We start from the raw sequence: 115,343 nt of genomic DNA, 5'->3' as shown, positions 1-115,343 counted from the left end.
CCTATATGTTCGCCACCCATCAAGATTTGATGGGCGAGAACATTTTCTGCGAAAGTCTTGCGGGTGAGGAGATCGGGCGGATGAAGGCTTGGGGCAATCACCCTTTGAGCCGCGCCGAACACCTGATGTCATCTCCCACCAAGATGAACGATTTGCCGCAGACATTCATGGAGCCGCTTCTGTTCAAGACGGCCTGCTCGCGCGGCACCCAAGCCCGCATGTCGACCGAATATCTGCGCCATGAACAGGATGCCGAGGGCGTGACCACCACCTGTCTTGACCGTCTGACGGGCAAGGAAATGACCATCCGGTCCAAGTATCTCATCGGCGCAGATGGCGGCAAATCGCTTGTGGCAGATCACGCGGGGCTAACCTTTGAAGGCAAGATGGCGGTCGGCGGGTCGATGAACATCCTGTTCCGCGCTGACCTGTCCAAATACGTCGCGCACCGCCCCAGTGTTCTTTACTGGGTGATGCAACCGGGCGCGGATGTGGGCGGCATCGGCATGGGTCTGGTGCGGATGGTGCGTCCGTGGAACGAATGGCTGATCGTCTGGGGTTATGACATCAACGGGCCGGAACCCGAGGTGACGCCAGAGTTTGCCACCGGAGTTGCGCGGCAATTGATCGGCGATCCTGACCTCGATATCGAATTGCTGTCGGCCAATGTCTGGACAGTGAACAACTATTACGCAACCAAAACCGCGAACGGCCGCGTGTTCTGCATGGGAGATGCCATTCACCGGCATCCGCCGTCAAACGGGCTAGGTTCCAACACCTCTATCCAGGATGCGTTCAATCTGGCATGGAAACTGGCGATGGTCCTCAAGGGCCAAGCCGGCGAACGGTTGCTGGAAAGTTATGATGCCGAGCGCGCGCCTGTGGCCAAGCAGATCGTGACCCGCGCCAACCAGTCGATTGCCGAAACCGGCCCGATCTTCAAGGCATTGGGCATGGCCGAAGGTGTGGATCCTGCCCAGATGCAAAAGAACCTGCAGGCCCGCACCGAGGGCACGCCGGAGGCCGAGGCGCAGCGGGCCGCGATCCGCAAGGCAATCGCCTTCAAGAAATACGAATTCGACGCACATGGGGTCGAAATGAACCAGCGCTATCGCTCGGGCGCGGTGGTGACAGACGGGCAGATCGAACCGGCGTTCCAGATGGATGCCGACCTGCATTATCAGCCCACCACATGGCCCGGAGCGCGCTTGCCCCATGCATGGCTTTATCGCCATGACAATGGCGCGGAGGTGTCGACACTGGACCTTTGCGGTCATGGCCGCTTTACCGTTCTGACGGGACTGGGCGGCGAGGCTTGGGCCAAGGCTGCTGCAAAGGTTGCGGCAGATTTGGGGATAGAGCTGACGGTTCATATCATCGGCCCCCGTCAGGATTATGTGGATCACAGCGGCGAATGGGCGCGGCTGGCCGAGATCAACGACAGCGGCTGCCTGCTGGTGCGCCCCGACCACCACATCTGCTGGCGCGCGACCGAACTGACAGCCGACCCCTTGGCCGATCTTGACCGCGTAATGCGGTCCATCCTCGCACGCTGATCGCCCCGCCCGGCCACCCTGAACGGAAAAAGCCCGCCAATGGCGGGCTTTTGTATCGTGTGACTGATGCCCGCGATCAAGTGTCGAGAAACGGGCGCGATGCCTGCCACGTCGCGGCTGCAAGAACAGATCCTGGGTGGATCGGTCGGCTTGACCTGACCGGGCCGGTCTTTCCTTCCCCATTTCTTCCCAACCCTCAGAAAATCATTTACGCGGGGCTATGTGCGTCATAATGTCGACAATATACAATCGACATCAATGGAGAGGCAGCCTTGCCGTCTGTTTCCAAAGAGATCACGCGCCTCCTGTTGATCGGCGCCGGCACGCGCGGGCGTATGTGGGCGCAGGTGGTGGCCGAAAGCCCCTGTGTGGAGATTGCCGCCGTTGTCGACCCCAGCCCCGCTGCGCGCGAGATGTTCGAGGCAGAGCACCCTGGCCTGCCTTGGTTCGCGGAGATTGACCCCGCGCTTGCGGCTGAACGCTTTGACGCGGCCATTCTTGTCACGCCGCCAGACGGGCATCTGGCGCAGTGCAGGCTTCTGTTTGATGCCGGCCTGCCCGTCCTTGCCGAAAAGCCGCTGTCCACCAGCCTTGCCGATACAGTCGGCATCATCGACGCCGCCGATGCCTCTGGCATGCCCCTCAGCGTCGGGCTGAACTTCCGCTATCTGCCTGTCAGCATGGAGATGCGCGATTGGCTGAGGGGAGAACGGCTCGGCAAAGTGGGGTTTGGCCAATTCCGGTATCTGCGCAATCGAGACGGGCGCAGACCGGGCATAAACCGCTATCCGCTTACCATGCGCCACCCGATGATGCTGGAGCAGACCATACACCATCTGGACCTGATCCGCTTTTGTCACGGACGAGAGGTTGCGGCCATCGCCTGCCACACATGGAACCCGCCGTGGAGCATGTATGCTCATGACGCCAACGTCCATTGCCTGCTGACGCTGGAAGACGGGGCGGAAGTCAATTACTTCGGAACATGGTCAGGCGGCTGGAACAACCCCGGCTTTGAGTGGCGCATCGATTGCACCGAGGGCGTGATCATCCAGCGCGAATTGCACTCGGATCTGGCCTATGCACACCGGGCCGACCCCGACCTGACCGCCATCCCCCTGCCCGACGCACGCCCCTATTACGACGACAGCATCGCGCTCCTGGGCGCATTTCTGGCATCGCTGCGCGGCGAAGTCCCCCTCCCCTGTGATGGGCGCGACCACTTGCGTTCGCTCGCGCTGTGTTTTGCAGGGATCGAAAGCGGCGAGACCGGCCGCATCATCCGGATGTCCGATTTCTACACCCGTCACGGCCTTGACCGGCTGCTCTGACCCAGCCCACAGGAGAGACAATGGCACTGGTTCACATCCCGTTCGACACCTACCACGATTATGACGCCATGACCGGCTATCTGCATGCGCTCGCCAAGGCGTATCCCAAGCTGTGCAAACTCACCTCTATCGCGCAGTCGTTCCGTGGGCGCGAGGTATGGATGATGGAGCTGACCAACCCCGACACAGGGCCGGGGCACGAAAAGCCGGGCTATTACATCGATGCCCAGATCCATGCCGAAGAACATGCGACCAGCGCGACGGCGCTTTATGCCATCTGGTATCTTTTGACCAACTACGGCAGCGATGCCGAGGCAACGCGGCTGTTGGACCGTCAGGTGTTTTATGTGATCCCGCGGATCAACCCGGACGGGGCCGAATTCGCGCTCAAGGCCCCCTATCATCCGTGGTGCGGCAATGGCCGCTTCCTTCCCGGAGAGGACCGGATTGACGGTCTGATCCCGCAGGACATCAACGGCGATGGCTATATCGTCAACATGCGGGTGCCCGACCCCAAAGGCGAATGGAAGAAAAGCCCCACCGAACCCCGCCTGATGGTGCAGCGCGAACCCGGCGAGGAGGGCGGCGAGTACTACCGCGTTTACCCCGAGGGGCTGATCCGCGACTATGACGGCGTGCATGTGAAGATCGAGCCCGGTTTCGATGGCAACATGAACCGTAACTTCCCGATCAACTGGTCACCTCAGGAATACGGGGCGGGGCAGTATCCGTTCTCGGAGCCCGAGGCGATGGGGATGGGCAAGCTGATTCTTGATCATCCGAATATCTGCGGCATGTGCGCCTATCACACGCATGGCGGCATCATCCTGCGCCCGTCGATGATGAAGATGGACGCTGACATGAGCCCGCGCGATCTGGCACTTTACAAGGACTTGGGCGCAGTCGGCACCCGCATCACCGGATATCCCACCATCTCGACCTATGAAGATTTCACGCCCGACAAGTCCAAGGCGCGTCATGGATCGCTCAAGGACTGGGTTTACGAAGAGATGGGGATCATCTGCTTTTCGACCGAACTCTGGGATCTGGAGCGCACGGCGGGCGTCGACAAGGTGGGCTATTACAACCTTGGCCCGCGAGATGCGGCCACTCAGGAAAAGATCTTCAACTGGGTGCTTGAGAATGTGGGGGATCACGGCTTCAGGGATTGGGAAGCCTTTGACCACCCGCAGCTTGGCCCGGTCGAGATTGGCGGGATGGTGTATATCTGGAGCTATCGCAACCCGCCCGGCAAGTTGCTGGAAGAAATCTGCCACAACAACACGATCTTCAACCTGCGCCATGCCGCCGCCGCGCCGCGGATAGAAGTTGACCAGTTGACGGTCGAGGCCCTAGGCGCAGGCCTGCACAAGGTGACGGCAGTGGTGTCGAACCACGGCTATCTGCCGTCCAACCTGTCGGATGTGGCAATCCAGAACAAGGTCGCCAAGCCTGTGACGATCAGCATCGAGATGCAGGGCGCATCGCTGGTGATGAACCCCGGCAAGGCCGATCTGGGCCACCTCGCCGGACGAAACGAGCGTCGCTACAACTGGTCGCCCTGGGGGCAACAATGGTCTGCGGTGACCAAAAAGGTGGAATGGCTCGTCAGATCAGAGGGCGACGGCGCATCGGTGACGGTCACCGCCGCGTCTGAAAAGGGCGGAACGCATCGGCAAAGCGCAGCGCTTGGCTAAAGGCGCGCGGCAGGCCTGTTCGCCTGCCGCAAAGATTGCCCGATAAGGCGCGGCGGGAACACCCGCCGCGCCCATTTCATTTCAGGGTCGCAGTCCATGCCTCGATCGCTTCGTCGCGGCGCGGTTGCCAGCTGATCCGGCTGGAGACGCCATAGAAATCAGGCTGGAAATACAAGAAGATCCAGGGTGCATCTTCGTGGAAAATGGTGAGCATCTCATTCACCACGCGCTTTTCCTCTTCCGGATCGCGAATGGATTTCAGGCTGTCCCAACGGGTCTGCCAGCCTTCATTGAACCACATTCCGTTGTTGACCGGCGCCTCACGCGTCGGGAACAGCGACATGTCGTAAACCGAACTCCACGTCGCGCCGCCCTGCCCGATAAAAAACACCGGACCTGCGGTATGTTCCCGCGCCATCGGTGAAAACACCGACATCGTCATCAGATCATTGGTCGTCGTCACCCCGATGTCTGACAGGTATTGTGCCACCGCCTGCTGCACTTGTGCATCGTTCAGGTAGCGCCCGTTCGGCCCCTGCATCACCAGCGAAAACCGTGTCCCATCAGCCCCGCGCGGCCAACCCGCCTCATCGAGCATCTTTTCTGCGGCCTCGGGGTCATAGGGATAGGGCGCAATATCGGGATTGCCCACATTTGCCGGACCGTTGGCACGCGCACAATCGGTTCCCAGAAGCTGGGCGCAGATCGTGGGCACATCAACCGCCATGTTCAGGGCCTGACGCACCTTTACGTCCTTGATTGCGTCACCGCCCGGAGTGCCGTCAAACGCACCCGAAAAGTTGAAGCCGACAAACATACGCCGCGTGCCAGCCACGCTGACCACCTTTGCGGTGTCATAGGCATTGATCGCATCAGACTGGTCCGGAGGGATATTCACGGCGATATCGACATTGCCCGCAACCAGCTCCACGCCGCGCGTGCTCGCTTCCGGGATCACACGCCAGATGACGTTTTCAAACGCGGGTTCGGTCAGTGTGTAACTCGGATTGCGGGTCAGCACGACCCGATCATCCTTCACCCATTCGACCAGTTTGTAGGGGCCGGAAGCAACCGTCTTGAGCACGGCTTCTTCATTCGACAGCTTTTCATAGCTGTCCTTGCAATGGATGAAGATCTTGGCAGCCATGCCCGGCACTGTCGACGAATAGCCTTTCAGCGTCATCACCGCCGTGCGCGGTCCTTCGGCACGGGCGCCGACAAAACCGATGGAGTTGAACACAAACCCCGGCGTATGACCGATGAACTTGTTGTCGGGGTTGGCCGCGCGGTTCAGCGTATAGGCCACATCCTCGGCATCCAGCACCTCACCATCCTCGCAGGTCAGCCCTTCGCGGATGGTAAAACTGATCTCGGTGCCTTCGTCATTCCACGCATAGCTTTCGGCAAAATGCGGCACCACCCCGCCTTCGGGCGTTACCGACAACAGGGTGCCGAACATATGGCTGTGGACGTTGATCGAAACCGCCTGATTGAGCATGTTCGGCTCCATCGATTCAATGTCGACGGATTGGGCGATTACCAGCGTGTCGGGCGAAGGTTGCGCAAAAGTTGCGGCGGGCAGGGCCGAAGCAACGAAAGCCCCCGCCTGTGCAAGTCTCAAAACTGAATGTCTTTTCATCGGGTTTCCTGCGGGTCAAAGAATGTACAAGGACACAGCGCCCGCAAGAGGCGGGCACAGGTCTGCGGAACCAGCCAGTGGTGAGGGGCAGAAAAAAGATTCGGTCTTTTCTGCAAGATCAAGTGTCGACAATAGACAGGCCGCCGTCAAAGATTATTCTTTGTCACGGAAAATATTTTTCAATTAATATCAATGCTTTAAAGCAAGACGTGCTCGCGGCGCGAGCAGGCTCGCGCGAGTTTGGTGCCCTGTCTGGCGGCCTGCGTTTCTAGGCGTCGGCTCCAAGCCAGGCGATGATTTCGACCTCCATCATCACCTCGGGCGATCCAAGACCCGAGACGATGAAACCGGTATGCGGCGGGCGATGCTCTCCCAGAAAATTGCGACGCGCTGTAGAAACCGCCTCGCGATGGGACCGGTCCGTCATGATCGTGGTGACCTTGACGATGTTTTCCGGCCCTGCCCCCGCTTCGGCAAGCAAAAGCCCGATGTTATGCCATATCTGTGCGGACTGCGCGGCGGCATCGCCAAGGCCGACCCAGTTGCCTTCGGCATCTTTGGCGATCTGGCCCGCAATAAACAGAAATCCACCCGCCTTCGCGCCGTGGTGATACCCCGCAACCGGAGCGATGCCGGATGGGCTGAACAGTGTAATGCCTGACGCCGCCATGATGTTTCCTTTCATGCGCTCATAAATCGTCGAATGACATGCGGTTTGCCGTGTATAGCCGGGCGTAAAGTCCGCCTGCCTGCATCAATTCTTCATGCGAGCCGGACTCGGCGATCCGGCCCTCGGTCAGCACGATGATCCGGTCAGCGTTGCGGATGGTGGCCAGACGATGTGCAATGACAAGTCCCGTGCGCCCCTCCAGCACCTTGGCCAAGGCCCGCTGTATCTGGCGCTCGGTTTCGCTGTCGATGCTCGATGTGGCTTCGTCCAGCACAAGAATGGGCGCATCGGCCACAAGCGCACGGGCAAAGCTGATGAGCTGGCGCTGCCCCATAGACAGGTTGGCCCCGCGTTCTGTCAGCATCGTCTGGTAGCCTTGCGGCAAACGCTCGATCAGATCATGCGCTCCGACCGCCCTTGCCGCCTCGATCACCACAGATTCAGGCGCGTCGGTCCGATTGTAACGGATGTTCTCCATCACAGTGCCGGTGAACAGGAACGGCTCTTGCAGCACCATCGCGACATGGCGGCCAAGCGATGCCTGCGTCACCGCCCGCACATCGCGCCCGCCGACCCGAACCGTGCCGGACTGCACGTCATAAAAGCGGTGAACGAGCGACATGACGCTCGACTTGCCGGAACCGGTCGGCCCCACCAGTGCCACCGTTTCACCCGGAGCAACCTTGAAGCTCAGATCGTGCAACACCGGGCGCGCGGGATCATAGCCGAAGGTCACAGCCTCGAACGCCACCGATCCCGGTGCGCCGGCAGGCAGATCAACGGCATCCGGCGCATCGGCCACGGTGATTGGCACATCAAGGACTTCGGTCAGCCGCTGCCCGGACGCCATCGCGCGCTGCATCACCGAATACTGCATCGTCAGCGACCGGATCGGATCAAAAAACCGCTGGATAAAAAACAGGAAGGCGATGATGACGCCCACATCGAGGGTGCCTTCGATGACCCGCGCGCCGCCAACGACCACGACCACCGCCATTGCAAGTCCGGTCAGCGAATCCACGACCGGAACGAGAACCTGCGCGAGCCGTGCCGCCCGCAAATGTGCCAGCAGATTGGTGCGGGCGCGATCGTTGAACAGATCAAAGTTCACGGTTTGCCGCGTCATCCCTTGCACGGTTTTCACGCCGTGAATGCCTTCGGCCAAGGCACCGTTCGTCACGGAATTTGCCTCATGCGCAGCGATGAACGCGGCCCGCGCGCGGGGCAGCCAGACCACGCGGGCAATCGCCAGCACCGGCAAGATGGACAGCGTCAGCAGCCCCAGCCACGGGTCCAGCCACAGCATACACGCCACAATTCCCACCAGCAGCACCAGATCGCCGATCGAGATGATCGAGGTCTCCAGAAACTCTTGCATCGAGTTTACATCGCCCTGAAGCCGCGACATCAGCCGCCCGACTTCGGTCTTGTCCATGAAGGACATGGAGACGCGCTGCAAATGCTGGAACATCGCCTCGCGGATGTCGAAAAGCACGTTTTCGGCCACGCGGCCGACCGTGCGTTCCTGGACATGGCTTGCAATGGCGTTGATGAGGATGGTGCAGACAAACAGCCCGACCGCCCAGAACAGGGCCGAGCGGCCCGCCGCGCCTGCTGCCAGACCATCATCAATCGCGCTGCGGATGATCAGCGGAATGGCAAGCTGTGTTGCGGTGAAGATCAGGACAGCGACAACAGAGATCCAGACCTCGCGCCGATAGGGGCGCACGAAGGTCCAGATGCGGCCGAGGATGTTCGGATCGAACAGCCGACCGAACATCTCTTCCTGCACTCGGTGCGACCCCACGACGGCACGCGGCGGACGGCGACCATCTTCGCGCACTTCATTGCGTTCGACTTCGCTCTCGCCGCTCATGCCGCGCCCTCATGTGACAGAGTCTGCATCGCGTGCAGCGCGGCATAGCGCCCCTTCAGCGCCATCAGTTCGGCATGGCTGCCCTCTTCGGCGATGCGGCCATGATCCAGCACCAAAATGCGGTCGGCATGGCGAAGCGTGTTCAGGCGATGGGCGATCAGAATGGTGATCCGCTCTGCCGCTTCGTCCTTGAGCGCGGTCAGGATGCTTTCTTCGGTGCGTGCGTCGATGGCGGCGGTGGAGTCGTCGAACACCAGCACGTCAGGCTTCAACATCAGGCTGCGTGCAATCGACAGGCGCTGCCGTTGCCCCCCCGAAAGGGACGCCGCCCGCTCTCCGACCACGGTTCTGTAGCCTTCGGGCAGGGTGTCGATGTAGCCGCTGATCTGCGCGCTGTCGCTGGCCTTTTCGATCCGCCGCGGTGAGGCCCAAGGATCGCCATAGGCGATGTTGTTCTCCAAGGATGTGGTGAACATGAATACATCCTGCTGCACCACCGCAACCGAACGCCGCAAAGACCGGAGTCTGACAGAACGCAGGTCTTGCCCATCAATCGTGATGCGGCCCTCTCCGACATCATAAAAGCGCGGGATCAACTGGGCGATGGTGGTCTTGCCGCTGCCTTGCGGCCCCACGATGCCGATGATCTCGCCCCGCTTGGCTTCAAAGCTCAGATCGTCCAGCACCTTGTGCTCCGGTGCCGAAGGATAGGCAAAGCTGACCCCTTCAAACCGCAGCACGCCTTCCGAGATCTCGAGTTCGGGCGCGTTCTTGGCGTCTGCCACGACCGGCTTCAAATCCAGCAGCGCAAAAATACGTGCGCCGCAGGTCGAGGTGCGGGCGAAAGAATTCACCAGCATGCCCAATTGCCGGACAGGCATCTGCAAAATGGTCATAAAGGTCAGGAATGCGGCCAAGGTGCCCAAGGTGATCTCGCCCGCCTGCACCTTCAGCCCCCCCACCAGAAGGACAAGCGCCATTGCGACCAGATAGGACAGCGTCATGGCGGTGGTGCTTCCGACGCGCAGATCGACGCGTTCGTGCGCAAGGTCGAGCGCTTTGACGGAGGCATCCCGAAACTTGACCATCTCGTGCGGGCCGGCAGAAAAGGCCCGCACCACCTTGATGCCAGCAAGGTTTTCTTCCATCACCCGGCTGAGCACCGACATGCGGTCCTGCAACTCGAGCCACGTCCGCCGCAGCCTCAATTGCGAAACCGATGACTTCCACCCGACGAAGGGAACGAAAGACAGCGCCAGAACCGCTAGGAAAGGGTCTGTCTGCACCAGCATGGCCCCGCCGAACCCGATCAGGATGACCAGCAGCACCAGTCGCACCAGGCCGGTGGCAAAAAACATCCGCACGCCTTCAAGGTCAAGCATGCCAAGTGTGATGAGATCGCCCGAATGGACGCGATCGTGAAAGCCGAAGCTCAGATGCTGGATCTTGTCGTAATAGGCTTGGCGCAAGGCATAGCCGGTGTGATGCCCCACCGCTTCGGAGAAGTAGTTCTGCAACGTCGTGAATATCCCTCGCAGCACCGATACGCCCAGAACCAGTGTCGCCGTTTGCAGCAAGACCCCGCGTGAGGCTTCGGCATCGGCCATCGCCATCACCGATTGCATCTGGTCGATCGCCTGACCCAGCAAGACCGGAATCCATAGTTGCAAGGCCGAAGCCAAAATGGTGGCCAAGATCGCTATCGCCACCTTGCCGGGGGTGTCCAAGGCCATCCGGCTGATCCGCAGGATGGTTTTCAGCCCCGCTGACCAACTGACGGTATCGGTCTGGGCCATGATTTCGACCCTTGGCGCGCCGGGGTCTGTCAGGGCAGGCATTGCAGGCTCCTTGCCGGCGAACTGCGCCGGGGTCGTCGGGAAAAGGGCAGGTGACAGGTTCAGGACTTGCCGAAATGCTCCATGATGGCGGCGGCATACTTGATGCCGCTAATGTATTTATCGATATGGATATTCTCATCCGGGGCATGCAGGTTTGCCCCCGGATTTGCAAATCCGGTCAAGACGCAGGGGATCCACACATGTTTGAGGATCGCCCCTTCGGCGGAAACGCCGTTCACGACGGGAAGTTCCCCGTAGACTTCGGTGGCTGCAGCAATGATCGCCTGGCTGATATCTTCCTTGACGCTGATCTTGTAGGGCGGTTCGGTGCCATCGCGATACTTCACCTCGATATGTCCAAACCCGTGCTTGACGAGATGCGCCTTGAGCTTGGCGATGGCCGCATCCGGCTGAATATTCGGGATCAGCCGGAAATCCAGCTTGGCCCGAGCTTCATTCGGAACAATGGTTTTGGTGCCGGGTCCTGTATAACCGGCGATGATCCCCTGAATGTTGGCGGTGGGTTCATAGGTGCGGGCGCGGATTGCATCGATCCCGTCGCGGCCCAGTGCAAACTGGTCGATCCCCCATTCCTCTTTCATCGCGGCAGTATCCACGCGCGCCGCCTTGTCTTTCAGCTGCGCCTCGTCATCCGGCCCAAGCTGCCAGATACCTTCGTTCCACCCTTCGATCAGGATGTTGCGATCCTTGTCCAGAATGGTGTTCAGCGCCCAGATCAGATCCCAGACCGGGGCTGGCACCAGCGGAAAGTTGAGCGAATGGATATCGGACTTCGCCCCGCGCGCGATCAGTTCGACATAAAGCACCGACTTCAGGCCTAGCGAGACGTCGGGCACATCGGTGCCGGTCTCGATGGACCCGTCCAGACAATGCATTCCATCGGCTTCCAGCAACTCCTTGTTACGCGACGCCCATTCCCCCAGGTTGGGCGAGCCGATTTCCTCTTCGCCCTCGATCAGGAATTTGAGGTTGCACGGCACTTCGCCCCGCACTGCCAGAAAGGCCTTGGCGGCCTTGTTGAAGGCCAGAACGCCCGACTTGTTATCGGTCGCCCCGCGCCCGTAAAGCACCCCGTCAACAATGGCGCCAGACCACGGGCCACCGTGGCTCCATGCCTCAAGCGGTTCGGGGGGCTGCACGTCGTAATGCGAATAGCACAGGATGGTTTTGGCGGGCTTTTTCGCTTGCAGATGGCCGAACACCACCGGCGGCCCGTCGGCCAGTTCGTGAAACTCGGCAGGCAGGCCATCGCGATGCATCATGTCACGGATCAGCGTCGCGCACTCGCGCAGGCCCACATTCTGCGCCGAAATCGACGGCTGCTGGACAAAACTTTGCAGGTCGCGAATGCACTCATCGGCGTTCGCGTCGATCCAGTCATAAATTGCTTGCATGCTCATAGGCTGGTCTCCGGTTGGGAAAGGTCCCATGCGTTAAGGCGCTGTCCCGAAAGATGCGCAGGGCGGCTGGCGGAAAGGCGGGCAAAGGCGGGGGCAAGCCGGATCGGATCCACCCACTTGGCGCGTGCATCAGGTCCGTAGGTAGTCTCCGACATGGGCGTATGCATGAACATGCCGGGGGTGATGGTGACAGAGACAATGCCGTGCCCCGCGCCTTCCATCGCCAGACACTTCGAAAACCCCTCCAAGGCATGCTTTGCAGCGCAATAGGCTGTCTCGTCGACAAAGCCTTCGATACCCGAGCGTGACGAGACAAAAATCAATGTCCCGCCCCGTGCTTTCATCGCAGGCCAGACCGCCTGCGTCAGTTGAAACGCGGCCTGAATGCCCACGTTCATGGTGGCCTGAAAGGTGGCAAGGCTAACCTGCTCGACAGGTTCCACCCGCAGGATCGCCGCGTTATGGATCAACGTATCCACCGGGCCGGTGACAGTGCGCGCAATGGCCCGCGCGGTGTCGGCAGCGTCAGACAGGTCGACCACCGCCCCCACCGCACCGGGGCAGTCGGCAAGCGTCTCGTCCAGCCGCGCGGGGTTCACGTCCATCAGGATCAGCCTGTCACCCAGACCGTGCAAATGCCGCGCGATGGCCGCGCCGAGCCCCTGCCCCGCTCCGGTGATCAGGACGGTCTGGCCATCAGGCATGAACATCCCCCGGCTGCACCCAACGCCGCTCCCGACCCGACAGGCGCACGGCATCCAGCACGCGCTGGTTGGCAAGGCCATCGACAAAGGTCGCCCCGCGTTGCAACGGGCGGCCCGCCTCTATCGCTGCCGCCATCTCGCGCAAGGCCCCGACCACCGAGACATTCCAGATGCCCTTGTTCAGCCCCGGAAGACTGGCGTTCGGATCATCAACCGTGATTTCGCCGAAACTCTGGCCGGATGGGGCAAACCATAGCTTTTCATCGTCATTCGAAAGGGTGATCGTGCCTTTGGAGCCGAACACCTGTGTCTGGTTGCCCATGTTATGCGCGGCGACACCGCTCATGAACACCTGCACGATGGCACCCTTGGCCATCTCCATCGTGAACCAGGCAACGTCATCTGCCGTGGCAGTCCATGCCTCTCCGGTTGCCTTGTCGAGACGGTCCGGAATAACGACCGGCGCCGCCCCTGTGACCCATTCGACCTCGCCAAGCCACCAGCGGACCATATCCACCTGATGGCTGCCATTGGCCCCAAGACGGCCACCCCCCTGATCGGCAAGGCTCCACCAATCACCTTTTGGGCGGCTCGCGGGGTTTGCCCAACTGCTGCCGATATTGCTGATGTTCACATGGCGGATCTCGCCCAGATCGCCTTGGGCGATCATCTCGGCAATGCGGGCACGGTTCGGGTTGAACCGCATCTCATGGTCGATCATGTGCAGCCGGCCAGCCGCCTCGGCTGCATCCAGCATGGCCTTGGCCTCACCCGCGTTCATTGCGGTGGGCTTTTCGCACAGCACATGCGCCCCGCGCGCAAGCGCGGCCAGCGTCTGGGGCGCATGCAGCACCGTGGGGGTGGCGATACACACAAGGTCGAGGTCATGCGCCGCCAGCATGGCTTGCCAGTCGTCATAGGCATTGGGCACGCCATAGGCATCTGCGGCGGCCTTCGCGCTTGACATGCGGCCCGACGCAAGCGCCACGACCTCGGCCCCGTTCACATGCGCCAGCGCAGGCAGGTAGGCGTCACGGGCAAAGCTTGCCCCGATGATTCCGACTTTCATGGTCACTCCCTCAGCGTCTTTCCTTGAGGCGCGGGTCAAGAAAGTCCCGCAGCCAGTCCCCGATGATGTTGAAGCTGAGCACGGTCAGCACGATGGCGAGGCCGGGGAAAATGGCCAGCCACCATTTGTTTGCAATCAGTTGCTCGCGGCTTTCAGCAAGCATGCTGCCCCATGTCGGGACGGATGGTGGCACACCAAGCCCGAGGAAAGACAAGGATGCCTCGGCAAGAATGACGGATGCCACATTGAACGAGGCGATCACCGTCAAAGGAGCCACGATATTCGGCAGGATGGTGCGGAAAATGATGGATGATGTGCTGTCCCCCAAGGCACGCGCCGCCTCGACGAACTCTTTTTCGCGCAGCGAAAGGGTCTGGCCGCGCACGATGCGGGCATAGGTCACCCATTGGCCGATGCCGAGCACCAGGATCAGGTTGATGACCCCCGGCCCCAACACGACAAGAAACATGATGGCGAGCAGGATGAAGGGAAACGCAAGCTGGATGTCGCCGAGCCGCATGATCACATCATCGACCCATCCTCCGAAATAGCCCGACACCAAGCCGGCGACCACGCCGATAGTGCCCCCCACCGCAATCGCGCAGACGCCGACCAGAAGCGATATCCGCGCGCCGTAGAGCAAACGGGAAAACACGTCCCGGCCAAGGGCATCAGATCCGAGCCAGAAGGTTGCGCCGCGGGGGCCCTCTCCCATCGGCTCGGCCAAGCGAAGCATGATGTTCTGGCGGTTCGGGTCCAAGGGCGCGATCATCGGCCCGAAGATGGCGACAATGACCACAACGAGAAGAATGAGCAGGGCCAGAACCGGCCATTTCGCCGCGACCATGCTGCGTCCTGCACGGCGGAGTTCACGCGAGAAGTTCGATCCGCGTTCAGGGGCCAAAGTTGTCAGACCATCCGATGTCACATCAGTCATGTCCGCCTCCTTACAATTTCACGCGCGGGTCAATCTTGGCGTAGACCAGATCGACCAGCAGATTGAGGCTTATGAAGATCAGCGACAGCACGATCACGGCGGCCTGAACCACCGGAATGTCGCGCTGGTTGATCGAGTTGAACACCAAGCGGCCGATGCCCGGATAGCTGAACACCGTCTCGATCACGACGACGCCCCCGAGAAGAAAGCCGAACTCGAGGCCCACCATCGTGACGACCGGCAGCCACGCATTCCGCAGGGCGTGATGCACCACCACGCTGCGCTCTGTCAGCCCCTTGGACCGTGCCGTGCGCACGTAGTCCTGCCCCAGCACTTCGAGCATCGACGAGCGCACAAGGCGGGCGTTGCGTGACAGGGAATAGAACCCGACGGCAATCCCCGGCATGATAAGGTAATACAGCGTTTTCGGCAGGTTGCTGAACGCGGTCGCGACCTCTCCTTGCAGCAGGGGCATCAGGAAGGGGACATGGCCCGAAATCGGAAACCAGCGCAGGTAAAGTCCGAAGAACAGGATCATCATGATCCCCAGCCAGAAGTTCGGGATCGACTGGCCGAACATGGCCATCGTCATGATGCCGCCATCGACAGGCGTTCCGCGATACAGCGCGGCAAAAACGCCGAAGGGGATCGCAAGACCGATGGCAAAGGTGAGCGCAAAGATCGTCAACTCGATCGTTGCGGGCAGAGCGCCAAGCACAATATCCATCGCGGGCTGCCGATAGCTCAGCGAATTTCCGAACTCACCCTGCGCGACATTGCCCAGATAGGTCAGATACTGGATGTGGAGCGGTTTGTCGAAACCTAGCGCCTCTCGCACCATGGCGATTTCTTCTTCGGTCGCACGCTCCGAGACGAACAGATACGTCGGATCGCCCCCGATCTGCAGGGCGACGAAACTGATCAGGGTTACGCCAAAGATCACGATCACGCTTTGCAGCAAGCGACGGGCGATGAACGTCCACATCGGGGCAGTCCTTTGGATATTGAGGAGGAGGAGGGGTGCCGCGCGGGGGCAATGCGCCCGCGCGGCCGGGGGTCAGATCACTTCAGACCCGTGTTGAACAGATAGACCTTTTCGTCAGGCCGGGCGACGAAGTCGACACGCTCACTCACGCCATAGAAATCCGGCTGGAAGTAGAGGTGCAGCCAAGGGCCATCATCGTAGAACACCTGCAACATCTCATCCACGATCTTGCGGGTTTCTTCCGGCGTGGTGGCGGCGGCAATATCGGCCCAGCGGCTGAACCAGCGCTCGTCGTTCCAGTGGGTGTAGTTGGTGCCGGATTCAACCCGGGCGAGGTCGGTCATGTCGTAGAGCGGGCTCCACAACGCACCACCCGAGCCAAGGAAGAACAGCGGCCCGACATTGCGCTCGCGGATCAGCGGCACATAGACCGACGCCCATTCCATCAGGTCAACTTCGACCTTCAGGCCCACGTCTTCCAGATACTGGGCAATCGCCAGCACCACGTTCTGGTCGTTCAGGTAACGACCACGACCCGCCTGAAAGCGGATGGAGAAGCGGGTGCCATCTGCTGCACGCGGCCAGCCAGCCTCATCCAGCAGCTTTTCGGCCATGTCCGGATCATACGGATAAGGCGTGAGCGACTGGTTGGCATTTTGCGGGTTCACGATGCCAGTTGCGCGCACGCATTCGAAATTCAGCAGCTGCTTGCAGATGGTCGGAACGTCGACCGCATATTGCAGCGCACGGCGCACGGCTGGGTCTTGAATGGCATCGCCCCCCGGCATGGCGGCGAATTCTTCCGAAAGGTTGAAACCGACATACATGCGGCGCGTGCCCTGCACCGCCTGAACCTTGGCGTTGCCCGACGCGTTCACAGCATCGATCTGGTCCGGTGCCACGTTGGTGATGATATCGACGTTGCCGGCGATAAGCTCTGCCGAACGGGTGGATGCCTCGGGAATGATCCGCCAGACGATCCTGTCCATCTTGGCAGGCTCACCCACCTTTTCGAGCACCACCTCGGACCCTTTGGCCCAGCTTGCCAGCTTGTATGGGCCAGAGCCAATCGGCGATGAGGCCGCTTGGTCGAGCGACATTGCCTCATAGCTGTCCTTGCAGTGGATGTAGACCTCGGCCAGCAGACCAAAGGCAATCGGGTTCTTGGCCCCCAGGGTGATCTGCACGCGGCGATCATCCAGCGCCTCGGCGGATTGGAAGCCGATGGACGAGAACACGAAACCTGGCGTGTTGCCGGTAAAGGCATTTGCAGGGTCCTTGGCGCGGTTGAAGCTGTAGGCCGCGTCTTCGGCAGTCAGCGCCTCGCCATCATGGCAGGTCAGACCTTCGCGCAAGGTGTAGACGTAATTCAGGCCATCTTCGGAAATCTCGAGATTTTCGGCCAGATCGGGCGAAACCTCTCCATCACCGCTGATGGTGTAAAGCGTGCCGAAAATGTGGCGCGCAATGTTCGCGTTGTCGCGCGACGAGATATTGGCAGGCTCGAAGGTGGTGATATCGGCGCTCAGGCCCACCACGATGGTATCATCGGCCGGCTGCGCAATCGCCGCCGTTGTCGCCAGAAGCAGGCCGGATGCGCCTGCGACAGCAAGATGTCTTAGCCGTGTCATTGTGTCATCCTCTCTGTTGGGGAACTGTTGGAAGTATCGAGGGCGGCCCCGCTCGGCTCCGCAGCCACGGTCGGGGCATTCAAGGTTATTGTTTGGCCGGTGGCGGCTGCGCGGATGCAGGCCTCCACCATGCGGAGCGAATTCAGATGGTCGGTTGCGGGGCAAGGCAGAGGCCCTGCACCGCGCAGATGGGCGGCAAACTCGGCCCAGAGCCCTGCCGCATCATCGATCCACGTCTCGAAATGCGGCAGGTCCACCTGGGTGAGCGTCTTGTCGTCGCGGCGGGCATAGGCCAGATCGCCGAACATATCGCGCTGAACGGCGATGCCTCCCGGGCAATCGCTGCGCCAGTCAAAGCCAAGGTGATCCCAGTTGGCGGCCCAAGTGCCCTGATAGGTCACTTCAAGCCCGCCTTCAAAGCTGATGAGGGCCGCGACATTGGCATCGCCCGCATACATCGACCAGGACGGGTTCCACGTCCGCGCGGCAATCGCCACCGGCTCGCGGCCATAGACAAAACGCATCAGATCAAAGTGATGGATCGACTGTTCCCAGAGCATGGGTTGATCCATCGTCAGCGGGTATTTGTTCAGTCGCGCCTGCCGCCCGTCGCGCCAGCGTTCATAAAGAAAGCGCCCGATTTCCGGCTGGCCAAGCCTGTCATCGGCGAAAAGCGCCTTGAGCGCGCGGGTCACCGGCATGTAGCGAAAGTTCAACCCGACACTCAGCGGCACCCCTGCAGCGGCGGCGCGCGCAGTATGGGCCTGCGCAGCGGCAAAGGTATCGGCAAGCGGCTTTTCCGCGAGGATTGCGAGCCTGGCTGCACAGGCCGCCGCAATCTGTGCTTCGCGACCGCCCGGCGGGGTGATCAGGATAACGGCATCCGCATCCACCCGCTCGGCCACCTCCTCCAGCGCGCGGCCACCGACGGCATCCGGCAGTTCGGCCAGCGCCGCAGCAAGATTGGCGGCATCGGTATCAACCACCCCCACAATCCGGCTGCTCGGATCATTGGCCAGAACACGTCGCCACACACGCGACCGCGCCCCAAGACCGACGAGGATGACGCGCAGGTCTGTCATGCCGCCACCTCTTGCCGGCACAGGGCAGCGATACCTTCTTCCAGCGGTGTCCAGCGGAACCCGCAGAGCGCCGGGATGCTGCTTGCCACCATCGGCGGTTTCGCCCCGGTGGAGGCCACGCGCGACAGGCGCAAGGTGCCGAAATGGCGTGCAATGAGGGCAGCCAACGCGCTGTCATGCAGGATGTGAGTGCTGCCAAAGTGCAGCGGACCGCGCGCCGCAGGCGCTGCGACCAGCGCCGCGATGGCGGGGGCAAGATCGGGGGCAAAGGTCCAGTCCCGACGCGGATCGTCGCTGCGCAGTGGCAACGGCTGTCCGGCGCGCGCGGCAGCGATCATCGCTGCAACCACCGAAACCCGCGCGCGGCTGGGCCGTGACACCTCATCGGGGCCGTAAATATAGCCCAGCCGCAACACATGCACGGCGCAAGAACCGGCAAGCGCAGAGACCGCAAGAAGCTCTCCTGTGCGCTTGGCCGCCGCATATGGGGCAAGACCGGCGGGAAGACACCGATCCGTCAGATCAGGGCATCCCTCGGTGCCGTCGAAGACGCCGCTGGAGGACAGGAACACGAAGGCCCCCGGCGGGCAGAGCGCCGCCATCTGCGTCACTGCAAGCAAGGGCTGGATGTTGCGTGCCAGATGCTCCGCCGGCGTGATGCCCAGAGCCTCGGCATCGGTCGTCAGCGCAGCGGCATGAATAACCAGATCGAAGCGCGGCAAGTCAGGCGCGGCAGTTGACCCCAGATCGACCGAGATCAACTCGCACCCGCACAACCGGTCCGCCGTGTGGCTGTCAAAGCCGATGTCCATTGCCGTGACCTGCCACCCCAAGGCTGCAAACCCTGTCGACAGCGCGCTGCCGACAAAGCCCCCTGCTCCGGTGATCAGAACACGGCTTTCCATCATGCCGGGTCCTGCACGATTTTGGCCGGGTCGAAGTCATTCAGCGCCCGCGTGTGTTCCGACATCAGGGCCACCGCCGCTTCAAGATCCCGCTTTTCGAGGGCGCGGATGATGGGCAGGTGGTTCGCCGCAATATCGACGAGTGGCACCTTGCGGTCGTTACGCAGCGCCATGATCTGGTGAACGCGCATGTAGATGCTGTTCCACGTCTGCAACAGCAGATCGTGATCGGCCAGTCGGATCAGCGTCCGGTGAAACCGCTCGTCCCCCGCCACAAGGCTTTCACGGTCGCCCGCCTCGGCGGCCTCGACCATATCGGCACAGGGGCGATGCAGGGCCTGCACATCCACCCCGCCCGCGATGATGCGGCGCACGGCCAGAACCTCGTACAGCTGGCGCATTTCGAAGGTTTCGGTGACCTCTCGCACGGTCAGCGGCTTTACCCGCTTGCCCTTATAGGCGACGGTTTCCACCAGCCCGTCCGATTCCAGAATCTGGATCGCCTCGCGGATCGGTGCACGGCTGACATTCATCTGATCTGCAAGGGCCGTTTCCACCAGCACGGCACCGGGGCGCATCTTGCCGGTGATGATGGCACGCCGCAGACGGTCTGCGATCTGCACCTTGAGCGGAGTCTGCTCGATGGGCGACAGGTCGGGCGCGGACATATCCAGCGCTTGGGCCATTTGGCCGGAAATCGGATCAGACACTTGCACTCTCTCCATAGCTACGTGCGGCGACGGCGGCTACCGCGACGGAATGATCTTGGCCCACCGCCACGAGGGGCGGGCGCACTCGGGCATAGGCATCATCCTTCATGCGCCTTGCAACGATGGCCTTTACGCCGGGAATCAGCGGCAGCTTTTCGCACAGACCCCGAATGGCCGCGGCATCGGCAAGCAAGGCGGCCTCATCCGGCGTTCCAAGCCCGCGGATCAGCGCCGCGATGCCATGCGCGTTGATATTCGCACTGGCGCTGATGCACCCCGCGCCCCCTGCCGCAACATTGCGCACCAAAAGCGCCTCGGATGCAGAATAGGTTTCGATCTCGGGGAAGGCCGCGATGATGGCAGCGGTGTTGTCCCAATTGCCCGAACTGTCCTTGAGCCCTGCGACAACTCCGGGAAACGCATCCATCAGCCGTCCGATGAGTTCAACGGTGATCGGCACGCCGGACATTTGCGGAATGTGGTACAGAAACAGGCGCAGCCCCGGCCCGACGGCTTCTATCACCCGCGCATAGGCCGCGAAAACACCCTCTTCTGACAGAGGTTTGTAGAAGAACGGCGGCAGGGTCAGGGTTCCGCGCGCCCCCAAAGAGACGGCATGTCTGGTCAGACGGATGGTGTCGGGCAGCGCGGCGCAACCCGTACCGGGGATCAGGCAGCCCGGATCGATTCCCGCCTCTACCAGCGCTTCCAGCGCCATGATGCGCTCTTCCACGCTCATCGAGGTTGCCTCGGACGTGGTCCCAAACGGCGCAAGTCCGTCGGCGCCATCGTCCAGCATCCGCTGCGCGACCGCTTGCAACCGAGGCACGTCCACCGACAGGTCTTGCGCAAAGGGCGTGATAAGCGGAACAAACAGGCGAGGTGTGTGGGTCATGCAGAATGTCCGTTTCTGGTAAGACGCGGCCCTTGGTTCGCCGCAGGTGCAAGGGTAAGGGGCGGGATGGGCAGAAACACATCATCCTGATCCGCGCCCCGTGACATAAGCACGGCAAAGCTGCCCGCCCGGTCCAGAACCATCATCCCGGCGTGCCAGACATCGCGGCGATAGATGACCCCGATCGACCCCGGCACTTCGAAGCAGCAGGCTTGCGCCACGTCAGGAGAGCCATCTGGCGACGAGGGCATGACAACCACCAGATACCGTGAGACATCCACCGGCAGAAATACCTGTGCGGAATGCGGATGCCGTTCGACCTGTGCCAGAGCAAGCGGCAGACTGGAGGCCGCGACATGGTTCAGGTGGAACTGCAGTGCCAGCCCGTCGATCGCAGGCAGCCAATCGCTGAACATGCGGCGCTCTCCTGCGACCTCGGGCTTCTCGACCAAGGTGCCGAACGGCAAGAAGGATGCGGCATCTGCTGGCTGCGGGCTGAGGATCATGCGGCGACCTCTGCCGTCGGCGGCGGAACATGGGCGCGCCAGTGGCGGGCAAGATCATTACGCCGGCAAATCCATGCCTCCTTATGATCTTTCACATGGTCGATGAACATGCGCAGGCCCGCCAGACGCCCCGGATGACCCAGAATACGCGTGTGCATGCCCACCGACATCATGCGCGGGTGCAGATGGGCTTCGGCAGCGAAGCCTTCGAAACTGTCGATAAGGAATTCGCCAAAGGCGCGGCCCGTCACCATCGGCCCGCCGACCAGCTTGGCATCATTGGTGACAAGCGAATACGGGATCACAAGATGCGGGCGACCCCCGACCGAGCACCAGTATGGGAGATCATCGTTATAGGCGTCGCTATCATAGCTGTAACCGCCATGTTCCACGACCAGCCGACGGGTGGCGTTCGAAGGCCCGTAGCGGCAATAGAAGCCCTCGGGGGAACGTCCGACCAGACGCTTGATCACCTCATAGCCGCGCGCGATGTGATCGCGTTCGGTCGCTTCATCCAGAAGGTAGTGTTCAACCCAGCGCCAGCCGTGGCAAACGATGTCCCAATCCGTTTCGCGGATGGCCTGCGTCACCTCTGGATGACGCTCCAGCGCCAAGGCAGAGGCAAACACCGTCATGGGCAGCCCCGCTTCGCGAAACAGACGGTAAAGCCGCCAGAACCCGACGCGGCTGCCATATTCAAACATGCTCTCGGCGGCCAGATCGCGCTGGCCCACCGGCACGCGGGGGGCAGAAACTTCGGTCAGCACGGTGTCGGATTTCCCGTCGCCGTCCCCGATCGAATATTCCGACCCTTCTTCATAGTTCAGAACAAAGTTGACCGCGACCCGCCCGCCATTTGGCCAGGAGATGTCGGGCGATGCGGAGCTGTAGCCCACAAGGTCGCGCACATGATCCATCCGGGTCAGTCCCTCGTTCCTTCGACCTTGCAGAAGAAGCAGCACCAATCGCCGGTCGTCACGTTCGGCAGGGCGCGGAGGCCGAAGAACATGCCATCGGCGGGCGCGGTAATCTCACCCAGTTCGTCGCCAAAGATGCTCTTGATCCGCGCGATCCGGTCGCCCTTCTTCATCATGGTCAGGAACTTCACGCCCGGTTCGGGCACAAAGATGCCAGATGCAGGCGCAAGCAATGCCTCTTGCTGGCCCTTGTAACGCGGCGACGGGTATTCGGCCTGCCCCGGATACATCTTGTAATGGCGCAGGATGTTCAGGATCGAATTGGCAAGCTCGCGCCCGATGCGGGCAAAGGCCTCGGGCGAGGTGGCCGAACGTCCGCCCAACTCGACCGTGATGCCCACCTTGCCCAACTTCTTCAGGTAAGCCATCGGGCTGCCCGTCGGGTTGAAGTTCGACATGATGCAACCCCAGCCCGGCCCCATCGCGGTGCCAAGCTCCACGCTTTCGGGCGACTCGTCGATGAACATCGACTTGTCTAGGAAGGAATGGGCGCCCCCCGAGTGGATCGAGATCTCGAAATCCGCCACCGGCCCCATTGCTGCGGCATGGGCTGCGGCCACACGTTCGGACAGATAACCGTTCTCGCGCCCCGGATAGATGCGGTTCATGTCATAGCTGAAGGTATCGGCGGGATTGCCGCGCTGCGCCGCCTCGAACGCGGGCACATTCACCACCGGGCACATCACCAGCGTGCCGGAAAGCTGCGCCGGATCGACCTCGCGCAGGGCGATCTGGCAGGCCAGCGGGCCTTCGGGTTCGTCGCCGTGGATTGCCCCGTTGACCCAGAACACCGGACCGGCATTCACGCCGTTCACAATCACCACCGGAATATCCAGCGCGGTTCCACCGGCAAGAGTGGTGACAGGGATGACACCGCGCGCGACGCTGCCGGGTTCTGCCGAGGCGGTGCCGACGGTTATGGTCTTGCCGCTCATCTCAGATCCCCTTGAACGCTTCGTATTCTTTGAGTTGCTCGGGCGTATAGACCTGCATGAACTCGATCTCGATGCCGCCCGCGTCATTGTCGAGGAACGCAACCCAGCCTTCAGGGTGCGGGTGCGAGCCATACTTCTGGCAAGCCTGACAGATTCGCAGGCTGGCGCCTTTGGCCTGTGCATGCGCCAAGGCTTCGTCGATGTTGTTCACCTCATAGCAGATGTGGTGCAGGCCCTCATGGCCACGTTCATCGATCCACTTGGCAAAGCGGCCTTCCGGGTCCAGCGACTCACAAAGTTGGTATTCGATGCCGCCAAGGTTGAAGAGCGCGACCTTGTTCTTCGACTTTGGAAAGATGGTGATTTCCGTGTCGGCAGGCACGTCCAGAAACCGCGCATAGGTTTCCAGCGCCTTTTCCGCATCGCGCACGCCAAAGGCCATGTGCTTGATGCCGATCACATTCGGGTTGTCGGTTTTCATCTTTTCCTCCTTCAGGCGGCGCGGGTTTCGGCGCGGATGGTGTCTACCACCGCTTTCATACGGGTCAGCGCCTCGCGGATGCGGGCAACGGGCTGGGTCAGCGACATGCGCACGAAATCATCCGTGTAATCGCCGTAGATGCCGCCCGGATACATCAGCACCTGGCCTTCGCGCAGCAGACGCTCGCAAAACAGCGTGGCTCCGATCCCGGTTTTCGACACATCGGCGTAAACGTAGAACGCCCCCTGCGGCTCGGCATAGGGAATGCCCAGCTCGGTCAGGCCGGCGCACAGCACGCGGCGACGCTCGTCATAGATGGCGCGCATGTCTTCCACACAGTCCTGCGGGCCGGTCAGGGCTGCCAGAGCCGCGTGCTGGCTGACAGAAGCCGTCGAGATGGCGAAGGCATGGTTGATCTCGGCCAGAGCCGGAATCAGATCGGGCGGGCCTGCGAAATAGCCGATCCGCCATCCCGTCATGGCATAGGCCTTTGACATGCCCGACAGGGTGATCGTGCGTTCAAACATCCCCGGCAGCGCAGCCACCGGCTGCACCGTGTGGTTGCCATAGGTCAGGCGGGAGTAGATCTCGTCTGAAATCACGATCAGGTCGTGCTCTTTCGCCACCTCGGCAATCCGCGCCACCTCGGCGGGCGGGGTCACCGTGCCGGTCGGATTGTTGGGGTTAATCAGCACAAGGATCTTTGACCGCGGCGTGATATGCGCCCGCACCATCTCGGCGGTGACGCAAAAGTTCGTCTCCATCGAGGTGCGGATATGAACCGTTTCGGCCCCTGCCATCTCGGCCGCCTGATGGTAGGGGTTATACCCCGGACACGGCACCATAATCTCGTCGCCGGGGTTCAACAGCGCCAAGGCGATCACAAACATCGCGTGCTGCCCGCCGGGCGTCACCACGATGTTTTCCGGCTCATAGCGCGCCCCGCCATAGGCCGCTATGTTGTCGGCAATCGCGCGGCGCAGCGCGGGCATCCCGAGCGGGTGCATGTAATGCGTGGCCCCATTGGCCAGCGCCTCCTGCCCCGCCTTGATGATATGCGCGGGCGTGTCCAGATCCGGGTCGCCGCGACCGAGCTTGATGACATCGGGCAGACCTTCGGCGATGTCCGTCATCCGGGTCACAAGATGCGCGTCCTTGAGCTTGACGCGGGTGGCAAGGCGGCTGGTGGCTTCGGTCATCGGATCATATCCCGTAGATTTCAGAATACTTGGCGGTCAGGTGCGCGATGTAGGGGGCCGGGTCCAGCGCGCGCCCGGTTGCCTTTTCCAGCAACTGGTTGCGGCTGTAGCGGCGACCGTGGCGATGCACATGCTCGGTCATCCATTCGCGCAGCGGCACGTAATTGGCCGAAGCCATGCCTTCGGCGACGGCGGCATCCTTGGTGGCCACTTCAAACAACTGGCCCGCCATCACGTTGCCGATGGTGTAATTGCAGAAGGTCCCGATCTGACCCGAAGACCAGTGCACATCCTGCAATACGCCCAGACGGTTGTTGGGCACATCGAGGCCAAGGTATTCCTTGATCTTGGCATTCCACGCCTCGGGCAGATCGGCGACCTTCAGGCTGCCATCAATCAACGCCGCTTCGATGTCGACGCGCAGCATGATGTGGAAATCATAGGTTAGTTCGTCCGCTTCCACACGAATGAAACCGGGGGCCACACGGTTGACCGCGCGCCAGAAAGTTTCGGCATCAATATCGGAAAGCTGATCGGGAAAAGTCGCCTGCGCCTCGGCAAAGTTCAGTTCCCAGAACTCGCGGCTGCGGCCTACGTGGTTCTCGAACAGGCGCGACTGGCTTTCGTGCGCGCCAAAGCTGACGCCCCCCACCGCATAGAGCCCGACCAGATCCGTGGCCAGAGGGGTGCGGGTAAAGGCCGGATCGCAATACTGTTCATACAGCGCATGGCCCGCTTCGTGCAGCGACCCGAAGAGGCAGGCGGGCATCCAGTCTTCCACCACGCGGGTGGTGATGCGCACGTCGTTGCGGGTGAATGAAACCTCAAACGGATGCACGGTGGTATCCAGCCGCCCGCGGTTCAGATCATACCCCACGCGCTCGGCCATCTTGAGGCCGAAGGCAAGTTGCTGGTCCTTGGGGAACGGGCGCTGGAGGAAATCAAACCGCGGCCCTTCCTTTTCCGCAATCGCCCGCAAAAGAGGCAACATGCCCTCGCGCAGGGTGGCAAAAAGCGTCTTGAGCGAAGCCACCGTTTCGCCTGGCTCGAAGCGATGCATCAGCGCATCATAGGGATGTGCAGAATAACCGATATGCTCTGCCATTTCACGGTTAAGCGAGACAGTTTCCTCGAGAACCGGCGCGAAAGACATGAAATCATCATCGGCACGCGCCCGCGCCCAGATATCTTGCCCGATCGACCCCGTCTCGGCCCGTCGGCGCACCAGATCGGCCGGAATCCGCAGGTGGTAATCAATCGCTTCCCGCGTTTGCGCACAAATTGTGCGCTCGACACTGTCTGCGGGCAGGCCGGAAACCTCTGCCTCGGCCTTATCGAGCAAGCTGCGGGTTTCATCGGCAACAAGATGGTCACGCGCCAACACCGAAAGGGTTGCCAATTGCTTGGCGCGCGTCTCTGCACCGCCCGGCGGCATCATCGTGCGGGCATCCCAGCCAAGGATAGATTTGGCATTCAGGATGTCATTGACCTGACCCATACGTTCAGCAAACGCGGCGTAACCCATTCAACCTGCTTTCGTTCTTGCTCGGGAACCGCTGTTCGAAGTTCCTTCGCCCTCTGGTAAATTGTATGTTGTCGACAATCGACAAAGCTACTATCGTTTGAGTCGTCCGAGGTTGTCAAGAAAACATTCCTGGCCCCGGACCAGAGAAAATTCCGGGGAGCCGCATGACCGAGAGCCTGGTTTGGAACGTTGATGATCTGGTAGAAATGGCGGTGACCGGGCAGGTCAGCCAGCCCACGATCCGGCAAGGGGCCTATTTGCACTGGCCCGATGGACGCGCCGCGACTTTGCCCGGAATGTCCGGCATTGCATATAATGCGCGCGTGGGGGACAGGGCGTTTGGCTGGGCGGGCGATCACGTCGAACCCGGCGTCTCCATCGCCAACAGCGACGAGAAAGCCGACTTCGCGCTGCATTATCTGACCTGCATCGGCAATGAGGCCGAGGTGATGACAGGCCTTGCGCGCGGGGCCAAGGGTATCGTTACCGGCGAGCACGCCCGCATCCTTGTCGACTTCGCGCCCGAGGTGCTGGAAGACCTGATGATCGGTGATACCATCCAGATTCGCGCCAAGGGGCGTGGCATCCGGCTGGCAGACCACCGCGCGCTTGAATTCAAGAAAACCAGCCCCGCGCTGGCCCGCGCCTATGGCCTGCGCGAGGAAAACGGCCAGATCATCTGCCCTGTGGCGATGGAACTGCCAGCCCGCATCATGGGATCGGGAGCAGAGCTGAATGCGGAATATGTCGATCAGGATCTGATGTCGGGGGATCGGGCCTTGATGGCCGATTTGGGCATCGACCAGATGAAACTGGGCGACCTGATTGCCATTCGCGATGTCGACCACCGCTTTGGCCGATCATTCCGGCCGGGTTGGGTGGCAATCTGCCTCTGCATCCACGGCGACTCCATCATGACCGGCCACGGCCCCGGCATCCTGACCCTGATCACCGGGCCAGCGGAGAGCCTTGGCTTCACCGTCGACCCTGCCGCCAACATCGCGCACTCGCTGAACATCCGGAGCCTGACATGACCGCGCCACTTGCCACAAATGCCGCCGATCTGGTTGCCGTGTCTGTAGCCGGTTCCATCGCGCACCCCGGCTTTCCGGGCCTTCCCGCCGAGCCCTATCGCCTTGCGTCTGACGGAACGGCATTCCTGCTGCCGACCTATGGCGGCATCATCTATAACGTCAGTGTCGGTGACCGTGCCTTTGGCTGGGCGGCAGATTGCATCCACCCCGGCGTGTCGATCAAACAGCCCGAAGACACCCGTAACCGGGGCCTGAACGTCTATGCCTGCATCGGCAACCGCGCAAAGGTGATGACCGGGCAAGCGGCCGGCACCGTCGGCGTGGTCACAGGCAAGTCGGGCCGCTTCTCGGAACAAGTCATCATCCATTTCCCGAAAGACGCGCGCGCGAAGATGGCGGTGGGCGACCAGATCATCATCCGCTCCGAAGGCATGGGCATGACGCTCACCGACCACCCCGAAGTGATGCTCAAGGGCATCGCGCCGAATCTGCTGGCGCTTCTCCCGAACCGCCGCGAGGGCGCGCGCATCGACTTCGGCGTGACGGCCACCATTCCTGCCCATCTGGTCGGCGCGGGTCTGGGGCTAACATCCGAGGGCGGGAGCATCCACATGCAATCGACCGACCGTGCGCAACTGGCCGAACGCGGGCTGGACAAACTGCGGCTTGGCGATCTGGTGGCGCTGGAAGACACCGACAGCCGCTATAACCACGGTTACCTGCGCGGCGCGCACGCCATTGGCGTGGTCTGCGCCACCGATGGCCCGCGTGCCGGATATGGCCCCGGCATCTGCCTATTGATGACAGCCCCCGCTGGCCAGTTGGGCAGTTTCATCACCCCGGACGCAAACATCGCCGACCTGCTGGCTGTGGAGGCCTGAGATGATCAAGATGACATCCGTCACCCGCGACAGTCTGCACGCCTTCATGGTCGCAGGTTTCCGCGCCCTCGGCCTGCCCGAGGAAGATGCAGGCATCTTTGCCGATGCGCTCATCTTTTCCGAACTTCGCTTTCACCCCGGTCATGGCCAAGGCGTCCGCCGCCTGCGCCGCTATCAGGAACGGATCGCGGCGGGGTTGGTGAACGTATCCGCACCCTGGGAAGTGGTGAAGGAAAGCCCCGCGCTGGCCCTTGTCGATGCGCACAATGGTATCGGCACTGTGGCGGCGGCCCGGGCGATGCGGCTGGCCATCCAGAAGGCCAAGGTCTGCGGCATCGGTCAGGTGATCGTGCGCAATTCCACCCATTACGGCAGCAGCGCCGTCCATGCGGTTCAGGCCGCCGAGGCTGGCTGCATCGGCACATCCTTTACCAACGCAGGGCCGGAAATGGCGCCTTGGGGCGGGCGCGAAGGTGCGGTCGGCACCAACCCTTGGGGTATTGCCGCACCCACCGGCCTTGGCTTTCCAGTCGTGCTCGACATCGCGCTGACCACGGCGGGCAAAGGGATGATGCAATGGCACGCGCGTGAGGGCAAACCGATGCCGCTGGATTGGGCGCTGACGCCCGACGGCGCCGAAACCGATGACCCGAATGCCGCGATGGCAGGCGCCTTGCTGGGGATCGGCACCTACAAGGGCTATGGCCTTGCCTTCATGACCGATGTTCTGACCGGCGTGATCGGTGGCGGCGGCTATGGCCTGACCCCTTATGCCGACCAGGCCAAGCTCGATGTCAGCCACACCCTGACCGCGATCGACATCGAATGGTTCATGCCGCTGGACGAATTCCGCGCCCGCATGGACGACTTTGCCGGCATGGTCAAATCCCGCGCCCTGCGCCCAGGCTTCAGCGAAATCTTGCTGCCGGGCGAGCAAGAGGCGCGCCGCGTTGCCCGCAAATCCGCCGCAGGCGTGCCGCTGGACGACGAGGTGCTGGCCGATCTGCGCAATCTGGGCCGCGAGCTGGGGATCGCCGCCGAGATCGAGACCGTCGGGCCCTATCGGGACTCTGTCCTATGAAGCCGCTTCCTCCCGCCTTTCGCGACACGGTCCGGGACCGGCTGCGCGCAAGGGCAGCGGCATCGGGGCTCGACGGTCTCTTGATCCTTGCGCCGGGCAATCTGGCCTATGCAACGGGCTGGATGTTTTCGGTGAACGAACGGCCGATGGGCCTTTGGTTGCCGGTGGCGGGTGATCCGGTCCTGATGGTGCCGCATCTGGAACTGGAAAACGCGCTGTCCGTCGCCGGTGTCACTGTCGCCACATATCCGGAGTTTCCGGGCGATGTGCCGCCCGTGCTGTGGATGCTGGGCCAGACCCGCGCGCGCCGCATCGGCGTCGACGCGCTAGAGGCGCGCTTGCTGACCGCCGCACAACAGATCGCGCAAATCGATCTGACCGATCATGTGCTTCCCGAACGCGCCGTGAAGCACCCCGCCGAGCTCGACCTGATCCGCGAAGCCGCGCGCTATGCCGATATGGTGCTGACCCGCCTGCTGGCCGCGGGCGGCGACATCATCGGCGCGGGCGGCACAGAACTCGACCTGATGGCCGATGCCACCGGCCACGCCCGCGCGGCCTTGGCCGCCCGGCATGGGGCGGCCTTTCAGGGCACCAAGATGGGCATCACCGCATCGGTCCATTCCGGCCCCCGTGCGGCACTGCCGCATGGCACCGTGCTGGCCCGCCGCCCGCAAAAGGGCGAGCCGATCATCGCGGGCATCGGCTGTTCATTGGGCGGGTATCACGCCGAAAGCGGGGTGACGCTGGTCTATGGCGACATCACCTCGGAACAGGCCCGCGTGATGGCCGCGATGGATGCCGCGAACGCCGCGACGGTTGACGCACTGACGCGCCGGCTGCCTTGCTCCGCTGTGAATGAGGCAGCGCTTGCCCCCATCCGCGCTGCGGGGTTTGGCGATGCGATCCGCCACCGCATCGGGCATGGGATGGGTGTCGAGGGGCACGAGGCCCCTTGGCTTTCCCCCGGCGATGCCACCCCCGCTGCCCCCGGCATGGTGTTTTCCTGCGAGCCGGGCATCTACCGCCCCGAACTCGACGGCTGGCGCTGCATCGAAACGCTGATCGTCACCGACACCGGCTGTGAAACGGCAAGCCGCTTCCAGTCCGACCACCCCGCACACACCCGTATCATCCCCGCCTGAGGAGCCTTTGACATGCCTGAACCCGCAGCCTGGCGCTATCAGAAGATCACCAAACCGATGTTCGACATCTCCGCGGAAGACCGCATTCTGGCCGGGCGCGTCCTGACCATGGCGGGCGACGTGATCGAGGATGGTTTCGTGCAGATCGGTGGCGGCAAGATCCTTGCCGTCGGCCCCCGCGCCGAAATGCCAAAGGGCGACGTGACCGAAACAGGCGGCACCATCATGCCGGGCATGATCAACAGCCACGCGCACCTGAACTGGGACGGCATCCATGATCTGGCCCGCCAGTCGATGGACGACCCCAAACCGATGAGCGCCTTCAAGGCGGCGGGCAACATGCTCAAATCCCTGCGCGCGGGCATCACCATGGTGCGCGATCTCGGTTTCCATGACATGAACCTATACTCCAAGCAGGCGGTCGAGCAGGGCATCTTCCCCGGCCCCCGTCTGAAGGTGTGCGGCGCTGCCATCATCCAGACGGGCGGGCACACCTATTGGGTGTGCCGCGAGGCTTCCGGCCCCGACGAGATGCGCCGCGCGGTGCGCGAACAGGTCAAGGGCGGCGCCGACCTCATCAAGATCATGGCCTGCCATGACACGCTGGAATTCACCGATGCCGAACTGGAAGCGGTGGTCGACGAGGCCCACCGCAACCGCCTGCCCGTCACCGCGCATGCCACCTATGATGCCTGCATCAACCGCGTGGCGAAATTCGGGGTGGATTGCATCGAACACGGCGGCAGCATGTCGGATGAAACCATTGCCCTGCTGCTGGAGAAGAAGCTTCCCATCGTCACCACCTTTGCGCCGCTGGTCCAGCAAAGCCAGCCCGAGATTGCCCGCAAGTTCGGCATCCCCGAGTGGAAGATCGAAGAGCGCATCAAGGCAGTTGCCGACCCGTCGCGCTATGCGGGCCTGAAGAAGGCGGCCGAGGCGGGCGTGCCGATCGTATTCGGCACCGACGCTGGCAGCCCTGCGGTCGAACATGATGTGGTCGCCCCCGAACTCGCGCATATGGTCAAGGTCGGCGTCTGCCCCGACAACATCGATGCCCTGCACTCCATCACCATCCGCGCCGCCCGCCTGTCGAAGATGGATCACCTGATCGGAACGCTCGAGGCCGGCAAGGCCGCAGACCTGATCGTGGTGGACGGCAACCCCGATCAAGACCTATTCGCGCTGGAACGTGTGCGCACCACCTATGTCGCTGGAAAGAGGATGCACGGATGAGCCTGCTTGTTGAACGACTGGCCCCCCGGATCACCGAAGAAGACGGGTCTTTCCGCACCAAGATGCTGGGCATCGCGTCGGGCCTGACCAATGTGATCGCGATGGGGCGCGGCGACCCCGATTTCCACACGCCCGCGCATATTGTCGATGCCGCCAAGGCCGCGCTCGATGCCAACCAGCACCATTACACCGGCCCCACCGGCCTGCCCGCCCTGCGTCAGGCCATCGTGGCCGATCTGAACGGCACCTACGGGCTGGATTACGAGGCCGACGAAATCGTGGTGACGGCAGGTGTGCAGGAATCCATCATGCTGACCATGCTGGGGCTCGTGGCGCCGGGGGATGAGGTTCTGATCACCTCTCCGCGTTTTACCACCTATGACACGGCGGTGCATCTGTGTGGCGGTGTCCCCGTGCCGGTTCCGACCTATGAAAAAGACGACTTCGCGCTGGACGTGGCCGAGATCGAGGCCCGCATCACGCCGCGCACCCGCATGTTCGTGCTCGTCACCCCCAACAATCCAACCGGCGCGGTCACCCCGCCCGACATGATCCGCAAGATCGCCGATCTGGCGATCAAGCATGATCTGATCATCGTGTCGGATGAAATCTATGCCCGCATGATCTATGCGCCAAACGAGCATCTTTCCATCGCCACCTTGCCGGGGATGAAAGAGCGCACGATCACGCTGAACGGCTTTTCCAAGACCTATGCGATGACCGGCTGGCGCGTGGGCTACTTGGCCGCGCCCAAGGATTTCGTGGTCAAGATGACCGAAACCCGCCATTCGCTGTCGATCAACACCTGCACCGTCAGCCAGTTCGCGGCCCTTGCCGCGCTGACTGGCCCACAGGAGCCGATCAACGAAATGCTGGCCGAGTATCAGGAACGCCGTGACTGGCTGATGCCCGCGCTGACCGAAGCAGGCTTCACTTACGGCCATCCTGGCGGGGCCTTCTACATCTACGTCAACATCTCCTCCACCGGCATGAACGCGCCCGAGTTCTGCGAGCAATTGCTGCGGGAAACCGGTGTGATGGTGTTCCCCGGCGCGCTGTTTGGCGACGAGAACCCCTATTTCATCCGCATCGGCTATCTGCAGCCGCTTCCGGTCATCAAGGAGGCAATGGCCCGCATCAGCGCCTTTGTGCAAAAGCGGAAGGATGCGGCATGACCCCGAACCCGTCCGAAAAATTCGTCGGCATCCAGATCAGCCCGATTTCCTTTATCGATGAAGGCGTCGACACGGTTCTGGACACGCTTCAGAACCGCGTGGGCGTCAATGTGCTGATGCTTGGCACCGTGTCCTGGCTGGGCCTGAAGTCAGGCCGCTCGATCAGCCATGCGCTGGATGGCTGGCCCGATCATGGGGTGCCGGAACCCTACCAGATGCGGGGCGGCGCCTATTTCGACCCCGATCCGCGCTATTACCGCGACACCTTCATGGCAGATTACCGCAGCCGCGATCCCGAGTTTGCGGGCAAGGACATCCTGAAGATGGTTCTCCCCGACGCCCACGAGCGCGGCATGAAGGTCTATGTCGAGTTGATGGAGCCGTTCTTCAAATATGCGGGTCACGGATCTGCGGCAGCCGTGGAAATCCCCACCCTGCCACAAGCGATGGACATCGACATTTTCGGGCGACTGGGCGGCGAGCCGTCTACCTCGCACCCCGGCTACCGGTCGTGGATTCACTCCATGATCGAAGATCAGGTCCGCAACCATGATCTTGACGGCTTCATGTGGTGCAATGAGCGCAATTCGCCGCTCGATACGCTCATCCAGGGCGGCGCGCCGGGGGACTTCTCGGCCGCCTCCCGTGCCGAGGCAGAGTCGCGGGGCGTCAATGTCGAGGCCTGCCGTCAGGCGCTGCTGCGGCTCTACGATTTCATGCAAGAAGCGGCAGCGGGCAAGGCCTTTGCCGATGGCAGCCTGATCACCTTCCTCCGCGTGCTGCTGGAGAATCCCGAAGCGCTGATCTGGGAAAGGTTCTGGCTGGAGCGCAACAAGGATCTGGACCGCGAGCTTTATGGTCTGGTCAAATGGTGCAAGCCGAACCTGCCTTTCGGCCTGAACATCTGGAACCGCAACCACTTCAACCTGATCCGCCGCGCGCAATGGCCCTGGGCCGAACAGACCCGCTATGCCGATTTCGTCAAGCCGATCACCTATCAGCATCAGGCGGGCGAGGTCTGGGCCAAGGAGTTGTCGTTCTTCCGCAAGACGGTGCTGCGCGATTTCGCGCCAGCCGAGGCGACAACCGCCCTGTTCCGCATCCTTGGGCTGAAGGAAGCGCCCTTCGATCAGATCGTTGGCGCGGGGATGGACCCGGATACCTATGTCTTTGGCCAGTGCGAAGATGCGCTGCGCGGCGTCGAAGGAAAGGCCAAGGTCTATATGGGCATCGGCGTGGACGCGCCGCGATCACGTCCCGACACCGCCAAGATGACCACCGATATCGCCTATCGCTCGGTCCACGCAACCTATCGGGCGGGCGGGCATGGCATCGTGCTGTCACCCAATTATGCCTCCATGCACCTGACGCATCTGGATGGTGTGGCACAGGCCCTGACGGAGCTGGGTCTGAAATGACCGACAGCGTCATCATCTCGGGCGGCACTGTGCTGTCGCCCGACGGGCCGGTGGCGGGGAGCGTGCTGGTCAAACATGGCCAGATCGCTGCACTCCTTTCCCCCGGCGAAACGGCAGAAGCTGCCCGCCAGATCGATGCCAGCGGATTGATGGTGCTGCCCGGCGCGATCGACATTCACTGCCACATACGTGCGCCGGCCTATCCGCAACGCGGCACCGTAGCCTCGGAGACCGCAGCCTGCGCCAAGGGCGGCATCACGACCGTTTTCGAAATGCCGATCACCGATCCGTGCTGTAATGCGCCAGACCGCGTGGCCCTGCGTCGGGACCACTTTTCCCAGAGCGCACACATCGACTTTGGCCTATACGCCGCTCCGGTCGAACTGACCGAAGCCGCCTTTGATGCCTTGGCCGCATCGGGGATTGTCGCGCTCAAGATATTCACCACCCCTGCGCCTGTGGGCCGCGAGCATGAATTTGCCGGGCTTGCATGGCCCCACGCCGCCGATCAGCTGCGCGTGCTGCAACTGGCTGCGCGGATCGGCCTGCCCGTCGTGGTGCATGCCGAACATGCAGGCCTGCTGGCGCAGGCGGAGTCGGCCGCGGCCTTGCTTGATCCCGCAGATGCCGCAACGCATAACGCCGCCCGCCCCCCTCTGGCCGAGGCGCTTGCCGTGGCACAACTGCTGACCATGAACATCACCGCAGGGGCAAAGCTGCACATCGCCCATGTCACCAGCGCGGATACGGTAGAGGTTCTGCGCCGCTTTGCAGGCAGTTCCGATTTCAGCGCCGAAACCTGTCCGCATTATCTGACCTATACCGCCGATGACGTTGCCCGTGCTGGCGTCTGCGCCAAGATCAACCCGCCGATCCGACAGGCCGCCGATCGCGCGGCGCTCTGGGACGCCCTGAGCGATGGCACCATTGGCCATGTCACGACCGACCATGCCGCCTTCTCGGCCGCCGAAAAGGCCGCGCACGAAGGCAACTTCCTGACCGCGCCGCCCGGTCATCCGGGAACCGAGGTGCTGCTGCCCACCCTGCTCGATGCCGTAGCCTTGGGCAGATTGACGATTGGGCAGGCAATGCGGCTCGTTTCGGGGGCCGCCGCGCAGCGCTTCGCCTTGCCAGGCAAAGGCAAGCTTGCGCCGGGTGCTGACGCCGATATCGTTCTTGTGGACATGGCGGACGAAACCCATGTCACAGAGGGCGGTTTGCTGACGGCTGCCCGCTCTGTCGCACGCCTTAGCCACGGCGCCCGCTTTCGGGGTGCTGTGGTGCACACCCTGCTGGCCGGGCAGACCGTTTGGAATGGCAGCCTGACGGGCGCCCAAGGCCTTGGCCGATTTATCACCCCCCACCATCAGGAGACCGCAGGATGACAGACAGGGCCGCACCGCTTCTGGAAGTGACCGACCTGCAGACAACCTTTTCGCTGGGTCGCAAGATTGATGTCGTCGCCGTTGACGGGGTCAGCTTTACCGTGAACGCGGGCGAGACGCTTGCCATCGTCGGGGAAAGCGGTTCGGGAAAATCGGTTACCAGCCTGTCGATCATGCGGCTGTTGCCCGCGGGGGTTGGCCGCATCTCGCGCGGGTCAATCAAGCTGCGCGGCCGCGAACTCACCACCTTGTCCGAAGCCGAAATGCGCGGTGTGCGTGGCAAGGACATTGGCATGATTTTTCAGGAACCGATGACAAGCCTGAACCCGGTGCACACCATCGGGCATCAGATCGCCGAAGTGCCGATCCGCCATGAAGGGCTGAACCGCAAACAGGCGCATGAACGTGCGATTGACTTGCTGGCGCTGGTGGGGATTCCCGAGCCGCGCCGCCGCGCCGACAATTACCCGCACGAAATGTCGGGCGGCATGCGCCAGCGTGCGATGATCGCAATGGCGCTGGCCTGCCAGCCCAGCCTTCTGATCGCGGACGAACCTACCACAGCACTTGACGTGACCATTCAGGCGCAAATCCTCGAACTGATGCAGGAATTGCAGCAGAAACTTGGCATGGCGATGGTGTTTATCACCCATGACCTTGGCGTGGTGGCAGAGTTGGCCAACCGTGTCGTCGTCATGTATGCCAGCCAGGTTGTCGAAACCGGACCGGTAGAAGACATCTTCGAACGGCCCCGCATGCCCTATACGGCGGGGTTGATGCGCTCGATCCCCAAACTGGGCAGTTCCAAGAACAAGTCACGTCTGCTGACCATTCCGGGGCAGGTTCCGGCACTGTCACGCCTGCCCAAAGGCTGCCGCTTTTCTACCCGTTGCACCTATGCCGAGCCGCGCTGCACAACCACCCAGCCCATACTGGAACCCGCCCTGCCGGGCCGCGAAGTCAGATGCCTGCGCTGGAAAGAACTCGATTTCTCTGAAAGGATGCCCGCATGAGCGCCGAACTTCTCCGCGTCGAGGGTCTGGTGAAGCACTTCCCCATCCGCGGGGGCGTGCTCAACCGCGTGGTGAACCACGTCAAGGCGGTGAGCGGGATCAGCTTTGGCATCCGCAAGGGTGAGGTTGTGGGACTGGTCGGCGAAAGCGGGTCGGGCAAGACCACGGTAGGCCGCCTGCTGCTACGGCTGGAGGAGGCAACCTCGGGCGGCGTCAGCTTTGACGGCACCGATATCATGGGATTGTCAAAGCTCGAAATGCGGCGCTATCGCAAGCGGATGCAGATCATCTTTCAGGACCCCTACGCCAGTCTGAACCCGCGCGAGAAGATCCGGACGACCATCGGCCACGCCTTGCGCCTGCACAAGATCGGCACACCTGACACGCACGAAGACCGCAGCATCGCGCTTCTGGAACAGGTCGGCCTGTCTGCCGATTATTTGGATCGCTTTCCGCATGAGTTTTCGGGTGGCCAGCGCCAGCGCATCGGCATTGCCCGCGCCTTGGCGGTGAACCCTGATTTTCTGGTGGCCGACGAACCGGTCTCTGCGCTTGACGTGTCTATTCAGGCGCAGGTCATCAACCTTCTTGATGATCTGAAAGACAGCCTTGATCTGACGATGCTGTTTATCGCGCACGATCTAGCTGTCGTCGAACATATCTGCGACAGGGTGATCGTGATGTATCTGGGACGGGTGATGGAAATTGCGCCCTCTTCCACGCTGTATTCGAACCCCAACCACCCGTATACCGAAGCCTTGCTTTCGGCGGTGCCGATCCCCAAACCGGGGCACAAGCGCAAACGCGTGATCCTGACGGGGGATATCCCGAGCCCGATCAATCCGCCCTCGGGTTGCGTGTTCCGCACACGCTGTCCCCGTGCGGTGGCTGAATGTGCCGCCTCGGTGCCCCCGCTAAAGCAGATCGGACCGGATCACTTCAGCGCCTGCCACCTTACGACATAAAAGCCAAGAAAATGGCCTGAATCCCGAGCGTTTCCGGGCTCATCCCGAATTGCACCGGTCAGGCGTTGTTCGAAGGCGTCGAGAGTTGATGGGGTAAACCTGCGTGGCGCGAGGTCTGCGCCTTGGCGGGTTGTCTGGTCGCGTGGGCTTGCAGGCCCGAACGGGTTGGCCAAACGGCCTGCCCCATTTGGGTCTGTCGATGTTGGGCAGGGTCGTGGCCGATACCATTTTGCGATGGCGTTTGGCTTACGCGTCCCTGACAGGCGAACGCCCACACCGGAGAAAACCGGAACGGCCGGCGAAAACGTCCAGCCAAGATGGCTTTGTCCCTGTTCTGAACAAAGCACGCGGAGGCCGCGCTCGCCCAATCCGGCTTATCAAGCACCTCGGCACAGTTTCCTTTTGCCGGTGCCGGTGATAGGCGGGCCAAGGACAACAGACGAGGAACGGCAAGTGACGCGCCAAGCTGAAACCGGGGTGAACGAGAGCGCGCGCATCGTCATTCTGATGGCGGTCTACAACGGTGCCGCCCATCTGGCAGACCAACTCGAAAGTTTTGCAGTCCAGTCCGATCCGAACTGGGACCTGATCGCTTCGGATGACGGCTCGAAGGACGAAAGCCCTGACATCTTGGCTCGGGCGGCAGAACGGTGGAAACACGGGTCTTCTCCGCATCAGGTGACGGTGCTTACTGGCCCGCGACAGGGACTGGTCCGCAACTTTTTCCACCTGATCGCCAACCTTCCGGAAGGAACGGCGCTTGCCGCGCTCTCGGATCAAGATGACGTCTGGTTCCCCGAAAAGCTGGCCCGCGCCCGCGCCGCTTTGGCCACTCTGCCCGAAGCCCAGCCTGCACTATACTGCGCGCGGAGCATGATATGCGACGCGAACCTTCGCGCGCATCGGGTCTCGCGGTTGTTTCGCCGTCCTCCGTCGTTCCGCAATGCGCTGGTGCAATCGGTCGGGGGCGGCAACACAATGGTTCTGAACCGTGCCGCGATAGAAATCGTCCGCGTGGCCGTAACCGAGGCGCGAGAGGCAGCCGTTCACGACTGGTGGCTCTATCAGATCGTGACCGCATGCGGCGGCAAGATTCTGCGCGATACAGACCCTGTTCTGCATTACCGCCAACACGGCAGAAATGCGATTGGAGCAAATACGTCGGCGCGCGGACGCATTCATCGAATGTTGTTCATCATGGGTCGCCGCTTTTCTGCCTGGAATGATGTGAACCTTCGGGCGCTTGCCGCGTCGCGACACCGCTTCACACCAGAAGCGGCGGAGGTTCTTGACCATTATGCCGAGGCGCGGCGCGGCCCACTCTGGAAGCGCTTGAAGGCGCTATGGGCATCTGGCGTCTATCGACAAAGCCGCAGTGGTACGTTCGCGCTTTTTCTGGCCTGCCTGATCGGCCGTCTTTGATCTGTTGCGCCAAGGATCCTGCCCCTTCGGAGAAGGGCACTTTGGACGATGCCTCGTCAACTACAGGAACAGACGGCCATCGCTGAACTGCAACACCTCGATGTTCAACAGCAGATCTATGGCATCGGCACGGCTTCCTTGACTGTGCAAAACGCTGGTGGATCCGTCCGCGTTGGCGCGCACCTCATATTCGGCCACACGACCAGAATACAGCGCCGTATCCCAGCCGCGCCCACCGTCTATGGTGTCATTGCCGGCACCACCTGTAATCCGGTCGTTGCCATCTCCTCCACTCAGATAATCGCGCCCCGCGCCGCCATCTATCGTGTCATTGCCACCATTGCCGAAGATGAAATCATCCCCCGCCAGTCCACGCAAAACGTTGTTCGCATGATCGCCGTTCAGCCGATCAGCATGGCTGGAACCGGTCAGGCTTTCGATGGAAACGTAACTATCGCCATTGGCCTGCCCGAGCGTTCCCCGCCCTGTCAGCAAATTTGCGGTGACGCCTGCAGATGCCGATGAATAGGCAACCGTGTCGCGCCCCGTCCCGCCATCATATGTATCATTGCCGCCAGAGCCGACAAACCAGTCATAATCGCCCATACCACGCAACAGGTTATCGCCTGCATCACCCGTAATCATGTCGCCAAAGATGGTGCCAGTCACATTCTCTATGTTCCGCAGCGTCCATGTCTGGCTGCCACTTGTCACGGTGCCACTGTTCATATCGATAACGACTCGTTCGGAAGCTCCGACAAAACTCGCCATGTCAACTCCGGCCATCCCGTCGATCAAATGACCGATCTCCCGCGCAGTGAGCCAGTCCCCACGGTCTCCGCCGCGCAGATCGAACGGGTTCAGCCGCAAGTCTCCGCTATTGACGTCAAGCTTGACGTTCTCGGTCCCGATCGTGATCTGCTGACTGTGCACCCCGGGCAATGAACCACCGGCAAATGTCACGGTGTAAGTGCCTGCGGGCAGGGCGAGTTGATAGCCCCCGCTGGCCCAAGTTGTGGTGGAATAGCTGCCCTGGCTTCCGGCGACCGTCACGCCAATGCCGCCCAGCCCTTCGCCTGCATCATAAAAGCGGTCGCCATCTGCGTCATCGAAGACAACGCCGACAAGCTGCTGCACGTAGTCGCGGCGCGCGCCGAAGTTCTGCGTGACGATATAGGGCCCAACACGGGTCGCCGGGTCATTTTCGCTCAGCACCCCCATACCGACTTCCTGATAATTTCGGTTCAGGATCGCATCCCGATGACCCGCCGGCTGCTGGATGCCCGTCGGCGAGTTTCCCCAGTCGATGTAAAAGCCGGCATGGGCGTAAACAGGATCTCGCGCATAAGCGAAAACATTCTCGGCCACGGCGGCGATGTTGCTGTAGCCGGCCGCCCGGATTCTCTCCAGCAGGCCAGCCTCGCCCGGAAGCCGATGCGACTGCGTGTCAAACTGGATGACGAGTGCCGAATGTGCCTCTGCCGCGACCGCAAGCGCGCCGTTCCATGCCAAAGGGGCAACCGGCGCGTAGCTGTTAAGCTGGCTGCGCAACACGCCCATATCAACCTTGAAGAAGGCCAGCGCCATGCTCACGTCGCGCGTAATGCCGACACGATTGGCTGCATCCAGAACCAGTTCATCGAACTCGCCAGCCGGATTCGCACGCGCGCGATTGGCAAGCTCAAGCAGTTCCTGTTCGAAAGCAGTAGGCGTAGGCATTCTGGTTTCCTTTCCGATCCAGAGGTTTACAGCCCCCAGATGTTCAACTCTGTATCGTCAAAGCGGAAGTATTCGACATTGACCAGACTATCGATGCCATCCGGCCCCCTGACGGTGACAGAGGTGCTTGACGTCTTGACCAGGGTATATTCGTCATGGCGTCCGGTGAAGATCGCGTAGTCGGAACCCGCGCCCCCGTCGATGACATCATTGCCGGTTCCGCCGTGGAGAAAATCGATGCCCGCTCCACCGAAAATAAGGTCATCGCCACCCAGACCCATCAGGATATTGCGTCCGGAATTGCCGGTGATCTGGTCATTATGGTTGGTGCCGACCAGATTCTCGATCTCGACATAAAGATCACGGGCTGCATCGCCAGCCGTACCGAAACCGGTTTCTTGTCCATTGACACGCGTCCCGTTTGACAGGGACGCGGCGATCCCTTCACTGGCATAGAAATAGGTCACGGTATCGTTGCCATCACCGCCGAAATAGCGCTCACGTCCGCCGCTTGATCCTACAAACCAATCATAGCCGCCAAGGCCGCGGAAATCGTTCTCTTGGCCGTCCCCCCAGAAGACATCCACAAAGCTCGTACCGGTGATGCGCTCGATTGAGATAAAGCGATGACCCGACGCCAGATTGGTGTTGTTGGCCGTGTTCGCCAGATCGACGACAACCCCGGCGACAAACGCGCCCGCAGGCGGGCGACCATTGCTGCTCAGCGGGTCAGTGCTTTCATTAGGGCCGATGTGGAGCCAATCGACATAAGATACCATATCGGCACCGGTGCCGCCGTCATAGGTATCTGCACCGGTTGTCGCGACAAACCAGTCATAATCGCCCAAACCTCGCAATTCATCGCTGTCCGCACTGCCCTTCATCCGGTCCGAGAAAACGGTGCCGGTCACCCTTTCGATATTGCTCAGTTCATAGATGTCTGGCCCCGAAGTGGTTGCACGCCCAGCAGTCAGATCAAGATCAAGCCGGTACTGGATATTCGTGCGCCCCGGTGTGTCTGGCAGGTTCACGAAACTGAGCATGTCCCGACCGCCGCCGCCGTCGATCGTATCCGACCCGGTGCCAGGAGTGATCCAGTCATTACCGCCCAACCCCGACAATCGGTCGGCAGCCGGGCTGCCGTTTATGGTCAGCCCCGGCTCGACAACGTGACTTACCGGCGGAAGTGGCTGCGCCCGGAGCAAACTTGCTTCGGCATAGGTCAAGGTCCGGTCGGTAAAAACAAAAAACTCCACATCATTGGAAACGAGGTCCGTCCCTTCGCTAGAGGTCAACTGCAGGGACGTGGCCGCTGAAACTGCATTCACCGCCGTCGAGGCAACGCCAAAGACGGCCCGATCAATTCCGTTGCCGCCGAAAATGCTGTCATTCCCGAGACCTGCCGTCAGGGTGTCATTGCCCTCGCCCCCTGACAGTCGATTGTCACCGGCATTGCCGCGAATGTCGTTGGCCAAATGGTTGCCCGACAGCGCGAGGGCCGCCGTGCCCGCATTATCGAGCGCAAACAGTCTTTCGACAAACACTGTCCCGCCCAGTGTGAAGCTGACAGTCGTCAGGATCGTATCGGTGCCTTCGTCTGCTGCCTCGACCACCCGGTCACCAAGGCTGCGAACGACATATGTATCATCCCCCAAAAAGCCCCGCAGGACATTATCCCCGCCCCGACCATCCAGACGATTGTTGCCGTTGTTTCCACGCAATTCGGTGTTGAAGTTCGAGCCTGTCAAATCGACGGCACCCGTGGACGCCTGATCGTTGACCCGTAGCATCTCGACTTCGGCAACCGCTTCCAGCGCAAAGCTCACGCTGGTGCGCACGGTGTCATAGCCACCGCCCGCTGCCTCGATCACGCGGGTCGCGGAATGGCTCACGTAATAGATATCGTCCTCCGCCCCGCCCGACATGATATCCGCAGCCCCACCGCCGAAAATCGTATCCTGACCCGCACCGCCGTAGATTACTGTCGCCGTCGCCGCTGCATAAAGCAGGTCGTTCCCGATGCCGCCATCCAGCGTGTCGCGGCCTCCACCTGCCCGCAAGACATCATCCCCTGCCTCTCCGAAGAGGGCGTCATTGCCGCTGGCATTGCCGACCAGACTGTCGTTGCCCAGCCCACCATACAGTCGATCATCTCCTGTGCCCGCGCGCAGCGTGTCATTGCCGGCTTCGCCCACCATAAGGTTGGCACCGCTACCACCGATGAGGTTGTCATGGCCTTCACCGCCCAGCAGGGTGTCGTTCCCCGCCTCGCCAAACAGGGTGTCGTTGCCCATACCGCCATAAAGCTTGTCATTGCCGTTGCCGCCCAGCAGGCTGTCGTTGCCGAGTCCCCCTTCAAGCGTATCGTGGCAGCCATAGCCAAAGAGCCGATCATCACCATCAAGCCCCGCAAGGCGATTGCCCCCATTGTTGCCCCGGATTTCATTCGCGCTGTTGTCGCCCGAAAGGTGGATCGCAGAGGTTGCGTTCTGATCGGTTGTGCTCAGAAACTCGATTTCATTATCGGCTCCGAGGTCAAGGGAAACCGAGCTGCGCACCACATCAATGCCATGCCCCGCCAGTTCCCGCACCACGCTGGCCGTGCTGTTGACCCTGTATTGATCGTCTCCGGCCCCGCCTTCCAGCGTGGACGCACCGGTTCCGCCTTCCAACGTATCGTTGCCACCTGCCCCGCGCAGTAGATCGTTCCCGTCCCCGCCATACAGCAGATCATTGCCTAGACCACCGTCGAGACGATCGTTGCCGAGGCCACCAAAGAGGGTGTCGTCGCCCCCGTCCCCTTGGAGCACGTCATCGCCATCCAACCCAAAGACAAGATCGTTGCCCGCCCGACCGAACAAGCTGTTGCGGCCATGGTTGCCACGTATCTCGTTGGCAAGATCGGTGCCCCACAGGTTGATTGCACCCGTGCCGCCCTGGTTCGTCGTGCCAATAACCTCGATATCGTTCGCTGCACCCGGATCATAGGAAACCGACGTGCGGATCGTATCGCGCCCTCCGCCCTGCCGCTCTATCACCAGATCGGTGCTTAGGCCGATCGTGTAGTCGTCGTCACCATCACCACCGACAAGCGTGTCATTTCCGCCCCCGCCATCGAGTGAATCGTTGCCTGCCGCGCCATACAGCACATCGTCGCCGTCCTCGCCAAACAAGCGGTCGTTGCCTGCATCGCCATAAAGCAGGTCATTTCCGCTGCCGCCCAGCAACGTGTCATCGGCGTCTCCGCCAAAGAGCGTATCGTTTCCGGAGTCGCCAAGGACACGATCATTGCCACCAAGTCCGCGCAGGACGTTATTGCCGGTGTTGCCACGGATCACGTTGTTTTTGGCATTTCCCGTGCCGTTGAGATCAGCCTCGCTCCAGAGCGTCAGGTCCTCGATATCCTGCCCCAATGTCCAGCTCAGATAGGACTGCACCCGGTCATGGCCGCCTTGGTCCACCCCGTTCAGACGTTCGTTCACCACATCAAGCAGGTGGTTAACGATGTAGGTATCGTTGCCCCGCCCCCCGTTCATCGTGTCGGCGCCGTAACCACCATCCAGCGTATCATCGCCGTCAAATCCGTTGAGACTCTCATTTTCCAGAAAGCCGACCGGGTCTGCCTGCAAGAAGTCATTGCCGGACGTGCCGTTCAACGGACGGGCAGTTTCGGGCGATGTCAGGGACAGATTACGGAACTGCGCCGCGAGCGCCTCGGGGGCGTTCGCGCGATAGACGCCAAACTGCGCATAGGGCCCGACGGCGTCATTGTAACCGAGCGGACCCCGGTAATCGACAATCTGCGTCCCGTCGAGAAAGACCCGCAAAAGGCCTCTGCCCCCCACCGCATCGTCGAAAACCATCTCGAAGCGGATGTTGTAGAACTTGCCTCGCGTAATCGGATTTGTGTCGAGGAACATCTGGATGTTCGGCGGAGATACCCCTGTGACCGGGTTTGGATCGGTGCGCCCCACAATCTCCAGCCGCTCTCCACGCAACTGTAGCGCAAGGGGAGGACTGGCAGCAGCATCCCTGATCGAACCATCGGGATTGGTGTCTTCGGTCTGGTGCAACTGAGCCAGCAGCAGCCAGTCGGCGGTGTTGGCCGCGCCCTGCTCCACCATGAAGTCAAAATCAAAAACGAACGCGCGGCCTTCCTGCAGCTTTTGCAGAGTCACAATCTCGCTTCGGTTCTTGCCCTGCACGCTGTCTTGTTCGGCGGCTGGACTCGTCGGGCTCCGGTAGTAGTCATTGCCTCGGACTTCAAAACGATATGTCCCATCGCCTTGCGTTGAGGCGCTCCAAGGCTGCTCGGCCGTTTTGTAAAAATAGGTGCCTTGGGTAAGAAAACTCATCAGCAGGCTCCATTTCACGCGCGCAAGGCAGAGTCCGAACAGAAAGATTCAGGGTTGTGTTCCAAGACCCTCGGGAAGATCAGGTCATGCCGGTAAGGCAATTTTTGGGCCAGATTTGCGCAGGGTCAGAAAACTTCGTTCAAATGGAACTCGGGGAAAGCCACTGGCGTCTTGCTCCCTTGCAGCGGGCGGCTTGTCGCCGATGCGTGCGGGCAAGAAAAGTAAAGATATTGTGGAAAACTCCCGATCGGCCCAGTCTCTCACAAGAAATAGACTGTCCCCTTTGGCAACCCGCCTGTAGACAGAGTGCTGACTTATCCCGACTGGAGTCCGAAGGTGGTTTTTCACAGGTTCGCAACAGTCCTGTTTCTGGGCGTTGGCACGGTTGGGCTGACCGCGTGTTCGGCACCGCGCGGGGCGGCCCTGTCCTCCGAAATCCTGAATATGAAGGACCCCGAGGCAGCAGCATTCAGCGTGGTCCCCGTGACCCGACAAAATGTCGATGCCCTGCGCAAATGGCCATCAACGGGCGGCGTCGCGGGATATCGCTGGCTTGAGGCGCGCCAAGGTCCGGTCAGCTCGGTGATCCGCCCCGGCGACCGGATCAGTCTGATGATCTGGGATAGTCAGGAAAATTCGCTGCTTGCCTCTGGTGCGCAAAAAGCGGTGCAGATGGCCGACCTGACCGTTTCGCCAAGCGGGGCCATATTCGTGCCCTACCTCGACGATGTTGTGATCAATGGTCAGACACCAGACCAAGCCCGCCGCCAGATTCAGGAAGCGCTGGCTCCGATCATTCCTTCTGCGCAAGTTCAGCTCTCGATGGAACCGGGCAGACAGAACTCGGTGGATCTCGTCAGCGGTGTCGCCAGACCCGGCACGTACCCGTTGCCGGACCGCAACTACACCATTCTCAGCCTGATCGCGCACGGCGGCGGCATCGACTCGAGATTGCGCAACCCGCTTGTCCGGCTGATCCGCGGGGGTGAGCGGTATGAGATTTCGGCTGAGCGGTTGCTGTCCAACCCGTCGCTGAACGCGGTGCTGCGCGGTGACGACAAGGTGCTGGTCGAAGAGGACCGTCGCTATTTTACCGCATTGGGTGCCACCGGTCAGCAAAGCCTGATCTACTTCGAGAAGGACGAGATTACGGCGCTCGAAACGCTGTCCATGATCGGCGGGCTTGAGGCGAGCCGTGCCGATCCGAAAGGCGTGCTGATCTTGCGCGAATACCCGTCATCTGCCCTGCGCGCCGATGGCAGCGGCCCCTCTCGCGAACAGGTGGTCTTCACTTTTGATCTGACCACAGCCGAAGGGCTGTTTGCCGCCCGATCCTTCCAGATCAACCCCAAGGATACCGTATTGGTGACCGAAGCCTCGCTCGTCTCGACCCGCAGCGTGCTTGGTCTGGTCGGCACGCTGCTTGGACTGGCAAACACGGTGTCGTCGAATTAACCCGCCCCTCTGCCGGGCGGATCTTGGTGATCTGTCCGGCAGAGGCGCCTTGGTCCGGCGCGCGCGTGCATCATCTCCGGGCGAGCATAGCCTCTCGCTGGCCCATGCCCATTGCGGCAGGGCGTCCCGCCCTCTGGAAACGACCGCTTTTTGAAGCTCGAGGCAGAATCGCACCCCGCTTGGTCTGCGCCCGAAAATCACTTCGGACATTTCCTTGAGGACGAAAGACGCGGACCGATACTTCAGAGCTGAAAAAAGGACCGGGTAAACACGTCTATGTCATGGCCCCGCATGCTTTGCGAAATCTGTTCTCGGGCCTCAGAACAATCGGATCGGTCGGCGAAGGCAATCACTTCGGGAATAGCATCGCGCATGTCCGCATGCACATAAGGGCCGAACAGGCTGCGCGCCCCGGGCCAGTCATGCACGACCGGATAGCAGCCCGCCGCCATCCCCTCCATCACGGAAGTGTGGCACCCCTCGCTGTCTGAAGAGGACAGGATGCAGCCGATCCCGCGAAACCATTCCTCCATATCAGGCCCCGCAGGGTCAAAGCGCACCGCACCGGCCAAGAGCGGATCGGACTGAACGCGGCGGAACACCTCGACAAATTTCGCACGTTCTTCCGAGTCACGGTTCCAGACCCAATCAATTTTCCAAGGCATGACCGAGCGCACCACGAGACGAAATCGGGGATCCTGCGCGCGCAGGGCAGCCAGGAAATCAAGGGCGCGGTCAAACCGCTTGTGACCAAAGGGGTTGATGCCCACCAGCCCGAGCGTAAAGCGGCTACCGGGCAATTTCTGCCGCCGCAACTGGTGCCAATCAATGTATTGCGGCCTGACATGGATACGCGCCGGATCAATGCCGAACTGCTGCACCATCAGATCCCTGAAGTGATCAGACACCACGATTAGGGCATCCACTGCGCCCCACTCCACTCGCTTGGGAAAATCGCGGAAAGCCTCGAAACGATGCAGCCGCACCACAAGTTTGGTTCCGGGGCGCTTGTTCCGGCTATGCCAAACCGCGTTCTCGCAAGCCCATTCGCAAAACACCGTATCAACGCCTGCGGGCACAGACGGCGGGTTCTCCGGCGTTGTGGTCGTGCGCCATGTTTCCTGTTCAAGACGGATAGACGCATCACCGCGCACCCGATCAAGGAATGACCGCAGAAACTTCGGGTCATGCGTGGCGAGCAACACATGCCGGCGTTGGGTCACAAGGGCGACGCCACCGCCAGCGTGCCCCCGGATAGCCGCCGCCAAGGAGCCGGCGAGGCGATCAGCCGAAAACTGCGCTGCGACCTCCGCAATCCGCGCCAGTGCGCGGCGATGCGCATGCCCCCCCTTGCTGCGCAGCATGTCGATCATGCGCGCTTCGACATCGCCCGAGACGATATCGACCAAATAGGGATAATCGTCCCCGAATAGGGCCCGGTTCAGCGCCGTATCGTTCAGGATCGGAACCACGCCTGCCGTGCAAAATTCGACGATCTTGGTCGAAATCTCGATAACGTCGTCATAGCGGGCATGGCGCAGGCACCATGCGAAATCGGCTCGTGCCATTCGGGACTTGGCCTCGGCATGCGGCACACCGGTGACCAGATCGACATTGCCAAGCCGACCCTCGGAAACATCGGTGCGAAACGCATCCATCGCGGCAAAGAACTCTGGATAACGGGTGCGCCATGTGTCTTTGCCAGCAATCAGACTGATCCGGAGGTCTGGCGCATCGGCCACGCGGCGCGCAAGATCGATCAGCCAGTCAATCCCGTAATGCAGGTCAATCTTGCCAGAATAGCAAAGCACGGTCTTGGCATGATCGCGCTCGGGCGCGGCTTCCTGCCCGTCGTGAAACACGATGGGCGGAACGACATGCACGATATGGGCAGGATAGTCGAACAAAGACTCCATTGCCCACTTTGCAGGCTCGCTCTGCACGACAAGGGGCGTGCGCGCCGCGCGGCCAAGCCGCAACCAGTCAGGTTCGGCGACAGCCAAATCGGGGATGGCGCCGGGTGCGTAACCCACAATCCTTGGCCGAAACCGGGAATCTTCCAGCAGGACGGTCAGATAATCGGCCCCTCGCACAAAATAGCGGTCAAAGGCACCCTCCGTGGCTTCCCACCGCCGCAATATGGCCGTCAGATGATCCGCAGTCAGCCGCTCGAACCCGAGCCCCGTCGTTCGCGCCATTTCGGCCGCATCGACGATGCGCAGCCGATCGGGCACCTCGGCCGCAAGGATCGGGTCGATCAACGGATGCGACAGAAGGAGTGTCACCTCCAGATCGGGCAACCGCCCCATGAGTTTGCAAACGTTCAACAACCAGATGGTCGATCCATCTATAAGGTTGAAATTCTGCTCGGCGAGAATGGCCACCTTCATGACAGGGACTCCGACACCACGGCAGGCAGGGGCACCTCGGGCAGAACTTCCTCCATCACATTCGCGACCGTGCGAAACAGAGGCGCCTCGGAACGATGGACAGGTCCGATCACCTGCAAACGCCACCCACGTGACATCGCAATCCGAACCGCGTCCATGATCTGTCGGTTCAGGCGCATATCATCGATGGACCATAGCCCCGCCCATTCATCGGCCTCGTGCCCTTTCGCCGATTTCAACCCGGCCCAGTCGATCACGAAACGCCCGGGTTCTGCTGTCGCCAGGACATCGAGCAGGTTGCTGCGGGTCAGACGGGTGACGGAAGCCATCTCTACCTTCCGTTCGGGGCCGATACGCGCCTCGGTCACACCCCCGAGTTGCCCCCGCAGTCCGACAGCGGGCAAAATGCCAAGATCAAAACGGTCTTGAAGTGGTGACGGCATGCTTGCCTCGCCGGAAGCCGAGGCAGACATCGCAAGGCCCGCAAACATCCGCTCGTTGCGGCTGCGCTCTGCCTCTGCGACATCCTCAAGATGCCTCAGCACGGGGCGTAACCGATCCGCCCATGTCAAACCGGAACCCGGTCCAGGCATCGCCAAGGGCTGTCCCTCTGTAAGGGCCCGATGCACCAGCGTGGCAAGCGCAGGAACGTCACCTTCAGGGAAAAGCGTTCCGCGGATTTCGGCGGCGATCTCGGCCAATGGCGGCAGATCTGTCATGAATACCGGCAGGCCGTAGGACGCGGCTGTGTAGGGTTTGATCGGTGGCACCAGTTCTGTCACTGGCGTCCGGCGACGCGGCATCACCAAGGCATCACACAGCACATAATAGCTGCCGATCACATCTTCGGGCTGCTGGGGGACAAAATGCACGTGATCGGCGATACCAAGGCGCGCCGCTCGGGCACGCAACGCCTTTTCTGCGGGGCCGGGCCCCGTCCCGATCAACCCCTTGGGCGCATCGGAACCGACGACCAAAGCATCCACATCCAGCGCCTGCAACGCCGGACCACCCCGCCGCAAAAGCGCCACAAGATCAACCAGGGTCTCAACGCCTTCATAGGCGGAAAGCGAACCGATATAGCCCAGAAGATGGGCAGAATGGCACCCGATGCTGGCACGGCCAAGTGTTGAATCGATCCTGCCCGGCGACGAAAGACCGTTTGGCACCAGATGAACACGCCCTTTAGGAATACCGCGACGAACGAGTTCGTCACGCATAGGCCCGTTCAGGGTGAACACGGCACGCGCCGCAAGTGCGATCTCTGTTTCCAGCCGCGCCGCATCGTCGGCATTGCCGTGCGCCTCTCCCATTTCCCAGAAGCCACGCTGTTCATAGAAAAACGTGGCCCCCATACGTCCGGCCGCCCTGCGGGCTGGCTCTGCTGTTTCCCAGTTCGAGGCAGCCAGCACCGCCGCAGGACGAAAAGCATAGAACGCCTCGGTCAGGACATCCGACATGGCGCGCAGACGCGCCGAAGGTTTGGCACCCGGAATCGCGCGTAAAGGCAGACAGACATAGCGTATCCCATCGATGCGGCGTTCGATGTCCACCTGCGTGGAGGATGAAAAGCCTTCAATGTCCCAAGGCCGGCCGGGCCGGGTGAACACAATGACCTCACGACCCGCCGCGGCCAGCGCCCGTGCCATCGCATGCGTGCGCACCGCATAACCGTTCGACGACCAAGGGCGCGCATGGCTCACGACATAGGCAACGCGGCGAGGGAGGCGCCAAGGCCGCGCAACGTCTTTCTGGCGATCCATCATGCCTGACCCTCTGGCATCAAAGGATGGATAGAGCGTTTCTCATCCCATCCGGCGATCATGTAATGAACCAGCGGATTCAACCCGGCTGCTTTCACATCCGGGTAAAGGCGCATGTAATGCCGCGTAGAAAAGCCAGGACCGGGGTCACGCTCTTCGGCGGCTCCGAAACGCAGGAAATGCAGTGCCGGATCTGCCCCTGCCGCTTTCACGTCGGGATAGGTTTCCAGATACCACCGGGCATCGAAAAGACCACTCTGCCGAACAATCCGCAGATGCCAAAACCGGGCAATCGGCGGCAAAAGCCGCATGAGCAGACGCAGGATCAGGGCTGGACGGGCCGGACGGACAAAAGGCTGCGGCCGCATCCCCTGCAGACGGATCACCTCCTGCTCTGCACCTTTCAGAGCGACGAACTGGGCTTCGCTACGGCGCTGCATCTCCAGCAAGGCCGCAGGAATACCGTCAACGGCAGCACTGGCGGCAGAAGGCTTTGGCTCGGGGCTTTTCACGGGTGTTCCTGCGACGTGTCACAAAGAAAAGGGGGGTCTAGCCAGTGACTTTACCGATGGGTGCATGGGGGCGATCGGCCTTGAAGTAAAGGAGTTTTGCGTGAGGTCCGGCAGTCCGGCGGAATCGGACCAAACTTGCCTGGCGCATGTCATTTCAGCCCCACCACGTCGATCAGCCGCGACGCCGCAGGCAGTGATGCCCGAAGCCCGGCAAATGCATCATGCCGAACAAGCACGCAGACAACGTCGGCCGCGCTCAATGCGGCATCCAGATCGACCAACTGCACTGGCAGCCCGTCGAAAGATTTGGGCAAGGCATCGATATGCGGCTCTACCGCAAGAACCTTGCAGCCCAGCGCCCCGAAGGCGCGGGTGATCTCCAGCGCGGGACTTTCGCGCAGATCATCGATGTTGGGTTTGAAGGCGAGCCCAAGGCAGGCCACTGTCATATCAGACAGGCTGCGCGAAGGGTTGGCGGCCAATGCGTCAAAAAGTGCTGCCTTTCCCTTTTCAAGCACCCAGTCGGGCTTGCTGTCATTGCGTTCGCGCGCGGCGCGGATCAACCGCGCCTCTTCGGGGGCAGAGGCCACGATGAACCAGGGGTCCACAGCGATGCAATGCCCGCCAACGCCAGCACCCGGTTGCAGGATGTTCACGCGCGGGTGCCGGTTTGCCAGCTGGATGAGTTCCCACACATCTATGCCAAGTCTGTCGCAAATCATCGACAACTCGTTTGCAAAGGCGATCTGCCCGTCGCGCGATGCGTTTTCGGTCAACTTGCACATCTCGGCGGTGCGGGCATCGGTGATGATGCATTCGCCCCGCACCACCATCTTGTAAAGGCTGACTGCCATCTCCGATGCGCGCCGCGTCATACCGCCGATGATCCGATCATTTTCCACCAGCTCGCGCACCACCTGACCGGGCAGCACCCGTTCCGGACAATGGGCAATCTGGACATCCGCGGCCTCTGCTGCCGTTTGTGGAAAGGTGAGATCGGGACGCAATTCTGCCAGCCAATCCGCCATCTGCTCGGTCGCCCCCACCGGCGATGTGCTTTCAAGGATCACCAGATTACCCCGCTCGAGCACTGGCGCGATCTTCTCGCAGGCCGATCGAATATAACTCAGGTCCGGCTGATAACCTTCCGAGAATGGCGTCGGCACCGCCACGATAAACGCTTGCGCCGGTTCCGGCGTCAGTGTCGCGCGCAATCTGCCTGCGCTGACAGCCATGTGAACAATGCCCGCAAGCTCCGGCTCCACGATATGGATCTGCCCTGCGTTGATCGTCTCGACGACGGCGGGCGAAACATCGACACCGATCACGTTTACGCCGCGCGAGGCGAAAACAGCCGCCGTCGGCAGACCGATGTAACCAAGGCCCACCATCGAAATCGTCTTGAACATCTGTAAAAATCCTCGCTGTCAGGACTGCGGCGCGGGCGTGCCGCGCAAAACGGCGGCAATACGGGCCGCCGCAAGTCCATCACCATAGGGGTTCATGGCCCTCGCCATCTCGGCATGGGCCAGTGGCTCATCCAGCAGACGCAGCGCCTCGGCTTCTATCCGCGCGGCGTCCGTGCCCACAAGCCGAACGGTGCCTGCCGTCACTGCCTCGGGGCGTTCGGTTGTCTCGCGCATGACAAGCACCGGCTTGCCAAGGGCAGGCGCTTCTTCCTGCACACCCCCGGAATCGGTGATGATCAGATGCGCGCGCCCCATCAGCCAGACAAAGGGCAGGTAATCCTGTGGCCCGATCAGATAGACCGAGGGTGCATCACCCAAAATCCGCTTTACAGGCTCTTGGACATTCGGGTTCAGGTGGACGGGATAGACCACCTGAACATCGCGCGCAGCGGCAATTTTCTTGAGCGCGATGCAAATCTGCTCAAACCCCTCGCCAAAGTTCTCGCGCCGATGGCCCGTGACCAGAATCATCCGGCGCGTATCCAGAAACGGGAAACCCGCCGCAATTTCTGCAGCCAAGGCAGAATCTGACCGCAATCGGGAAGCCACATCCTGCAAGGCATCAATCACCGTATTGCCGGTCACATGAATGCTATCGGGGGCCACGTTTTCGGCCAACAATGCCGAGCGTGCGGTTTCTGTCGGAGCGAAATGCAGATCGGCGATCCGCCCCACGATGCGGCGGTTCATCTCTTCGGGCCAAGGCGCGAACACATTGCCCGTGCGGAGACCCGCCTCGACATGACCGACAGGCACTCGGGCATAAAAGGCGGCCAGCGCCGCAGCCATCGTCGTGGTCGTATCACCGTGAACCAAGAGGCGGTCATAGCTGCCGGCTGCCAACACATCCCGCAGACGGGTCAGGATGGTGGCGGTTATGTCGGTCAGGTCTTGGCCCGGCTTCATGATATCGAGATCGACATCGGGGGCAATTCCGAACAGTCCCAACACCTGATCAAGCATCTGCCGATGCTGACCTGTCACGCAAACATGGGCCGTGATGCCCGCCGTTGCCTGAAGCGCCTTCACGACGGGGGCCATCTTGATGGCTTCGGGGCGGGTGCCGAACACAATAAGAATCTTCAAAACATCACGCCCTGTTGTCAAATCGCAAGACCCGCCTCCTCAATACCGTCTGGTCATGGAATTGCAACCGATGCCGCCCCCATCGCACAGCCCCAAGGCGATGATCGGGCCTTCAACGATAGGCATTGGCATAAAGCTGCGCATCCTCCAGCGCTGCGGCCTCGTCTTGAATGGCGCGCGCCCGTGCCCGTCCACCGGCAGAGGCTGCTGACATCGCCTCGGGCGTTGCCAGTAAATGTTCTAAGGCTTGCACCACCGCGTCCACATCCCCGGCTGGCACGACATGGCCAGCGGCGGGCAGCGCGTCATTGCCTCGACCAGCGATCAAGACGGGCGGGGTGCCACGGTCATAGCTGACCACGGGGCGGCCCGCTGCCATAGCTTCCAGCACCGTTCGCCCGAAACTCTCGGCGAAATGCGACAACGACAGCACCACATCCGCAAGCGCCAGCGCCTGCAGTGGACCTTCCGCATAACCGGCATGGCGCATGTTTCGCGGCAATGGCCCCAGCGCAGCCAAATCGGCGGAAGCAGGGCCGATCAGCAGCACCTCGACGTCAAGCCCGAGCCGAAGCGCGGTTCGCGCCACCCTGCACGCGTCTGCAATCCCCTTTTTGGCGATATTGGAGCTTATCAGCGCAACCCGCAGTGGCTTTTGCGGAGCAAACGGCAGGTCAAAGAGCGCCTCATCAACTCTGTTGGGCAAGGTTACAAGACGCCCCGGTTCCAACTGCTTGCCCGGATCTATCCAATGCGCGGTCGCAGCCGAATTTGCGACGAACCGGTCAGACTCTTCCAACAAGGTCGTTCTAAGAAGGTCGGGGTCAAAGCCCAGACGCGCGCACAGTTCGGCGTCTTCCTGAGGAAGTTCGCGCAGATAAACCACCCCTGGCACACCAACCGCCCGCGCAGCAGCCAGCGGCGCGTCGCAGGCCAAAGTGTTCACATGCACTTCGCAGGCCCCGCTGTCGTGGATTGCGGCCTTCAGCGCGGCAACAGTCGTCGGATGCGGCACCTTCCCGCGCCGGCGCCAACCGTAGGGAATCAGCCGCACCGCCCGCGCGCGATCGCGGCAGGCCGCAAGATAGGCAGCGTCATGACAATGTGGCAGCACCACCTCCACTGCCAACCCCGCCTTTCCCGCGCGCTCTAGCATGGTCAGGAAACTGCGTTCAGCCCCGAACTGCTGGCCAAGCGCCTGATGCGCGCAGAACAGCACCACCGGAGCGTCGACGCAAACATCGGGCCGAGTTCCGTCAAAGACCGGAAGTGGCGCGTAAGCCCCGGGGTTTTCAAGATGATGCAGCAGGGGATTGCCCGTCTCATCCCACCCTTGAAGGCGGTAGCCGCTGGTAGAAAAGCCCGCAGACGGGTCGCGCCCTTCGTCGGCCCCGTGAACAAGGTAGTGCATCGCGGCAGCGCGCGCCGTGCGTTTGGCTTGATTACGCACATCCGCGTGCGCCACCAACCCCGCAAGATCATCGTAGGTTTCCAGATACCAACCTGCGTCGAATAATGGCGTCCGCCGCAAGCGCGGCAAGTTCCGAAGCGCGCGCAACCTTCGTGCCACGCGCACCATTACCGATGCCTTGGTCATTCTTGCCCTTCCAGCACATCAATGCGCAGCAGATCGGGCACGGGAAAGGCGCGGGGCATTCCCGGCTCGGGTAAGCGCGGTGTCTCGGCGCTGCGATGCCACTGGGCTGCCGCCGCAATATAGGCAGCCCGCGCCGCCGCGCCGGGACCAGTCAAACCGGTCTCGGACGCTTGCGTTAAGGACGCGGCCCCAATTCGCCCAAAGGCAAGCGGCACATCGGGCATCAGCAGGTGAACGCCCGACCCACCGCAGACATGGCGCAACCTCGCGACAAACTCGGTATCGGCCCCTGCACGCACCTGATCCCACGGGCCAATTCGGTCGATCACTTCACGGCGCAGCATGATTGAGGATAGGTTCACATGCACTGGCCGCACATCCGGTCGCCACAAACTGGGACAAAGATCGGGCGTGACCCGAACCCAGTGCGACAGGCAGGCGGCAAGATGCGATCCCGCCATAAGTGCCTGCATCTGGCGCGCCAGTCGGTCAGGATGTGACCAATCGTCGGCATCTTGCAGGGCGATAATCTCGCCTGCCGCATGTTCCAGCCCGAGGTTGCGCGCCGCATAGGCCCCTGCACCACGCCTTCCCGCCACCAAGCGCACCCTTGCATCGCGCTGCGACCATCGCGCCACCCGCGCGGCGGTATCGTCGTCAGAGCCATTCTCGACCACCAGAACCTCAAGGCGGCGCCAACTCTGCGCAACCAAAGACGCCAGAGCCGTGTCAATCGTGGCGGCAGCATTGCGTGCGGGCATCACGACAGTGACCAGAGGCGCGCGCTCTGCTTCATTGACAACGGCAGAGGCGCGCGCAGACAACCTATCAAAGGCGGGCACTTGCACCGGATCCCGGTCAGCCGTCGTGTGTGGCGACAAACGTGGCACATCAAGCCCGTGGCGGTCATAAAGCGCAGCCAAGCTTGCAGACCAGCCCGCATCGTCGCCATGAGCCAGCGCCAGCGCAGATTTCAGAAGACGCCATCCGCTCGCAGGTCCGAAGCGTGCCTGCACGATGTCCAGAGCCGTTGACGCCGTCGCAAGGTCGCCAAGGCGCAGCACCATTTCTGCCCGCAAAAGCACCGGATCAGGCAATCCCAGCCCGTCAAGAAAGGCATCGGGCGGTGACAAAAGGCGCGCGGCCGAAGACCAGTCCCCCGCCACGGCGGCAAGTCGTGCCAGCGCCAGCCCTGCCCAAAGCGCCTCCGGCACTGCACCGCACTTAAGAAGAGATTCCAGGACGGATCGTGCGTCCTCTCCGGCCCAGATGGCGGCTTCGGCTTTTGCCGCCTGCAAATCTCTTGGCAAACGCCCCTCGATGCGACCGTGGCGCAGAAAATGCAAAGCCGGATCGACACCGCCTTTTGCGACATCGGGGTTCTGGCGCAGATATCCGTCCGGATCAAACCCGGTCGGCAAACGCCAGCGTCTTGGCATGACCGGGCGGAGGGCGCGCAGCAGGGCAGTGGCTTGCAGCCGCATCATCCTTTGGCTTTCCATCATCCGGCAAGGGGAATGGGCAAAGGTCAAGAAAGCCCCTAACTCTCTGCGCCCGGTTCATCGCCCGATACTAGGCGGTCTGGCCCCGCAGGATCAAGCGCGGGTTGCAGAATGCCGCGCAGACGGAACTCGAGACCCACATCGACAATCACCTTGCCCTGCCTTGCCTTGAAGGCGCGGCGGTGCATGGGTAATACGGTGCCATAAATGGCGCCGCGCTGACTCGGGTCGCCTGCGCAGGCCTGAGCCGATGCATCTGACCCAGATACAGGGATTTGTCGAAATGGATAGGCATCTGGCAGGGTCAGCCTTAACAGCCTCGGACCTTCGGGCAAACTTTCCCGTTGCCGCATCCCGCCAAATCCGGCGCGGGACCTTCGCCAGATGAGCTGCCCTGTTGCAGTGATGGGCGCGGGGGCCTTTGGCACTGCGCTGGCGATGGTCATGGCGCAGAACGGGCGTGATACCACCCTTTGGGGGCGCAGCGGGGACACGATGGCCCAGATGATGGCCCTGCGCGAAAACACGCGCCATCTGCCGGGTATGCCCTTTCCAGATTGTCTGAAGGTCAGCGACGACATAGACCAAATCCAGAACAAGGCTGTGGTCTTGCTGGCCGTTCCGACCCAGTCGCTGCGAAGCGTTCTGGAAAGCCACGCGTCCAGATTGCACGATCGTATGCTTGTCGTCTGCTGCAAGGGGATGGAACGCGGCACCGGACATTCGGCCACTGAAGTGGTCGAGGCCGTGCTGCCCGGCGCGCGGACAGCGGTTCTGACTGGCCCCAGCTTTGCCGCCGATATTGCGGCTGGCAAGCCCACCGCCCTGACCCTCGCCACCAATGACCCCGAGGCCGAAGGGCTGCAGGCACTTTTGTCGACACCACGATTGCGGTTGTATCTGACAAATGATGTCGTTGGGGCGCAACTTGGCGGCGCCTTGAAGAACGTGATCGCCATTGCGGCAGGCATCGCCATCGGGGCAGGCCTTGGCGAAAGCGCCCGCGCCGCGCTGATGACGCGGGGGTTTGCCGAAATGGGGCGGCTTGTGGCGGCCCGCGGCGCAAAGCGCGAAACCCTGTTTGGCCTTTCCGGTTTTGGCGATCTGGTGCTCACCTGCACCTCGACCCAGTCACGCAATCTAAGGCACGGTCTGGCTGTTGGCGCGGAGCAACCGATCGACCCCGCCATGACCGTGGAAGGCGTGATGACCGCGCATGCCGTCGCCGAAGCCTCCAGCGGCGATGACCTTCCGGTGACACGCATGGTGTCGGCCCTGCTCAAACACCAGGTGACACTCGCGGAAGCCATCGACGCGCTTATGTCACGCCCTTTGCACCGTGAAGACGCGCCAGACTGACAGCCTTTTTCAAAGTGTTCCGTTCTTTCGCCGCGCGGGAGGATGACTATAGAAAGAACCTTCCATCGCTGAATTCCAGCACTTCGACGGTGAACAAAAGGTCTGCGCCGTCAATACCGCCCGATTTATGCAACACCGTCGCGCGGGTGCTGTCACCGATGATGGTGTAGTCGGACCGTCGCCCTGAATAAAAGACATAATCCCAGCCGAGACCGCCATCTATCGTGTCATTGCCGCTGCCTCCGGTCAGCCGGTCATTGCCCGCTCCGCCAAAAATCTGGTCATTGCCGCCACCCCCGTCAATCGTGTCATTTCCGTCATGGCCGAAGATGAAATCATCTCCGCCCAGCCCGCGCAGAACGTTCACAAGATCGTCTCCGATCAAGCGGTCCGAATGGCTGGAGCCTGTCAAACTTTCGATAAACACAAAGACATCCCCCGCCGCTTGCCCCGCACTGCCAACTCCCAGCAAAAGCGACGCCTCAACGCCCGTGGGCGCAAGGCTATAGGCCACGGTGTCGCGTCCGTTGCCACCATCATAGCGATCACGCCCTGCGGACCCGACAAACCAATCATAGCCACCCAAGCCGCGAAACTCGTCATCTCCCGAACTGCCGAAGAACAAATCGGGAAAGACAGAGCCAGTGACCCGTTCAATGCTGATGTAGACATCACCCTGCGCAAAGCCGCGCTCTCCACGCCCGGTTTCGAGGTTCACCGTCACCTCGTCCGGGCTGTTAACATATGAAATCATGTCCCGCCCGCTGCCACCGTCGATTGTATCGCTTCCTGCCGTGGCGGTAATCCAGTCATCGCCACCCAGAGCGCGAATGAGATTGGCACCGTGATCACCGGTAATCAGATCACCAAAGCCTGTTCCAGTGATATTCTCGATGTTGCGCAGAAGGTTCATGTCAGCCCCGATCAAGGCCGTTCCAGCGCCAAGGTTGAACGTGCCTCCGCGCGGTGCGTCGGAAAAACTGACCATGTCAATCCCCGCACCTCCGTCAACGGTATCGTTGCCGGGTCCGGGCGAGATCCAGTCATTTCCGTCCCGCCCATCCAAGCTGTCGTTGCCCCGCCCGCCAGACAGGGTGTTGGCACCCGCGTCACCGGAGATGCGGTCGCCAAAGATGCTGCCCTCGATCACCTCGATAGAGAGCAAGACATGGCCCGCAGCCGCGCCGGCGTTGCGGCCCTGTGTTTCAAGATCGAGGACAATTCCAGCAGGTGCGTCCGCATAGCTCAGCCGATCAGCGCCGCTTACGCCCTGATACACCTGGGCTCCAGGGGCGTAGAAATAGACCCCGGACCCAGGCGCGCCCGGCGGAGGATTGCTTGCCGGAGGCGAAGACGCGGCGGCAAAGGGGCGATCCGTTGCGAAAACAAGCGCGGCAGTGACCTCGTCAACTGTCAGCCGGCGCCCCGAAACCAGCGTGATCTCGGACGTGCCTATTCGGATCAGCGCTCCGGTTGCCGTCGGCGCAATCACAAGTCCATCAGGGCTGCGCAGGTCCGAAAACTCTGACAGATCGATGCGATCCGCTGCCGGATCGAAACCCTGAACGGTATCTCGCCCAGCATTGTCCGGCGAAAGGATGTAATAGTCCGCGCCCTCTCCACCCTCGAGGGTATCGCGTCCCTGTCCGCTGATCAGAATGTCATTTCCTGCGCCGCCACGCACCCATGCCCCGCCCGCAGGCGCGGTCAGGATATCATCCATCGCGGTGCCATTCGTAGCGACACCCGTGATACCGGCCTGCCCGCTGCTGATCATCGCCGGATTCAGCACGATCCGCGTTACACCCTGATCACCTGAAGCAAGCGCAAACAATTCAATTCGCCCGCCCACCACAACAAAGCGCAGATCCTGGATGTTCTGAAGCGCGGTCCCGGTACTATCGACGAGCGTGTCCCACACGATCAACCGCCCCGACGGCAGCAGCCGCAAAAGCGTCACCCCGCCATCCCCACCCGCCACCGCGATGAAAACTTGCTCGCCCAGCATCATCATATCCATGGCGGCAAGCCCGCCGAAACGGGTGTCGCGCCCGTCAAGGATATGGTCGACGAGGGTCAGTGCGCCATCGGACGCCATACGCAAAACGGTTACAGAGCCGGTGCCAAAAGACCCCAGAACCACAAAGTGCTGGCCGTTCAGGGTGACGGCACCGATTTGCGTCGGCACGGAAACAGGAAGGTGTTCGCCGCCCGCACTGATCTGCGAGACAGGGGTCAAACCGCCATTCTGCCCGATCCGTAACACCGTGACCGTGTTCATGGACTGCGACGCCGCAATCAGATAGGCCCCATCTCCTGCGCGCAGGCTCGTCATCGCCGAAATGCCCTCGAGCGCCAGCATGGACGTATCGGGCGTGATCGCAACGCGGGTCAGCGTGCCGTTCGGCGCGGCCTGATAGCTGGCAATCCCCGATCCGTGCCTTGCCGAAAGGAACAGAAAATCGCCGCTGTGATGGGCCGTCAGCATGTTGCCCGAGAACCCGCTGCCATCCATCCACAGGTCGCTGCTACCCCGCAGGCCCGCATTGGTCAGCGGGCCCGCCTTCGACGGATCAAGCCCCAGCACGGAGGTGAGGTCGATCCGCCGCTCGACACCGTCAAGCTCTATGGATGTGCGATTACGGCGCGAATGAACCACCTCGGTTACAACTTCTGCAACCTCAATAGGGGCGGTGCTCAGGGCGATCCGGGCGGTCTGGCTGCGGGCGCTGTTGTGAATCGAAAGCTCCGGCTCCGTCATGCCCGCATCGCGCCAGTTCAGGACAAAACGTGCAGATTCTCCGATTGCCGCAACGCTTGCAGCCCAAATTGTCTGCAGTGGCACCAAGAAAGCCATGCCCAGTCACCCCAACGCATCCCCATGCCGAGGCGACTGTCGGGGTTTGGAGCGGACAAAAGGCGGCTCAAAGCGAACTTAATCGCGGACAATTCCTAAAAGCCTGAATTCTAAAATGCAGGGCGAGCAGGCCGCCCTTGATGACGGCCCGCTAGCTACGGCCCTGATCCAGCAATCGGTTCAGTACGCGGCCCAATATCCCCCGGATTTGTCCGGGCGCCCGCTCGGTCCAGAGCGCGGCGGCAATATCTGGCCAGACATGTTGCGCGATCTGGTCACGATAAAGCACATTCTCGGGGGCCGGTGGCGGGTCGAAACGGAACTCTGGCTGAAACGGACCCACCGCTTCTACAAGCCGCGCGTTACCGTCGCGAAACTTCGAGCGGACGCGATCGTGTTCGCGCTTGTTAAGCAGTGTCGTTGGCCGCGGCCCCTGCGGATGCAAGGCCGCCGTGACAAGATCGATCAGTTGCGCAGGTGGCGGTTTGTCACGGCTGATCTGGCAGGCAAGCCACATCGCGAGGGGATCAGGCGAAACATTGTGCTCGTCGGGAGGCGGTGTGGCCAGATCTGTCACAGACAGCCCCGTGCCAAGCAAGTCGAGGAAAACCTGCCCGACGCCACCCGGACGACGGCGGATATCGTCATAATCGAGCAAGATGATCTGCTCTGGCCCAAAGCCTTTCAGAAGATGGTGATAAACGGCGTGATGGTCCAGCGGCACGCCGCCGCCCAGACTGCGGGTAAAAACCCGTTCCATATAGGCACGCAATGAGGGTGCCCTGCGCGTCCGTGCCACCTGCGTCCAGAGTGAAGATATCATGTCGGTCTGGGCGCGCAGGGTATAGATCACCTTCACCTCGTCAAATGCCGCCAGACGACGGGACAAGGCCACCATGTTCACGCGCTGCGGATGAAAGCGCGAAAAGTTTTCGGCGGACAGAAACACAGTGCCGGGATGATGCGCATAGGGCTGGAGAATGGTCCTTTCCCAGAACCCATCAGGCCCCGAGGTATCAAAAAAGCCGGAGGGCAAATCGTGCATCGTCAGCCACGAAGCCGCAAGCGCGTGGTGGGCGTTGTTCGGGCCGATGTTGGGGTAATGCAAACCTGCGTCCGCCAGAATCTTGCGATTGTGGAAAAACAGGGCCTGAAGATAACTTGTCGCTGTCTTATGCGCACCTATGTGCAGAAATAGCTTTGCCATTCCGTCCCCTTAAACCTCTGCCCCGTCCAGATCAGAGCTTTCCCTGATCCGCAGGTCAGACTGGGTCGTTACAATACCAATGACCCGTTCCATCACATGCGCCATCGTTCCATCGACCTGCCCCATCTCGGGCTCGAAATCGCCAGCCGACACAGGCAGATCGGCCATCGCAGCAAGCGCCGCAGGCCGGAGCCAATAGATGGAGCCTGCAGCAAATACAAGTTCCGGCACCCCTGACGCGACCGGCTGTTCTGTTCGCGCCAGCAGGATTTCGCCGCGCTCGCGGTTTGGCCCCCACCATTGTTCTCCACGCGCAAGATGACCGTCCGCAACCCATAATCCGGCGTCCGGGTCGCACACGAACCTTTGCAGCCGGGCCAACGTTGCCGCAGGATCACCCATGACACCGTCAACGAGCGCATCGCGCCATGCATCGCCGTCGTTGCGGTGCAAAGACTTCTTGCTATGCAACTTGCAGACCGCAGCATAAGGCGCAAACAGCCCCGAGCGAACGAGATGCAGGAAAGGCAGGATATCGCGCCCGTGGTTGGGCAGCGTCCACACCCGAGCGTTCGGAAACTCTGCCAGAATACGGTCACAAACCCCGGCGTCAGAGAGCGCCTGATCCTCGCTCAAGGTGACGAAGAGATCGAACGCGAAGCGCTGACGCTTCAGCCTTGCGGCAAACTCATCCCACATTTCGCGGTAATAGAGATGCAGCACCACGGCAAATCTCGCGGGCGGATCTGGCCGCTCATCACCTGTCAGGACGGGCAAGACAGGGGCATTCCCTGCGGCGGGCCTGTCCAGCACCTCACGCCCCTCTGTCCGTCCAAAGGCCAGATAATGTGCCAAGGGCGGCAGACCCGAAAGCGCCTGATCGGGATTGAGATGCGCGTAGGCTCGCGGCGAGAACTGCTTGCTCGGGCACATTCCGACGGCCTCTCCCACCAGCACATAATGACGTTCCGGCAGCATGCGGCACAATCGTGGCAGGCGGGGGTTACACGTCAGATACCACTCCCGATCAAACAGCCCGCTCTGGCGTATCGCCTTTACGTAGCGCCTTTCGGCCGCAGTCATGACCAAAATCCGAAACCCCAGACGGGCATAGCGAAGATAGCGCTGGAGCATGCTTGAACTGATTTCACCCTGTGACAAGCGCAAGTGGGGCGCGCCGCTTCATCGCTAAGGCCCCGTCTGCTTTTGCCCCGCTTGGCATCAATATAGCCCGCAACCCCACCACCATCCAGCCACAAGCGCCGCATCCTTTGGCGCAGGGACAGAAAGCTGCACGGGAAGGCGCGGAAGGATCATCAAAGGATTGACGCAACGGTGGAAAAGGCGCCTATCGGCACCGAAAAACAGCGGAAACGGTCCTTATTTTAGTTATCGCAGAGGTTTATCCATTGGATAGCGCCCGAGAATCTGCAATTCAAACGAAACAATTTTCTAGCGGAACCGCACAATGACCACTCCTGTCCCGCCCCCTGCCGAGGGTGTTTCCCTGACTCACCTGCAACGACTGGAGGCTGAGAGCATCCACATCTTGCGTGAAGTCGTCGCAAATGCCGATAATCCTGTGATGCTGTATTCGGTGGGCAAGGACTCCGCCGTCATGCTGCATCTGGCGAAAAAGGCGTTCTATCCGGCGCCGCCACCGTTTCCGCTCCTGCATGTCGATACCACATGGAAATTCCGCGCCATGTACGACATGCGGGAAAAGGCCGCCCGAGAGGCCGGCATGGAACTGATCGTGCATCAGAACCCCGAAGCGCTGGCACGCGGCATCAACCCCTTTGACCATGGCGGGCTGCACACAGACATGTGGAAGACCGAAGGTCTGAAACAGGCACTGACCAAATACAATTTTGACGTCGCCTTTGGCGGCGCGCGGCGCGACGAAGAAAAATCCCGCGCCAAAGAGCGTGTGTTCTCGTTCCGCACCGCAAATCATCGTTGGGACCCGAAGAACCAGCGTCCGGAGTTGTGGAAACTGTACAACACCCGCAAGGCCAAGGGCGAATCGATCCGGGTTTTCCCGATCTCCAACTGGACCGAACTCGACATCTGGCAATACATCCACCTCGAAGGCATCGACATCGTGCCGCTGTATTTCAGCGCTCCTCGGCCAACTGTAACCCGCGGCGATCTTTTACTGATGGTCGATGATGATCGTTTCCGGCTTGAACCGGGAGAAGTTCCGGTGATGCGGTCCGTCCGCTTCCGGACTTTGGGCTGCTATCCGCTGTCAGGGGCGGTGGAAAGCACCGCCACCACCTTGCCGCAAGTGATTCAGGAAATGCTGCTTACCACCACATCCGAACGCCAAGGGCGTGCGATCGACCATGATCAGGCCGCAAGCATGGAGAAGAAAAAACAGGAGGGGTATTTCTGATGACCGTTGCAACAGATCCCGCCTATGTCACCGACGCCCTGATTGCCGAAGACATCGATGCCTATCTGACCGCGCATCAGCACAAGACCATGCTGCGCTTCATCACCTGCGGGTCGGTCGATGATGGCAAGTCCACCCTGATCGGGCGCTTGCTCTATGACACCAAGATGATCTTCGAAGATCAACTTGCTTCGCTGGAAAGGGACAGCAAATCTGTCGGCACCCAAGGCGGCGAGATTGATTTCGCCCTATTGGTCGACGGTCTGGCCGCCGAACGCGAACAGGGCATCACAATCGATGTGGCCTACCGTTTCTTCGCGACCGAAAAGCGGAAGTTCATCGTCGCGGACACTCCCGGCCACGAGCAGTATACCCGCAACATGGTAACCGGCGCCTCGACCGCCGATCTCGCGGTCGTGCTGATCGACGCGCGTCAGGGCGTTCTGACCCAGACCCGTCGGCACAGCTATCTGGTAAACCTGCTGGGTATTCGCAACATCGTGCTGGCCATCAACAAAATGGACCTCGTCGGTTACAGTCAGGCCCGCTTTGACGAAATCGTGGAGGACTATGCCCGCTTCGCCAAGCAGATCGGGATGGCGGCCTTCACGCCCATCCCGATTTCAGGACTGAAGGGCGACAATATCGCCACAAAAAGCCCCGATATGCCTTGGTACCAGGGGCCAGCGCTTCTGCGGCATCTGGAAGAGGCGCCGATCAACACCACCCGCCTGCAAGACCATGCATTCCGCATGCCGGTGCAATGGGTCAACCGGCCCAACCTCGATTTCCGCGGCTTTGCAGGCCAGATCGGCACAGGGGAAGTGCGCCCCGGCGATGCCATCCGGGTGTTGCCTTCGGGCAAGACCACCCGCGTCAAATCGATCGTCAGTTTCGACGGCGATCTGCCACTGGCGGTGGCAGGGCAATCCGTCACCCTGACCTTTGCCGACGAGGTTGATTGCTCGCGTGGTGATGTAATCGTCGCAGCGGACAACCCGTGCGAGGTGGCCGACCAGTTCGAAGCCACTCTGGTGTGGATGGATGAGCACGAAATGCTTCCCGGTCGCCCATATCTGCTCAAGATCGGAACCCAGACCGTGACCGCAACGGTGACCGAGCCGAAATACGAGGTGAACGTCAATACACTGGAACATCTGGCATCCAAGACACTGGGTCTGAATGCGATTGGGGTGGTAAATATAGCAACCGACCGCGCTATCCCGTTCGAGGCATATGCCTCCAACCCCGACCTCGGCGGGTTCATCCTTATTGACCGAATGACGAATGCGACGGTTGCGGCCGGAATGATCCACTTTGCCCTGCGTCGCAGCCAGAATATCCACTGGCAGGCCGTGGACATCAGCCGTGAAGCGCATGCCGCGCAAAAGGCACAGAAACCTGCGGTTGTCTGGTTTACCGGCCTGTCAGGCTCGGGCAAATCGACCATTGCGAACATCGTCGAGAAAAAGTTGCATGCGCTCGGGCGCCACACCTTCCTTCTTGATGGCGACAACGTGCGCCATGGTCTGAACCGTGACCTTGGCTTCACCGATGCGGACCGTGTCGAGAACATCCGCCGTGTCGGTGAGGTGGCGCGCCTGATGACGGATGCCGGACTGATCGTCCTGACCGCCTTCATTTCACCATTCCGCTCAGAGCGGCGCATGGTCCGCGAACTGATGGCCGAGGGCGAATTCATCGAGGTCTGGGTGAACACCCCGCTCGAGGTTGCGGAAGGGCGTGATGTCAAAGGGCTCTATCGTAAGGCACGCGCAGGCCAGCTCAAGAACTTCACAGGCATCGACAGCCCCTACGAGCCGCCGGAAGCGGCGGAAATCGTGGTCGATACAGTGACGCTCTCTGCCGAAGAAGCTGCCGAGCGGGTCGTGAACGCCATACTGTCGCGCTGAGCGGTGTGCCCCGCGCGGGGCGCATCCTGTCAAATCACTCCGACGACCGTCTTGCTGGCCTAGGTCTTTCGTGACTACAAAAGACCTAGGCACTTGACACAGGCCGCCCATTACAAGGTTCAGCGGCCAAGCAGCGCCGCATCGGTTTCCGAAAGGGTTAGAGCGATGACAGCGGGCTTCGGGGTGGTACAGTCAGCACCGGGACGCGAGGAATTGCGCCAGGTCGGGCGCGGCTCGCGTGGCATTTTTCTTACCGCTGCGCTGTTCAGCATCTTCGTCAACCTGCTGATGCTCACCGGCCCGATTTACATGTTGCAAATCTACGACCGGGTGCTCGGCAGCCAGTCAGAAGCGACGCTGATCGCATTATCGGCGCTGGTGATCTTCCTCTTCGTGATCATGGGCCTGCTCGATCATGCGCGGGCGCGCCTTCTCGCCCTTGTCGGCGCGCGTCTGCAGGCGCGGCTTGACGCGAGGGTTTTCGCCGCTGCCCTGAGCCGCGCCAGCGTGGCCCCCGGTGATCCGTTGGCCAACTCGGCCCAACGCGACCTGCAATCCATGCAGCAGTTCTGGGCCTCGCCGATTTCGGGCGCGCTGATGGATATGCCTTGGGCGCCGCTTTTTCTGTCCGCGATCTTTGTCTTTCACCCGATCCTCGGCTGGTTCGCGCTGACAGGGGGCGCTGTGCTGGTGGTGCTTACGCTTATCAATCACAAGGTCAGCAAAACCCCCTCCTTGCACAGCAGCGCCGCCAGTGTCGCCGCAGACCAGATCGCCGACCGCCTGAAGAGCCAAGCCGAAGTCTTGCGTGCGCTCGGGATGCGGGGAGCCGCCTTCCAACGCTGGGAAGGCGCACGTATCAAAGCTCTGGCAGCAGGGGTTCACAGCGCCTCTCTTTTGGGTGGTTTCAGCAGTTCAACCAAAACCCTGCGCCTGTTCTTGCAATCGGCAATCCTTGGTCTTGGCGCATGGCTTGTATTGCGGGGAGAATTGACCGGCGGAGCGATGATCGCGGCGTCGATCATCCTTGGCCGCGCACTGGCACCCATAGAACAGGCAATCGGCCAATGGGGGCTTTTGGCGCGCGCGCGCGAAGGCAGGGACAATCTGTCAAAGCTTTTGTCGCTCCAGCCTCCTGAAGCAAGGCGCACCGCCCTACCGCGTCCCAAGGCGCTGCTCGAGGTGGAGGGACTCTCGGTCATGCTGCCCGGAAGCGCGAAACCCATTTTGCGAAACGTCAGCTTCCGGCTGGAGCCGGGGCAGGCGCTTGGCATCATCGGCCCCTCCGGAGCCGGAAAGTCAACGCTGGGCCGTGCCATTGTCGGCGCGATCCGTCCCGTCGCAGGCAATATCCGGCTGGACGGAGCCGAACTCGATCAGTTCGATCCCGATGTCCTCGGGGCGCATATTGGCTATCTGCCTCAAACAGTCTCGCTGTTTGACGCAACAGTGGCCGAGAACATTGCCCGTCTTTCCCTCGCGCCTGACGCTGACAAGGTCGTTGCGGCCGCGCGTGCTTCGGCAGCGCATGACATGATCCTTCGCTTGCCAAAAGGATATGACACGCGGCTGTCTGAAGGCGGAACGCATCTTTCAGGCGGCCAGATACAGCGCGTCGGTCTGGCACGCTCGCTCTATACCGATCCCGTGCTGCTGGTTCTTGATGAGCCCAATTCCAATCTGGACAATGACGGTTCAGTCGCACTCAACAGCGTAATCCGCAAGATCAAGGCCGACGGTGGCAGCGTTGTCGTCATCGCGCATCGCCCCGCCGCGATTCAGGAATGTGACATGCTGTTGATGCTGGAAGACGGCGCGCGGCGTGCTTTTGGCCCCCGTGACGAGGTGTTGCGCGGTATCGTCAAGAACGCGACAGAGATCGTGCGCACCATGGGACCGGGAGGTGTATCATGACAGAGCGGCCGATGCCCGCTTTCCTGCGCGCGCGCGGGCCGCTCTGGCTCGGCTGGCTGGCGCTTTTGCTCCTTGTGGGCGGCTTTGGCCTGTGGTCGGTTACGACCAATATCGCAGGCGCAATCATCGCGCCCGGCCGCGTAGAGGTGGAGCAGAGCCGACAGATCGTGCAACACCCTGATGGCGGGGTGGTGGCCGAGATCCTGGTGGCAGAGGGCAGTATCGTCGCGACAGGCGATGTTCTGTTGCGGCTCGATGGCACACTGGTGCGCTCGGAACTGAGCATCGTCGAAGGACAGCTTTCCGAGGTGCGCGCCCGCCGTGCCCGTCTGGAAGCGGAACGTGACGATCTGACCGAGATGACCATCCCGCCGGATCTTTTGGCAATCGCCGCGCGCAGTCCGGAAACCGCCGAACAGCTTGAAGGCCAGCGTCGCCTGTTCATGGCCCGCATCGAGACACTTGCCCGCACTCTGGACCGCTTGAAGCTTCGCAAAGAACAGACGGCGGCGCAGATCGAAGGCATAGATGCCCAGTCCGCAGCTCTGACCGAACAGCTTGACCTGATCGCGCAGGAATTGGCCGATCAGCAGTCCCTTCTCGATAGGGGTCTGGCGCAGGCAGCGCGCGTCCTTGCCTTGCAGCGTGAAAAGTCGCGGCTGTCGGGGCAGGTTGGTGAACTGATCGCGGCGCGTGCACAGGCAGAGGGTGCGCGGACCGAGATAGATCTGCAAATGCTGGGCCTTTCAGCGCAGCGGCGCGAAGAAGCCAATAGCCAGCTGCGCGAAAGTGGCGCGTTAGAACTGCAATTGATCCAGCGCCAACGGGCATTGGCTGAACAGGTGGCGCGGCTTGATATCCGCGCGCCCACAGCCGGAACGGTGCTTGGGCTTCAGGTCACCACCCCGCGCGCGGTGATCCGCCCCGCCGATCCGGTTGCCTTCATCATTCCGCAGGACCGTCCGCTTATCATCGCGGCGCGGGTGTCACCGCTCAACATCGACGAGGTCCGGATCGGACAACCCGTCAAACTGATCTTTCCTGCCTTTCCCAGCCGGACGACACCGGAACTGGCGGGAACCGTAGCACTCGTTTCAGCCGATGCCTTGACCGATCAGGCCACGCAGGCGACCTATTACAGCGCCGAAATCGTCCTTGATGCACAAGAGGCAGAGCGGCTGGGTCATCCGCTTTTGCCCGGCATGCCTGTCGAGGCCTTTATCCAGACAGGCGCGCGCACGCCGCTGGCCTATCTGGTGCAGCCGTTCACGGACTACTTCAACCGGGCCTTCCGCGAAAGCTGACCGCAAGCACTCGCATGGGCAACCTTCGCCCGGCGCGGCGCCATCAGGCCGACAGGGCGCAGTCCGATACTTCGAACCGGCGTGCCATGATACGCCCCATCTCGCGCCTGCGCCGGAGCGGATAGACCCTCGGGCCATAAAGCTGCGAAAGTGTCCTTTCATCGCAAGGCGCGCTTGCCTCCGCGCCCGCCAGTATGGCCGCGGCCACCGCAAGTCGGGAAGACCATTCGAACATCGCCATTGCCTGCGGTCCGGGATAGAAGCTTTCCGCAGGCGCTCCGGCCGCGCAAAGAATGGCGTGCCGCTCCAGCAGGATATGGTGGTAAGAAACCGAACGCACCCCGTTTGCAACCCGCGCGCCACCAAACCCCGCTTCGGCAAGATGCCGCGCGCGCACCAGAACCCGCTTCCCGTCAGCGCCCCGCACCTCAACCGCATGCTGCGGTGAAAGCCTGAGAACCTGCGTGTTGCCGATGGCGCCGACAGGAAAATGAATAGGCTTCCAATCGGGGCGGCTCATCAGGTCATCACGGCTCAGGTCTCTTTGGCCAGACCAGATCACCCGGCCCACGCCCGCGCTTGTGCTGACCAGATCACCGGCGCGCAGCGTTTCCACCGGGCAATAGCCGCTTGGTGTCAAGATCGGCGTCCCCTTTACAAAGCAGGGGATGCCGATCTGCGCCATGTTCTGCTTGCCGGTGGCTTGGCTCGCCAGAACACCTTCCAGAATGATGCTTTCCCCGTTGGGAAAGGTCAGCACCGCATGGCCGGTGCCATCGCCCACGGTATCGGTGACCGTCACATCGCGCCATGTGACCTGATTTCCGCCGCTGGTGGTCAGGGCAGAGACATCAATCTGGTCAATCGCCCGCCCGTCAACGCGCGTGATGTCAAAATCGGTGACGCGAACGGTTCCGCTTTGCGGACCCAGCCGAAACACGTCGGCTCCGGTGCCGCCTGTCAGCGTATCCGACCCGGCATCAGCCCAAAGCGTATCGTTGCCCGCGCCGCCAAACAGGCGGTCATTGCCGCCAAGTCCGGCAATCAGGTCATCGCCATCGCCACCATAAAGACTGTCGCCGCCTGCGGCTCCGCCGTAAAGGGTGTCATTGCCCGCGCCGCCAAACAGATTGCCCTGCGTGCTGCCGGCGGTCAGCACATCCGCCTGCGCCGAGCCGATAAGGTCTTCTACCCCGGCAAGCGTATCGCCCTGCGCATCGCCGCCGCTACCAAGCCCGGTCAGCAGGTTAACAGTCACCCCCTGCGCCGAAGCGCTGTAATCGGCGGTGTCCCGACCCGCACCGCCAATCAGAACATCGGCCCCGCCCCCGCCGCGCAGGGTGTCATCCCCGTCACCGCCGTCCAGCGTGTCGGCACCGGTGCCGCCTGACAAAAGATCATTGCCGCCTTCGCCATAGATCAGGTCTGCCCCTGATCCGCCCGTCAGCGTGTCATTTCCCGCCCCACCTGCCACAACCAGCCCGACCGTGGCCGATGCACCGTTAAAGCTGTCGTTATAGCCAGTCAGCGCAAACTGCTCGATGCTGGTGAATGTGCCCTGCGCATTGGTGAAACCGGCCGGAGTCTGGGCAAAAGCATAGCTGCCATCGCCCGCGCCGTTCACCGTGACGGACACGCCCGCCGTGGTCAGGTAATTGCTGTAATAAATGCTGTCGGTGCCGGCGCCGCCATGAATGACCGTCGTTTCATGATCGTCGGTCACAAGGAAGACATCATCCCCGGCATCGCCAAACAGGGTGTCCTGTCCGGTCTGGCCGCTCAGCGTGTCATTGCCATCTCCGCCATAGACCAGATCATTGCCCGCGCCCGCAATGATGGAATCATTGCCGCCTTCGCCATAGATCGTGTCATTCCCGCTGTTTTCGACCGACCAATCGCCAAAAACATCGTTGCCATCACCCAGATAGACAAGGTCATTCCCCGCCCCGCCGTTGACCGTATCCTGACCATCGCCCGCATAGATCTGATCGGCCCCTGCATCTCCCGAAATGATATCATTGCCGAGGCCGCCAAAAAGCTGGTCGTTGTCATTGCCACCCGACAGCACGTCATTGCCTGCGCCGCCATAGAGCGTGTCGGCCCCGTCGTCGCCGGCAAGGGTGTCATCGCCCCCTGAATCTGTCAGCGAGACCGAGTTGAGCAGAATGCCGAGCGAATTGTCCTGCGACGCAAGCTCGCTCAGTTGCAGCCGCATCAGTCCACCGTTTCCTGTCACGGTGAAGGTATAGGTCTGCCATGTCGCACCCGGCTGGATCGTTGCGATGAGATTGCCGCCCCACCTGACCTCGAAACTGTCGTTCTCGCCGATACCCGGGCGATTCCGCGCTTCGATGGTCAGGGTATAGGTGCGTCCGTTCTCGGTGCTGACATCCTGCCAAATGGAATCGACTGAACCGGAGTCCTGATCCAGTTCGATAATGTTGGACCCGTCGGGCGAGGTAATGCCGTTATAGCCCGACCCCCAGACTTCAACTGTACCCCGCGTGCTTTGCCAACCGATAGGCGAGGCGTAGGTCGACATCCCACCGGGCAGGATTCCTGCATCGAAACCCGGATTGGACAGCATTTCGCTGCCGCCGAAGATAAGATCGCTTCCAGTGCCGCCCGAGATGGAATCGTTGCCTCCGCCACCATCCAGCGTGTCGGCTCCGGCCCCGCCAAAAAGTGTGTCCTGTCCGGAGTCGCCCCGAAGCCTGTCATCGCCTTGCTGACCGGTAATGGTATCGTTGCCCGCCCCGCCATAGGCGCCATCATCGCCCTGGGTCTGGTAAGTAATGTCGAAGCGGTTGGCGAACAGGTTCGACGAAGCAGCGTCCGACACCGACAAAAGCTGCAAGGACGTGATGGGCTGGCTCGCCAGCATCTGGGCCACCGCGTTGTTGGTCGGCGGCGGCGCCATGAAGAGCTGGCCATCGGTGGTCTGGAACACGACAGCGGAAAAATCGTAGGTCGTGCCGTCGAGAAACGTGACCCGCGCCGAGTAGAGCAGCACCGTATCCAACGTCCGCGCCACACCGCCGATGGTCAGCGTTTCGGCGTTGTTGGAATCGTTGTTGTTGATGGTGTTGTCGCCGTTGGTGTCATTGGAGGTGACGCGGCGGATATTGTTGAACAGCGGGTTCGATGCACTGCCATAGGTGCCAAGCGCGAGGTTCGGGTTTTCGACCGTAGTGTTGCCTTCGGTCGAATCGAGGTCGCTAAAGGTGCCAAGGTAGAAGGCATTCCACGTCATTTGCACAGAGCCGGTGGGCTCGTCAGCCGGACCTGGCCCGCCGGTATCTATCGCGTCATTGCCGTTGCCACCAAAGATCGAGTCTACGCCAACCTCACCCCACAGGGTGTCGTTCCCCTCTCCCCCGTAAATGGTATCGTTTCCGGCCCCGCCATAGACGACGTCAGCGCCGTCACCGCCACTGATAACATCATTGCCCGCGCCCGAGGGCGGCAAGGGTGCCACGCTTATGTTGTCCACGGCAAGGTCGGTAGAAAGCGTCGCCGAGCTGGTGGGGTTGCTGAACCGCAGCGTGATCTGGTTGGTGGTCGAGGTGAAGGGCACTGTGATCCGCTGACTGGTGCCATCAGAGATCTGATAGGTCTGGGTCGCAATGACAACGCCGCTGCTGTCAAGCACGTCCACCAAAAGCGTGTGGTTGCCAATGCCGAGGCCTGTCTCGAAGGCATCAAAGCTGAGCGCATAGGTGGCACCCGCCTGTGTTGTAACCGTTTGCTGGAAAGTCCCCCCGGCGGATGAGCCAGAGGCGTTGAAGGCCATGTAGCCATTGGTGACAGTGGTGGTCCCGCTGCCCCCTATGGTCCAGCCCGTCGTGCCGGAGGCAAAATTGCCGTTGGTGACGGAAACCGTGCCTCCCTGAATCGCGTCCCCATGGATGGTGTCATTCCCCGCGCCCCCGAAAAGCGTGTCATGACCGCCCGCGCCAATCAGACTGTCGTCTGCGGCGGTGCCGATAATCTCATTGTCGCCGCTGTTCCCGACGAGGGTCGCCATGAACTCTGCCTCACATCCCAGCAGGCCGCAGTGCGCGGCCCGAAAAGTATCCAGAAACCAAAACTTGGCCCCCTCGGTCACAAGGAGGTTGCGGCGGATGTGTCCCTCTGCCTTGGCTTGTCCGTCGGACCGGTAAGCGGCTCGACGGCACTGGCCCGGCTTGTTTCTCAGGTTCTGCCCGCGAACCTGTAACGGCCGAAAACTCCGTCGTTGTAGGGACGGCGGTCTGAATTCGGCCAAGGCCGCCTTTGCGCGTCAGTACAGACACGGCGGAACGGCGCGATGGGCCAAAGGCATGTGTTGATGACCGGGCCGCGCAAAACACCCGTCACCCATTGGGCCGGGGGCGCAGCGGCGCTGCTCTTTTCAGACGGAAGCCCGCAGCAGGCAGCGGCAAATCTTACAAAGATTCTTAAGGCATTTCCGATATCCGGCGAACAACGCCGGCCGGGGCTGATTTTTGCGAACCTGACCAACAGCAGGAACGCGCCATAGCGAAGCAGCCTCCAGACGCGCAGAACTGTCAGTTTTCATTTTTCACGAGAGGCAGAGCATGACCAAAATGCAGACCGTCGATGAATCCTGGAATGCGCTCGACACCCTGTCGGCGCTGAATGTCCTGTCGAACCCGATCATGGTCGCCGACAGGTCTATGGTGATCCGCTTTGTCAACGAAGCCGCCTACAAGATGTTCGAATCGATCGAAGCCGACATCCGGAAGGATTTGCCCTCTTTCGTCGCGCGGGCCGTTGTCGGGAAAAGCATCGACGTCTTCCACAAGAACCCCATCTATCAAAGGCGGATCATGGAACACCTCGTTCGCCCGCATGATGGCAAATTCACCATTGGCGGCAAATCCCTGTTCTTCAAGGCCACCCCGAATTTCGACGCATCAGGCGCGCTTGCCTCGGTCTATGTCGAATGGCAAGACCGGACCTTCGCCGTTGAAAAGCAGGCACAGGTGATGAAATTCATCCATGATGTCAAACAGATGGCTGATGCGCATGATGCGGGGATGATCTCGACCTTCCTTGATACGGCCCATCTTGATGACGAACTCAGGCCCGTTGCGGAAAGCGCAAACCGGATGGTCAGATCGCATATCAATACGAAAAAGAAGATCATGGCGGTGGTCGCCGAATTCGCGAACGGAAATCTTGACGCAGATATCGAACGGTTCAGCGGGGACAGAAGGTTCATCAATGAGGCGGTCGATGGCATCCGCGCCTCGTTCCGGGGCATCATGTCGGAAATGAAACGCTTCTGCTCCGGCCTTCGCAATGGTGATCTGAGTGTCACCATAGATCCGGGAGCCTTCAAGGGCGAGTATGAGGTGCTTGCCCTTCTTATGGACGAATCCCTGTCTGATCTGAGCCAGACGATTTCCTCTGTTGCGGGCCATGTTGATCAGGTCGCCCTTGCGGTCGAGCAAATCTCGGATGGCAGCGGCATCCTTTCGCAAACCTCTCAGGTCGCATCGGCCTCGGTGGAAGCGGTTTCCGAATCCACCGAAGAGACAAGCAAACAGGTGAAATCCAACGCTCAATCCGCAAAATCCGCCGCCAAACTCGCCTCCGAGACGACGGCGGCAGCCAACTCCGGTTCCAAGCGGGTTGAAGACATGGTCAACGCGATGGAGGGCATCCGGTCCTCTTCCAAAAACATTTCCAAGATCATCAAGGTGATTGATGAAATTGCCTTTCAGACAAACCTGCTCGCCCTCAACGCGGCCGTCGAGGCGGCCCGCGCGGGCGAACATGGGCGCGGCTTCGCCATTGTCGCGCAAGAGGTGCGCAGCCTTGCCGGGCGGTCGGCAACTGCCGCGAAAGAGACCGAAAACCTGATCGTGGACGCAAGCCAAAAAGTCGATGAGGGAACAGCCCTGACCAAGCTGACGCGCGAGGCCTTCAGCGAGATTTCAGAAAACGCGAAAAAGGTCGAAGCGCTGGTTGTCGAAATTTCAAGTTCCAGCGACGAGCAGGCACGCGGTGTGGCACAGATCAATGCTGCCATCATGGGCGTTACGAACTCCGCACAGGCGACAAACCAGCAAGCCATAAACCTTTCCGGCAGCGCCCGTCAGATGAAAGAGGCAACCGATATGATGAAGCAAGAATTCGCACGCTTCAGAACGCGAGAAAGCGAACGGATTCCCGAAGGTTGGCTTGCAGCCTCCCGAGCACGGCGGTCCGGGGCGAGTTCCGGCGCGGATCTCGCGCGCGCCACGGGCTGGCAACAGCACTCCGCCCGACGATAGCAGGAAAAGGCCCCCGACGACCTTCGATGATCTCTCGCGCCTGCGTCACCTCTCTCTGACGTGAACCATAAGGGCAGGAAGGCAAACCGCTCAGGCGCGATACCGGCGTTGCGCACCGGACCTCAGGTATCGCCCCCCGCCGAGGGTGCCGGTCTGCCAGCCTCGGCCACCAGAGCAGCCAGACGGTAAAAGCCATGCACCATCTTTGAAAAGGGCATCAGCAGGAACAGCACCATCACTGTCGCCAGATGCACGGCCAGAAGCGGACCTACAAGAGCGCTGCCGGTGGCCGCATAGAGCGCAAGCCCCGTCAAGGCGACACCGCCAAGCAGCAGGATAAAGGCCATCTCGCCACCCCAGACCCGCACCGCCCCAAGGGCGGGGTCGGCCCGCAGCTTGAGCAGCGCAAGCCCGACGGCCCCTGCCACCATCATCAGCCCGCCGGGAACCCCGAGCAGTTTGGGCAGCGAAAGCAGCGGATAGGGCGCCTCCCAGCCCAAGGCATAATGCATGACCGTGCCACTGCTGGTCGAGGCAAAACACAGCAGGAAGCCATACATCATCAGTTGGTGCATCACGCGGCGATGGTTGCTGAAACGGTCTGCGTTCTCGAAATTGCAGCCTTCGCCATGACCACCCGACAGGTTCTTCATCCGTGCGGCCTGATCGAAGGCGCGCATAAGATGCGCCCAGCGCACCCGGCCACCGCCCACTTCCCGCCAGTAATCACGCAGCGACAGCGCGATCAACGCCAGCGGCAGAACGAAGGCGGGCACGAAGATAGCGACAAGCGTGTTATGGGCCAGATGGGCATAAAAGCCAGCGCCCGAGACGGGACGCCACATCGTCAAAGCCCAGAAGAACCACGCCAGCGCCACCACCAAAAGGCCCGCCAACGCAACGCCTTGCGTCTGGAACAGACGGGCCAGCGCTTGCGGGCGCGCCAGACGCTCCCAGCTTTCCACCCGCACCTCGGCCAGCGCGGCAGGGATGTTCAGCGCGAATTCATGGGGCTGCGTGTATTGGCAGGCGTAATAGCACCCCCGGCAGTTGTGGCACAGATTGGCAAGCTGGGTCAGGTCGCCATCGGCAAAGGCTTTTTGCCGCGTCATGGCCGGAAACACCGAGCAGAACCCCTCGCAATACCGGCAGGCGTTGCAAATCTCGATCTGGCGGCGGGCCTCTTGGGTGGCGGACAGCGCCGAAAGAGGCAGCCCTGCGGGCGAAAGGTCAAGCGACATGGGCGGCGGCCTCCTTGCCCGCGATACGTCCAAAGACAGTGCCGATGGTCATGCCAAATCCGGCAAGATAGCCTTGGCCAAGGATAGACCCGGCCATGATCTCTCCGGCGGCCCAGAGGTTCCGGACCGGGCCTTCGGGGGTATGCACCTGGGCGCGGGCATCTACCTTCAGGCCCAGATAGGTGAAGGTGACGCCCGGGCGCAGTTGATAGCCATAAAAGGGCGGCGTCTCGAGCGGGCGTGCCCAGTTCGTCTTTGGCACCTTCAACCCTTGGGTCCGCAACCCGTCAAGCTCGGTCGGATGGAACGGGCCGGGCGTGCAGGCGGCGTTGAAGCCGTCAACTGTGCGGCGCACCGCTTGCGGATGAAGTCCCAGAGCCGTCGCCAAGCCTTCGATCGTGTCGGCTTTCACGGGGGGAAACACCGAAGGCATGAACAGATCGATCGATTTCGCGTCAATCAGCGCGAACCCCACCTGATCAGGTTGCGCCGCAACCAGACGGCCCCAAATGGCATAGCGCTTGGGCCAGACATCCTCGCCTTCGTCATAGAACCGCTCGCCCTCCTTGTTGACGACGATCGAGAACGGCACACAATCCAGCCGCGTGACGATTCCGCCATCATATTTGGGCGCACGTCCGTCGATGGCGACCGCATGGCATTGCGTCGGATCACCCACGCTTTCTGCCCCTTGGTCCAGCATGTCGCGCAGCACGACACCTCGGTTGTAGGGCGTGCCGCGGATCAGGAAATTACGTGCAGCTGGCCCCCACGCCCGGGCCAGCCAGTCGATATCGGCCTGAAACCCGCCCGAAGCCAGCACGAAGGCCCGCGCCTTGACCGTTACAGGTCGCCCTGCCACCTCGACTTCCAGGTGGGTGATGCAGTCGGCCTCACGATGCACATGCGTCACTTGCGCCTCATAGGCAATCTTGATGCCCAGATTGGCGGCGGTGCTGTAATAGGCGTTCACCAACGCCTTGCCCCCACCCAGAAAGAACGCATTGGTGCGCGACAAGGACAAGGTGCCCGACAGCGAAGGTTGAAAGCGCACCCCATGCGCCATCATCCAAGGCAGGCATTCCTCGGTCGAGCGGATCGCAAGCCGTGCGAGGGCTTCATCGGTTTTCCCCTTGGTGACAAGCATAAGGTCTTGGAAATACTCCTCTTCCTCATAGCTGCCGGTCAGCGGGAACATCGGGCCGTGGTGCATGCAGCGAAAGTTGCGCGTGTGGCGGCTGTTACCTCCGCGGTAGGCCTTCGGCGCACCTTCAAGGATCAGCACGCTTGCGCCCGCCTCGGCGGCGGTGATCGCGGCGCAAAGCGCAGCATTGCCGCCCCCCACCACCGCCAGATCAAAGGTTTCGGGCCAATCCTTCACGCCTCGTCCTCCATCGGCAGTTCGCGTCCCCGCATCCCGCGGATACGGGCCGAAAGCGCGGCCTCTACATGGGCGCGCATCGCCGCCTCGGCCCCTACCCCGTCACGCGCCCGCAACGCGCCCAAGACGGCGGCATGTTCCGCCACTGCAGAAACCGCGCGCTCCGGGTCTGCCAAGGTGGTGGGGCCAAGAATAAGCAAGGTCTTTTGCAGCGCGCTCATCGCCTTGATCAAAAAGCGGTTGCGTGCGGCATCAATCAGGGTGCGATGGAACACGCGGTTCAACTCGCGCGCCGATGCACCCACCGGGGCCTGCTCGAGTTCGAGGTTCAGCGCTGCAAGTTCCGCCAATTCGATATCGGACGCCGCCCGCGCGGCAAGCCGCGCTGCCGTCCCCTCCAGCACAGCCCGCATCTCGTAAAGCTCCACCACCTCGGCATGATCCAGACTGCGGATTGTCGCGCCCTGACGCGGCAGATGGACAACAAGTCCATCCGTTTCCAGTTGCCGGATCGCCTCGCGCACAGGGGTCCGGCTGATGCCAAGGCGTTCGGCAAGCTCGGTTTCCCGCAGCCGCGCCCCGGGGGCAAGCGTGCCACTGCGGATATCATCCAGAAGACGGCGATACGCGCTCTGGCCCTGGGGAAGATCGCTGTCATCGACCATGAAACGACTCACTTGCGGTTAATGTGTCCTGATGTATACATTTGGATACAATATTGCGCAAGGAGGCTTCGATGCCCCGTTCCCTGATTCCCGACCAGATGCCGAAACGCTTGGCGACGCTTGCCCTCGCGCTCTTGGGGGCGGGGCTGTTCTATCTCTTGGGCCTGCCCCTGCCCTTTCTCTTTGGCCCGATGGCAGCCTGTCTCGTCGCCGCGCTCGCAGGCGCACCGCTCCGCGGGATGGGAACCATCTCGACCCTTGCGCGCACCGTCCTTGGAGTCGCGGTGGGTGCATCGATCACGCCAGAGGTGGTGGGGCGCATCCCCCAGATGGCAGGCAGCGTGGCCTTGGTTCCCGTCTATGTCGTGATCATCGGCATTGTGGGCGTGCCGTTCTTCCGGCGCCTTGGCTATGACCCCGTCACCGCATGGTATGCCGCCATGCCGGGCGGATTGCAGGATATGGTGACCTTCGGAAAGGAGGCCGGCGGCGACGGGCGCGCCTTGGCACTGATCCACGCAACACGTGTTCTGATCATCGTGACGCTGGCACCCTTGATCCTGACAGGGCTTTATGGCTCCAGCCTGACTGGTGTTTTGGGCGCACCCGCGCGCGATTTGCCACTGGCAGAACTTGCGATGATGGCCGCCGCTGCCGTGCTGGGCTGGAAAGGCGCAGAACGCATCGGTCTTTTCGGGGCGTCTATCCTTGGCCCGATGATCGTGACCGGCGTGCTTTCCCTGACGGGGATGATCCACAGCCGCCCGCCCGCCGAGGCGATCCTGACCGCGCAGCTGTTCATCGGACTTGGCATCGGGGTGCAATATGTAGGCGTCACCTTCCGCGAATTGCGCAGCTTTGTGCTGTCGGGACTGGCCTTCGTCGTTCTGCTGGCCATGTTGGCGGCGCTGTTTACCGAATTGGTCATGCTGACCGGACTAGCCCGCCCCGTCGAAGGCTTCCTCGCCTTTGCACCCGGAGGGCAGGCAGAAATGACGGTGTTGGCGCTGGTCGCCGGGGCGGATCTGGGGTTTGTCATCCTGCATCATCTGACACGGATCGTGGTGGTGATCCTTGGTGCCCCTGTGGTGGCAAGGGTGCTGCAGGTGCGGCGATCCTAGGGCGTGACAAGGTGAATGGGCTGGCCTGCGGCAAAGGCATTCACCTGATCGAAGACATCGGCGAACTGAAGGTCGAACTCTTCTTCGGTGACAAAGCCGATGTGCGGGGTCGCGATCACGCGCGGATGCGAAAGCAACGGGTCGGCAGGGTCTGTCAGCGGCTCGGTGTCAAACACGTCGAGCGCCGCCATCCCCGGCCGGCCGCAGTCCAGCGCGGCCAAGAGCGCACCGGGCGCGATCAGCCCAGCGCGTGATGTGTTCACCAGCACTGACCGCGGGCCCATTTGCGCAAGATCGTCTGCGGTAACGATGTCGATGGTCTGCGGGGTCAGGCGCAGGTGCAGCGTCACCACATCAGACCGCGCGAAGAACGCCGCGCGGCTCTGCGGCACCTCTCCGCCTTCGGCGGCGGCCCGCGCCCGCCCCGCCTCGGACCCCCACCACAGCACAGATGCACCAAAGGCGGCGGCATATCCTGCGATCAGCCGTCCGATCCGGCCATGCCCGTAAATGCCGATGGTTTTGCCGCGCAAGGTGCGCCCCACCCCTGCCTGCCAAAGCCCGGCCTTGGCGCTGGCCATCTGCCCCCGCAGATCGCGCAAGGCCGCAAGGATCAGCGCCCATGTCAATTCGGCCGCAGCATGGTTCGGGGCTTCGTCCGGCTTACGCGAGGCAAAGGCTACACCGCGCGCTGCACAGGCCTCTACATCGACATGCGGCCATGCCCCGCGGCCCGAAATCAACCGCAAGTCGGGAAGGGCATCCAGCAGACCGGCGGTAATGCGCGTGCGTTCACGGAACAGGCAAACCGCCTCGGCCCCTTGCAGGCGGGCGGCAAGCTCTGCCCCTTCTGCCGCATCTGTCCACACCGTCACCTCATGCCCGGCCATTCGCGCAAAGCACGGCAATGTGCGCAGCGTGTCCGACCAGTCGTCGAGGATATGAACCTTCATTTTCCGTCCCAGATTGCTTCAGGCACCATCACCTCGCCCCGCGCCAGAAGCCGCGCGGTGCGCAAGAGCCCCGCCGATTTCAGCGCAAAGCCCTCCGGGCCACTGTCATAGTCAACCGTCACATCAATGACGCCGCCGGGATGTTCGATCAAGACCAAGGCAGGACGGCCATCGGGCGGCGCAAACAACCCTTCGGCCACGGTGCCGGGCGTCAACACGCAGGATGCAAGGCATTGCGCGCCCGTCACCGCCATCGTGGGGTGGCAGTTCCACGGCATGAAATAGCGTGCCGTAACGGTCCCGCCATCGCGGGGCGGCGCCAAAAGCGCGAACTTCGGCGTCACCGATTTCGCAACATCCCCCATGCCCATGCGCCGTCCGGCCTCTTGCCGGATCGGCTCCATCCGCGCGTAAAAATCACGGTTCGCATCCAGTTCCTCCACCGTCTCGAAGCCTGTCAGACCAAAGTCTGCGGCGCGGGCAATTGCGATGGGCATGGCAACGTCCATGCAGGTCAGTTCAATCCCGTCGATCACATCGCGCACCTGCCCCGTCGGCAGCAGCGATCCGGTGACGGACCCGACCACATCCATGAAGTTCAGAAAGATCGGCGCGGCGGTTCCCGGCACCCCGTCAATCGCGGCGTCGCCCGTGTAATCCACCTGCCCGCCGGGGGTGCGTACCACCGCCTCGACCTTGGCCCCTGTGTTCACCGACCGGATGCGGATGCGGGTCACATCGCCCTGCGACGGCATCAGCCCCATTTCGATCGCCGCAGGACCGACCCCCGAAAGGATGTTGCCACAGGTCGGCTTGAAATCCACCAGACCATCCTCGACGCTGACTTGGGCGAAGAAATAGTCGATGTCGCAATCGTTGCTTTCCGACCGGGACAGCATGGCAACCTTGGTTGTCACCGCTGCCCCGCCGCCGATACCGTCGATGTTCAGCTTGTGGCCGGACCCGACCGCTGCCACCAGAACCCGCGCCAAGGTCTCGCGATCTTCGGGCAGGTCCTGCCGCCGGAAATATGGGCCGCGCGAAGTGCCGCCACGGAAGAAATGAAAGGGAATGGCGGTCTGGGCCATCGGTCTCTCCTGCATGTCAAAATGGAAAAACCCGCGCCTGTCGAAGGCGCGGGTGAAGGGGACTCAGCGGAAGGGCCAAGGCAGATCGGCCATGTCTTGCAGAACACCCGACGGGAAGTTCAGCGACAGCGCCCAAGCCAGCAGCAGAATGAACCCTGCGGCACCGGCGGTCATCAGCACCACCGCAACCAGCCCCGCCTTGGCGCGGATGACCAGAAACAGCGGGAAAAACACCAGCAGAGCCGCGTAAAACCCGACCAGCGCCGTCAATCCGACAAGACCCGCAATCCACGCAAGGCCGCCCCAAAGCGTTCCCACGCCCGGTTGGCCAACATGGTCGCCCGTCAGTTCGGCATCGAAATGCGCATGATGCCCCGTCTTGCCACGCACCAGTTGCGGCAAAAGGATCGCCAGCATCGCAAGCCCGATGACCGAGACCGAGAGCGGGAAGACCTGCGCCAGAAAATCATGTTTGAGAGAGTCGAGCAGCGCGATCAGCAGAACTCCGGCCATCGCGGCGGCAAATCCGATTTGCGGCAAATGGGCCTTGAACGATGGCACATCAGGCGCATCATCCTCGTTCGGCACGACATTGCCATGTTCATCCACACGGTTGCGCAGCCCGAACCAGACCGAGGCCAGCGTCATCAACCCGATGATGATAACCCCCGGACGACCAAGGAAGGACCAGCCGTTGAATTGCAGCGCCTGATAGAAATAGGTCTCGGCCTGCGGGGCCAGAACATAACCGATCAGCAGGGCCGGACGCGGCCAGCCAAACCGCTTCATCAGAACGCCCAGAACACCAAGGCCCAGCAAAGCCACCAGATCGGCCAGTGACCGTGTCGCCTGGAACGCCGCAAAGCAGACCAGAACGATCATGAAGGGCGCAAGCCGCTGGAACGGAATCTGCGTCAGGCGCGAGATCGGGATGGCCAGCGCAAGGCAGATGCCCGCCCCCATCACATTGGCCAGCGCCAGCGACCAGACCACCGAATAGGTGATGTGCAGATCGGCCCCCACCATCGACGGACCGGGCTGGATACCCAAAAGCACCATGCCGCCCAGAAACACCGCCATCGCCCCCGATCCTGGGATGCCGAACAGCATGGTGGGCAACAGCGCACCGCCCTGCATTGCGTTGTTGGCGCTTTCAGGTGCGATCACACCGCGAATGTCACCCTTGCCGAACTTGGGGTCTTTCTTGACGGTCTGCACCGCATGGCCATAAGCGATCCAGTCAACCACCGATCCACCAAGGCCGGGGATCGAGCCAATTATGCACCCGAAACCGGAACAGCGCATCGACAGCCAGATATTGGCCCACCAGTCGCGGAAGCCCTGAAACCAGCCGGTGCCAAGCGTGTGACCCGACGCGATGGCCGAATTCTTGCGCAGCAGGTCCGCGATTTCGGGAATGGCAAAAAAGCCAAGACCCACGATCACCAGCGGAATCCCGTCGTAAAGGTAATCAAAGCCGAAGATCATTCGGAATTCGCCCGTTGCAGGCGCTCCGCCGATTGACCCGATGATCAGGCCGATGGCACAGGCCGCCAGCCCCTTCGCAAGACTGCGCCCCGCCAGAACCGCCACCATCGACAGGCCGAACAGCGCCAGCATGAACAACTCGGCCGACCCGAAAGACAGGATGATGGGCCGCGCGATGACCACAAAGCCGGTCAGGATGATCGCGCCGAAAATCCCGCCCGCCATCGACGAGATGAAGGATGCAGAAAGCGCCCGCGCGGCCTGCCCTTGGCGCGCCAAGGGGAACCCGTCGAGCACGGTCGCCTGACTGGCCGATGAGCCGGGTATCCCCATGAGAACCGAGGAAAACGTGTCGGAGGTCGGGATCACGGCAACCAGCCCGATCAGCATGGCCAGCGCGGTAATCTCGTCCATGCCATAGAGGAACGGGATCAGCAGCGACAATCCGGCGATGCCACCAAGGCCGGGGATGACGCCGATCACCAGTCCGATGGACACACCGATCAGCATGTAGAACAGGTGCTGAAAGGTCAGCAGCGTGGCGAGAGCGGACAATAGGGTATCGACCACGGAGACTACTCCCGTGTTGGTCGCCAGCGAGGGCGACGGGTCAGTGATGGGTCAGGGAAGGTTCGGAAAAGATTGGCGGGCGCCTGTGCGGCACCCGCCCCGGGCTGCGCGGAGGATCAGTCTTCGCCCAGTTTCACGCCGTATTCATCGCCCAGCATCGTCGCCACCTGCTTGCGCAGTTCCGGCGTGATGGTGGTGCCCTTTTCAAACAGGGCCTGTGCCAGAGGTCCGGTCACCTGCTCATAAGTGCCCAGAACAGTTTCGGCATTTGCCTGATACTCCGGGTCTGCCTTCATGTCTTCGAACGCCTTCTGATAGGCGGCGACGATGTCATCCGGCGTGCCCTTGGGCAGGAACACCATCTTCTGGGCGGGGAAGCCTGCGGTGAAGAAGGCGAAATAGGCGTCATACTCGGGGCCCGACGGCGCATTGCCCGTCAGCGTCTCGTAAGCTTCTACGAAAGAGGGAAGATCGGGGAAGGTCGGGTCACGCATGACCTCGCCAGCTTCGTTCAGGACACCCCAACTGAACAACGGCACGGCCTGTCCGGCATCCACGAGCGGCTGGACGCTTTTCAGATAGGCCGACGAGGTCTGATAGTCGATGTTGACCTCGCCGCGCTCGAAGGCCAGACGGCCATCGCCGCGCCCCTTGAAGCCAAAGACATGCTGCACATTGAAGCCCATCAGGCGGAAGCCCAAAAGTGGCACGAGGTCCAGCGATGTCGCCCCTTGGCTGGCATAGACCAGCTCTTTGTCCTTCAGCATCGCAATGTCTTCCGGGCCCGACAGACCCAGCGAAGGGGTGGTATAGACCACGCCGCCGGTCGGACCGGCCATCGCGATCTTCCAGTCCTTGTATTCATAACGGACGCGCGGATCGCCCAGCAGATACGGGAACTGCGTCGACCCCGAGGTGCCCAGAATGGTCAGACCATCCGGCTTTGCACGGGCCGCGAACAGGTTCGTTCCCTTGGTCGACCCGCCGCCCGGCTCGTTCACCACCACAACGACCGGATTGCCCGGCAGATACTTGGACAGAAGCGGCGCATTGAAGCGCGCCCAAGTGTCAGACCCGCCACCGGCCGAGAACGGAATGATCCATTCGATCGTCTTGCCAGACAGGTTCACTTCGGCAGCAGCAGGGCCCGCCAGACCCAAGGCAAGCGCACCGGCTGCAAGCCCCAGTGCCACGCGCCGCGTGATGTTTACGTTGGATGCCATGTCGTCCTCCCGGTTTCTCCATTCTACGCGCCTCACCCCTCAGGGCCAGAAGGCGCGCTGCCATCCTTGATTTCTCCTCCCAAGAACGGCTTGATGTGCAACTTAGGTTCGGTTCCTGTCCGTAACCTGTCTTGCCCGCAAAAGGACAAACATGCGTGTGATCTTGATAGAGGATAATCAAAGCCTCGCCAAAGGCATTGAAAATGCCCTGAAAGATCAGGGACATGCGGTTGACCATCTGGATGACGGGCTTGATGGGGATGCCTTTCTTGCGGGCCAGACCGCCGATGTCGCGGTGATCGATCTGAACCTGCCCCGCCTGTCCGGTATAGAAATCATCCGGCGCATGCGCGCACGCGGCGACACCACGCCCGCCCTGATTCTTACCGCGCGGGGAAAAACATCAGAGCGGGTCGAGGGTTTGGACGCAGGAGCGGACGATTATCTTGTGAAGCCTTTCGACATGGCCGAACTCATTGCAAGGCTGCGCGCGCTGTCCCGCAGACGCCCGCAGGTAGCTCCCGCGCGCGAGACGCTGGGCCAGTTGATCTATGACCGCGAACAGCGTGCCGTCTTGCGTGACGGGCGCAGCCTTGATCTGCCACGCCGGGAACTCGCGCTGTTTGAATTGCTGCTGGAACACAGGGGCCGGCTGATCGAGAAAGACCGGATCGCAGACTCGCTTTACGGCACGGGAACACCGGTCGAGGCCAATGCGGTCGAGCTTCTGGTGTCACGGCTCCGGCGCAAGATTGACGGGTCAGGCGCGACGATCCGCACAGCGCGCGGGCTCGGATACATGCTGGACGAAACTTGATGCTGCGCCGCCTTTCGCTGCGCACGCGGCTGTTCCTGCTGCTGATCCTTCCTCTGGTTGCGGTTGCCACGGCGGCGTCCTTTGCGCGCTATCAATCGGCCAACGAACTGTCGCAGGAACTTTACGACAATACGCTCTTGGTGGTGGCCCTGACGATTTCCCGCGATGTGGTGATCTCCGAAGGCGACATGCTGACCGAGCAGCTTCTGGATGAACTGACCGCCGCCCTCGGGGACCCGGTCTACTATCGCATCACCGGGCCGGGCGGGCGTTTTGTGACCGGATATTCGGACCCGCCGGATTTGCCCGAAAACAGCCTGATCGAAGGTGGCGCGCCGGTGTTCTTTGACAGCGTGTCGCTGGGGCGGCCCGTCCGCGCGGTGGTGCTGCGCGAATTCATCAGCGAGCCGCAATTCGGCGGATGGGTCACGGTCGAGGTTTGGCAGACGGTCAGCCAACGCCTTGCCCTGTCACGCACTCTGGTAACGCAATCGATCTTCCTCTTGGGTTCCGTGATCCTGACGGCGGCGCTCATCCTGTGGTTCGGCATCCAGCTCGGGCTGAAACCGCTGCTGGACCTGCGCGATGCCATCGGCCAGCGCAGCGCCGACGATTTGCGCCCGATCCGCCGCTGGGTGCCGCCGGAACTGCGCCCGTTGGTCCAGACCTCGAATTCGCTGTTTGATCGGTTGGCCGCGGCTTTTGCCCTGCGCGATGCCTTCATCTCGGACGCCGCCCACCAGATGCGCAACCCGGTTGCCGCCATCCAGAGCCAGGCCGAAGCCGCCATCAGTGCCCCCAGCGAAACCGATTTGCGCGCCCGCGTGGTCGATCTGGCCGAAACGGCCCGCGCCACAAGCCGACTGACCTCGCAACTGCTCTCGCTCGAACGGGTGCGCGGCCGGAGCCTCAAGATTCTCGTGCAGCCCGTCGATCTTGTCGCCTTGGTGCGTGACAAGGTGCGTCCCTTTGCAGAAGGCCAGTTGCGGCGCGATGTAGATGTCGCCTTCACCGTCACCGGAGAGCCGCGCCCCATCGACTGTGACCCGGTTCTTGTCGAGGAAATGGTGTCGAACCTTCTCGACAATGCCGCGAAATACGGCCTGCGTCCGGGTGGGCAACTTGACGTGACGGTGGCTTTTGACCCGCATCGGGTCAAGATGCGCTTTGCCGATGACGGTCCCGGTGTTCCCGCGGAATTGGCCGAGCGTGTTTTTGACCGGTTCTTCCGCCTCGATGACTCGCAGCCGCTTGGCTGCGGCTTGGGCCTTGCCATCGTCAAGGACGTCGTCAACGCCCATGCGGGCGAGGTGTTTTGCATCCCGCAGCCAGCGGGCGTTCTGTTCGAGGTGGTGTTTCATCGCTAGCCGGCACCGGCCGACATTCACTGTTGCAACATCACCGCATGACCGGTCCTTCGTTTTGACGCAGGTTCAAATCGTTTAAAAAACTGCGAAGGTTGTTTCCTCCTCCTCGCAAATTCGTCTCCGTCGGCCCGCAAGATGTGCACGCTTTTCACCCCTTCGCACGGCGGGAATGCCGCACATCGGGTAACGGATCAGCCGACGCGGAAACTGGCGCTTACAGATATGAAACCTCTGGGAATGTAAGATTCAGCTTAGAGACACCCACTTGCACCCTGATTTTAACTCGGCCCGCAAAACAGACGGCACCGAAGGGACGTTCACGCGCGGCGAAAGCCGTATTCTGGTCCATCTTGCGCGCCATGCGACCCGCTGCACCGGTGAAACACATTGCGCTCTACGCTCTGGCTGGCTCAGAAGTTCGGTCCAGACATCGGCACCTGCCTCGACTTTGATCCGAACAGCCGGGCAGGCGTGGCGCGGTGCAGATCACGCAACCCAGGCTGCACCGACAGCCCGCCTTCAGGCGGGGCGACAAGGTCGGGGTTGCCGGATGGAACCTGGCAGTTACCATAACACAACCCTCAAGCAACGAGTGAGCCGTGCCAAGATCAGAGATCGACACAAGGTATCGTGCGCTGCTGGCCGAGATCGAGGCAACGCTGCACGACCCGGGCGGCGCGGCCCGCTTGGCAGGACATCTGCAGGATTTGCCTGACCTGTTGCAGGGCTTGCGTGAGGCGCCGCAGGACAGCAGGCGGATCGAGATTATGGTCGACCGATCCGGGCATATTGTCAGCCAGAACGCGGCAGCGGCCCAAAGGCTCGGGCTGCACCCCGGCGATCATCTGGGCAGTATCGCCATGTCGCCCGAGGCAGCACAGCGGTTCATGAAAGGGCAGGACGGCACCGGAATACCCCTTCTGGTGGCCGAGCCCGCTGGCGGGACGATATTCTTTTTCGGTCAGGCAGTCGAAAAAGACGGCCCGATCCTGCTGACCCAAGTGCAGCGCGGCATTGATGCCAGCATCCGCGCACGGCTGGCTGACTCTCTCGGACTGATCACCTCGGAAGGACAGCTGCTGAAGGGGCTGATGGAGGGCAAGCCAATACAGGTGATCGCCCGTGAGCTGGGCCGCACGGAAGGGACAGTGCGGCAGCAGTTGAAATCGATCATGTCAAAGATGGGCGTGCACTCGCAACAGCAGCTAATCTCGACCGCCTATGCGCTGTCGCTGATGTATGAGCAGGCGCGTCCATCGACCTCGCCGCTTGCAGTCGATCTGCAAGGCGCGACGCTGCACAAGGGACGCTACGGTCTGGTGGGTCTGCATGCTTTCGGTCCGGCTGACGGGGTGCCGGTGCTGATGCTGCATGGCGCGCTGTTCGGCATTGGCGCCCTGCCGGGCCTGCGCGAGGCGGCTCAGACGATTGGTCTCCGCATCCTTGCTCCGGAACGGCCGGGCTATGGCCACACTGCTCCTTGTGAGGACGGGAATCCGGTCGGATTGGCCGTGCGACAAGCTACCGACATCTTGGATCACTACGGCCTGCAGCAGGTGGTGGTGCTGGCCCATGACATCGGCACCCGCTTTGCCGCACAGTTTGCACTGGAGGCACCAACCCGCGTGGCTGCCGTGATTGCAGCGCCCGCCACTCCACCCATGCAGACTTGGGCACAGACCGCCGACATGCCCACGCGCCACAGGGTCAATGCATGGGCCGCGCAGCATCTGCCGGGGCTGATGGACAAGATCGTGGCCTTGGGGCTGGCGCAGATCGCGCGCAATGGCATCGAGGTGATCCCGCGGCTCGTGTTCGACGGGTGCGATTTCGATCAGGCGATCTTGCGGCAGCCGGCAGCGAGCGCCGTTCTGCAAGAGGCGTTTCATCTCGCTTGGGCGCAACAGGGTGTCGGATTTCGCGCCGACATGCGCCTGACCAATGAGGACTGGCAAGACAGGGCGCGACGCATTAGCACCCCCTTCCTGTGTCTGCATGGCACGGAAAGCCGCACCGTCAGTCAGAACGCGGTCGAGGCACTTGCGCGGACGCTGCCCAACGGGCGGTTCCGTCTGGTCGAAGGGGCCGGACACAGCCTGCCAGTCAGCCATCCGGCGCTGCTCTTGCGCGCCGCCCTTGCCGCTGGGCAAGCGGCGGGTCTGGGCGGCGATGAATTCGGCTTCCCCCGCAACGCGTGACTACCAGATGGGAGTATTCCGCGGCTCTGTCCTTCAAGTACGGATGGACATCCTCGACAATCCGGATCCGTCCCATGCTCCACAGCCTGACCCGTTCTGCCCTTGGCCTTGCCCTTATCGCCCTTCCGGCACATGCCGAAACGATCCCTGTATTCACTCCAGATGACGAGGGCCGTCCCTTCGTGGATGTCTATGCCTCGGGCCTTTATTCGGCCAACTGTGTCGAGGGCGCGGGCTGCACCTGCGCCGCTGTGCCGCTAGACCGCGACGAATTGGCCGTAGTTCTTGGGCTGGAGGCGGTTTCCGCCGATACGAAGGGTATCTGGGACAGCCCGGCCAGCGCGCAAAGCCTGACCGACGAAACCGCCGAGGCGCTGCATGCGCGGTTTGGCGGATCGGGCCATTGCCCGCAGACCGCTCTGGTGCCGGAGGATGGGCGATGGCGCGATGGCAAGCCATTCGACATCCAGATTCAGTGTGGACCGATGGGCGACATGCTCCGTCAACTCTGGACCGAAGAAAAGCTTGTCACAGCGACGATCACCTGGAACGGCGTTTTTTCGGGCGAAACGATTCAGGCCGCCTTCATGGCCGCAGACCCCGATCCAGAATACACACCCCACGCGTTCAAGGATGTTACTCCGGTCGAAACCATTGGCACCGCACAGGCCACTACGGAGATGGGGCAGGTCACCTCGACCGGGCGCATGCTGCTTTTGACGCCCGGCCTGTTCTCGGTGAACTGGGTCGTTCAGGGGACGACCGAGATTGGCCCCTGCAATTGGTCGACAACGCATCTGGTGACACGGATCGGACCGTAGATCCGGACACCCTCAACCCATTGATTAAAAATCAAATATTACTTCCAGGAATTGTAAAGGACCGACCATGAGGACTTCATTTGCAGCAATTGCGATAGTGGCGGCCCTTTCGGCCCCAACGGCCGGGGCTGATGCGGTCACCGATGCCTTGGCCGCTGCACAAGCTGCCTATGCCAGTGGTCAATTGGGGCAGACAGCGGCTCAATTGACCAATGCCACCCGTGCAGTTCAGACCATTCAACAGGAGCGTTTGGCCAGCGCCCTTCCGCAGCCCGCCGAGGGATGGAGCATGACCAGAGGCGAAAGCTCTGTGGATGCTGCGGGCTTCCTTGGAGGCATGATCGGCATCGTGGCGGATGCCACCTACAGCCACAACGATGGCCGCAGCTTCACCATCACGCTGACCGCCGATAGCCCTGCGGTGGCCGGCATGGCGGGGATCTTGGGCAACCCGCAGATGATGGCCATGATGGGAAAGGTCGTCAGGGTTGGCACGATCGACGTGCTTGACCAGAACGGTTCGCTGTCGGCTCTGGTCGCGAGCAGGGTTCTCTTGCAGGCGCAGGGTGCCGATGCTGCGGACATGTCGGCAGTGCTTGCTACGATGGATTTTGCCAGACTCGGCCAATTTGATCAGTGATTGCCTTCAGCACAGGTTCGCCATGACCCTTAAACATCTTTCCGCCTTCTGCGTTGGCCTTTTCTTGGCTGCTCCCGCTTTTGCCCAACTCCCCCGCACCATCATCGTCATGGACGGCTCGGGCTCGATGTGGGGCCAGATTGAAGGCCGCGCCAAGCTGGAGATCGCGCAGGAGACGGTTGCGCAGGTCCTGGGCAACCTTCCCGTCGATCAGGAAATCGGGCTGATGGCCTATGGCCATCGCGAAAGAGGCAATTGCGCCGACATCGAACTGATGGTTTCCCCGGCGCCCGGCACAGGCGCAGAAATCGCGGCGCAGGTGAACAAGATGCGGTTTCAGGGCAAGACGCCGCTGACCGAAGCCGTGCGTCAGGCAGCAGAGGTGCTGCGTTCCGGGGAAGAGGCAGCGACGGTCGTGCTGGTCACCGACGGGCTGGAAACCTGCGAGGCCGACCCCTGCGCCCTCGGGCGCGAGCTGGAGCAGTCGGGTCTGAACTTCACCGCCCATGTCATCGGCTTTGGCCTGACAGAGGAAGAGGGTGCGCAAGTGGCCTGTCTGGCAGATGAAACCGGCGGGCTTTATCTGCAAGCCGCGAACGCCGGCGCGCTGGCCGATGCGCTGACCCGCACGGTCGTCGCCGCGCCCGCACCAGCGCCCGAGCCGCCGCCCCCGCCCGCGCGCACCCATTTCCCGGGCGCGGAGCGGATGCCCAACATCGCGCTGTCACCCACAGGGTTCACCGTCGGCGACCTGACCGGCGATCCCGCGCCCCCCGACTTTGGCGCCGACGGCACCGCCGACCAGTGCGCCGCCGCCTGCGAAGCCGATGGACTCTGCGCGGCCTGGCGCTATGAACCGCCCGGCAGCCTGTTCGTGGCCGAGCCTCGCTGCTTCCTTTACGCCGCGTCCTCCGAGATGGACTACGCTGAAACGAATCCGGGTGAAGGCTGGCAATCGGGCATAAAGGACGGCGTCCTGATGCTGGTGCGCCCCTATGCGCCGACGCGGGAAGCGACCGCCCGCCTGACCGCCCCCGCCTCGGCACCGCAGGGGTCGCGCATCATGGTCGGCTGGGATGGGCCGCGCTCGAGCCATGACTATATCCGCGTGTTTGACGCCAACGGCAACTGGCTGGCCGAGGTGGCCCCGGGCGAGGAAAACCCGGTCGAGTTGCAACTGCCCTGGGCCACGGGCGACTTCACGCTGGCCTATGTGCATGAGACCGAAGCCATCAGCGACTCCAGCCCCCTTGTTCTGACGCAAGCGCCAATGTCGATCACCGCACCCGCCTCGGCGCAGGTGGGACAAGAGGTCACGATCACCTGGGTAGGCCCCGGGGCCCATCTCGACAATATCCAGCTGTTGAACGCCGATACCGGCGAACGCTGGGGTTATGACTATACGGACGGCAAAGACAGCATGGTCTGGACCATGCCCGATGTGGCCGGCACCTACGAGTTTGCCTACTCCTTCCGCGACAGCGAAGTGATCCACACCACCCCGATCACCGTGACGCTGGAACCGGCAGAGGCCGCCCCAGAACCGACAGCCCCGCCTCCGGTGCAGGCTGTGCCCGTGACCTTCACAGGCGAAGGGACCGGGGCCTACCCGCTTTCCATCACATGGTCGGCAACCCCCGCCCCGGGGCAGGACCTGCCTCCCGAAGCCTTCGCGATGAACGAGGGCGTATCTGGCACCGCTGCAGCCGAATTCCTGCCGGGGATCTATGACGTTCTGGGCAGCGCGGGTGACATGGTCTTTGCCGGGCAGGTCACCGTCAGCGCCACCGGCCCCAACGACTTTGTCATCCCCGTGTCGGCAAACCTCGGCCCCGCGGGGCCAGACACCGCCTCGGTCAGCGTCACCATCACCGGCCCCTACATGGGCACCTTCCGCCAATGGGCCGCCATTCCTCTGCCCGATGGCGAGGTTCTGCGCAGCGACGGCGAGATCAACGACGCTTGGACGGTGAATCTGATGCCGGGCCAATGGCTGATCACGGCCACGGCATCGGGGGCCGAAGGCGAAGGGCTGGCAACGGTGGCCGAGATCTCCGGCCCCGGCCCGATCGAGGTTGGCCAACCCACATTTGGCGCAGCGCCCTTCACCGACATCGCGCCATTCCACCGACAATGCATGGGCGCGAACCCCTGCACTTTCCATGACAAGTTCTCCGGCCTGCGCATGGTCTTGTTGCCAGGCTGGCTGATGCAAGACCCCTATCCGCTGACGACCGCAGCCGGCGAGGCCAGCGTGGTCTCCACTCTGTTTGGCACCACAGGCACGGGCGACAGGCCGCTCGCGGCGCTGAACCCCCGGCAGTGGGATACGACGCTTGGCCCTTGCGAGGACACGGCGGCCGGCCAGTTGTGCCGCATGGCCGACATGCCGGGCGATGCACTGACGGGCTTTCGCTCCCTCGCGGCGACCCTGCGGGTGACGGGCGCAGCCCGGCCGCAGACCCCGCTCATCGAGGGCACGCCCCTGGACCTTGACGCCGACACCGCCACCACATTGCGAAACCGCCTGTTGGGACAACCTTGATGAAGCGCATTCTTCTTGCCCTGTTCACCCTGCCCGCCCCCGCACTTGCGGAAGACGCCATCATCTTCGCCGATTGCGGCGCCGCCGGTTGCACCTGCCACATCAGCGCCATCTCGGCCGACGAGATCGCGCTGGTCACCGGCCAGCCCACCCCGGTGGATGCCGCGCAACAGACGCTGGTGCTGCATGACGGCCAATTCACCTGGAGCCGCACCCCTCGCGACGATCTTGACCTGGCCTTGGGGGGCGACGGGGTCTGTGAGATCGAGGTCTTCAACGAGATCATCCCGCAGGACGGCATATGGGAAGGCACGGTCGAGGTGACCGGCATCAGCGGCTGTCATCCGCAGGTGGCCGCCATGGTGCCCCCGATGGTCGAGGGGATGCGACAGACCCAGCGGATCGCATGGGGCGGCGTCTTCGATCCTGCGCGGCTGGCCACGGGCGGGCAGAGCCCGGTGGTGCAATGGACGCGCGTCAGGTCTGACTATTTCACCGGCACGGTGCCGATGGAGCCGAACCCCGTTCTGGACGTGTCCGTCGATGCCACCGCAACCCTGCTCGCCCCGGAGCAGGCCGCAGCCACGCTGACCATTCGCTTCGAGCCTGTTTCGGCGGCGGACGGGGGCGCCCTCGCTTTGATCGGAATGAACGGATGCGAAGCAAACGCTGCCTATGCCTTCCGCCGAACCGCAGACTGATGTCGGCATCCCGCATGACGATGGCGAGCGCGGCAGGCGCAGGTCAGGAAGTCCGGCCAGATGACCTTGACGACGCGCGGACCCCTCTCACGGTTTGCAAGCAAACCGTGAGGGGGCAACGGATGCTTGCGCAATGTACCACAATTGCCGGCATGCGGTTTGGCAGAGCGCTTGGCGGCCCAATCCTCGGCGCTCGCGGCATAAAGATCCCCCAGATCGTTCTGTGACCCGCTGGGCTCTTCGGCATGGATCTCTGCCATAGCGGTTTCCAGATCTTCCAGCGCCAGCTCGAACTGGTCCGGATCGCTCTTCTTCGATTTCCGACCGAAGATCGCCTGCTTGAAGGCCGTGACCTGCGTTTCCATTCGTGCAATCCGTCCTTACGCTTGTCGCGCGCATCCACGGCGATCAGCATCGCCTTCAGCACAGCAATTTCTTCAAGTGTCCGCCTTCACCCATGCCGACGCGCCACCTCGTTGACCGTGACACCGGGCATCAGCGTCTTCACCTCCATGCGTCGCTTCGCCTTGTCAGACCACCGCCGCTTGGCCGTCGGAACCGCCAGAAGCTCCACAAATCCATCGGCCTCCATCCTGCGCTCCCGATGGACTCCTACTGACGCCTCCCGTGCAAATCTCCACACGAAGCCGCATCGCAGCTTAAGGAGTCAGCAGGAAGGTGGGGGCGGAACGGCGGTTACCGTCTCCCGATGGCGCGGCCGTGTCAGGTTGGACAGATCCGATGTCATGGACGGAGCAATCGTCGCGCATCATGCCGACTGGCACCACGTGTTTGACTATGCCGGTCGCCGATCAGGACCGGATTACCCCACAACGCATGGCGAAATCTGCTTTCCGCGGAGATCGACGGGTTCACGCCTGTCAGGGGCGCGCTGCCCTTGGCCCGCCATGTATATGTGCCAGAAGTGCTGAATTCGTGGGCAAGCCGGCCGCGATGGCGCGGTTGGCCGCCGCAAGCCCGGGCGGCAGGTTGGTTCCCGGGCCCCGGTTTAGCCCGGCCGGGCGCCAGCCCGATCCCAGCAGGATGAATTCGTAGTTCAGCTCGTTGAACGGCGAATAGCGCAGCGAGAAATCCGAGAAGCGCGGCGGACGCACATTCCAGATCTCGAGAAGATGCGCCAGCCGGTCGGTCAGCCGCTGTGGCGCGCTGGCATCGCGCCAGAACACGGTGTCGCGCCGCCCTGCTACGACAAAATGCAGCAGTATGAAATCGAGGATGTCGTCATGCACCTCAGCCAGCAACTGATTGTGGCGCCGAGCCAAGGCGGGGTTTGCCGCATGGGCAGGGCTAGGCGGGAACATTTCGCACAGCACGCGAGACGCATAGTCGGCAAGGTAGAGCCCTGTGGATTCCAGCGGCTCCAGAAATCCCGCCGCCAACCCGATGGCCACCACGTTACCTGTCCACGGGGCCACCTGCCGCCCGACCCGAAACCGCAGGTGGCGCGCCGTCAGGCCCGCTGCGGCTGCACCCTCCTCGGCGCGCAGTTCGGCCTCGGCATCCTCTCCCGAAATATGGGCCGAAGAATAGACATACCCCCTGCCCCGCCGCGTCATCAGGCCGATATCCCAACACCAGCCCGATCCGAGTGCGCGGGCCCGCGTGAAGGGGGCGGGGGTGAAGCGTTCGGGGTCTTCGGGGACGCGAAAGGCCACGGCCCGGTCGCACAGCAGATGTGCCGACTGGTCTACCCAGCCGCCGGGTTCGTTCGCCTGCGGCGACAACAGCGCCCGGAAGCCGGTGCAGTCGATGTAGAGGTCGGCCATGATGCGCTGTCCACCGCGCAGCGCCAGTCCGGTCACCAAGCCACCTGCATCGCGATGCACCTGATCGACATGGTCACGCAGATGCCTCACGCCGCGCGCGACGCAATGGGCGGCCAGCGCATCGGCAAACATTTCTGCATCCATGTGATAGGCATAGGGTACCGCGCCTTGGTAGTCGGCCCCGTCCAGACCGCGTGGTGCGAGACCCGCAGAGATCAGTCCGGGCTGGGCGCTGGCAAAGCTATCGAAGGGTGACGCACCATCGCCCTCCAGCCAACGGGCTGCCGCCATCTGCATGTCAGGGGTGAGGTGGCGGTGAAACGGGTGCAGATAGCGGCTGCCCGGCGCGGACCAGTCGTCAAAGCGGATGGCGTGCTTGAAACTGGCTTCACAGGCGCGCATGAACTTGGCCTCGGCTATGCCGAAGCCGCGCAACATGTCGCGCATGGTGGGAATCGTCGCCTCTCCGACCCCGATCCGGGGGGTATCGGGAGACTCGACAAGCGTGATGTCCACACGCCCCGGCCCCGAGCCGTTTAACCGGCTCTGCAATGTCGCGGCGGCGATCCATCCTGCCGAACCGCCACCGACGACAATCACCCGCATGGGCGGTCAGACCCCCGCTTCGGCCGGGGTCTGTGCCGCTTCGTCGCGTATACTGGGGGCAGCGGCTTCGGCGATGCGGCGGGCCATCGGCGTGAGGTTGTTGAGAGATTGCAGATGCACATAGCACAGCTCCAACTCATCGGTGCGGGCCATTTCGGCCAGAACATCCGCCGGCAGTTCCTTCAGCTTGGCGCGGTCCACCGTGAAGAACCCGGCAAGCGACGCGGTCTGCCCCCCGGGCAGCGTGAACTGGGCTTGCGCAGGTTGCAGCAGGCCATGCTTGAGAAGGCGGTCCCCGAACATCTGCGTGCGTTCGAACAGGGCCTGATACTCACGCGTGAATGTCAGCATGTTGGTAAGGAACTGCGTACGGTTGCCGTCTGCATCGAACATGCGTTCTCCGCGACCGTCCTTGTTGAAGCCTTCGAATTCCTCGTCGATGCACAGGGTAAAGGTCTGGCCATCATCCGAGCGGGCAAAGACGAAGGGATAGCGGCGCAGGAAAGCGGGGATATACCCGCCGGTCCACGCGCCCGCCGCATTGACGTGGCCGTTTTCGTTCTCGCGCATTCCAAGGATCACGCTGGGAAACACTGTCTTGTCATCGCCGGCAAAAACGATGGCGTAATCCTGTGCCGCCGAGAGAAACTCTGCGGCAAGCAGCGGCACCGAATTCACATTCTGGGCAAATCCATAGCTTGTTCCCATCTTGACGGACCATTCGCGATGCCGTTCGGACGAAATCGGCACGGCGCGTTCGTAGATCATCAGTTGCTTGGCCATTCGATGGGCTCCTTTCAGTGGTTTAGATGAGTTAAGTATCAATCTGGACAACAGACCCCGGCATTTCTATGGCGGCACAGCGCCACGGATGGGCGCCGTCGGGGTCGGTATCGGTGTCAGTTCATGCGTCTCGGGGCCGAAGCGCTCGATATAGGCGGTGTTCAGTCCCAGACATTCGGTTGATCCGCAGGTGTCGCGGTGAGGGCACTGGTGGAACCCGTTCCGGTCAAACTCTGTCCAGAAGGCAGGGTCGATCACCAGCATCGGTTGTGCATTGACCAGCGCATCACCCAGATCCGCCAGCAGGCATTCGGGGAAATTCTTGACTTCGACGAAGCGCCCCAGCGCCCGTGCCGCCAAAATCGCCGCGCGAAGATGGGGCAGGATATCGGCGTGGCGTGCCATCAGGCCCTTGTCATCGCGTTCAGCCATCGGCCAGTAAGTCCAGAACTCCATCTGGACCAGACGCTTCAGATGGGCCAGATGCGCCACGATGGCGGGCAGTTCGGCATAGCTGAGCGTGGTGACCACGGTGTTGGTCAGCAGGCGGACATCGGGATCAGCATCGAGAATCTCCATGCCGGCCATCATCTTGTCCCACGCGCCCGCAACGGCGGTGATACGGTCATGGCTGTCGCGGCCCGCCCCGGCGACCGAGACGAAGTATTCGTTCACCCCTGCATCGAGCAGGCGGCGCGCATAACCGGGGCGCGCCAGGTGCATTCCATGCGTCTGGATGCGGACACGGGAAAACCCGGCGGCACGGGCGCGCTCTGCCAGATCGGGCAGATCGCGCCGAAGGGTTATTTCCGACCCGGTCAGCACCAACCCGTCCCACCGGCGGTTGGCGCGCTGTTCGGACAGGATGCGCGCGAACACCTCGTCCGAGGCGGGTTGCAAGCGGTCCATCGTGCCCTCGATCATACAATGCACGCAGGCCAGATTGCAGCGGAATTCCATCGTCACCGACACATAGCGGTCGTGATCGCGCAGCGACAGGCGGGGCCGGCTGCCTTGGAGCGCGGCGGGCGTCGTGACACCTGCGCGCACGCCCGGCAGGTCAAGGGCCAGCCGAGCGGCCAGTGCCGCGTCCGGGATCAGATCAGAGGAGCCCATAAAAGCTTCCTTTCATCAAGCGTATCCCGCCGGTTGGTGCAGGCAGGTAATCATACCCCACATCGAACAGCAAATGGTCGAACCGCTCTCGGTTCTCGCGCAAAAAGGTGCGGATCGGCGCAGGAAACGCCAGCCTGTCCAGAAATGTCGACAACAGACCGGCGCGGATGCGTGAAAAATACAGCCCATCGTTGTGGCGCTTGTTCGCCACCACAATGGTTTGCGCAGAGTCCATTTCGGGCCACAGGATATCTTCTATCCGAAGCCGCCGCAGCGGCACATGGGCATTTGAAACGATCTTTTCGCGGATGTCATCAAAATGTGCTTTGGCATCGAAAAAGAAATAGAAATTCCGCATCTCCATGCCCGTCTGAGACAGGCCGTAGCAGATGCCCGAAGACACGGCGCTTCCCGGATTGCCGATGTAGAGGTCGATCTGGTCAATAGGTTTGCCGCCGTCGATGTGGCGCGCATCCACCTCGACCGAGAACATGAAATAGGGGTGGTCATCGGCATTGGGCGGGGTCAGTTGAAGCAGGCCCTTGGTGGCGCGGCGGAAGGCAGCGATGTCAAAGCTGCGCTGCATGCGGGCGTAGTCGTAGAAATAGAACTCCCATGACAGTCGGTCACCGGCCCATTTCACGCCCCAGACCGTAGAGAACGGCCCGACCGCCGTGCGGAGCGCGTCGCAGAGCGCGAGCATCCGGTCCGAAAGGCCCGCCACCACGAAGGACTGATAGAGCAGCGCCGAGGATTGCCACGCCCCCGGCCCCGGCGCGGCGGGCGGGTCATAGGGCCACTGGCAATAATCCAGCGCCGGGTCCTGCGGCGTGGCGGGCAGGATGCGGCTTTCAAGCGCCCAGCCCGTCATCGCCCTTGCCCCTCTGGCCAGAGCTGGTGCGCGCCGTGATAGACCGTGGCAAAGGGCTGGCCATCTCGTGCCACACCGGCGGCAATATGGCCCAGACGATCCTCGGCATGGATGCGCAGATAGCCTTCGGCACCGGCAGCCCCGCCCATCAGCGCCAAGAGCGCAGGCGCCGCCGCACCAAGGGTCAGCGCGCGGTCGGACAGGTTGAGGTCGAACGACCGACGGGGGCTGCCCGGCTCCAGCACCTCGAGCAGGGTCAGCGTGTCAGACAGGGGCGCAGAGTCCGCCATCAGCGCCAGAAACGCATCCTGCGCGGCCGCGTCCGGCAACGCCTCGGCCACCAGCGCGCGCCGGGCGGCGGGTGGCAGCGCATCGCGGGTCAGGTAATGCGACATCGACCAATGGGCGGGGTCCTCGCGCCGCCATTTCAGGGCCAGAAACACCATGTCCGGCGCGGGCTGCGAGGCCACATCGAATTCCAGGTAGCACTTCATAACGGTCTGGCCAGATCCTTCCGGTTCAAAGCCGAAATGCACGGAATGGGCCGCGGATTGATGGGCATCGATCATCGCTATGCCCTCGGGAGGCGCCCCGAGACGGGCGCAGATGCCACGCAGCACGCGGCTCGGCCCCGGCCCCAGAGCAAGACGCGGCATCGACAGCAAGAACCGTCCGCGTCGCAGTCGCCCGCCGATAGCCTTGGCCGACAGCTCCGCGATCCATGGCCGCTCGCAGCCGTCAAGCGCGGCGAACAGGTCGACCGCGCCCGGTGTGGGGGGAATGATATCCAGCCGGATCGTCATTCCATCTGCCCGGAAAAGGCCAGCAGGCCGCCAAGGTTTCGGTCCACTTCCAGCAGGTCGTGGCGCATACGAGCGTGCAGGCGCTCGATCTGGCGCTGGCGCCGGCGGATGAACACGCCCGCCGCGCGCGGCCCGAGCGCCAGCGCCAGCGATGCAGCGCCACGCCATAGCCGCGCGCCATTCCCGCGCATCAACTCGTCTTCCAGCGACAGAAAGGCCTCGACCCGGCCCGGATCGCCCTGACGGCCGCAGCGTCCCTCCAACTGGCGGTCCACGCGGCGGCTGTCATGGCGTTCGGTCAGGATGACGTGCAGCCCGCCGAACGCAGCCACCCCTGCCCCCAGTTTGATATCGGTGCCACGTCCGGCGATGTTGGTGGCCACCGTGACAGCACCTGCCTGACCCGCGCGTGCGACAATCTCTGCCTCGTCGGCGTCCTGCGCTGCCGAAAGCACCTGATGCGGGATGCCCAGCGTCGCAAGCCGCGCGCTGGCGGTTTCCGAGGCCGCAACCGACCGCGTGCCCAGAAGGACGGGCGCGCCCTGCGCATGCAAGTCAGCCACACGCTCCGCAATCGCGCGCCATTTCGCATCTTCGTCGCGCAGCACGCGGTCGGGAGCAAAGCGGCGGATATCGGGGCGGTTGGTGGGAATGCGGGCCACCCGAAGGCCATAGACCGACCACAGTTCCCACCCCGCGTCACGGGCGGTGCCGGTCATGCCCGCCAGTCGCGCATAACGGCGGAAGAACCGCTGATAGGTAATTCGCGACAGGGTTTCGCGCGGATCGGTCAGCTCGACGCCTTCCTTCAGTTCGACCATCTGGTGCAGCCCTTCGGACCAGCTCCGGTCGGCCATCACCCTGCCGGTGTTCTCGTCGACGATCTGCACCTTTCCGTCCCGCAGGATGTAATCTTCGTCGCGATGAAAGACATGGAGCGCGGTCAGCGCCTGCACCACAGCATGCTCGCGGATCACCCTGATGCCAAAGCCCGAAGCATCTGGCTCGGCCTCGGCCATATCCTCCAGCCGGTCTTTCCCGAGGTCGGTCAGTTCCACACGGCGTTCGTTGGCCTTGACGCGGTAGTCGGTGGTTTCGGTCAGGTCCAGCGCCGCCCCCATTGCCCGGCGCAGCATCGCGGTGTCGCGACCAAGGCCCGCGACTGATTGACCGGAAATGATGAGCGGGGTGCGCGCCTCGTCGATCAGCACGCTGTCGGCCTCGTCGATGATGGCGCAGTGCAGGCCCCGCATCCGCAGGGGGCCGCGCTTGACGCCCGCAATCCTGCCAAGCTTGCGTCGCAGGTTGCCGGGGTCGCGCCGCAGCACCATGCGGTCACGCAGATAATCAAAGGCTATTTCCTTGTTCGACGCATGCACGATGTCAGCTTGGTAGATCGCCTGACGCTCGGCCTCGGATTGGCCTGCCTGCACCACACCGACCGTAAGCCCCAGAAAGGTGTAAAGCGGGCGCATCAGTTCGGCGTCGCGGTGGGCCAGATAGTCGTTGACCGTGATCACATGAACGGGCGTGCCGCCCAGAGCCATCGTGGCGGCGGCAAGGGTGGCGCAAAGCGTTTTGCCCTCACCGGTCCGCATTTCCGCCACCATGCCTTGCATCATGGCCCAGGCGCCGGTCAGTTGCACGTCAAAGTGGCGCATGCCAAGCTGGCGGCCCGCGACCTCACGCACCAGCGCAAAGGCGGGGCCGATGGCTGCGGCGCGGGGCCGCCCCCTGGCCAGCGCGGCGCGCAGCGCGGGACGCAGCATGGCGGCGCGCTGCTGCAAGGCCGCGTCCTCCAACACGGCCATTTCGGCGGCATGGTGCCTGACCTGCGGCAGGATGGCGCGCAACCGCCAGCCGCGCAAACCTGTGCCCTGCGACATCCACAGCCCCGAGGCGCGCTGCCACCAGCGATCAAGTGCCTTGTCTTCGACATCCGGGCGCTCGGCATAGTCCTGCACCTGCGGCAAACGCAGCAACGGGCTGGCGGCGTGGAAGGCGAGATCAGACATTGAACTGCCTCAGGAACAACTGACGCAGTCCGCGCCAGACACGAAAGCCCATCGGTTCGGGCCCATGATCGAACCGCACCAGCGCGCGTTCGCCGATCAGCGCCGCCGGAGACGCGCCGGTGGGGGTCACATCGAAAAGAAACAGGCTTTGCAGCGTGCGCCGCTGCTGCGCATCCGCCGGATCAAGCGCAATAGTGCCGCCACCCCTTGTCGACAGCGCAGGTGACGGCACCTGCGGCAACCCTTCGGGCGAGGCGGCGACGATGCGCGCGGGTATCACGGTGGCAAGGTCACGCTGCAGGCGGATCTGAACCGACGCGGCACTGTCGCGCACCAGTTCGGCGCTGTCCTGCGGCACGGCAACCCGCAGCCGCATTTCCGTGCCTGACTGCAGATAACCGAGGATCGTGCCGCGTCGTACCAGTTGCCCCTGCAAGTCTTGAGGCAGAGGGATCACCAGATTGCCCGCAGCGGCCGCGCGCAGATCGAGGGCGGCGGCGCGTTCGTCATAAAACCGCAGTCGCTCCTGCAGATGGGTCACCTGTTCGCGCATCAGGTTGGTCTGCACCGGATCAATCGCTGTCACGCTGTTCAGACGCAGTTGCATTTCGGCCAGCCGCGTTTCTGCCAGCCGACGTTCCGCATCGAGGATCGGGTCCTCAAGACGAAGGAGCACCTCTCCGGCCTGCACCAGACCATCCTGCCGCAGCACGTCCGCCACAAAGCCATCGGTCGCGGCGCGCAGGATTTCATGATCGTCCAGCCAGACCACCCCGTCGGCAACGGTGGTATGCGGCACCGGCACCGCAAACAGCAGGGCGGCCACCCCCCCCACGCCCGACAGCGTCAGCCCAATCGCCCGCAGGCGCAGACCGCGCAGATCGTGAGACGTGAACAGGTATTTGAGTCCCTTCCACAGCGGCATCACGAACACATTGGCCAGCGCCCAAAGCGCCAGCAACACGCCGATGAAAAAGAACTTGGACGCGATGAACAGCGCGATGGCGATGGAAATCGACACCCGATAGACGAAACTGGTCACGGAATAGACGAAAAACCACCCGCGTTCCCCTGGGGCGGTGACCGGGTTTTTCGCGGTTTTCACGCCCAGCAGATAACGCTGGACGAGATACCAGAAATACGTGTTGGACCGCTGGCCAAGGTTGGGAACCTCGATCAGGTCGGTCATCACGAAGTATCCGTCAAAGCGCAAAAGAGGGTTGCCGTTGAACAGAAGGGTCGACACCCCGCCGATCAGCATGACGTTGAAGGCAAAGGCGCGTGCCAGCCCCGGTTCGGCATTGAGCCAGAAGATCATCGCCGCAGCCGCAAGCGCCAGTTCCACCATGATGCCCGCCCCGCCGACAATCGCGCGGCGCCATTTGCTGGCAAACGCCGCCGAGGACGAGGCATCGACATAGGGAACCGGGATCAGCACCAGAAACATCAGCCCGATTTCGTGAACATCGCCTCCCCAGACCTTGGCGGCATACGCGTGACCAAGTTCGTGCACCGCCTTGATCAACGGAAAAGCAAGCGCGATCAGCACAAGGTTATCGGCGCTCAGCACCCGGTCGGTCACGTCTTCGGTCAGGGCCTGCCAGTGCATGACGGCAAGCACCGTGCCGGTCAGCACCAGAGCCAGCCATGCCAGAAACCCCCAAACGGTGAAAAGCGGCCGCACAAGGCCCACCGTTGCGCCCAGAAAGCTGTCGGGGTCGAACAACGGCAGGCGCAGTGCCAACGGGTTGCGCAGGCGCGCCAGCATCGACTTGCGTTCCTGATCGTGGTGACGACGCCCCATTTCGGCGATGTCGGGCGGCAGATCGCCCGCGATCAGATCGGCGCTGTGCAACTGCGCCAGAAGGCGGATCACCTCGGACTGCGTGGGCGGTTCGTCGGGGAACCGGTCGCAAGCGATGCGCCACAATTCCTCGAGCGGGCGGCGGCCATCCATCAGGCTTATAATCAGATTTCCAGCCGGACTTATGCGGTGATACTTGCCGCTGTGCTGGTCCTGCACGATGTGCCATGTCTGGCCCCGGAACCGCTGCCGGTGGATTTCCACATGGCTGCGAAGGCGGGGGCGCAGGGGCGCGGCGCGATACCAGTCGGCGGACAGGAAGGAATCGGCCATCGCGCTTCCCTATTCCAGACCGAGCCAGCGCCAAGCCCAGATGCGAAGCCAGTCCACCATGGGCTGCGTCCAGATGCCAATCAGTCGCCGTTCTGCGATGTCGATCTTGGCCACGCCGTCCATGCCCGACAGAAGGTCGGGCACAGGGGTGGTCAGTTCGGCCTCGACGCGGAAAGTGGTGGCACCATCGCCGTATTCGGCCATCGGAGTGACCTTGCGCACCACCAGCGGAAAGCTGCGATCGGGAAGCGCTGTCACCACCAGCGCACCAGTCTGTCCGGGAGCCACATCGGCGATCCGGCGTTCATCCACCTTGAGCTTGATGCGGTATTGGCCTTCGGGCGCGACCGTCAGCAATCCGTCACCACGCCCCACCGCCCCGCCGATGGACTGCGACAGATCCCCCGAGGTGACGATGCCATCAAAGGGCGCAAGAATGCGGGTGCGTTCCAGTTGCTTGTCGATCAGGGCGATCTGGGCTTCCGACTGGTCGATCTGGCTGCTCCGGACAGCCGCTTCGGCACGGTCGCGCGCGGCAGTTGCGCGGTCGAATTCGATGCGCTGGCGCTGTAGTTCGGTGGCGTGGCGCAAGCGTTCCAGCGCCAGTTCGCGGTCTTCCAGCCGTACCAGCAACTGGCCCGCCGTCACCGTGTCACCTGCACGGACCGGCGCTTCGGCGATGAAGCCATCGAACGGGGCCGACACGATGCGCTGCACCGCGCCTTCGACCACCGCATTCGCAGCGACGCGGTCGACGTCACGGGCATACCAGAAAAACGCCGATAGCGCCGCGACCGCGATCAGGAACGCCTTGCGCCCCAGATGGCCCGGCCCGACGATCCGCCCGAAATGGGCCAGCGTAACATCGACAGCCTTGGTAATCAGGTAGCGGTCGTTGCGACGCTTTTCCTCCAGCACCGGGGCAAGCACGGTGGCCACCGCTTCGAGCAGTTGCACCTCGTCTTCGGAAAAGGGCCGTGCCTCGGGGCGCTCGAAGGTGATGGCGCCGACAAACCTGTCGATGGCGTAAAGCGGTGCGGTGAACACATGGCCGACGCCGTTGGTCTCGGCAAAACGGGCATGGCGGTGGGTGGCCATCGGCTGGTCGGCGCTGTTGTCGGGCCAAAGGATCACGCCTCGCTGGTCCACCGCCTCGTCCATCGCGGCGGCGATGTCGCGCACCACGGTCATCCGCTTTCCGAACTGGGCGGAATGCGAGATGGCCACGACGCGCGTGCGCCCCAGACGGCGAAAGCCGATGGACACACGGTCGCACGCAAAGCGGGTGGCCAGATCGGTGGCGGCGGCCCTTGCAGCGGTGGCAATGTCTTCGCGTTCCGCCACCGCAACCACTGCGTGGAGCGCACTGACCGCCTGTTCATAGCGCCGCCCCTGCGCCTGCGCCTGATCGCGGCGCAGGGCGTCGCGCATCCAAGCGGCCCCCCATTGCAGCCGCCGCATCGCGGCGCGCAGGTCGGCCTGCGTGCGCGGGGCGAATTCCAGCCCGACCGCCCCGGCGACGACTCCGTCCAGCGTCACCGGTGCTGCGATGGCAACTATGGCACCAGTCGGTTGACCGTCATCATTCAATCCGCCGCGCACGACGCCTCGGTCGGATTGAAGCGCGGTTTCTGCCGCCTCGGCCAAGGCACTGCCGGGCAGCCGTGCCTCGGGCCAGCTTGCAACAGCACGCAGGCGACCGCCCGGCCCGTCCGGCAGATAGACGGCGGTGCCTTCGGCATCATCCAGCATGCCGAACATCAGCGGGGCCCATGCCTGCGCCACCGCGCGCGGAGTGTCGGCCGCCATCAACCGCTTCCAGAAGCCCTGCTCGAGGGGAATCACCCTTGGCGCGGCTGCGGTCTCGGAGGCGCCGTCTGAATCAGAGGTGATTTCGGTGGTGGTCACTGGTCATCCACCTTGAGCACGCCGTGGCGTGCCTCGTATTCCCGCAGAACACCGGTCAGAATCTGGTGCATGCGCTTGGCTGCATAGGGAGTCATGATCAGCCGGTTGGTCAGGTCCACACGCATCGGTGAAACGCGGTTGGCGTCCCACGTGCGGTTCGTTCCGAAAAAGAACTCGATCTGCTCGCGCGTGCCCTGAATATTGACCACATTTGCAAAGGTGGTCTGCATCGCCTCGTCGTTCCACTCCACGGTGGATGTCCTTTTGTCGGACCTTGCACCTGTGGAAACCTCTTTCCCGTCTGACATTCCTGCTCCTCTCGGGATACACCGGGCGGCTGCAACCGTCCGGTGCATCGGTTACTTTTTCGCGCCCGCCCGTGCCGCCGGTGCCTTGACATCGGCCACGAACAGCCAGTCGTCCGGCTCTTCGTCCGTAAGCCGCGCAGCGTTGTCCACTATGTCGTCAACCACCCACAAGGCGCCGTGACGATCTATGAAAGCGAACAGCGAGCCGTCGGCATCCAGCAATTCATGCACGGTCTCCACGGGCGCATCGGGATGCTGGGCTTGGCGGGACTGGGCGACGAACCGGTCTTCCTCGGAATTGTAGACATAGCTCGTGGTCGAGGCGTTCCCGCCTGCCGTCTTGCGCAGGCTGACGACGATCTCGTTCGATTTGATCGCGGTCAGGATGCGCGTGCTGTCAGGGCGGGTCATGGTGGCGCTGATCGGGCTGGTCTGCGGCGCTGCCGATTGCGTCATGGTCCCGAGCGGGAAGCTGAGCACACCGGCCCCGAAACCATAGTCCGCAGTGGGCGAGCGGGCATCGTTGCGTTCGCCGGGGGCGGCACTGACGCGGACATCGCGCTGGGCGCTACCATTGCCGGGCTGCGGATCGCGCGGGGCGCCGGTCTGGTCGCGCCAATGCGCATCCTGCTGCACAACGATGCCCAATTCGCCGTGGGGTTCTCCCATGCGTGCCGCGCTTGTCCGCGTGTCGGCAGCGCGGGTCGGGTCGGCACCATCGCTCCGGCCAAGCGCATACCAGAACTCCACCGCGCCGGGGGCGAGCAGGCGGTTCACCGTGGGTGCCCCGAAGGGCGAGAACGGCACGTAGTAGCTGTTGAACTCGCCCGTCCAGTCATGCAGCCGGTCACCGCCGGTGTTGGCGATCAGCACGTCACGGCCAGCACCGCCCAGCACATAGTCTTCGTAGCTGACATCGGTGTCGGTGCCTTGGTTGGTGCCGCCTGCGGTCAGCAGGTTGTCGTCGGCATTCAGCCAATCGTCGCCATAGCCGCCATAGATGCGGTCGCGCCCTGTGCCGCCCATGATGGCGTCATGCCCCATCCCGCCGAACAGCGCATCATCGCCGTCAGTGGTTCTGCCGGTGGCAGACCGCGGGTCCACCGGGCCTTCGGTGTGGTCGAAGTTCAGGAAGAACTGCCCCCCCCCGGCAAAGACGATGCGCGACAGCGGATCGTTGGCGTTGAAATGCGCAAGTTTGCCGGTCACCGGATCATACTGCAGCAGCCCGCCCGGATTGGAGGCGACCTCGAAACTGACGATGGTGCCATTCCATGCGCGGGGCAAGGCAGACAGCGGCAGCGCCTCGGCGCCGGAAATCGCATCGTCCCCGGCCCCGCCATGCAGTGAATCGTCGCCCAGCCCGCCGAAGATCACATCGTCGGCATAACGCGGCCGGAAATACGGGTTCTGCGTGCCGTCCAGATAATAGGGCGTCAGGTTGACCGTCTTTTTCAGCTGCTGGTCGACATCGATCACATAGCGGAAGTTGAAGTTGTTGGGTCCGGTGATCAGGACGTTCACAGCACCAAGCGCGGCGATGCCATGCAGCGCCTCGCCATACTGGGTCGAGTTGCGGCTGGTCATGATCCGGCCATCGTCCCCGATGGCACCGTCATTGCCGGTGCCGCCGAACAGGATGTCGTGGCCCCAACCGCCAATCAGATCGTCGTTCTGGGCGTCGCCATAGAGGATATCATTACCGGTCATGCCATAGAGCGAGTCGTCACCTCTTTCGCCGTGGATCTCGTCTCCGGCGCCGGCGTCGTTCAGCGCAGCGGCGCTGAAATCCGGCCCGCCTTCGGTATAGTCGCGCAGGATGACCGCGCGCGGCACGATACGTTCGCCACCGTAATTGTCGTAGTTGAAGGTCAGGTAACCGCCCGAGAAAACTCCGTTGATCCCGACGAGCCGCACGATGTCGCCATTGTCACCGGCGATCACGTCAGCATCCCGGCCATGGGCATCCGGTCCGGACCCGCCCATATCGTTGCGCCCGATCGCTGTGCCCGACCCGCCAAACAGCATGTCAGACCCATCGGGGCGCATCGAGGCAGGACCGGTCAGTCCGGCGAACATGGTCGACGACCCGCCGACGATGTCATCCTGGCCAAGGTTGCCGAAGATCACGTCGTTCCCGCCATTCCCCTCGATGTAATCGTGGCCATCCGTCCCAACGCCAGCCCAGTCGTCGACAGAGCCGCGCATCACCAGAAGTCCGGCTGCATCGCGGTAGGCGCGCACGCCCGCCGCTTCGAGGTGATCCGGAATGCCGTTGAGATCAAGGTCGATCGAGCCATCGCCCTGCACCGTATCATCACCCATCTGGCCGAAGATCATATCGTGACCTGCGCCCCCGGCGATGTAGTCATCGTCCCACTGCTGCGGGTTGGACGACACGAAGTGGTGGAACAGGGTGATCAGCCGCTGCACCGCACCGTCCGGGTTGGGTTGCGCCGTCGATGTCACCAGCGCCTGCCCGTCGTCGACGCCGGGCGTGGTGCCATAGATCGTGCTGCCCGAAAGCACCCGCATGCGGATATCCGCTTGCGAACCCGAACGGTAGATGCGGCCCGAGTCGCCGAGAATGACATCATTGCCGCGTCCGCCGTCGATCGCATCGCTGCCGTCGACGGCAAGGCCACCGCCTTCGTCCGTCTCGACGTTGTGGCCGCCGATCAGGTCATCATCGCCGTCGCCGCCGAAGATCACGTCATCGCCCTGCTGCCCGAGGATCAGATCGTCGCCCGCGCCGCCATAGATCCAGTCATTCCCTGCTCCGAACCCGGCGCCGGTGTGCAGCGAGCGCACATCGAAGGGCATGGCCCCGACCGTCAGCGGAAGGGCTGCAAGGTCGATGGACCCGAAGACATGGGCATGGTCCCCCATGACAAGGTCGTTCCCCGCCCCGCCATAGATCGTGTCGCCGCCCGTACCGCCGATCAGCAGATCGTTGGCCGCGCCGGACAAGATCAGGTCTGCGCCCCCGTCAAGCGGATCGGTGCTGCGGATCAACTGCGGCAAGGCCGCGGCTGCCGCGGTGACAGGATTTATCCAGCGGATGAACCCGTGATCGCCCAGCACGATGTTGCTGCCTTGCAGCGCGCTGTCGGTGCCGGTCGTGATCATGTCACCCCCTGCCCCGCCAAGCACGATATCGCGGCCCGCGCCGGTGACGATCACATCCGCACCGCCGACAGTCGGGGCGGTTGTCCGCACCTCGCCAATAATCATCGACAGTCCGGCGATCTGCTGGCTGCCCTGCGCGTGGGCGACAACTGCGCCGTTATCGCCCAGCACCACGTTGTCACCCCCGGTGATCGTGATGCGGTCCGCGCCTGCACCGCCCAGCACGACGTCATCGCCCGAGCCGGTCTGGATGATGTCCGCGCCACCCGTGGCCGGGTCAAGCGTTTCGATCACCGCGATGCGGCCCTGACCTGCATTCGAGACAGCGAAGACCACCTGCCCGTTGTCGCCAAGGATGATGTTGTTGCCGGAAGCGGCAGTGATCCGGTCGGCACCAAAGCCGCCGATGATGATGTCGTTGCCCGGCCCGCCAATCACCACATCGGCCCCACCGAGGCCGGGGTTGGTGCTGGTCACCCGCGTGACAAGGCCGGTTGTCGCCAGCCGCATGGTGCCCGCGATCTGGTCGATGCGGCCTAGGTCGGCGATGATGATATCATCGCCCGCCCCGCCGTTGATGCTGTCATTGCCCGGCATCCGCGTATCGGCACTTCTGTGCAGCGGAGCCGGATCGGGGGTGTCGAGCACAGCAAGGTGGCGGGCATAAAGATCGACGACAAAGCCGGCGTCGCCATAGATATGGTCGGCGCCTGCCCCTCCAAAGATGATGTCGTTCCCCGACCCGCCTGCGATGTGGTCGGCACCTTGGCTGCCGTGGATGGTGTCATTGCCAGCGCCGCCATGGATGACCAGACCGAAGCTGCCGGGTGTTGCGAACACCAATGCCGACGCGTCGATCAGGTCGCCTTGAGCGCCGGGGTTGCCCACCGCGTCAAAGGTCAGCGCCGCGCCGTTCGGCACACCGCCGGTGTAGCTGTAGCGCCGCCCTTCGGCATCGGTGTCGCCGTAGATGACAAGGATGGACTCCGGCCCCGCACCGCCGGTCACGATAATGGTGTCAGACCCCGCGCCACCGTGGATCGCGGTCACCGCAGGCGCGATCAGGTTGTCGGAATAGCGGTTGGTGTCTTCCACGGTGAAGTGGTCGTTGCCGCGCCCGAGCAGAACCTCGATCAGTTCGACCCCGCGCATCGCAATGCCCTGTGGATAGGTCACGAGGACCGGGCCGGTGGTGTCGTCGCCTTCGTCGAAGGTGACAGTGCCGGTGCCCATGTTCAGCCCGTTGACCAGCAGCGCGCCGCTGCCATCCGGCAGGGTGGTGTTGCGCATCCAGCCGGGGGCGCCGGTGACGTCGGTATCGTTGTGGATCACCACACGGTCATCCTGCACCGTCTCGTCCGTCACGATGTCCAGCGCAAAGGGCCCCGGGTCGCGTTCGGTCGGCAGCATGACGGCCGCAAGGATCGTGCGATCCTCGGTCGGGCCGCCATCGATCAGCAGCGGGCCACGGACCTTGCCCGCGATATGTGGCTCGACCGGGAAGGTCTTGGTCACGTAACTGGCAACTGTCGGCACGAAGTCTGGGTCAGCTTCAAGCGTGACCGCCACATCCAGCCACCAGTTGGTTGCATCAAAGGTGATCTGCGCCGCCTCGACTGTCAGGGTCACCGACAGCGCGGCTTCCGACACCACGCTGCCGCCTCCGGCAAGGGTCAGGGTCCGGCCATCATCCGAGATGCTGCCGATCCTCAGGTCGCCATTGTTGCTGGCCGACCCGGCCACGCGCACCGTCTGGCCCGCGGCAAAGCCGTCAGCCCGCCAGTCGCCCGCGGTGCGGACCAGCATGTCCGGCCCGTCGACGACACGCACGAACTGCACCGCAGTCGTCGCCTGCGCCAGTGTCACCAGCGACACGCGGTCCGACGGGACAACTCGGGTCTGGCCATCGTCAAAAATGGTCACGGTCACCGCATCGGTCGGAGCCTTGGTGAGGCGCACCAGATAATCGTCGGTGCTGCCCGGCTGGTCGACGACCAGAGTCCGCCCACCGGTTTCGCGCACCAGAACACCGGCGGTATCGCCGTCGATTACCGTCACATCGATCGTGGCGTCAGCCACGGCGGCAAAGCGGCCGCCGGTGCTGCTGACCGAATGGGTGACGGTAATGCGTTCCTGGTTTTCCGCGATCCCGTCGAGCGGGGCAGACACCGTCACGGTCCGGGCGACGTTCCAGTTGGAGGCGTCGAACACCAGCACGGTGTCGCTGAACAGCAGATCAGAGCCGCCACCCGACAGGGTGACAGTCACAACCTCGCCCGGCGCGGGGGCGCGCGTCAGCACCACATCCCATGTGTCGGAGATGCCGGTGGTCGCATCGCCTTCCAGAACAAGGGTTGCGGTGCCCGAGGGCAGGATGCGAACGCCCGCCTGATCGTTATCAAGCACCTCGACCACGACGTTCTCGACCAATGCGCGATCAAAGGCCGGATCAACCGACATCACCGAATGGCTGATCACCACATTGCGCGAACCTTCGGCGGCGGTGTCATCCACCGCGCGGACAGTGATGGTTTGCGCCTGGTTCCAGTTGGTTTCGTCGAACACCAGCACAATGGCATCGGCGAAATCGACCCCGTTGGCAGAAATCAGCACGGAGTCCGCCCGCAGGCCTTCGACCAGCGCCCCGGCCAGCGCCGTTTCGGTGGTGGCAAAGGCGGTGTCGACGGTGATCTGCGTTGCGGTAATCGAGGTGATGCGGTAGCGCCCGTTGCTGTCACCCGCGCCGGCCAGGACGATGGTCTGGCCCTCCTCGAACCCTTCGGAAAGCCAGCTTCCGCCAGTCCGGCTCAGGGTGGTGCCGCCGGCAGCAAAGCCGATGGTCGTGCCAGCCGCCATTGTCGGCACCGCCAGGTTGCGGTCGGCCGCCGACGCGCGGTTGGCAGATACCGTGACATAGACCGGACCGCCGACGGGTGCGGTGGCCAGCACGACGGAATAGATGTCGGACATCGCGCCTTCGCCCACAACCGTGCGCCCCGGTGTGACATCACCTCCCAGACCTTGGTTGATGAGCACCGCGCCCTTGTTCGCGTCGGCAATGATCGTCGAAATGCCCGGTGCGAATACGTTGTCATAGTCAGGATCGCCACTGGTCACCTGATGGGTAACGCCGCCCGTCCGGCCCTCGACATCGGAACTGATCACCCGATCGGTCACGTCGCCGGCAACGATGACCGTATCCGATCCCAGCCCGCCGATCACATGGGTTACCGCACCGGCGGCAGTAGACAGCACATAGAAGGTGTCATCGCCCTCCAGCCCGTCGACAACAAGCTGTTCCTCGGTGTTGCTGATCCGCACATTCAGCCCGGCGCCGAACACGCCGTTTTCCGTGATGACAAACACATCGTCAGCTTCGGTCCCCAGCACGATCACCCGGTCGAACCCGGCGCCGCCGTCGATATCGACCGGAGCGTTGATGTTGTACTGGATCAGGTCGTCGCCCTCGCCCGCACGCACCTCGGTCAGCGCCTCCATCGAGCTGGCGCCCGCGTCCAGCAGGAAGGCCCGGATCAGGAAGCTGTCATTGCCGTTCTCGCCCTCCAGCTTCACCTGTGCGCGGTTGGAATAGACGGTAAATGTATCGTTCCCCTCGCCACCGAAGGCGACAGTGGCATAGCTGACACCGCGCGACAGCCAGCCCCGCGTGGTCAGCACCGCCGAGATGTCGTCACCCGCCGCGATGCCGTTTTGCGCGGCATTGGCATGCACCGGCGCAACCCCGAAGATCTGGCCAAACTGGAAGCTGTCGTTCCCGCGCCCGCCATCCAGCGTCATGATCGCGCTGTTGTCGTCGGCGATGAAGGTATCATCGCCATCATGGCCCAGCACCACGACACGCCCGTTGATGTTGCGGTCATAATTGATCCGCTCGACCGTCTGCGGACGGCTGGCCAGATTGCCCCGGATTTCGGCGTTGGTGCCGTGCAGCAATGCAATGAAATCGGCACGGCTGAGGAAGAAGTCGTTGTCGTCCGTGCCCGAGATTTCCATGTGGTCGGCACCCTGATCCGGCGCGCCGGTATCGCGGACGTCGATGATGTAATCCACCGCCGCACCACCGATCGACCCGTGGGTCTGGATGAACACCCGGTCCGAGCCCGAGCCCCCGTCGATGCGAAGGCTGTCTGTCGCACGGTTCTGGCCGACAAGGCGGATCACCTCGATCCGGTCGTCGCCTTGGCCCCCTGAAAGCAGCGCATGTCCGCGGAATTGCGATACCTCGTCGATCACGATGTGATCGGCACCGTCTTCACCGGAAACAAGGATGTTACGTCCGGTCGCAATCGCCCCGCTGGCCAGCAGGCGGTCATCGCCAGTGCCAAGCCAGATGGACAGATCGCGGCCAGCGGTGATGCGGCCCGGCAGGGCCACGCGGTCGGCGCCGCCGCCGGTCAACATTTCCACGTCCAGTCCGGCGCGCAATTCGCCTGTCGCAGTCACGGTGATGATGTCGTCATCGCCGCCCGAGGTCATGCGGATGGTCCGGCCCGCAGCCACAAGCCCGGCCACGGTGATGTCACCGCCCGCAGAGCCCATGCTGTCGACATCGCTCGTCATCAGCACGTCGGTCCCGGCGCGCACCTGCGCACCCTCCTGCACCACGATGTGGTCGCCAGCACGCATGGTCACGTT

Annotated in this window: 82 protein-coding genes and 1 pseudogene (2 of these 83 cut by a window edge); 30 read left to right on the top strand and 53 right to left on the bottom strand. The window is 62.4% G+C overall.

Going from position 1 to position 115,343, the window contains the following annotated elements:
* The 3 genes from G3572_RS10510 to G3572_RS10500 all read left to right on the top strand — a co-directional run.
* Positions 1 to 1,556 carry the 3' portion of an FAD-dependent oxidoreductase gene (locus G3572_RS10510; protein ID WP_164611544.1) on the top strand. The gene continues 202 nt to the left of window position 1, outside the view, so only the last 1,556 of its 1,758 coding nucleotides appear in the window; its start codon lies beyond the left edge, outside the window; it ends in the stop codon at positions 1,554 to 1,556.
* A gap of 272 nt (positions 1,557 to 1,828) precedes the next feature.
* Positions 1,829 to 2,887, top strand: a complete 1,059-nt coding sequence (locus G3572_RS10505) for a Gfo/Idh/MocA family protein (RefSeq protein WP_164611542.1) — start codon at positions 1,829 to 1,831, stop codon at positions 2,885 to 2,887.
* Positions 2,888 to 2,907: 20 nt separating this feature from the next.
* Positions 2,908 to 4,584: a M14 family metallopeptidase gene (locus G3572_RS10500; protein ID WP_164611540.1), complete on the top strand. Its 1,677-nt coding sequence runs from the start codon at positions 2,908 to 2,910 to the stop codon at positions 4,582 to 4,584.
* Positions 4,585 to 4,660: 76 nt separating this feature from the next.
* Here the strand turns inward: G3572_RS10500 and G3572_RS10495 are convergent, their stop codons facing one another.
* The 20 genes from G3572_RS10495 to G3572_RS10400 all read right to left on the bottom strand — a co-directional run bounded on the left by G3572_RS10495 (position 4,661) and on the right by G3572_RS10400 (position 26,569).
* On the bottom strand, positions 4,661 to 6,223 hold the full coding sequence (locus G3572_RS10495) for an ABC transporter substrate-binding protein (protein WP_164611538.1): 1,563 nt from the start codon (positions 6,221 to 6,223) through the stop codon (positions 4,661 to 4,663).
* A 268-nt stretch (positions 6,224 to 6,491) separates the two neighbouring features.
* Positions 6,492 to 6,893 (bottom strand): RidA family protein, encoded by a 402-nt coding sequence (locus G3572_RS10490; protein ID WP_164611536.1) that lies wholly within the window; start codon positions 6,891 to 6,893, stop codon positions 6,492 to 6,494.
* 19 nt (positions 6,894 to 6,912) lie between these two features.
* On the bottom strand, positions 6,913 to 8,769 hold the full coding sequence (locus tag G3572_RS10485; protein WP_164611534.1) for an ABC transporter ATP-binding protein: 1,857 nt from the start codon (positions 8,767 to 8,769) through the stop codon (positions 6,913 to 6,915).
* Entirely contained in the window at positions 8,766 to 10,607 is a 1,842-nt protein-coding gene (locus G3572_RS10480; protein WP_205518688.1) for an ABC transporter ATP-binding protein, read from the bottom strand. The genes G3572_RS10485 and G3572_RS10480 overlap by 4 nt, the downstream gene beginning before the upstream one ends.
* 59 nt (positions 10,608 to 10,666) lie before the next feature.
* Complete coding sequence (locus G3572_RS10475; RefSeq protein ID WP_164611533.1) at positions 10,667 to 12,028, bottom strand: M20/M25/M40 family metallo-hydrolase; 1,362 nt, start codon at positions 12,026 to 12,028, stop codon at positions 10,667 to 10,669.
* Positions 12,025 to 12,732: an SDR family NAD(P)-dependent oxidoreductase gene (locus G3572_RS10470; protein WP_240335506.1), complete on the bottom strand. Its 708-nt coding sequence runs from the start codon at positions 12,730 to 12,732 to the stop codon at positions 12,025 to 12,027. The genes G3572_RS10475 and G3572_RS10470 overlap by 4 nt, the downstream gene beginning before the upstream one ends.
* Positions 12,725 to 13,801 carry a Gfo/Idh/MocA family protein gene (locus tag G3572_RS10465; protein ID WP_164611529.1) on the bottom strand — a complete coding sequence of 359 codons (1,077 nt, stop codon included), beginning with the start codon at positions 13,799 to 13,801 and terminating at the stop codon, positions 12,725 to 12,727. Before G3572_RS10465 ends, G3572_RS10470 begins: the two co-directional genes overlap by 8 nt.
* A 10-nt stretch (positions 13,802 to 13,811) precedes the next feature.
* Positions 13,812 to 14,738 (bottom strand): ABC transporter permease, encoded by a 927-nt coding sequence (locus G3572_RS10460; RefSeq protein ID WP_205518687.1) that lies wholly within the window; start codon positions 14,736 to 14,738, stop codon positions 13,812 to 13,814.
* A gap of 10 nt (positions 14,739 to 14,748) precedes the next feature.
* Complete coding sequence (locus G3572_RS10455; protein WP_164611527.1) at positions 14,749 to 15,723, bottom strand: ABC transporter permease; 975 nt, start codon at positions 15,721 to 15,723, stop codon at positions 14,749 to 14,751.
* A 77-nt stretch (positions 15,724 to 15,800) separates the two neighbouring features.
* Positions 15,801 to 17,354 (bottom strand): ABC transporter substrate-binding protein, encoded by a 1,554-nt coding sequence (locus tag G3572_RS10450; protein ID WP_164611525.1) that lies wholly within the window; start codon positions 17,352 to 17,354, stop codon positions 15,801 to 15,803.
* Complete coding sequence (locus tag G3572_RS10445) at positions 17,351 to 18,436, bottom strand: Gfo/Idh/MocA family protein (protein WP_164611523.1); 1,086 nt, start codon at positions 18,434 to 18,436, stop codon at positions 17,351 to 17,353. Before G3572_RS10445 ends, G3572_RS10450 begins: the two co-directional genes overlap by 4 nt.
* Positions 18,433 to 19,344, bottom strand: coding sequence for an NAD-dependent epimerase/dehydratase family protein (locus tag G3572_RS10440; RefSeq protein ID WP_164611521.1), 912 nt, complete (start codon positions 19,342 to 19,344; stop codon positions 18,433 to 18,435). Before G3572_RS10440 ends, G3572_RS10445 begins: the two co-directional genes overlap by 4 nt.
* The gene (locus G3572_RS10435) at positions 19,341 to 20,051 is read right to left on the bottom strand and encodes a GntR family transcriptional regulator (protein WP_354004017.1); all 711 of its coding nucleotides are present in this window, start codon (positions 20,049 to 20,051) and stop codon (positions 19,341 to 19,343) included. The genes G3572_RS10440 and G3572_RS10435 overlap by 4 nt, the downstream gene beginning before the upstream one ends.
* Positions 20,044 to 20,946 carry a dihydrodipicolinate synthase family protein gene (locus tag G3572_RS10430; RefSeq protein ID WP_164611519.1) on the bottom strand — a complete coding sequence of 301 codons (903 nt, stop codon included), beginning with the start codon at positions 20,944 to 20,946 and terminating at the stop codon, positions 20,044 to 20,046. The genes G3572_RS10435 and G3572_RS10430 overlap by 8 nt, the downstream gene beginning before the upstream one ends.
* The gene (locus G3572_RS10425) at positions 20,943 to 21,452 is read right to left on the bottom strand and encodes an ureidoglycolate lyase (protein ID WP_164611517.1); all 510 of its coding nucleotides are present in this window, start codon (positions 21,450 to 21,452) and stop codon (positions 20,943 to 20,945) included. The genes G3572_RS10430 and G3572_RS10425 overlap by 4 nt, the downstream gene beginning before the upstream one ends.
* Complete coding sequence (locus G3572_RS10420; RefSeq protein ID WP_164611515.1) at positions 21,449 to 22,369, bottom strand: polysaccharide deacetylase family protein; 921 nt, start codon at positions 22,367 to 22,369, stop codon at positions 21,449 to 21,451. The genes G3572_RS10425 and G3572_RS10420 overlap by 4 nt, the downstream gene beginning before the upstream one ends.
* A 5-nt stretch (positions 22,370 to 22,374) precedes the next feature.
* Positions 22,375 to 23,364, bottom strand: coding sequence for a succinylglutamate desuccinylase/aspartoacylase family protein (locus tag G3572_RS10415; RefSeq protein WP_164611512.1), 990 nt, complete (start codon positions 23,362 to 23,364; stop codon positions 22,375 to 22,377).
* 1 nt (position 23,365) lies between these two features.
* Positions 23,366 to 23,845, bottom strand: coding sequence for a VOC family protein (locus G3572_RS10410; RefSeq protein ID WP_164611510.1), 480 nt, complete (start codon positions 23,843 to 23,845; stop codon positions 23,366 to 23,368).
* A gap of 11 nt (positions 23,846 to 23,856) precedes the next feature.
* Entirely contained in the window at positions 23,857 to 25,044 is a 1,188-nt protein-coding gene (locus G3572_RS10405; RefSeq protein WP_164611508.1) for a pyridoxal phosphate-dependent aminotransferase, read from the bottom strand.
* 4 nt (positions 25,045 to 25,048) lie between these two features.
* Complete coding sequence (locus tag G3572_RS10400) at positions 25,049 to 26,569, bottom strand: carboxypeptidase M32 (protein ID WP_164611506.1); 1,521 nt, start codon at positions 26,567 to 26,569, stop codon at positions 25,049 to 25,051.
* 164 nt (positions 26,570 to 26,733) lie between these two features.
* Here G3572_RS10400 and G3572_RS10395 point away from each other — a divergent pair, with 164 nt between their 5' ends.
* From G3572_RS10395 to G3572_RS10345, 11 genes are all read left to right on the top strand, one after another.
* A complete protein-coding gene (locus tag G3572_RS10395) occupies positions 26,734 to 27,603 on the top strand; it encodes a DUF4438 family protein (protein ID WP_164611504.1) in 870 nt (289 codons plus the stop codon).
* Positions 27,600 to 28,484: a DUF4438 family protein gene (locus G3572_RS10390; protein ID WP_164611502.1), complete on the top strand. Its 885-nt coding sequence runs from the start codon at positions 27,600 to 27,602 to the stop codon at positions 28,482 to 28,484. Before G3572_RS10395 ends, G3572_RS10390 begins: the two co-directional genes overlap by 4 nt.
* A gap of 1 nt (position 28,485) precedes the next feature.
* Entirely contained in the window at positions 28,486 to 29,565 is a 1,080-nt protein-coding gene (locus tag G3572_RS10385; RefSeq protein ID WP_164611499.1) for an Ldh family oxidoreductase, read from the top strand.
* Positions 29,562 to 30,710: a M24 family metallopeptidase gene (locus tag G3572_RS10380; RefSeq protein WP_164611498.1), complete on the top strand. Its 1,149-nt coding sequence runs from the start codon at positions 29,562 to 29,564 to the stop codon at positions 30,708 to 30,710. Before G3572_RS10385 ends, G3572_RS10380 begins: the two co-directional genes overlap by 4 nt.
* Positions 30,711 to 30,722: 12 nt before the next feature.
* Positions 30,723 to 31,943 carry a metal-dependent hydrolase family protein gene (locus G3572_RS10375; RefSeq protein ID WP_164611496.1) on the top strand — a complete coding sequence of 407 codons (1,221 nt, stop codon included), beginning with the start codon at positions 30,723 to 30,725 and terminating at the stop codon, positions 31,941 to 31,943.
* Positions 31,940 to 33,118, top strand: a complete 1,179-nt coding sequence (locus tag G3572_RS10370; protein WP_164611494.1) for a pyridoxal phosphate-dependent aminotransferase — start codon at positions 31,940 to 31,942, stop codon at positions 33,116 to 33,118. The genes G3572_RS10375 and G3572_RS10370 overlap by 4 nt, the downstream gene beginning before the upstream one ends.
* Positions 33,115 to 34,536: a hypothetical protein gene (locus G3572_RS10365; RefSeq protein ID WP_164611492.1), complete on the top strand. Its 1,422-nt coding sequence runs from the start codon at positions 33,115 to 33,117 to the stop codon at positions 34,534 to 34,536. The genes G3572_RS10370 and G3572_RS10365 overlap by 4 nt, the downstream gene beginning before the upstream one ends.
* A complete protein-coding gene (locus G3572_RS10360; RefSeq protein WP_164611490.1) occupies positions 34,533 to 35,921 on the top strand; it encodes a dihydroorotase in 1,389 nt (462 codons plus the stop codon). The genes G3572_RS10365 and G3572_RS10360 overlap by 4 nt, the downstream gene beginning before the upstream one ends.
* Complete coding sequence (locus G3572_RS10355; protein WP_164611489.1) at positions 35,918 to 36,934, top strand: ABC transporter ATP-binding protein; 1,017 nt, start codon at positions 35,918 to 35,920, stop codon at positions 36,932 to 36,934. The genes G3572_RS10360 and G3572_RS10355 overlap by 4 nt, the downstream gene beginning before the upstream one ends.
* Positions 36,931 to 37,899, top strand: a complete 969-nt coding sequence (locus G3572_RS10350) for an ABC transporter ATP-binding protein (protein ID WP_164611487.1) — start codon at positions 36,931 to 36,933, stop codon at positions 37,897 to 37,899. The genes G3572_RS10355 and G3572_RS10350 overlap by 4 nt, the downstream gene beginning before the upstream one ends.
* A gap of 453 nt (positions 37,900 to 38,352) precedes the next feature.
* Positions 38,353 to 39,321, top strand: coding sequence for a glycosyltransferase (locus tag G3572_RS10345; RefSeq protein ID WP_164611485.1), 969 nt, complete (start codon positions 38,353 to 38,355; stop codon positions 39,319 to 39,321).
* Between the two features lie 60 nt (positions 39,322 to 39,381).
* Here the strand turns inward: G3572_RS10345 and G3572_RS10340 are convergent, their stop codons facing one another.
* Together G3572_RS10340 and G3572_RS10335 are read right to left on the bottom strand one after the other, a co-directional pair.
* The gene (locus tag G3572_RS10340) at positions 39,382 to 41,040 is read right to left on the bottom strand and encodes a CAP domain-containing protein (RefSeq protein WP_164611483.1); all 1,659 of its coding nucleotides are present in this window, start codon (positions 41,038 to 41,040) and stop codon (positions 39,382 to 39,384) included.
* 26 nt (positions 41,041 to 41,066) lie between these two features.
* Positions 41,067 to 45,395: a heparin lyase I family protein gene (locus G3572_RS10335; RefSeq protein WP_164611481.1), complete on the bottom strand. Its 4,329-nt coding sequence runs from the start codon at positions 45,393 to 45,395 to the stop codon at positions 41,067 to 41,069.
* Between the two features lie 336 nt (positions 45,396 to 45,731).
* Between G3572_RS10335 and G3572_RS10330 the strand changes: the two genes are divergently transcribed.
* Positions 45,732 to 46,850 carry a polysaccharide biosynthesis/export family protein gene (locus G3572_RS10330; RefSeq protein ID WP_354004016.1) on the top strand — a complete coding sequence of 373 codons (1,119 nt, stop codon included), beginning with the start codon at positions 45,732 to 45,734 and terminating at the stop codon, positions 46,848 to 46,850.
* 242 nt (positions 46,851 to 47,092) lie between these two features.
* Here the strand turns inward: G3572_RS10330 and G3572_RS10325 are convergent, their stop codons facing one another.
* The 8 genes from G3572_RS10325 to G3572_RS10290 all read right to left on the bottom strand — a co-directional run bounded on the left by G3572_RS10325 (position 47,093) and on the right by G3572_RS10290 (position 57,357).
* Positions 47,093 to 49,240, bottom strand: a complete 2,148-nt coding sequence (locus G3572_RS10325; RefSeq protein WP_164611479.1) for a glycosyltransferase — start codon at positions 49,238 to 49,240, stop codon at positions 47,093 to 47,095.
* Complete coding sequence (locus G3572_RS10320) at positions 49,237 to 51,006, bottom strand: glycosyltransferase (RefSeq protein ID WP_164611477.1); 1,770 nt, start codon at positions 51,004 to 51,006, stop codon at positions 49,237 to 49,239. The genes G3572_RS10325 and G3572_RS10320 overlap by 4 nt, the downstream gene beginning before the upstream one ends.
* Positions 51,003 to 51,452, bottom strand: a complete 450-nt coding sequence (locus G3572_RS10315; RefSeq protein WP_164611475.1) for a hypothetical protein — start codon at positions 51,450 to 51,452, stop codon at positions 51,003 to 51,005. The genes G3572_RS10320 and G3572_RS10315 overlap by 4 nt, the downstream gene beginning before the upstream one ends.
* Before the next feature lie 212 nt (positions 51,453 to 51,664).
* The gene (gene wecC, locus G3572_RS10310) at positions 51,665 to 52,924 is read right to left on the bottom strand and encodes a UDP-N-acetyl-D-mannosamine dehydrogenase (protein ID WP_164611473.1); all 1,260 of its coding nucleotides are present in this window, start codon (positions 52,922 to 52,924) and stop codon (positions 51,665 to 51,667) included.
* An 18-nt stretch (positions 52,925 to 52,942) separates the two neighbouring features.
* A complete protein-coding gene (gene wecB, locus G3572_RS10305) occupies positions 52,943 to 54,070 on the bottom strand; it encodes a non-hydrolyzing UDP-N-acetylglucosamine 2-epimerase (RefSeq protein ID WP_164611471.1) in 1,128 nt (375 codons plus the stop codon).
* A 112-nt stretch (positions 54,071 to 54,182) separates the two neighbouring features.
* Positions 54,183 to 55,667, bottom strand: coding sequence for a glycosyltransferase family 4 protein (locus G3572_RS10300; RefSeq protein WP_164611469.1), 1,485 nt, complete (start codon positions 55,665 to 55,667; stop codon positions 54,183 to 54,185).
* On the bottom strand, positions 55,664 to 57,154 hold the full coding sequence (locus G3572_RS10295; protein WP_164611467.1) for a glycosyltransferase family 2 protein: 1,491 nt from the start codon (positions 57,152 to 57,154) through the stop codon (positions 55,664 to 55,666). Before G3572_RS10295 ends, G3572_RS10300 begins: the two co-directional genes overlap by 4 nt.
* Positions 57,155 to 57,207: 53 nt before the next feature.
* Positions 57,208 to 57,357 carry a hypothetical protein gene (locus G3572_RS10290; protein WP_164611465.1) on the bottom strand — a complete coding sequence of 50 codons (150 nt, stop codon included), beginning with the start codon at positions 57,355 to 57,357 and terminating at the stop codon, positions 57,208 to 57,210.
* A 196-nt stretch (positions 57,358 to 57,553) separates the two neighbouring features.
* Here G3572_RS10290 and G3572_RS10285 point away from each other — a divergent pair, with 196 nt between their 5' ends.
* Complete coding sequence (locus tag G3572_RS10285) at positions 57,554 to 58,528, top strand: NAD(P)H-dependent glycerol-3-phosphate dehydrogenase (protein WP_164611463.1); 975 nt, start codon at positions 57,554 to 57,556, stop codon at positions 58,526 to 58,528.
* A 46-nt stretch (positions 58,529 to 58,574) separates the two neighbouring features.
* Here the strand turns inward: G3572_RS10285 and G3572_RS22290 are convergent, their stop codons facing one another.
* From G3572_RS22290 to G3572_RS10270, 3 genes are all read right to left on the bottom strand, one after another.
* Positions 58,575 to 61,289, bottom strand: a complete 2,715-nt coding sequence (locus G3572_RS22290; RefSeq protein WP_164611461.1) for a hypothetical protein — start codon at positions 61,287 to 61,289, stop codon at positions 58,575 to 58,577.
* 247 nt (positions 61,290 to 61,536) lie between these two features.
* Entirely contained in the window at positions 61,537 to 62,592 is a 1,056-nt protein-coding gene (locus G3572_RS10275; RefSeq protein WP_164611459.1) for a sulfotransferase domain-containing protein, read from the bottom strand.
* Between the two features lie 9 nt (positions 62,593 to 62,601).
* Entirely contained in the window at positions 62,602 to 63,726 is a 1,125-nt protein-coding gene (locus G3572_RS10270; protein ID WP_164611457.1) for a rhamnan synthesis F family protein, read from the bottom strand.
* A 334-nt stretch (positions 63,727 to 64,060) separates the two neighbouring features.
* Here G3572_RS10270 and cysD point away from each other — a divergent pair, with 334 nt between their 5' ends.
* The 4 genes from cysD to G3572_RS10250 all read left to right on the top strand — a co-directional run bounded on the left by cysD (position 64,061) and on the right by G3572_RS10250 (position 70,121).
* Positions 64,061 to 64,990, top strand: coding sequence for a sulfate adenylyltransferase subunit CysD (cysD, locus tag G3572_RS10265; RefSeq protein ID WP_164611455.1), 930 nt, complete (start codon positions 64,061 to 64,063; stop codon positions 64,988 to 64,990).
* Positions 64,990 to 66,903, top strand: a complete 1,914-nt coding sequence (gene cysN / locus G3572_RS10260; protein ID WP_164611453.1) for a sulfate adenylyltransferase subunit CysN — start codon at positions 64,990 to 64,992, stop codon at positions 66,901 to 66,903. Before cysD ends, cysN begins: the two co-directional genes overlap by 1 nt.
* A 165-nt stretch (positions 66,904 to 67,068) precedes the next feature.
* On the top strand, positions 67,069 to 68,817 hold the full coding sequence (locus G3572_RS10255; RefSeq protein ID WP_164611451.1) for a type I secretion system permease/ATPase: 1,749 nt from the start codon (positions 67,069 to 67,071) through the stop codon (positions 68,815 to 68,817).
* Positions 68,814 to 70,121: an HlyD family type I secretion periplasmic adaptor subunit gene (locus G3572_RS10250; RefSeq protein ID WP_164611449.1), complete on the top strand. Its 1,308-nt coding sequence runs from the start codon at positions 68,814 to 68,816 to the stop codon at positions 70,119 to 70,121. The genes G3572_RS10255 and G3572_RS10250 overlap by 4 nt, the downstream gene beginning before the upstream one ends.
* 43 nt (positions 70,122 to 70,164) lie before the next feature.
* Here the strand turns inward: G3572_RS10250 and G3572_RS10245 are convergent, their stop codons facing one another.
* Positions 70,165 to 74,148 (bottom strand): Hint domain-containing protein, encoded by a 3,984-nt coding sequence (locus G3572_RS10245; protein ID WP_164611447.1) that lies wholly within the window; start codon positions 74,146 to 74,148, stop codon positions 70,165 to 70,167.
* Between the two features lie 303 nt (positions 74,149 to 74,451).
* Between G3572_RS10245 and G3572_RS10240 the strand changes: the two genes are divergently transcribed.
* Positions 74,452 to 74,643, top strand: coding sequence for a hypothetical protein (locus tag G3572_RS10240; protein ID WP_164611445.1), 192 nt, complete (start codon positions 74,452 to 74,454; stop codon positions 74,641 to 74,643).
* A gap of 58 nt (positions 74,644 to 74,701) precedes the next feature.
* Positions 74,702 to 76,405, top strand: a complete 1,704-nt coding sequence (locus G3572_RS10235; RefSeq protein ID WP_164611443.1) for a methyl-accepting chemotaxis protein — start codon at positions 74,702 to 74,704, stop codon at positions 76,403 to 76,405.
* Between the two features lie 122 nt (positions 76,406 to 76,527).
* On the opposite strand, the gene tcuB is transcribed toward G3572_RS10235, so the two are convergent.
* The 3 genes from tcuB to G3572_RS10220 are packed head-to-tail and all read right to left on the bottom strand — an operon-like array spanning position 76,528 to position 79,692.
* Positions 76,528 to 77,646 (bottom strand): tricarballylate utilization 4Fe-4S protein TcuB, encoded by a 1,119-nt coding sequence (tcuB, locus tag G3572_RS10230; protein WP_205518686.1) that lies wholly within the window; start codon positions 77,644 to 77,646, stop codon positions 76,528 to 76,530.
* Complete coding sequence (tcuA, locus tag G3572_RS10225; RefSeq protein WP_164611441.1) at positions 77,636 to 79,027, bottom strand: FAD-dependent tricarballylate dehydrogenase TcuA; 1,392 nt, start codon at positions 79,025 to 79,027, stop codon at positions 77,636 to 77,638. The genes tcuB and tcuA overlap by 11 nt, the downstream gene beginning before the upstream one ends.
* Entirely contained in the window at positions 79,024 to 79,692 is a 669-nt protein-coding gene (locus G3572_RS10220; RefSeq protein ID WP_164611439.1) for a GntR family transcriptional regulator, read from the bottom strand. The genes tcuA and G3572_RS10220 overlap by 4 nt, the downstream gene beginning before the upstream one ends.
* 71 nt (positions 79,693 to 79,763) lie before the next feature.
* Here G3572_RS10220 and G3572_RS10215 point away from each other — a divergent pair, with 71 nt between their 5' ends.
* Positions 79,764 to 80,813, top strand: coding sequence for an AbrB family transcriptional regulator (locus G3572_RS10215; RefSeq protein ID WP_205518685.1), 1,050 nt, complete (start codon positions 79,764 to 79,766; stop codon positions 80,811 to 80,813).
* Here the strand turns inward: G3572_RS10215 and G3572_RS10210 are convergent.
* From G3572_RS10210 to G3572_RS10195, 4 genes are all read right to left on the bottom strand, one after another.
* A complete protein-coding gene (locus G3572_RS10210) occupies positions 80,810 to 81,766 on the bottom strand; it encodes a D-2-hydroxyacid dehydrogenase family protein (RefSeq protein ID WP_164611437.1) in 957 nt (318 codons plus the stop codon). The genes G3572_RS10215 and G3572_RS10210 overlap by 4 nt on opposite strands.
* Positions 81,763 to 82,854: a 4-oxalomesaconate tautomerase gene (locus G3572_RS10205; protein ID WP_164611435.1), complete on the bottom strand. Its 1,092-nt coding sequence runs from the start codon at positions 82,852 to 82,854 to the stop codon at positions 81,763 to 81,765. Before G3572_RS10205 ends, G3572_RS10210 begins: the two co-directional genes overlap by 4 nt.
* A 63-nt stretch (positions 82,855 to 82,917) precedes the next feature.
* On the bottom strand, positions 82,918 to 84,852 hold the full coding sequence (locus G3572_RS10200) for a tripartite tricarboxylate transporter permease (protein ID WP_240335525.1): 1,935 nt from the start codon (positions 84,850 to 84,852) through the stop codon (positions 82,918 to 82,920).
* Positions 84,853 to 85,028: 176 nt separating this feature from the next.
* Positions 85,029 to 86,135 carry a tripartite tricarboxylate transporter substrate-binding protein gene (locus G3572_RS10195; protein ID WP_164611431.1) on the bottom strand — a complete coding sequence of 369 codons (1,107 nt, stop codon included), beginning with the start codon at positions 86,133 to 86,135 and terminating at the stop codon, positions 85,029 to 85,031.
* A 151-nt stretch (positions 86,136 to 86,286) separates the two neighbouring features.
* Between G3572_RS10195 and G3572_RS10190 the strand changes: the two genes are divergently transcribed.
* The 7 genes from G3572_RS10190 (at position 86,287) to G3572_RS10160 (ending at position 95,224) form a co-directional block, all read left to right on the top strand.
* A complete protein-coding gene (locus G3572_RS10190; RefSeq protein WP_164611429.1) occupies positions 86,287 to 86,952 on the top strand; it encodes a response regulator transcription factor in 666 nt (221 codons plus the stop codon).
* Positions 86,952 to 88,319: a sensor histidine kinase gene (locus G3572_RS10185; protein ID WP_240335505.1), complete on the top strand. Its 1,368-nt coding sequence runs from the start codon at positions 86,952 to 86,954 to the stop codon at positions 88,317 to 88,319. Before G3572_RS10190 ends, G3572_RS10185 begins: the two co-directional genes overlap by 1 nt.
* Positions 88,320 to 88,918: 599 nt before the next feature.
* The gene (locus G3572_RS10180; RefSeq protein WP_164611427.1) at positions 88,919 to 90,517 is read left to right on the top strand and encodes an alpha/beta fold hydrolase; all 1,599 of its coding nucleotides are present in this window, start codon (positions 88,919 to 88,921) and stop codon (positions 90,515 to 90,517) included.
* Positions 90,518 to 90,591: 74 nt separating this feature from the next.
* A complete protein-coding gene (locus G3572_RS10175; protein WP_164611425.1) occupies positions 90,592 to 91,338 on the top strand; it encodes a hypothetical protein in 747 nt (248 codons plus the stop codon).
* Between the two features lie 289 nt (positions 91,339 to 91,627).
* A complete protein-coding gene (locus G3572_RS10170; protein ID WP_164611423.1) occupies positions 91,628 to 91,978 on the top strand; it encodes a hypothetical protein in 351 nt (116 codons plus the stop codon).
* A 22-nt stretch (positions 91,979 to 92,000) separates the two neighbouring features.
* Positions 92,001 to 94,523: a VWA domain-containing protein gene (locus G3572_RS10165; RefSeq protein WP_164611421.1), complete on the top strand. Its 2,523-nt coding sequence runs from the start codon at positions 92,001 to 92,003 to the stop codon at positions 94,521 to 94,523.
* A complete protein-coding gene (locus G3572_RS10160) occupies positions 94,523 to 95,224 on the top strand; it encodes a hypothetical protein (RefSeq protein ID WP_164611420.1) in 702 nt (233 codons plus the stop codon). Before G3572_RS10165 ends, G3572_RS10160 begins: the two co-directional genes overlap by 1 nt.
* Here the strand turns inward: G3572_RS10160 and G3572_RS10155 are convergent.
* From G3572_RS10155 to G3572_RS10100, 12 genes and pseudogenes are all read right to left on the bottom strand, one after another.
* Positions 95,224 to 95,639: pseudogene (locus tag G3572_RS10155) on the bottom strand (transposase domain-containing protein); the annotation flags it as partial. The gene G3572_RS10160 and the pseudogene G3572_RS10155 overlap by 1 nt on opposite strands.
* Before the next feature lie 36 nt (positions 95,640 to 95,675).
* The gene (locus G3572_RS10150) at positions 95,676 to 95,816 is read right to left on the bottom strand and encodes a transposase (protein WP_164611416.1); all 141 of its coding nucleotides are present in this window, start codon (positions 95,814 to 95,816) and stop codon (positions 95,676 to 95,678) included.
* A gap of 289 nt (positions 95,817 to 96,105) precedes the next feature.
* The gene (locus G3572_RS10145; RefSeq protein ID WP_164611415.1) at positions 96,106 to 97,617 is read right to left on the bottom strand and encodes a tryptophan halogenase family protein; all 1,512 of its coding nucleotides are present in this window, start codon (positions 97,615 to 97,617) and stop codon (positions 96,106 to 96,108) included.
* Positions 97,618 to 97,623: 6 nt separating this feature from the next.
* Positions 97,624 to 98,400 carry a SapC family protein gene (locus G3572_RS10140; protein ID WP_205518684.1) on the bottom strand — a complete coding sequence of 259 codons (777 nt, stop codon included), beginning with the start codon at positions 98,398 to 98,400 and terminating at the stop codon, positions 97,624 to 97,626.
* A gap of 66 nt (positions 98,401 to 98,466) precedes the next feature.
* The gene (locus tag G3572_RS10135; RefSeq protein ID WP_240335504.1) at positions 98,467 to 99,516 is read right to left on the bottom strand and encodes a radical SAM protein; all 1,050 of its coding nucleotides are present in this window, start codon (positions 99,514 to 99,516) and stop codon (positions 98,467 to 98,469) included.
* The gene (locus G3572_RS10130) at positions 99,503 to 100,387 is read right to left on the bottom strand and encodes a hypothetical protein (protein WP_164611413.1); all 885 of its coding nucleotides are present in this window, start codon (positions 100,385 to 100,387) and stop codon (positions 99,503 to 99,505) included. The genes G3572_RS10135 and G3572_RS10130 overlap by 14 nt, the downstream gene beginning before the upstream one ends.
* Complete coding sequence (locus tag G3572_RS10125) at positions 100,384 to 101,190, bottom strand: hypothetical protein (protein WP_164611411.1); 807 nt, start codon at positions 101,188 to 101,190, stop codon at positions 100,384 to 100,386. Before G3572_RS10125 ends, G3572_RS10130 begins: the two co-directional genes overlap by 4 nt.
* Positions 101,187 to 103,205, bottom strand: coding sequence for a preprotein translocase subunit SecA (locus G3572_RS10120; protein WP_164611408.1), 2,019 nt, complete (start codon positions 103,203 to 103,205; stop codon positions 101,187 to 101,189). The genes G3572_RS10125 and G3572_RS10120 overlap by 4 nt, the downstream gene beginning before the upstream one ends.
* The gene (locus G3572_RS10115) at positions 103,198 to 105,342 is read right to left on the bottom strand and encodes a PqqD family peptide modification chaperone (RefSeq protein ID WP_164611406.1); all 2,145 of its coding nucleotides are present in this window, start codon (positions 105,340 to 105,342) and stop codon (positions 103,198 to 103,200) included. The genes G3572_RS10120 and G3572_RS10115 overlap by 8 nt, the downstream gene beginning before the upstream one ends.
* A gap of 9 nt (positions 105,343 to 105,351) precedes the next feature.
* A complete protein-coding gene (locus G3572_RS10110; protein ID WP_164611404.1) occupies positions 105,352 to 107,250 on the bottom strand; it encodes an efflux RND transporter periplasmic adaptor subunit in 1,899 nt (632 codons plus the stop codon).
* Positions 107,247 to 107,558 carry a DUF3467 domain-containing protein gene (locus G3572_RS10105; RefSeq protein ID WP_164611402.1) on the bottom strand — a complete coding sequence of 104 codons (312 nt, stop codon included), beginning with the start codon at positions 107,556 to 107,558 and terminating at the stop codon, positions 107,247 to 107,249. The genes G3572_RS10110 and G3572_RS10105 overlap by 4 nt, the downstream gene beginning before the upstream one ends.
* Positions 107,559 to 107,609: 51 nt before the next feature.
* Positions 107,610 to 115,343: the 3' end of a calcium-binding protein gene (locus tag G3572_RS10100; protein ID WP_164611401.1), read on the bottom strand. It continues 21,543 nt past the right edge of the window; only the last 7,734 of its 29,277 coding nucleotides appear in the window; the start codon falls outside the window, past its right edge — the gene reads right to left on this strand; the stop codon is at positions 107,610 to 107,612.

It is taken from the genome of Pseudotabrizicola algicola, from assembly GCF_010915705.1.
GTDB classification, from domain to species: Bacteria; Pseudomonadota; Alphaproteobacteria; order Rhodobacterales; family Rhodobacteraceae; genus Pseudotabrizicola; species Pseudotabrizicola algicola.
This window is presented reverse-complemented; position numbering and strand designations above follow the sequence as displayed.

Coding starts and splice junctions, on each gene's coding strand:
- G3572_RS10375 (WP_164611496.1), top strand. CDS start 30,723: ATGCCTGAACCCGCAGCCTGGCGCTATCAGAAGATCACCAAACCGATG.
- G3572_RS10295 (WP_164611467.1), bottom strand. CDS start 57,154: ATGATGCGGCTGCAAGCCACTGCCCTGCTGCGCGCCCTCCGCCCGGTC.
- G3572_RS10465 (WP_164611529.1), bottom strand. CDS start 13,801: ATGAAAGTCGGAATCATCGGGGCAAGCTTTGCCCGTGACGCCTACCTG.
- G3572_RS10380 (WP_164611498.1), top strand. CDS start 29,562: ATGAAGCCGCTTCCTCCCGCCTTTCGCGACACGGTCCGGGACCGGCTG.
- G3572_RS10275 (WP_164611459.1), bottom strand. CDS start 62,592: ATGGCAAAGCTATTTCTGCACATAGGTGCGCATAAGACAGCGACAAGT.
- G3572_RS10355 (WP_164611489.1), top strand. CDS start 35,918: ATGACAGACAGGGCCGCACCGCTTCTGGAAGTGACCGACCTGCAGACA.
- G3572_RS10500 (WP_164611540.1), top strand. CDS start 2,908: ATGGCACTGGTTCACATCCCGTTCGACACCTACCACGATTATGACGCC.
- G3572_RS10320 (WP_164611477.1), bottom strand. CDS start 51,006: ATGATGGATCGCCAGAAAGACGTTGCGCGGCCTTGGCGCCTCCCTCGC.
- G3572_RS10185 (WP_240335505.1), top strand. CDS start 86,952: ATGCTGCGCCGCCTTTCGCTGCGCACGCGGCTGTTCCTGCTGCTGATC.
- G3572_RS10495 (WP_164611538.1), bottom strand. CDS start 6,223: ATGAAAAGACATTCAGTTTTGAGACTTGCACAGGCGGGGGCTTTCGTT.
- G3572_RS10420 (WP_164611515.1), bottom strand. CDS start 22,369: ATGGATCATGTGCGCGACCTTGTGGGCTACAGCTCCGCATCGCCCGAC.
- G3572_RS10490 (WP_164611536.1), bottom strand. CDS start 6,893: ATGGCGGCGTCAGGCATTACACTGTTCAGCCCATCCGGCATCGCTCCG.
- G3572_RS10285 (WP_164611463.1), top strand. CDS start 57,554: ATGAGCTGCCCTGTTGCAGTGATGGGCGCGGGGGCCTTTGGCACTGCG.
- G3572_RS10125 (WP_164611411.1), bottom strand. CDS start 101,190: ATGACGATCCGGCTGGATATCATTCCCCCCACACCGGGCGCGGTCGAC.
- G3572_RS10470 (WP_240335506.1), bottom strand. CDS start 12,732: ATGCCTGATGGCCAGACCGTCCTGATCACCGGAGCGGGGCAGGGGCTC.
- G3572_RS10450 (WP_164611525.1), bottom strand. CDS start 17,354: ATGACACGGCTAAGACATCTTGCTGTCGCAGGCGCATCCGGCCTGCTT.
- cysN (WP_164611453.1), top strand. CDS start 64,990: ATGACCGTTGCAACAGATCCCGCCTATGTCACCGACGCCCTGATTGCC.
- G3572_RS10480 (WP_205518688.1), bottom strand. CDS start 10,607: ATGCCTGCCCTGACAGACCCCGGCGCGCCAAGGGTCGAAATCATGGCC.
- G3572_RS10170 (WP_164611423.1), top strand. CDS start 91,628: ATGACCAGAGGCGAAAGCTCTGTGGATGCTGCGGGCTTCCTTGGAGGC.
- G3572_RS10215 (WP_205518685.1), top strand. CDS start 79,764: ATGCCCCGTTCCCTGATTCCCGACCAGATGCCGAAACGCTTGGCGACG.
- G3572_RS10445 (WP_164611523.1), bottom strand. CDS start 18,436: ATGACAGACCTGCGCGTCATCCTCGTCGGTCTTGGGGCGCGGTCGCGT.
- G3572_RS10365 (WP_164611492.1), top strand. CDS start 33,115: ATGACCCCGAACCCGTCCGAAAAATTCGTCGGCATCCAGATCAGCCCG.
- G3572_RS10150 (WP_164611416.1), bottom strand. CDS start 95,816: ATGGAGGCCGATGGATTTGTGGAGCTTCTGGCGGTTCCGACGGCCAAG.
- G3572_RS22290 (WP_164611461.1), bottom strand. CDS start 61,289: ATGACGGAGCCGGAGCTTTCGATTCACAACAGCGCCCGCAGCCAGACC.
- G3572_RS10325 (WP_164611479.1), bottom strand. CDS start 49,240: ATGAAGGTGGCCATTCTCGCCGAGCAGAATTTCAACCTTATAGATGGA.
- G3572_RS10120 (WP_164611408.1), bottom strand. CDS start 103,205: ATGTCTGATCTCGCCTTCCACGCCGCCAGCCCGTTGCTGCGTTTGCCG.
- G3572_RS10460 (WP_205518687.1), bottom strand. CDS start 14,738: ATGACTGATGTGACATCGGATGGTCTGACAACTTTGGCCCCTGAACGC.
- G3572_RS10190 (WP_164611429.1), top strand. CDS start 86,287: ATGCGTGTGATCTTGATAGAGGATAATCAAAGCCTCGCCAAAGGCATT.
- G3572_RS10455 (WP_164611527.1), bottom strand. CDS start 15,723: ATGTGGACGTTCATCGCCCGTCGCTTGCTGCAAAGCGTGATCGTGATC.
- G3572_RS10165 (WP_164611421.1), top strand. CDS start 92,001: ATGACCCTTAAACATCTTTCCGCCTTCTGCGTTGGCCTTTTCTTGGCT.
- G3572_RS10210 (WP_164611437.1), bottom strand. CDS start 81,766: ATGAAGGTTCATATCCTCGACGACTGGTCGGACACGCTGCGCACATTG.
- G3572_RS10350 (WP_164611487.1), top strand. CDS start 36,931: ATGAGCGCCGAACTTCTCCGCGTCGAGGGTCTGGTGAAGCACTTCCCC.
- G3572_RS10240 (WP_164611445.1), top strand. CDS start 74,452: ATGACCGGGCCGCGCAAAACACCCGTCACCCATTGGGCCGGGGGCGCA.
- G3572_RS10130 (WP_164611413.1), bottom strand. CDS start 100,387: ATGACGGGCTGGGCGCTTGAAAGCCGCATCCTGCCCGCCACGCCGCAG.
- G3572_RS10400 (WP_164611506.1), bottom strand. CDS start 26,569: ATGGGTTACGCCGCGTTTGCTGAACGTATGGGTCAGGTCAATGACATC.
- G3572_RS10200 (WP_240335525.1), bottom strand. CDS start 84,852: ATGCTGATCGGTGTGTCCATCGGACTGGTGATCGGCGTCATCCCCGGC.
- G3572_RS10160 (WP_164611420.1), top strand. CDS start 94,523: ATGAAGCGCATTCTTCTTGCCCTGTTCACCCTGCCCGCCCCCGCACTT.
- G3572_RS10440 (WP_164611521.1), bottom strand. CDS start 19,344: ATGATGGAAAGCCGTGTTCTGATCACCGGAGCAGGGGGCTTTGTCGGC.
- G3572_RS10145 (WP_164611415.1), bottom strand. CDS start 97,617: ATGCGGGTGATTGTCGTCGGTGGCGGTTCGGCAGGATGGATCGCCGCC.
- G3572_RS10115 (WP_164611406.1), bottom strand. CDS start 105,342: ATGGCCGATTCCTTCCTGTCCGCCGACTGGTATCGCGCCGCGCCCCTG.
- G3572_RS10475 (WP_164611533.1), bottom strand. CDS start 12,028: ATGAGCATGCAAGCAATTTATGACTGGATCGACGCGAACGCCGATGAG.
- G3572_RS10255 (WP_164611451.1), top strand. CDS start 67,069: ATGACAGCGGGCTTCGGGGTGGTACAGTCAGCACCGGGACGCGAGGAA.
- G3572_RS10105 (WP_164611402.1), bottom strand. CDS start 107,558: ATGTCAGACGGGAAAGAGGTTTCCACAGGTGCAAGGTCCGACAAAAGG.
- G3572_RS10415 (WP_164611512.1), bottom strand. CDS start 23,364: ATGAGCGGCAAGACCATAACCGTCGGCACCGCCTCGGCAGAACCCGGC.
- G3572_RS10425 (WP_164611517.1), bottom strand. CDS start 21,452: ATGATCCTCAGCCCGCAGCCAGCAGATGCCGCATCCTTCTTGCCGTTC.
- G3572_RS10235 (WP_164611443.1), top strand. CDS start 74,702: ATGACCAAAATGCAGACCGTCGATGAATCCTGGAATGCGCTCGACACC.
- wecC (WP_164611473.1), bottom strand. CDS start 52,924: ATGTTCAAGACGATTTCGATGGTGGGCCTTGGTTACATCGGTCTGCCG.
- G3572_RS10405 (WP_164611508.1), bottom strand. CDS start 25,044: ATGACCGAAGCCACCAGCCGCCTTGCCACCCGCGTCAAGCTCAAGGAC.
- G3572_RS10410 (WP_164611510.1), bottom strand. CDS start 23,845: ATGAAAACCGACAACCCGAATGTGATCGGCATCAAGCACATGGCCTTT.
- G3572_RS10270 (WP_164611457.1), bottom strand. CDS start 63,726: ATGCTCCAGCGCTATCTTCGCTATGCCCGTCTGGGGTTTCGGATTTTG.
- G3572_RS10390 (WP_164611502.1), top strand. CDS start 27,600: ATGACCGCGCCACTTGCCACAAATGCCGCCGATCTGGTTGCCGTGTCT.
- G3572_RS10290 (WP_164611465.1), bottom strand. CDS start 57,357: ATGCACCGCCGCGCCTTCAAGGCAAGGCAGGGCAAGGTGATTGTCGAT.
- G3572_RS10485 (WP_164611534.1), bottom strand. CDS start 8,769: ATGAGCGGCGAGAGCGAAGTCGAACGCAATGAAGTGCGCGAAGATGGT.
- G3572_RS10250 (WP_164611449.1), top strand. CDS start 68,814: ATGACAGAGCGGCCGATGCCCGCTTTCCTGCGCGCGCGCGGGCCGCTC.
- G3572_RS10140 (WP_205518684.1), bottom strand. CDS start 98,400: ATGGCCAAGCAACTGATGATCTACGAACGCGCCGTGCCGATTTCGTCC.
- G3572_RS10395 (WP_164611504.1), top strand. CDS start 26,734: ATGACCGAGAGCCTGGTTTGGAACGTTGATGATCTGGTAGAAATGGCG.
- G3572_RS10135 (WP_240335504.1), bottom strand. CDS start 99,516: ATGGGCTCCTCTGATCTGATCCCGGACGCGGCACTGGCCGCTCGGCTG.
- G3572_RS10205 (WP_164611435.1), bottom strand. CDS start 82,854: ATGGCCCAGACCGCCATTCCCTTTCATTTCTTCCGTGGCGGCACTTCG.
- G3572_RS10385 (WP_164611499.1), top strand. CDS start 28,486: ATGATCAAGATGACATCCGTCACCCGCGACAGTCTGCACGCCTTCATG.
- G3572_RS10195 (WP_164611431.1), bottom strand. CDS start 86,135: ATGGCATCCAACGTAAACATCACGCGGCGCGTGGCACTGGGGCTTGCA.
- G3572_RS10220 (WP_164611439.1), bottom strand. CDS start 79,692: ATGGTCGATGACAGCGATCTTCCCCAGGGCCAGAGCGCGTATCGCCGT.
- G3572_RS10430 (WP_164611519.1), bottom strand. CDS start 20,946: ATGACCCACACACCTCGCCTGTTTGTTCCGCTTATCACGCCCTTTGCG.
- G3572_RS10245 (WP_164611447.1), bottom strand. CDS start 74,148: ATGGCGACCCTCGTCGGGAACAGCGGCGACAATGAGATTATCGGCACC.
- G3572_RS10340 (WP_164611483.1), bottom strand. CDS start 41,040: ATGCCTACGCCTACTGCTTTCGAACAGGAACTGCTTGAGCTTGCCAAT.
- G3572_RS10360 (WP_164611490.1), top strand. CDS start 34,533: ATGACCGACAGCGTCATCATCTCGGGCGGCACTGTGCTGTCGCCCGAC.
- tcuB (WP_205518686.1), bottom strand. CDS start 77,646: ATGTCGCTTGACCTTTCGCCCGCAGGGCTGCCTCTTTCGGCGCTGTCC.
- G3572_RS10300 (WP_164611469.1), bottom strand. CDS start 55,667: ATGACCAAGGCATCGGTAATGGTGCGCGTGGCACGAAGGTTGCGCGCG.
- G3572_RS10370 (WP_164611494.1), top strand. CDS start 31,940: ATGAGCCTGCTTGTTGAACGACTGGCCCCCCGGATCACCGAAGAAGAC.
- cysD (WP_164611455.1), top strand. CDS start 64,061: ATGACCACTCCTGTCCCGCCCCCTGCCGAGGGTGTTTCCCTGACTCAC.
- G3572_RS10175 (WP_164611425.1), top strand. CDS start 90,592: ATGCTCCACAGCCTGACCCGTTCTGCCCTTGGCCTTGCCCTTATCGCC.
- G3572_RS10335 (WP_164611481.1), bottom strand. CDS start 45,395: ATGAGTTTTCTTACCCAAGGCACCTATTTTTACAAAACGGCCGAGCAG.